Genomic DNA, 113,687 nt, shown 5'->3' on the forward strand with positions numbered 1-113,687 from the left:
GTTCGCGGCGCTGAAAGACCCTGTCTCCCGGGAGTACTACGACCGCAAACGGGCCGAGGGCAAACGGCACAACCAGGCCTTGATCGCCTTGGCCAGACGCCGCTGTGACGTCCTGTTCGCGATGCTGCGCGACGGAGTGCTTTACGAGGCGCCGCAAATCAAAGCGGCCTGACAAAACCCCCACATTAGCCGGCATCCCCGGGACGCCGGTCGATACCCCGCGACCAAAACCCGGACCGACAACCGCCAAGAAAAACTGCTCCCACCCGCTTGACAAAGAACATAGGGACACCCCCCTGACGGCGGGGGGCTTCCCACCGAACAGCACCAAAGCACATCGATCGGAGCCATCACCATGACCGCGCCCCTCGTCCGCAATACGCAACGGATCGATCGGACTGCCGAGAGCCCGGAAGGCACGAAACCACGGCAGAAGCGGTTTATCGCCAAAGCGGCGACGGTCGCGGCCCGGGTGATCACAACAACTGTGATGGTCGCGGCGGTGGCAGGGTTCGCCTTCCTCGCGGTCGGACCCCGCGTCCTGGGCTACCAGACCTCCACCATGCTCACCGGCTCCATGTCCCCGCTCATCAACCCCGGCGACGTCGTCGTCACCGTCCCCGTCCCGGTCTCCGAGCTCAAAATCGGCGACATCATCACCTACCACATCCCCGTGCAGGACCAACGCGTCGAAACCCACCGCATCGTGAAACTGGATGTCAACAGCCAAGGCACCGCGACCGTCCAGACCAAGGGCGACGCCAACAACGGCCCCGACCCCTGGACCGCCACCCTCGCAACCCCCACGGTGGACCGCGAAATCTTCACCATCCCCCACCTCGGCAACGCCATCCGCGCCCTCCGCGACCCCATCGTGTTGAAGGTCCTGATGTACGGTGCCCCGGCGGCCCTCGTGGGCATGCTCCTGGTCTCCATCTGGCGCAAAAAGCCTGAAAACACCACCACCGAACCAACTCAGCCCACGCTGGATCGTCGTCCGCTCAAGCGTTTGGCCAAGGAATTGCGGAGCAAGGAAGCGGCCAACAAGTTCGCGGCAACGTACACCCGGATGCTGCCGGTCCGCGTTGGGCGCATCAGCGAAGCTTTGAGCGCCGGTGACGATGCTCGTGCCATGGACGCTGTCCTCAGCCTCAAGACAAGTTCCGCGATGGTCGGGGCGCTCGGAATGGAAGAGCATTGCGTCCGCCTCGAACGCGCACTGATTGCGAGGGACCGCGCCGCGGCCGAGACTGCAGGCGAAGGGATCGAGCGGCACCGCCCGCAACTGGAAAAGGCGCTCGGCGCTACCGCCTGATCACGGGCCCGACGGCGGTGACCACCCGCCGTCGCCTCTTCACCGAAATGACGTACAAAGTGTAAGCATTTCGCGCGATAATTCGGCCGGATTTGTACACAAAGCATAGGTGTCGCCTGACCAGTTGTCAGGGTGGGTTTAGGACTGTCAACGTGAGTCATCCCACAGCTCTTCGTGAAGGAGATCACCTTATGACCACGATCAGGCCCCACGCGTCCACCGTTGAACGCGTGCCCCTGCGGTCCGCATTGCACGACCTTCCCGCATACAAGCCCGGCAAGGCCGCACCGGTTTCCGGAACCACCCAGTACAAGTTGTCCTCGAACGAGAACCCGTATCCGCCACTGCCGTCGGTCCGGGACGTCGTTGCCGAAGCCGCGGCAGGCATCAACCTCTATCCGGACATGGCGTGCACGGAAATTACGGAAGCGATCGCGAAGCGCTGGGACGTCCCTGCGGCCTCCGTGAGTTTCGGCGCCGGTTCAGTCGAGGTGGCTTCCCAGATCATCCGCGCGGTGGCCGGCGAGGGCGACGAAGTGATCTTCGCTTGGAGATCGTTCGAGGCGTATCCCATCCTGACGGGCCTTGCCGGTGCAAAGGCCGTCCACGTTCCCTTGACCGCTGACGAACGCCACGACCTTCCGGCAATGGCGGCTGCTGTGACCGAACGGACCCGGCTCATCTTCGTGTGCACGCCCAACAATCCAACCGGAACCTCCGTGACGGCCGACGAGCTGCATGCCTTCATGACGGCCGTTCCGCAGGACGTCCTGGTTGTCATCGACGAGGCCTACGTACATTTCAATGTGGACGCCGCAGCGGCCCACGGAATCGACTTCTTCCGCACCTATCCGAACGTAGTTGTCCTTCACACCTTCTCCAAGGCCTACGGACTGGCCGGCCTACGCATTGGTTACGCAATCGCGCCGGACTACATCTCCGCTGCCCTCCGCGCCGTCGCCATCCCGTTCGGCGTCTCCGCGCTCGCCCAGAAAGCCGCGCTGGCAAGCCTCGACGCTGAGGACGAAATCGAAGCCAGGATCACTTCGCTGGTCACTGAACGCGAAAAGCTCCACGCCGAACTGCTCAGCATCGGTTGGGACGTCTGTCCTTCCGAAGCCAACTTTGTGTGGCTCCGCACGGGCGAGGCCACACAGGAACTCGAAACGATTTTCACGGAGGCCGGCGTCATTGTCCGCGCCTATCCGGGTGATGGCATCCGGATCAGCGTCGGAACTCCCGAGGCGAACCGGCAAGCGGTCCAAGCGGCCAAGGCTGCCTTCAACCGGCTCGCAGCGGAAAGGTAAGAACGTTGAACTCGACAGTAACCACCGATTCGCCCCGATCCAGCACTCCTGCAACCGGGACCGTCCGGGGACTGAAACCCCGCCAGCTCACCATGATGGGCCTGGGTGGAGCCATCGGCGCGGGCTTGTTCCTCGGCAGCGGCAAAGGCGTCGCGGCCGCAGGACCGGCCATCCTCATCTCATACATCGTGGCCGGAGCGTTGGTCGTCCTCATCATGTGGATGATCGGCGAACTCTCCGCAGCCAACCCGGCCAGCGGCGCATTCTCGACCCACGCGGAAACCGCCTTCGGACCCGTCGCCGGATACACCATCGGGTGGCTTTACTGGGTCCAGTTGGCCGTTGTTGTGGCAGCGGAAGCCGGAGGCGCGGCAGCGATCCTGACCGGCGTCCTTCAATCCGCCCCGGCCGGGACGCCCATCCCGCCCACGTGGCTCCTGGCCACCGTGTTCATGGCGGCGCTCACCGCAGTGAACATGTTCGCAGTTTCCAAGTATGGCGAATTTGAATTCTGGTTCGCCTTCATCAAGGTCGCCGTCATCCTTGCTTTCCTCATCGTCGGCGCGCTGCTTCTCTTGGGCGTTCTCAACGGAAACAGCCCGGGCCTTTCCCACTTCACCGATTTCGCCCCGAAAGGCGCCGGCGGGATCGGCGCAGGATTGCTGATTGTGATCTTCGCTTTCGGCGGGACGGAGATCGTGGCTATTGCAGCGGGCGAAACGAAGAACCCCGAAAAGAGTGTGGCCACTGCCATCCGCACAGTCGCTTGGCGGATTTGCGTCTTCTATGTCGGTTCGGTGTTCATCATCGTTTCGATCCTCACCCCGGATGCAGCCAACTCCCCGGAAGGCCCCTTCGCCGCCTTGCTGAATGTCGCAGGAATGCCGGCGGCTGGAACCGTGATGGCCTTGGTTGCGGTATTCGCCCTGCTCAGTGCCCTGAACGCCAACATTTACGGCGCTTCACGCATGCTGCATTCCCTTGCCCAGCGGCGGCACGCCCCGGCGCACTTGAAGAAGACCGGCGCCAACAACGTTCCCCGTGCCGCAGTGCTGTGGACCGTAGTCTTCGGTTTCATCGCCGCCATGCTCGAAGCCATCTTCCCCGGAAAGGTCCTTGAGACCCTGCTGGCAATCGTCGGTTCAACCATCATCGTCATCTGGGCAGCCATTGCCGCCTCCCAGATCAAGCTCCGGCGCAGCAGGGACCTCGCCGCAACGCCGTCCGCGGCCCCTGCGACCTACCGGATGCCGCTCTTCCCTTACTTGTCCTACACCGCCGTCGGGCTGTTGGTGCTGATCGTCATCGTGGCAATGCTCGACGACGGAACGCGCACCCAGCTACTGCTCACCTTTACTGCCACCGCGCTTATCGCCGTCAGCGGGGTCGTTGTTACCCGCCGTACGACCAAAACCGCAGAACACCAGGAAGAACCAGTACTCCAGGAAGAACGCGTATGACCTCCGAAATCCGGCCCAAGGTGATTGAGGTTCCCATGCCGTTGTCGCTGGAGAACACGCCTTGGAAGTTCCTCATGCCGGCAAGCCGGAATTAGGATCCGGAACACTTTGGCGGGCTGGCAGAACGTGCCAGCCCGCCACTCAAAGACGACCTCGCTACGACCTAACGCCCATGGCTGACCGAGCAATCGGCAATTTACCCGAGCAGTCTGACGTAAATCTCATTGGGTGAAGATTTCTTTGGCGACGGTGATTGCGGACATGGCTTTGGGCCAGCCGGCGTAGAACGCAAGGTGGATGATGGTTTCCTTGAGCTCTTCTTCGGTGAGGCCGTTGGTCTTTGCCCGGGCGAGGTGTCCGCGAAGTTGTTCGGTGCTGCCGCTGGTGATGAGGCTGGCGACCGTGATGAGGCTGCGGTCCCGCGGGGAGAGCTCGCTGCGCTCCCAGATGTCGCCGAAGAGCACGTCGTCGGTGAGTTCTACGAGTTTGGGGGCGAAGTCGCCGATGAGTTGCTGGGCGCGGGTCTGGTTCGTTTCAGTCATGAAGATAACCTTCCGGGTGTGGGCTTGAGTATTTGGTTGAGGGTCAGGGTCGAAGGAGCCCTGTGCGGCGGAGCCAGGAATCGAGGGCAGCACCCGCGTCCTGGACTTCTTCACCGCGGATGGCGAGTCCTTCTCCGATGACGGCGCCGGGGCAGGTCCGGGCGTAATCGCGTTCTGTGGTTCCGAGCCCGCTCATGGCGTGCGTGGTGACGGGGTGGATGGTTTTGCCGGTGAAGTCGTGGCTTTGGGCGAAGGTGGTCATGATCATCGGTGCCCTCACGTTCCAGATTCCACTGGCCAGCAGGACTGTGTCGTACTGTCTGATGGAGGGTAGCGGGTTGGCGATGCCGGGCCGGGAATCGCTGTCCTGCTCCCGGACGTTCCTGGCCACGGTGGCGTCGTAACTATCCGGGTAGGGCTCTGCCGCCTCGATCCTGTGCACGTCACAGCCTGTCCGGTCTGTGATCATGCCGGCGAGTACTTCGGTGTTACCTATGGTGATGTTTTTCCGGCCGCCGTTGAAGTAGTTCTCCCCGGCGCGTGAGAAGCAGACCAACAGGACCTTGCCGGATGTCCCCGGTGCGGGGCCGGTGTCTTGTGAAGGCATGATTTTGGGTGTTCGCGTCGGCAAGGATTAGTCGATCCGTCGTCCGCCGAGCCAGGAGACTTTCTCGGGGTCGCGGTGGTCGAAGAAGAGGCTGGTCCCGGTGTCCAGGGCGGCGATCCGGCCCATCTGTTCGCCGGTGAGGGTAAAGTCAAAGACGTCCAGGTTCTGCGCCATCCGTTCGGGCCGGACGGATTTAGGGATGACGACCACTTCGCGCTGGATGAGCCAGCGCAGCACGACCTGGGCGACGGATTTGCCATGGGCTTCGGCGATGCTGCTAAGGACCGGGTCGGTGAACAGGTTGTTCTTCCCTTCGGCGAAGGGACCCCAGGACTCGATCTGCACGCCCCGCTCACGCATCAGGGCCTGGTCGGTCCCGCGCTGGTGGAACGGGTGGGTTTCGATTTGGTTCACCGCAGGGACGATCTCGTTGTGGTCGATGAGGTCCACGAGGCGGTCGGGGTGGAAGTTCGAGACACCGATCGCACGGGCGCCGCCTTCCTTGTTGATCTCCTGCATGGCCCGCCATTCACTGTAGTAGTCACCCAGGGGCTGGTGGATCAGATAGAGGTCGACGTAGTCGAGGCCGAGGCGGGCCAAAGAGTTTTCGAACGCGCGTTTTGTATCTTCCTGGACGTTGCCGGCCGGGGCGTGCTGGATCCAGAGTTTGGTGGTGACGAACAGTTCCTCGCGGGCGATGCCGCTGGCTTTGATCGCGGCGCCCACGGCTGCTTCGTTGAGGTAGGAAGCAGCCGTGTCCAGGTGCCGGTAGCCGGCTGCGAGGGCGGCTTCAACGGCGGCCTGGGTTTCTTCGTCGGGGATCTGGAAGACGCCAAAGCCCAGGATGGGCATTTCGACGCCGTTGTTCAGGGTCACGGTTTGCATGGATTTTCCTTTGCTTGGATGTGGGCGGGAAAGGCTTTATCGGGTTGCCCGGGTGTGGGCCGCTGCGTAATCGGCGTCACTGACGGGTTCGAGCCAGGTGGCGCTGTGGCCGTCCTCGTGCTCGACCATGGCCAGGTGGCTCATCAGGCTCCCGGGCGTGGCACCGTGCCAGTGTTCTTCACCGGGCGGGGTGTGGACGGTGTCTCCGGGCCGCATGAGGATCACCGTGCCGTCACGTGTTGCGACGAGTCCGGTTCCTTCGGTGCAGTGCAGGGTCTGACCCAGCGGGTGGGAATGCCAGTTGGTCCGGGCTCCGGGGGTGAAATGCACCAGGGCTGCCGTGAGCCTTGAAGGTGCTTCTCCCGTGTGGAGGGGGCTGAGGTAGACGTCTCCGGTGAACCTGCCGGCAGGGGCCTTGGTCGTGGGCGCGGGCTTGTTCAGTTTCATGGTGTTTTCCTTTGCTCGTGGCGCAGCGTCAGGGAGGCGAGGATGAGGAGGATGAGGATGGCGGCGGTCCAGCCGAGGCTGGTGCGGAGTCCTTCCATGAAGCCCTGCCCGCTCAGGAGGGCGCCGAAGACCGCCACGCCGAGGGAACCACCGACTTGCCGGGCGGTGTTGACCACGCCGCTGGCCGTCCCGGCGCGTTCGGCGGGAACATGGTCCATGACCAGGGCGATGATCGGGGGCACGGTGAAGGACCCGCCAACACCGACCGGCACCATCATCACGGCGACGACCAGCACCGGGGTGTCCGCCGGGAGCAGGCAGAGCCCGGCAAGGCCGACGGCCATGATCAACTGCCCTGCCGCGATCATGGCCACCTGACCGAAGCGGGCCATGAGCCGGGCCACGAGCGGGTTGAGCAGGGCAACGAGCGCGGTCATCGGCAGGAACAGCAGCCCGGTCTCCAAGGCGGTGGCGCCGCGCTGTTGCTGGAAGTACAGGCTTTGCAGGAACACCACCCCGTAGAAGGCGGCCATCGTGGCCAGTGCAACACCCAAGGTGGTCGAGACAGTACGGGACCGGAAAATATCCAAAGGAAGCATCGGTGCCCGGGCCTTGAACTGCACCACCATGAACACCGCCAGGGACACGGCACCCACAGCAAAGACACTAAGGATTCCGGGGCTTCCGTACCCGGCGGTAGCGCCCTCGATGATGCCGTAGGTCAGGCTTGCCAGGGCTAGGACGGCGCTGATCTGACCGGCCCAGTCGAAGGGCATCGGCCGGCGCGGTGAGCGGGCCACCCGGGAAAGGACCACCAGGGCCAGAACCCCGACCGGGAGGTTGACGAAGAAGATGAGCCTCCAGTGCACCCCGGTAAGAACACCGCCAAGCACGGGGCCGGCAGCGGCGGCAACGGAACCGCCCAGACCCCAGTAGACAATGGCCCGGCCGCGCTGCACGGCGTCGTGGTAGGCCTCCCTGATCAGGGCCAGGGACGCCGGGGTGATCATCGCCGCCCCGATGCCCTGCAGGATGCGGGCTGCGACCAGCACCGGGAGGTTCGGGCTGAACCCGCAGGCAGCGGATGCCACCGTGAACAGGATCATTCCGATCCCGTAGGCACGGCGTGCCCCGACCCTGTCAGAGAACGTCCCAGCGAAAAGCTGAAGAGCGGAGAACATCAGCGTGTAGCCGGTCACCACCCACTGCAGCCCGGCCAAACCCCCGCCCAGATCATCCCGGATCGCGGGCAGGGCCACATTCACGATCTGCGCATCAAGGGCAACAACGAAGAAGCCCAGCATGGCCACGGCCAGCGAAGCACGCGGCCGGGCCGTCACGACCGAAGGGCTGAGAATTGTCACAGGCATGGTGTCCTTTCCGGACAAGAAGAAGCAACTGATTCAAGAGAACCAGCCCCTTCACCTGCGCGGGAGTGCCTGTTGTGCGGTGTACTGCCAGTTCCTGTTAGGACCCTGCGTGGCGTCGTAGCGTAGAGGAATGGACAACACCACCGACGTCCGCGAGTTCCTCATGAGCCGCCGATCACGCATCACCCCCGCCCAGGCCGGGCTGGCCGCGTACAGCGCCACCCGCCGGGTCGCCGGGCTCAAACGCGAAGAAGTGGCCTTGCTGACCGGCGTCAGCACCGAATACTACGCCCGCCTCGAACGCGGAAACCTCCGAGGAGTCTCCGACTCTGTCCTGGACTCCCTGGCCCGTGCCCTGCAACTGGACGAAGCCGAACGCGCGCACCTGTTCGACCTCGCCAAAGCCGCCGCACCGTCCAGCCCATCAGGCAGCCGGAAGGCACGCCCCGAGGTCCGGCCCAGCGTCCAGCGGATCCTCGCCGGCATGACCGGTACTCCCGCCTACGTCCGGAACTCCCGGATGGAGATCGTGGAAGCGAACAGCCTCTGCTTCGCCCTCTACACCGGCATCCTCAGCCCCGACACCTTGCCGTTGAACCTGGCCCGGTTCATGTTCCTGGATCCTCGTTCCAAGGAATTTTTCGTCGAGTGGGAAACCCTGGCTGACGATTTCGCCGCGGCCCTGCGCACCGAGTCCGGCCAGAATCCCCGCGACCGTCATCTGAACAGCCTCATCGGCGATCTCGCGGCCGGAAGCACGGAGTTCTCCACGCGGTGGGCCCGACACAACGTCCGCTTCCACCGCACCGCACGCAAAACCATGCGGAACCCCCTCGTCGGCGAGATTGAACTCACCGGTGACGCACTGGTCCTGCCCGGGGAAGGTTTGACGCTCATCGCCTACACTGCCGAACCAGGCAGCCACGCCCAGGAACAACTCGACTTCCTCGCCAGCTGGGCCATCACCGGGAAGCGCTCGGGCGGCCATGCTCCTACCGGCTCCGTATCGGGCACAGGAACCGAAAGTGATGTGCAGGCCTGAACTCACGGGGGACCGACGCCTCAATCCGCACCGGTCGCTGCCCTAGCAAACCTCGAGAATCATGATTTGACGCAGATCCTCAACGGCTAAGCGTTACTGCGGCTCCCAACGGAACCAGCGGATCCCGATCACGGCAAACACCACGATGTAGCCGAAGCACACAAGGAGGGCGCCCGTCTCGGTTGCTCCCCACGTCGAAAGGCTCAGCACACCGCTGAACAAGTTGATCAAGGCGCCCACAGGCGTCCATGCGGCGATGTTCTTGAAATCATCGCCCAGGATGCCTGTGGAGCCGAGGATCCCCACCAGGATCAGCAGGATGAACAAGACCCGGCCGATCGCGTTGATGGCAGTGGCCGACTTGACCAGTCCGACGAGTGCCTGGCCGATGCTGAGGAACACCGCCCCGCCAAGCACCGCGACGGCGAGAAGCAAAAGGTATTCGCCCGGCGTGTAGTAGGTGTCGTGCATGATGCTGCCCACCACCAGTACGACGATCCCGACAACCAGACTCGTCACTAGCTGCACGCCGAGGCGGCTCGCCATGATGGCCCACGTGGGTGTCGGCGTGACGCGAAGCCGTTGGAACACCCCGGCTTCGCGGTCACGCGCCACGGTGATCGAGTACCCGATGAGCGCCGAGGACAACAGGCCATAGGTGATCGCCATGCCGATGAGGAAGCCGGTATTCCCCAGCTTGCCGCGGTTGGTGGTCACGAGGATGACGATGGGCAGAATGAAGTTGAGGATCAGCGCTTGCCGGCTGCGCAGCATGACGGTGGTGTCTGCCCGCACGAGGGAACGCAAGGTCAGCCCGATCGGCGGCCTGGGAGGAGCAACGGTTTCAGTCACGGATGGCACTTCCTGTCAGTCCGATGAAGACATCTTCCAAAGTGACGTCGCCGCGCGAAACGGCGAGTACGCGTGGATCCTCGCGGTGCATCGCCACGAGCTCATTTGGCGCACCCAAAGCCTGGAGGCGGCCACGGTCAATGATCGCGACTCGGTCACAGACCGCTTGTGCCTCCTCCATGGAATGGGTGGTCAACAGAATGCTCCCGCCCCTTCGGCGTGAGCCCTCGATCCGGTCCCACAACTGGCGACGGGATTGCGGGTCAAGGCCCGACGTCGGTTCGTCAAGTAGGAGGATCGGTGGATCGTGGATGGTGGCCACCATGAGCGAAAACCGTTGCTGTTGGCCGCCCGACAGCTTCTTGAACGGCTTGGCCGCTTCCTGCGCCAGCCCCGCGTCGGCGAGCCGCTCGCGCAGTTGCCGCCGCTGGAGGTTCAACCCGTACAGTCCCGAGTACAAGCGCGCGAGTTGCTCGATGGTCAGCTCCGATTGGAAGCTCGACGCCTGGAGCTGCACGCCCAGTTTCGCTTTGACGGAAAGCGCCGATCGCTCGGTGTCGGCACCATCGACGGTGACCCGTCCGCCGTCGGGCTTCCTAAGCCCTTCAATGACACTCAACGTGGTGGTTTTACCGGCCCCGTTGGGGCCGAGGAGCCCGAAGATCTCGCCTCGCCTGATGGAAAAGCTCAAGCCGTCGACGGCGGTCTGCGCGCCGTAGCGCGCCACGAGGTCTTGCACCTCAAGAATCAAAGGGCCTTCTGCATCGCTCACCCGGGCTACCTCCATCGTCGGGACGCCTCCATCACGAGCATAAGCTCGCGTCTTCTGGATGTGCGGTACCCGGGCGCTGGGAATGTCCTGTGAATCGGCGGGTGAGATCTCGGCCCCTTGTACGCTCCAAAGGGCCGAGATCTCACGTCAGGACTAGCGTGCCTTGCTGTGCATCACGTGCTTGGTGCGCGAGTAGTCGTCCAAGGCATACGCGGAGAGGTCGCGGCCGTAGCCGGAGCTCTTGAAGCCGGCCCAAGGCATCTCGTTGGCCAGCGCCAAGTGCGAATTGACCCACACCGTGCCCGCGTCAAGGCGGGAGGAGATATCGTGGCCCAACTGCGCATTGAGGGTCCACACCGAAGCCGCAAGCCCGTACGGGGTGCCGTTGGCTCGAGTCACTGCTTCTTCCTCCGTGGAGAACGTCTCGACCGTAACCACCGGTCCGAAGATCTCCTCGCGCGTGCAGGCGGCGCCTTCGGGGACGTCGGCCAGCACGGTGGGCGAAATGAAGTAGCCCTGCCCGGCGAGGGCTCCGCCGCCCAAAGCCGCGCGCGCGCCGTCGGACTGTGCTCGTTCAAGGTGCCCGAGGACGCGCTCGTAGTGCGCCTTCGAGATCATGGGACCGATTTCGACGTCGGACCCCGCGGTCGGCTCCCCCACCACCAAGGTGCTGACCTGCTCGACGAGGAGTTCGGTAAAGCGCTCGGCCACCGACTCGTGAACGAGGACACGGGTGCCGGCGCCGCACTCCTGGCCGGAGTTCCAGTACCCGGCCGCGCGGAGGGATTCGGCTGCGGCGGCGAGGTCGGCGTCGGCAAAGATGACCACCGGGGCCTTGCCACCGAGTTCGAGGTGGACGCGCTTGACCGTGTCGGCGGCAGCACGGGCGACGGCGCGGCCGCTGTTGACCGAACCGGTCAGTGCGATCATGTCCACGTCCGGGTGCTCAGCCAGCCGCTGGCCAACCACGGGGCCGAGGCCCGTGACGATGTTCAAGACGCCCGCCGGCAGCAGGTCCGCGATCAGCTCCGCGAACTTCAAGGTGGTCAGCGGGGTCTGCTCGGACGGCTTGAGCACGATCGTGTTGCCCGCGGCCAGGATGGGCGCGATCTTCCACACAGCCATCAGCAGCGGGTAGTTCCACGGCGTGACCACGCCGACGACGCCGAGCGGTTCGCGAAGGATGACGGACAAGTGGTCCTGGGCGTATTCACCCGCCGCGATGGAGGTCTGGGCCCGGACGGCCCCGGCCATGAAGCGGAACGAGTCGATGGACGAGGCGACGTCGTCCTCGGACACCATGAGGGGCTTGCCGCAGTTGAGCGATTCCAGCCGTGCCAGCAGGTCCGCGTTTTGGGCGAGCCGGTCGGCAATGGCCAGCAGGATCTCGGAGCGTTCCTTCGGAAGCTTTCGTCCCCAGGCTTGGCGGGCTTCGACGGCGGCGGCGACCGCGACGTCGACATCTGCCGCAGTGCCTTGCGGCACCTCGCAGATGGTGGCCTCGGTGCAGGGATCCACGATCGGCTGCGTCTCACTTCCGGATCCCGCTTGGAATTGCCCGGCAATGAAGTGCTGCGTGGGAGGAAGCTCGCCCGCCGCAAGGATCTGGGTAGGTTCGGCCGGGCGCCGCACGACGCCGGAAATGGTCTCTGTTGATGAAGTCATGATCGCTCCTGTTGGTTGATGGAAAGGGTCAGGCGTACGCAGCCTCGAGCTGCAGCTCGGCAACGAGCTTCCCGAGGCGGGCCACGGCGTCCGGGGCAAGGTCCTCGATAGGACGGCGGGGCGAGCCGATCGGGTGGCCAAGCAGCCCGAGCGTGGCTTTGACCGCCGGCACATACGGCAAGCTCAGGACGGCGTCGATCAGCGGATAGATCCGGGCCCACTCGGCCTTGGCCGCCGAGAAGTCACCGGCCGCAACCGCCCGTTGCACAGTTACGATCTCCCGCGGCACGATGTTCGCCGTACCGGCCATCACCGCGGCCGCGCCCTCGGTCAGCGCCGCGAGGATCAGGCTGTCCCAGCCGACGATTGTTGAGATGTAGTCGCTGTGGTGGTGGATCAGCTGGGTGGCCTGGCCCATGTCACCGCTTGAGTCCTTGACGTAGCGGATGTTCTCCACCTCGCGGGCAAGCGTCCCCACCGTGTCCGCATCGAGGTTGATCCCCGTCTGCGGCGGCATGTTGTAGAGCATCACCGGCACCTCCACGGCCTCGGCCACGGAGCGGAAATACCCTTTGGCCTCGGACAGGGAGAGCGGATCGTAATACGGAGACACCACCATGATCACGTCGGCACCGCATTCCTGCGCATGGCGGGACAAGCTGACCGCCTCCCGCGTGCTGGTCGCACCGGTCTGGGCAACCACCGGCACCCGGCCGGCGGCATGCTCCACGACGGTCTCCACCACCAAGCGCCGCTCGTCGGCGCTCAGCATCGCGAACTCGCCCGTGGAACCGCAGGCAACCACCCCGTTGACGCCGCCCTCAATTGAGCGATCCACAAGGTAGCGCAACCCCGCGACGTCGATCCCGCCGTCGGGCGTGAACGGTGTGGCGAGGGCGGTGAGGACACCGCTGAGCATCTTCGTTCCTTTCGGCTGGGCGGCCGGCATCAGTTGAACCAGCTATCTGCGGCTTTGCGGTTCTCGGCTGTTTCCAGCCACTTCTTGGCGCCTTCTACCGGGTCCTTGGCCTGGCTGACGTCGAGCATGAGGCTCGAGAACTGATCGTCGGTGATCTTGAAGTTCCCCATCCACTTCGCGACGTCCGGGTTCTTCGACGCGAATTGCTTGGACAGCACCACGTAGGAACCGTCGGGCTTAGGCCAACCGCCGAGGTCGTCCTGCAGGACCTTGATCGGCATGGAGGCAAACGCCCAGTGCGGCGTCCACAGGGCCGCCACAAGGGGCTGGTTTTTCGCCGACGCGTCCTTCAGCGCCGCGAGGGTTGCGGGGGTGCTTCCGGCGATCAGGTTGAGCTTGTCGGTCGCACCGTACTTCTGCAGGACCTCCGGCAGAATCTTCATTTCGCCCGAGCCTGCTTCGATGCCGAGGAGCTTGTTTCCATACTTCGAGGCGTTGTTCACCACCTCGCTGATGGTGTTCTCGGGAACCGACTTCGGCGCCACGAGTACCAAGCGGTCGTTGTTGAAGAACGGCTGCGGCAGGATGTCCAGCTGGTCCTTGTACTTGTCCACATAGGTTCCGTGCGTGGTCGGCAGCCAGGCGTTCAGGTAGCCGTCAAGGTCGCCGCGGGCAATTCCGGAGAAGCCGGCGGCGAGGTCCACCTGCTTGGTCTGGAGGGTGTAGCCGTGCTCCGAAAGCAATTCCTGCCAGAGGCCGGTGACGGCGACGTGTCGTCATAGCCGGCCACGGTGGCCACGGTAACGGTCTTGGCGCTGGGCTGGGAGCCGGCGGAACTGACTCCGGAACACGCACTCGCGCTTGCAAGGAGGGCGGCACAGCCAATGAAGGCTGCAATTTTCTTAATCAAGGTCTGACTCCAATGATGTGTAAGGGGGATGGGGAAGGCTTAGTTTGCAGCTACTTAGTTGGCAGCGGTGGTGGCGGCTTCGCGGGCAGCTGCCGGGGTGGTTGTGGCGGCGGCGCGTTGTTCCTTGCGGACACGCCTGCGGCGAAGGACGTCGCCGAGGGACTGCGCACCGCCGGTAACGCGGTCCAGGTAGACAGCGAGGATGACGACGGCGAGCCCGCCTTCGAAGCCGCGTGCGGTATCGAGCTGGGCCACGCCCTGGACAACCACGCCGCCGAGGCCACCGGCACCGACGAGCCCGGCGACAACCACCATGGACAGCGCGAGCATGATGACCTGGTTCACCCCGGCCATGATCGACGGGAACGCCAGGGGAAGCTGCACGTCCTTGAGGACCAGGCTCCTCTTCGCGCCGAACGCCGTCGCGGCCTCAAGGAGCTCGACGTCGAGCTTGCGGATGCCCAATTCGGTAAGCCGCACGGCAGGCGGGATCGCGAAGACGATCGTGGCGGCGATTCCTGGGACCATGCCCACGCCGAAGAAGAAGACCGCCGGAATCAGGTAGACGAAGACCGGCATGGCCTGCATGAGGTCCAGGATCGGACGGACCACCTTGCTCACGGTGTTGTTCAAGGCCGCCCAGATCCCCAACGGGATGCCGATGGCGAGGGAGAACACCACGGAGACCAGCACCACGGCAAGGGTGGACATGCTGTCCGTCCAGAGGCCCATCGAGTAGATGAGCAAGAAAGCCAGCACCGAAAAGACGCTCAGGCCCACGCTGCGGGTCAAGCCCGCTGCCGCTGCCACCAGGAGCGCGATGATCAGGAAAGGATGCAGGCCGATCAGCACGTTCGCCACTTCCCCCACCAGGAGGTTGATGAGCCAGGAGACGGCGTTAAAGAACCACCCGAAATTGGCCAGCAGCCAGTCGATCAGAGCGGCGAACCATGTTCCAACATCAAGATGCATTACTGAACCCCTTGGGTGCGAGGGCCGCGAAGACTTCTTCCGCGGTCACTTTTCCGATTGGCGCGCCGTTCTTGTCGACGACGGCGGCCCAGCCCGCTCCCGCTGCGAAAATCGGCAGCAATTCGTGCAGGACAACGTCCTCCTGGACGCGTTCGCCGGGCTCGCCGACGGCGGCGGCTCCCGGGGCGGTGGCGGCTCCCGGGGCGGTGGCGGCTCCCGGGGCGGGTGCGCCTGCCGGGGCGGGTGCGCCTGCCGGGGCGGGTGAACGGCGGGCGACCATGCCGGCCGTGATGACGCGGCTTCGATCCACTTCGGCAACGAATTCTTCGATGTAGGGATCCGCCGGAGCTTCGAGGAGATCCAAGGCCGTCCCGTTCTGCATGTCCTTGCCTTGCTTCATGACCATGATCCGGTCGCCCAGGTACATCGCTTCGTTGAGATCGTGGGTAACAAAGAGGATGGTCTTCTTGAAGTTGCGCTGAAGCTTGATGAGCAGTTCCTGCATGTCCTTGCGGATAAGCGGGTCAAGGGCGCTGAACGGTTCGTCCATAAGGAGGATTTCGGCGTCGGTGGCCAGCGCCCTCGCGAGCCCGACGCGCTGCTTCATGCCGCCGCTCAGCTGGTCCGGCATCGCGTGGATGCGGTCCCCCAAGCCAACGAGCGTCAGCGCTTCCGCGGCCTTGGCTTCCCTGGTGGCCTTGTCCACTCCGCGGACCTTGAGGCCGAAGGCGACGTTGTCCACCAGGGACTTGTGCGGGAACAGTCCGAAGTGCTGGAAGACCATGTTGATGGTCTGGTTGCGGTAGGCGCGGAGTTCGCTGGCCGGCAAGGAGCGGACGTCTTTGCCATCTACGGTGATGGTTCCGTCGCTGGCATCGATCAGCCGGTTGATCATGCGGATGATGGTCGACTTGCCCGAGCCGGACAGGCCCATGATGACGAAGATCTGGCCCCGCTCCACCTCGAACGAGACCTTGTCCACGGCCGTGAATCCCTTCAGGGGACGCCGTCCGAATAGCCCCGAGCGCCCGGACTTTGTGAGCTGGAAGACCTTGGTGAGGTTTTCCACACGGATGAACGGCGCTCCGGTTTGCTTGGCACCCACCGTCCGGTCCGCCGTCGTTGTCCCAAGTTCCACGGTGTTCACGGGGTCCTCCCGGCGTACTCGCCAAGAGGTCGCGCCTCGGTGATGCGGTTCATGGATCACTTCCTTGTGTTCACAGATTGAACTAGATGGTTACGGTGTGAACAACGATAGAGTGGTGGAAGTCACAGGGTCAAGAGGCTGGGGCGAATTAGGCCGAACTATTGCCAGACCTTGACGGAATGAGTGGCGCAGGTCATAATTTGAACACTCCGCTTGATATTTGAACGCCACTGCAGTTGATAGATTCGCGAATCTTGGACGCCCGCTCACGTCCGGCGGCAGAATTCCCGACGCCCGCTCACGTCCGGCGGCAGAATTCCCGACGCCCGCTCACGTCCGGCGACAGAATTCCCGACGCCCGCTCACGTCCGGCGATTTTCCCGGCAGGATGGGCCCGGTCATTTGGATATTTCCATCCAGACGGGAGCGCGGATTGAGGCGGTGGGCTTGGGGGTGCGCGGCACTAGCCGATAGCCTGATGCGACAACTATCCGGAAGGCCTCGCCCGTGACTGACCGGGACTCCCAGTCCAAGAACACCATCAGCTCCAACAGGTCGGTGGCGCGCGCCATCAGCGTGCTGCGGGCGCTAGCGGCGAGCCCCAAGGGAACCACTGCCACAGAGGTGGCAAAGATGGTCAACCTTCCGCGGCCTACAGTGTTCCGGCTCTTGTTGACCTTGGAAGAGGAAGGGTTCGTCGACCGGACGGACACCCTCTTTTCGTTGGGCTGGGATTTGGCCCGAGTCGCGAGCGCTGTTGATCCTTCAGCGGGCCTCGTCGCCAGGGTCAGGGATACGGTCCACACCCTCGCAGAGCAGCTTGGCGAAACCGTCACCCTCAGCCTGCGCCAAGGCCTCTTCGAATATGAGCTCGTCCTCCAGGACGCGCCGCGTTCCATCGGCGTGACGATGTCAGATATGCGCGGCATGCGCTGGCCCCATTACGCCTCGGCGACGGGAAAGTTGCTCTTGGCGGAGCTCACTCCCGAGCAGGTCCGCAGCGTCCTCGGCACCGATTTGCCGAAACTGGCCGCAAACACGATTACCGACCTCGGCCAGCTCCAGACCGAGATCGAGCGAGTGCGCATCCAAGGTTGGGCAATGATCGACGACGAACTCGAGGACGGGATTGTTGCCATAGCCGTCCCGCTTCGCGACAACGTCGGCCAATTGTTCGCCGCCCTGGCGATGGTGGCGCCGAAGCACAGGATCGACGGCGAAGAAACCATCCAGCGCAACCTCGGGATGCTTTCCGATGCGGCCAAAACGCTCACGGAGCAACTGACAAGCACCATGCCGGCGAGCGCCTAAGCATCCTTTCGGCATACTGGCTTCGGGGCCCCAACGCGCGCGCAGATATGACACCCCTTTGGGCAACCACCGCGCACATGACGTGAGCCGGCATCGGGAAAAACCCGACCGAATGTGAGCGAGCGTCGGAAACCGCCCGGCCACCCCAAACGCTCGCGCAGATATGACACCCCTTTGGGCAACCCCCGCGCACAAGACGTGCGCCGGCGTCGGGAAAAACCCCACCAGACGTGAGCGCGCGTCGGAAACCGCCCGGCCGCCCCGGACGCCCGCGCAGATATGACACCCCTTTGGGCAACCCCCGCGCACAAGACGTGAGCCAGCGTCGAGGATTTAACGGCGAAACGTGAGCCGGCGTCGGGGATTTGGGGGCATATGTGAGCGGGCGTCTGAAGGGGCTGGGAACGCCTTGAGCGGATCTTTAAGCAAACTTGATGGAACCCTGACCGGATCCCTGCACCGTCCTAAAACGCATGGACAACACTAAAACCAACAACAACAAAGGCAGCACAGCCACCACAGACAACAACAAGAACAGAAACGGAAACGACCATGGGCCTGAACCTGAAAACCACCACCGGCAAAGTCATCGCCTCCCTGGCCCTCGTCGGCACCGCCGCCGGCGTCGCAGGACTGGGCACCTACGGCGCCTTCACCTCCTCCACCTCCGCTTCCGCCGCCGTCGGGTCCGGCACCGTCAACATCGCCCTCGGCGCCACGGGAGCCACCAACCGCCTCTCCGTCGCCGCCACCAACATCGTCCCCGGCGACACCATCCAACGCGCCGCCACCCTCACCAACGCCGCCGGCAACCAGAACCTTTCGGCGATTACGCTGACCACTTCGGCCCTGCCCACCTCCAAACTCGACACCGACGCCACCAATGGCCTCCAACTCACGGTCGACAACTGCTCCGTCCCCTGGACCGAAGCCGGCACCGCTCCCGCCTACACGTACACCTGCTCCGGAACCACCACCAACGTCCTGGCCACTCGGGCTGTCACCGGCGCCAACATGGCCCTGGCCAACCTCACCTCCACCACCGCAGGAAGCACCGACAACCTGCGCGTCACCCTCACCCTGCCCGCCACTGCGGACAACACCTTCCAGGGCCTGAACAGCACCATCGCGTTCAACTTCACCGGAACCCAACGCACCGCCACCAACAAGTAACCGAACCACCCCTCCCGCCCTCCGCCGTCGAATACTGGGAAACGACGGCGGAGGGCACCCCGTTTGCTGGCATAATGCCCCGAGTGAAAGCCGTGGACCTTGCGTAGAAGCCGAAGCGCCGCCGACGCCGCGAAGACGAGTGTCTTCGCGCGCATCGCAGCTGTGCTCGCGGCCGCCACGGTCCTGGTTTTTGCACCCGGCATCGCACAAGCCGCCTTCAACACCTCCACGGGATCGGCCCTCCCGGTCGGCACCGCCTCAATGGCATCCACGGCCACCGTCAGCGCCAGCTGCACCGGCTCAAACCTCGCCATCACCGTCACGTCGTGGGGACTCGCCGATCCGCGTTTCCTCGGCCAGATCACCATCACCAGCGGCGGAAGCACCGTTTTCACGGGCACCAGCAACCAGGCCGCCGGCGGCAGCTACACGCCCAAGATCACGCCCCACACGGGAACCTGGAACTGGTCGGTCATCAATGTGTACTCGATCCCCAACAGCAACAACGCCTGGACCGGGCCGGGCGTCACCGGTTCCTTCACCTGCACCTAAGGCCGCCCGCGCCGCTGGGCCCCGGGCCCGGAAAGTAACCTTCCAGCGAAACGGCCCTCCAACGTCGGACAGGCTTTATATATTGAGAGCATGACCCAGATTTCCGGCGCCACCCAGCCGTCCACGCCTTTGGTTCCTCCCGTCGCGAAGCAGGTGCCAACTACACGTGAGCACCACGGCGATGTGTTCGTGGACAACTACGAATGGCTGCGGGACAAGGAATCGGTTGAGGTCATTGAGCACCTCAAGGCCGAGAACTCTTACCAAGAGGCGGTCACGGCGCACCAGGAGCCTCTGCGGGAAGCGATTTTCCAGGAAATCAAGGGCCGCACCCTTGAGACCGACCTCTCCGTCCCTCACCGCAAGGACGATTGGTGGTACTACGCCCGCTCGGTTGAGGGCCAGGAATACGGCATCCATTGCCGTATCCGGGCCGCGAACTCGGGCAACGCCGTTGCCGACTGGACCCCTCCGGCGGTGGAACCCGGCGTCGAACTTCCCGGCGAGGTGATCCTCCTGGACGGCAACGTCGAGGCCGAAGGCAAGCCGTTCTTCGCGGTCGGCGGGACGGCCGTCACGAGGGACGGCAACCTCTTTGCCTACGCGGTGGACAACGCCGGCGACGAACGGTTCACGCTCCGCATCAAGGACTTGAGGACGGGCGAGTTGTTGCCCGACGTCGTGGAGAACATCTTCTACGGGGTGGCCTTCTCCCCCGACGGCACTCAGATCTTCTACACGGTGGTGGACGATTCCTGGCGGCCCTACCAGGTGAAATCGCACGTGCTGGGGACTCCGGTCAGCGCGGACGAGGTAATCTACCAAGAGGACGACGTCGCCATGTGGCTCGGCTTCGAGCTCTCGGCCGACCGCCGGCATTTGGTGCTCAGCATCGGGTGCTCGGAATTCAGCGAAACGCGCCTCATGCGCTTGGACGAGCCCGACGCCGGATTGGTCACCGTGATCCCGCGCGACGAGCGCATCCTCTACGAAGCCGAGCCGTTCCTCCTGGCCGGCCCTGATGGTCAAGAGACCGAAACCATCCTGCTGACCCACAACAAGGACGCCATCAACTCTATGGTGTCCATCGTCGACGCCGACGAATTCATCAAGCCGCTCGCTGAGCAGCGCTGGCGGACCGTCGTGGAGCATTCCGACGCCGTTCGCGTCAATGGCGCGGGCGTCACTTCGACGCATTTGGTGGTTTCCGTGCGGCAGGACACGATCGAACGCGTGCAGGTACTGCCGCTCGAGGGGCTGGGGACGGCCGCGCAAGGTACCGCCGTCGAGCCCGCCTTCGACGAGGAACTGTACACGGCCGGGGTTTCGGGTTCGGATTACTCCGCGCCGGTGATCCGGATCGGCTACACCTCCTACTTCACGCCGTCGAGGGTTTACGATTTCGTGCTGCCGACCCCCGAACTGCCCGGCGGCGAACTCTTGCTCCGCAAGGAAAGCCCCGTTCTGGGCGGCTACTCCGCCTCCGATTACGTCGCCACCAGGGAATGGGCGACGGCGGCCGACGGCACGCGCGTCCCGCTGTCCGTCCTGCGGCACGTTTCCGTCCAGGAAGACTCCACGGCAGCGGGCCTGGTGTACGGCTACGGTTCGTACGAGGTCAGCATGGATCCGGGCTTCGGGATCGCCCGGTTGTCCTTGCTGGACCGCGGAATCGTGATGGTCATCGCCCACGTGCGCGGCGGCGGTGAACTCGGCCGGCGCTGGTACGACGACGGCAAGAAGCTCAACAAGAAGAACACCTTCACGGACTTCATCGCGGCAACCGATTGGCTGGCGGCTTCCGGCTGGGTTGCACCGGACCGGATCGCCGCGATGGGTGGTTCTGCTGGCGGACTCCTGATGGGCGCGGTGGCGAACCTCGCGCCCGAAAAGTACGCCGCGATCGTGGCCGCGGTCCCGTTCGTGGACGCGCTCAACACCATCCTGGACCCGGAACTCCCGCTCTCGGCCTTGGAATGGGAAGAGTGGGGCAACCCAATCACGGACCCCGAAGTGTACGAATACATGAAGTCCTACACCCCGTACGAGAACATCCGTGCTGTGGACTATCCGAAAATCGCTGCGGTCACATCGTTCAACGACACCCGCGTGCTTTACGTCGAACCCGCCAAATGGGTGCAATTGCTGCGCGCGGAAACCACGGGTTCGGAACCGATTGTCATGAAGATCGAAATGGACGGCGGCCACGGCGGTGCTTCGGGCCGTTACGTGCAGTGGCGTGAGCGCGCGTGGGATTACGCGTTCGTCGCGGATTCACTTGGCGCAATTGACCTGCTTCCGGGGGCCGGCCTGAAGTAACCTTCTCAATTGGAAGCCAAACGGACCGTAGGAGTTGCAGTGGATAGTCCCGTGTCGAAAGAAACGCCGCTCCACGCATTGGTCGCGGACCCTGATCCGGTCCGTTTGGCCGAGACGTCCGAGTCGCTCACCGCGGCCGGTTTCCTGGTGGATTCAGCGTCCGACGCCGGTTCGCTCGCCGCTGCTTTGGAGGCGGCGCCACACGATCTGGTGGTGTTGGACAACGGGCTTCGCGAAACCGTTGGCAGCCGTGATGTGCCGGTCCTTTTGATGGTGGATCCCGAAGACGAATTCGATGTGGCCGCCTTGGACATCTGGACGGCCGCCGATTACGTCTACAAGGCGCAGTCTGCTGATTTCAGAGCCCATAGGGCGTTGGTCCTGGTCACGCGCGCGTCCGAGCGGATGCGTCGCCATGCGGAGGCTGAGACACTGCGCGGGAGGCTGCGGAACGTGTCCGCGGCCATGCGGTCCACGATCGATCCCGACCGGATTGCCCGGCATTTGGTGGACGGAATCGGCGAGGCCTTGGGCGCGGAGCATGTCTGGTTCACTACCTTTCCGGATGCCCGCGTCACCCAAGTCAGCGCAGAGTGGAACGCTCCTGGACTATCAAGCGGAATCCTGCCGCCGGAACTCAGGGATCCCGTGTCGACGTTCGACCTCGCGGCACACTTGTGGGCCGAAACCGAGGTACAACACCCAGCCACGCGGACCGGCGGAGGCGGGACGGAAGGTGACGGCCCGCCGTCGAACTCCCTTGTTGTGCCGTTTGGCGAGGGTGACCTGGTGCTCGGAGTCATGTGGATCGCCCGCCCGGCCACGGTCCGCGAATGGACCCGCGCCGAGATCGGCTTGATCCAGCACGTGTCCGGGAACCTGGCCTACGCGCTGATGCAAAGCCACTTGATCGGGGCGCAACAACAAGTCATGCTCAAGCTCCAGGAATTGGACCAAGCCAAGACCGACTTCCTTCATACGGTCAACCACGAGCTCCGGACACCGCTGACATCCATCACGGCGTACGTGGACATGATCCTTAACGGCGCGGGCGGGGAGATTCCACCGGGGGCCAGCCGGATGGTGGAGGTTATTTCGAGGAACACCGAGCGGCTCCGGCGGTTGATTGAGGACATGCTCACTGTTTCGCACCAGGACAGCTCAAGCGACCTCAAGTTCAGCAGAGTGAACGTGGGCACCATGCTCAAGCTCGTGGTCGCCGCACTGCAACCCCTTGCCGACGCCCGCTCTCTGTCCCTGAGCGTGGAGAACGCACCCGGAACCGTCACCGTCCAGGCTGATGAGGCGAAGCTCGAACAGGTCTTTTCCAACATCGTCAGCAACGCCATCAAGTTCACGCCCGACGGCGGCTACGTGGCTGTGAGCAGCGGCATCGCCTCGGAGCCGGGGGAATCTCCGAGCGTGGTGGTGCGGGTTGAAGACACGGGAGTGGGTATCCCCGAAAAGGAACTGAGCCAAGTGTTTACACGCTTCTTCCGCGCGTCGAACGCCTCAACAGCCGCCATACCCGGCAGCGGACTCGGCCTGGCGATCGCGCACGACATCGTCAAGCGCCATTCGGGCGAGCTGGATATCGAATCCGGACTTGGCGTAGGAACCACGGTCTTGGTCAAACTTCCGCTGGACACAGAAGACTAGGTTCAGTCACGCGGCTTGGCCGCAAGCCGCCAGGCTGCACAAAAATCAACACCGCCCCTCGCTGAGGCCAGGGGCGGTGTTGAAGCTGAAGTTGCCTCGTGGGCTTAGTTCGGCCACCAGCCAATTTGCGTGGAGTACACCGTCGTAGTGGTGCCGGTGGAAATAGTGGTTCCGGTGGTAACGGTGGTGTCATGGCTGGTCTTCGGTGCCGCGTTGGCCGGAGTGACGAACCCGCCAAGGGCCAGCAAGCCCGTCATGAGAAGTGTTATGGCAATTTTTTTCATACAGTGCTCCTTCGAGCCATCGACGATCCGGAGGGTGACCCCTTCAGCTTAGGAACGCTACTTAAAGGTTCCCTTAAGATCGCCTCAGTTTTCAGCAGACTTTGCCGCCAGCCGATATCCGACCCCACGGACCGTCTCCACCCACCGTGGCGACATGGCCGAATCGCCGAGTTTCCGGCGGAGATTGGCGATGTGTACCTGGATGGCACGTTCCTCGGATTCGCTCACGTAAGCACCGGTTTCGTACTCGCGCGCGTGGAGCCAGCGGGCCAACCCTTGGGTGCTCCGGACCACCCGGCCTGTCTCCATCAGCGCTTGGAGGATGTCGAACTCGGTGCGGGTCAACTGCACCTCTTCGTTTCCGATCCGGGTTGTGCGCGTAGCCACATCCAGGTGGAGACCGTTGTGTTCCATTCCGGAAGCTTCCGGGCCCGGTGCATTGGCGGCGTCCGGCACGGGTGCCACGGCGCTTGCCTGAGCACTAACTTGCTGGACAGCGGCCGTTTGCAGGACAGCGCCCGACGGCGGCAGCTCCGCCGTCGTAATCGCTCCACCTTGGTTGGTCAACAGTTTGCTGCCACGCGGCCTCCGCAGGAGGGTTTCGACCCGGGCCTGCAGCTCGCGCGGGCGGAATGGCTTGGTGACGAAGTCGTCCGCGCCAACCGACAATCCCTGGAGGGTGTCTACCTCACGGGCGCGGGCCGTCAGCATCAGGATGTAGGCGTCGCTGAATTCCCGGACGCGGCGGGTGACTTCGATGCCGTCGATATCGGGAAGGCCGAGGTCCAGCGTGATGACGTCCGGGTTGTGGCGGCGAACCGCATCCACCCCGTCAAGCCCGTTCCCGGCCGCGTAAACCTCAAGTCCGGATGCCTCAAGGACTGCATGTACTACTTCGCGGATGTCGTCGTCATCCTCAATTACTACGGCAACGCCCGGTGCGCTCACGTTAAGATCCCCATCTCTCATGTTCAGCCCACCTTAACTCCAGGCATGCCTGGTATGGCCACGTATTTCAGAGTACGTCATACAGCAAGCTTCAGGCTTGTTTTCGGGCCCGCCACTCGGAGTCGAGCATGGCGTAGATGACTTCGCTGGACCATTGGCCCTTGTAGTGCCAGTTGTCCACGAGTTCGGCTTCGCGGCGCATGCCCAGCCGTTCGCACAGGCCGGACGAAGATGTGTTCCGGGCATCCAGCTTGGCATCGATCCGGTGGAACATGAGCGTCTCGAAGCCAAGCTCGAGCACGGCCTCGGCGGCTTCGGAGGCGTACCCGTGTCCACGGCTTTCCGGAGCGAGGATCCAACCGATCTCGGCCTGGCCCGTGCCCGGAAGCCATTTGAGGACGATTTCCCCGAGCAGTCCGGGCATGTCCGCACGCTCGATGGCCAGGCACACCCAATCGCCTTCCTGCTCGAACGTGAAGTTGGCGTAGCGGCCCAGCGCCTCCATGGCTTGCGTGAGGCTCAGTTCCTGCCGGAGGAGGAAGCGCGCCGTCTCCGGCAAGGACTGGTAGGCGTGGAATGGCTCCAGGTCGGTGGCTTCGAATCGGCGGAGGATGAGCCTCGGCGTCCGGAGGGGAAGTTCGATGAGCGGCATGGTTCGAGGCTACTACCCCTCCTCCCCCATCCATTGCTGAGCAAGTGCCGTTTTGACGCCCCAAACGGCACTTACGTGGGCCCACGCCGGCGAGGGCCCCGGCCTGAGCTTGCGAAGGCCGGGAGCCGGTGGGGAGCATTGGATGGAGGCTCCAAACCCGGGCCCCTCTTGACAGTTCAAGCGATCTGGGATTACCTAATGAACATTCGGTAAATAAAGCTGGAGGCAATGACGCATGGTTGAGACCACCCTTTCTGGCGCAGCGCAGCACCAGATCCTCAAGAACGACTACGCCTCTGAGTGGATGGGCCTTGAGGTGCTCAAAGTCAGTGACGGGCACGCCACCGTCCGCATGACCCTGCGCCAGGAAATGCTCAACGGCTTCGGCATGGCCCACGGCGGAATGATCTTCGCCTTCGCCGACTCCGCGTTCGCCCTCGCCTGCAACCCGGCCAACCCCACGCCGTCGGAAGCCGACACCATCACCGTGGCTGCCGGCGTCGACATCAACTTCCTCAAGCCGGCCTATCAAGGCCAGGTGATCACCGCCGTCGCAGACCGCCGCGCCAACAGCGGACGCAGCGGACTGTACGACATCCAGATCTTCGCGATCGACAAAACGGAACTGGCAGCCTCCGGCTCACCCCAGGATCCGGGCAGCTACGGCGAGCTCATCGCCGAGTTCCGTGGCCGCAGCCGCACAATCTCCAAGAAGTAGGAAGACCATGACACAGAACACCGTCGCCGCTCCGGACGCCCCCGTGCTGGATCGCGAAGAAACCATCTCCCGCGACGAACTCGAGGCCCTGCAGCTCAGCCGCCTCCAGCACACTGTGGCCTACGCCTACGACCGCGTCCCCCTGTACAAGCGCAAATTCGACGACGCCGGCATCCACCCGAGCGATCTTCGCGAACTGTCCGACCTCGGCAAGTTCCCCTTCACCACCAAGGAAGACCTGCGCCAGGAATACCCCTTCGGCATGTTCGCCGTGCCCCAGAACGAAGTAGCCCGCGTCCACGCGAGCTCGGGCACCACGGGCCGGCCAACCGTCGTCGGGTACACGAAGAACGACCTCGCCAACTGGGCGGGCCTCGTTGCGCGTTCACTCCGGGCTTCCGGCGTGCGACCCGGCATGAAGGTCCACAACGCCTACGGCTACGGATTGTTCACCGGCGGGCTTGGCGCACACGCGGGAGCCGAAGCGCTCGGCTGCACCGTCATCCCGATGTCCGGCGGGCAGACCGAACGCCAGATCCAGCTCATCCAGGACTTCAAACCGGACGCGATCCTCGCGACGCCCACGTACCTACTCACCATCGCCGACGCCATGGCGCACATGGGAGTGGATCCGGCGTCGACCTCGCTCAAGTACGCCGTGCTGGGCGCCGAGCCGTGGACCGAAGAAATGCGCCACGAACTCGAAACCACCATGAACATCAAAGCCTGCGACATCTACGGCCTCTCCGAAGTCATGGGTCCCGGCGTCGCTGGCGAAGCGGTGGAAACCCAGGACGGTTGCCACATCTGGGAAGACCACTTCCGCCCGGAAATCATCGACGCGTTCAACCCCGTGGTGGGTACCGACGCGGTACTGCCCGACGGCGAACCCGGCGAGCTGGTGTTCACCTCGCTCACCAAGGAAGCTCTGCCAATTATCCGTTACCGCACCAAGGACCTGACGCGGCTGTTGCCCGGAACGGCACGTCCCGCGCACCGCCGCATGGGCCGCATCACCGGCCGTAGCGACGACATGATCATCCTCCGCGGCGTGAACCTCTTCCCCTCGCAGATCGAGGAAATCGCCCTGCGCATCCCCGAGCTCAGCCCGCACTTCCAGCTCGAACTCACGCGCCCGGAAGGCAAGCGCATGGATTCGATGACGGTCCGGATCGAACGGCGTGAGACTGTAACGGTCGAGCAGAGTGCGACGGCGGCACGCGCCTTGCAGGAGCAAATCAAGATCCACGTGGGTTCTTCGTGCACGGTGGACGTCGTGGAGCCCGGCTCGCTCGAGCGGTCCAACGGCAAGCTGCGGCGCGTCTACGACCTGCGTCCAAAGAGGTAACGTACCGCCGCGTGGCGGGTCCAACCGACCGTTCATGAGAAAATGGCCAGCATGCCTAGCGAAACAGCAACCAAGCGGGGACGCCCCGGATACGACCAGCAATCGGTGCTGCTCATCGCCGTCGACGTCTTCAACCGCCACGGTTACGACGCGACGTCGATGGGCATCCTGGCCGAAAACCTCGGGATCTCAAAGTCTGCCATTTACCACCACGTACCGTCCAAGGGCGATCTTCTGAAGCTCGCCCTTGAGCACGCATTGGGTGGGCTTGAGGCCATCCTGGAACAGCCGGAGGCGGTCACTGGTGCGGCCGACGCGCGGCTTGAATTCGTGCTGCGGCAGACCATCGCGGTGCTGGTGGAGAGGCTGCCGTTCGTTACGCTGCTCCTGCGCCTGCGGGGCAACACAGACATCGAACGCGACGCCTTGGAACGCCGTCGGGCTTTCGACCACAAGGTAGCCGCGCTCATTTCCGACGCCCGGGAAGAAGGCACGCTGCGCCAGGACATCGACCCCCGCACCGTGACCCGGCTCCTGTTCGGGACCATCAACTCGATCGTGGAGTGGTACAAGCCGGGCGGATCCCTGTCCCCCGAGCGCCTCGCCGACGACGTCATCACCATGGCGTTCGACGGCCTCCACGCGTCGGTGTAGCACCCCCGGTTCGCCATTCCCGCACGCCCGCTCACGTCCGGCGCCCTGTCCTCCAACGCTCGCTCACACATACGGCCAGATGACAGAACGCTCGCTCACTAAAAGTGAACGAGCGTTCTGCGTACTTTGGGTGCTTTTCAGTCAATCAGAGCTGGTATTCGGCTTGGATGCCAAGGCTTTCATGAACGCAGAGGACGTTGTTTTCCGTGTCCATGAACCAGGCGCAACGATCGGCGTCGGTAGTACAAATGTGGTGTTCGGTCTTGAGATCGGGGAGATCGTAATCCCGGAATTCGACGCCGCTCGCCTCCATTTCGTCGACTGTCCGCTCGATGTCGCTGACTTCAAAGGAAAGGGCAGTGTGCGATGAGTGCATGCCGTCCTTGATGGGCATCAACTGCAGCATGGGGCCGCCTTCGATGCCAAACAAATCATTTCCATCCCAAGTCATGCCGCGATGAGGAAGGCCGAGTTTCTCTGCGTAAAAGCTGCGGGCTCGGGCTACGTCGTCGACGGGCAAGACGGTTGTGGCTGTTCTGAGTGCTAGGTTCACTTCGCCACCTCCTACGCTGAAAATCTTACGCCGGGCGGGCGCGGAAAGAACTTGTGAGCGAGCGCCGGCCCAAAACCCGACATACATGAGCAAGCGCCGGCCCAAAACCCGCCAGACGTGAGCGAGCGTCGGAAGGGGGCTACTTCTCGACGAGGGTCAGCACGTCGTAGGTGGCCACGATTTCGTCATTCTGGTTGGTGAGCACGGCGTCCCAAGCAACCTCTCCATACGAGTCGGTCTCGCGTGGGGTGATCTTCTTGGCGGTAAGGGTGACCCGGATGGAATCGCCTGCCGCCACCGGCGTGATGAATCGCAGGTTCTCGAGACCGTAGTTGGCCAGCACGGGACCCGGCGCGGGCTCCACGAACAGTCCGGCCGCCCAGCTCAGCAGCAAATACCCGTGGGCGACGATTCCCGGGAAGAACGGGTTTGCTTCCGCGGCTTCCTGGTTGGTGTGGGCGTAGAAGGTGTCGCCGGTGGAATTGGCGAAGGCCGTGATGTCCTCCAGCGTGACTTGCCGCAGCTCGGAGCGCACGGCGTCGCCAATCCGCAGCGAGTCGAGCGACTTCCGGAACGGGTGGGTGCCTTCGGTCTCCACCGTGAAGTTGCGGTCAGCGCCAGTGTGCCAGACGCCCGTCACCGCGGTCAGCATGTTGGGAGATCCCTGGATGGCGGTGCGCTGCATGTGGTGCATGACAGAACGGATACCGCCAAGCTCTTCGCCGCCGCCCGCACGTCCGGGGCCGCCATGGACAAGGTGCGGTACGGGTGAGCCGTGGCCGGTCGACGAGCGGGCGTCCTCCCGGTTGAGCATCAGGACACGGCCATGGTGCGCCGCGATTCCGGTGACCAGCGTGGCGGCGACCGCGGGATCGTTCGTGCATACGGATGCGACGAGCGAACCGCCACCGCGGGCGGCGAGGCGGACGGCGTCGTCGAGGTCCGAATACCCGATCACCGACGAAACCGGACCAAAGGCCTCCAACGAGTGGACGGCTTCTGAGTCCACGTCAGCCCAGCTCAGGACGACCGGCGACATGAATGCGCCTCCCTCGACGACGCCCACCGCGCCGCCCTGAGAGGTGACCGACGGCGAATCAAGGGTTCCGTACGCGAGCTCACCGCCGGCGTCGAGCATTGACTGGACGGCGGCGCGGACATCGGCGAGTTGCTCGAGCGACGCGAGGGCGCCCATCGTGACGCCGTCCGCACGAGGATCGCCGAGCACGACGCGTTCGTCAACCCGCGCGCCGATGGCGGCAACGACGTCGGACACCAACTCCCGGGGCACGATGGTGCGGCGGATCGAGGTGCACTTCTGCCCGGCCTTGACCGTCATCTCGGTGACGACGGACTTAATGAAGGCGTCGAATTCGGGGGTGCCGGGAACGGCGTCGGGCCCGAGGATCGCGGCGTTGAGCGAATCGGTTTCCGAGGTGAAACGGACGCCGCCCTGGACCACGTTGGGGTGGGATTTCAGGGAGTTGGCCGTCGACGCCGATCCCGTGAATGCGAGGAGGTCCCGGTAGTCGAGGTGGTCCAGAAGGTTGCGGGCCGAGCCCGAAATGAGCTGGAGCGAGCCTTCGGGCAGGATCCCGGAATCGACAATTGCCCGGACCACTGCCGCGGCGACGTAGCCCGTGGGGGTAGCCGGCTTCACGATAGTGGGGACGCCTGCGATGAACGCGGGCGCGAATTTCTCGAGCATGCCCCACACGGGGAAGTTGAACGCGTTGATCTGCGCCGCGACGCCGGGGATGCGGGTGTAAATGTGCTCGCCGGCGAATGATCCGTCGCGCGAGAGGATTTCCATGGGCCCGTCCACGACGACCTGCGAGTTCGGCAGTTCGCGGCGTCCCTTGGAGCCGAAGGTGAACAGCACGCCGATACCGCCGTCGATGTCCACCATCGAGTCGATCTTGGTGGCCCCGGTCTTGAAGGACCATTCGTAGAATTCCTCGCGGCGGCCGTTGAGGTACTGGGCAAGTTCCTTGAGCTTGAGCGCGCGCTGGTGGAACGTCAGTTTGCCGAGTTCCCGCTGGCCGACGGTTCGGCCGTAGTTGACGACGCCGGCCAGGTCCAGTCCGTCGGTGTTGACCGTTGCGAGGACCTCGCCTGTGCTGGCATCGCGGACGGGGATGCCCGCGCCGCCGCTTGGGGTCCACCATGCGCCTTGGACAAAACTGGGCACGGTTTCAACAGCTGTGGCTTCCGGAGCGACTGCGGTACTGGTCATCGTCGACGGGTCCTTCCAAGGCACGGGCAAGATACGGATTGAACGGCCGCAAATTACTGACCGGCCGTTCGGTAATATTCCCAGAATACATGAGAGCCCCGGTCTGCACACTAGTTCCGCAGCGTACGACGACGGCGCGCGGCCGGCTTGGGCTGTACAGGCACCGCAGGCGCGGCCAGCTTCGCCCGTAGTGCGGCGACCTGTTCGACAGACAGCGAGTTGTCCGCCAGGAAGGCGGCAGTGTCCAGATGACCCACGAACTCCAACAAGCTGGCGGTCCGCGACGCCAGCATCCTTTCCAACGCCTCGTCTTCCAGGAATCCGTCATGAGCATGCGGGGCGGGGTGATTGCGGTGCCGTTCATTGATTCCGCGCATCCCTTGCTGGTATCCGCGGACGATTTCCTCGTCGTCGACGCCCGCCAAATTCTGCAGCATCACCGCAATGATCCCGCTGCGATCCCGCCCCGCCGCGCAATGGATCACCACGCCGCCCGGTGCCGCGGCAATGGCCTGGAACACCGCCGCGAGCTTATCCGGGAAGATGCGAAGGTAGTCGGCATAGTGCGCGGGGTCTTTGAGATAGGGGCCGAAAAGTTCGGTGAACTCTTCGCTGTCCGGGTCCTCGGTGGGGCAATGAACGATCTCGAACCGCGACGTTACTTCCGGGGAAACCTGCGGGTCAGTGTCGCGCGGCTGCTGCTCACGCAAGGTGCGCAAATCGATCACGGTGCGGACGCCGTCGTCGTACATTTGCTGCCAACCGACTTCGGTGAGCCACTCCCGCCGCCCCATCCGATAAACGCTGCCCACTATATGCCAAGCGTTCACGGCGCCATCCCAGCGGACACCTGACTGCGCGACCGAAACCATCCGATCCATACCGCACAGCTAATCACAGGAGGCCGCAAGACGTGAGCAGGGGTGGGGGAAAAGCCCGCCAGACGTGAGCGGGCGTCAAAACACGCCCGACAAAACCCGACGCCAGCTCACATATGACACCCCTCCGGCTAACCCTCGCGCACATCACGTGAGCGCGCGTCGAGGAAAAGGCGGTCAGACGTGAGCGGGGGTGGGTGGTTGCGCGGGATTCGTGATCCATGTCATACTCTTTCTCGATACGCATCGACGATACGTATCGACGGATATGATTCACCGAGAACATATGAGCGACGAGGAGGCCCGGAACATGCCTACGAGCAAGGATGTGGCCCTGGCAGCCGGCGTCGCGCAGAGCACGGTTTCGTACGTGCTGAGCGGCAAGCGACCCATTTCCGAGAAAACCCGGAAAAAGGTCGAGGCCGCCATCGAGCAGCTCACCTACCAACCCAACGCCGGTGCCCGTGCTTTGGCAGGGCGCAGGACCCACGTGATCGGCTTGGTCATTCCGTTCATTCCAGAGCTGGAAATGGGATCGATCATGGAATTCGTCTCCGTGATCGCAAGCACGGCGCGGCAATTCGACCACGACATTCTCCTGGTCACGGACGACGAAGGTGCCGCAGGATTGCACCGGGTCGTCGGGCAGCAGATTTGCGACGGCCTGATCCTCATGCAGATTGAGGACGAGGACGAACGCCTCCCTGTGGCCCGAAACCTGAATGTCCCGGTGGTGCTGATCGGCATCCCCCGCGACCCCTCCGGTCTGGTCTGCATCGACGCCGACTTCGAAATGGCAGGTGAGCACTCCGTCCGGGATCTCGCAACGGCCGGCCATTCCGTGATTTCCGTCATTAACTGGCAGCCCGCAGTGATGGACCGGCACGTGAACTACGTCGACCGGTTCATGCACGGCACGGATGTCGCGGCGGAAGCACTGGGCGTAACCGTGCTCCATCTTCCAGGCGGGACCGACCGCGCCACCATTTCCGAATCGGTCGACAAGGCCCTCGCCAGCACCACCGGCAAGCCCGCATTCATCGCCCCCGATCGCACCATTCAGGACATCCTGCGCCGGATCCTGGGCAGCCGGGGATTGACTCCCGGCGTCGATGTTTCCGTCATCGGCAGCGCCTCGCCCACGCTCGCCGAGCTCCAACCCATTCCGCTTACCACCATCGACTTGCGGCCGGCCGAAGTATCCCGGCGAGCAGTCAAAATCATGTGCGAACTCCTCGAAAACGACTCCCAAGGACCACACGAATCCCTGGAACTGGTACCAACGGTCATAACGCACCGCTCCAGCACGCTCCGCCCGCAGTGACTCGCCACCCCTGATCCACACTCCGGCAACAAGCACGCCCCAGCAACAGTCATCGAATAACTATCGATACGCATCGTCGATACGCATCGATGAATGACAAATGACAACCGACACCCCCACCCACCAACAACCCACCAAAGGACCAGACAATGAAGTCAGCTATCAGGACTCGTCGCCCGCTCGCCTTGGCTGTAGCAGCGCTGGTTGGCCTGCCGCTCGCCATCTCCGGTTGCGGCACCAACGCCTCCGCTTCTTCCTCGGAAGACGTGAAGGAAATCTCCGTGATGGACTACTACAACAACGAGCCGGACAAGAGCTTCATCGGCGATGCCCTGACGGCCTGCGGTACCAAGGCCGGCGTGACCATCAAGCGGGAAACCGTTCCGGGCAAGTCTCTCATCTCCAAGGTGCTGCAGCAGTCCTCCTCCAAGACCCTGCCGGACGTCCTCATGCTCGACAACCCGGATCTGCAGCAGATTGCCGCCACCGGTGCACTGGCACCCCTCAGCGATTTCAACATCAGCACGGCCGACTTCGCTCCGGGCGTACTGAGCGCCGGTACCTACAAAGACAAGGTTTACGGCCTTGCACCCACTGTGAACACGATCGCGCTCTTCTACAACAAGGACATCCTGGCGAAGGCCGGAGTCACCCCGCCCACCACGTGGGACGAACTGAAGGCCACGGCAACAAAGCTCACTTCGGGCGAGCAGTACGGCCTGGCCTTCAATGCCAACCCGACGTACGAAGGCACGTGGCAGTTCCTCCCCGTCATGTGGTCGAACGGCGGCGACGAGAAGAACATCGACACCCCCGAAACCGCCCAGGCACTCCAGCTGTGGACCGACCTGGTCAAGGACGGATCGGTGTCTTCCTCCGCCCTGAACTGGACCCAAGCGGATGTCAAGGACCAGTTCATGGCTGGCAAGGCAGCCATGATGGTCAACGGCCCGTGGCAAATCCCCGCCCTGGACAAGAACACCGCACTCCATTACGGCGTCGTGAAGATTCCGGTCCGTGATGCCAGCCAGACGGAGATCGCGCCGCTCGGCGGAGAAGTGTGGACGGTTCCACAGACCGGCAACAAGGCCCGTCAAGCGAAGGCCGCGGAAATCGTGGCGTGCATGAACAGCGACGAAAACCAGATGTCCATGGCCAAGGCCCGCAACACGATTCCGTCAAAGACGAGCCTCGCGGCGAAGTTCGCCAGCGAGAACCCGAAGCTCGCCACCTTCACGGACCTCATCAAGACCGCACGCGCCCGCACCGGTGAACTCGGCGAAGGATGGCCCGCCCAAGCAACCAAGATCTACACCGCCATCCAGACCGCGCTGACGGGGAAGGCTTCTCCGGCCGACGCCCTCAAGCAAGCCCAAGGCCAGTAAGCAGGCGGACATGTCCCTTAGTACAGACGTATCGCTTACCAACTCGGGCCCGGGAAAACCTGGAGCCACGCAGGAAGAGTCCCAGTCCCCCGCCCAGCCGTCCCCCCGAAACAATCGCCGCAGCCGCCAACGTCGCGAACGCCTCTTCCAATGGCTGTTCCTCGTTCCCGCCGTCATCTACATGGCCTTGTTCTTCGGCTACCCCGTGGTCAAGAACGTCGTGATGAGCTTCCAGGACTACACCACCGCCACGTTCTTCACCGGAGAAGCCCCCTGGGTGGGGTTGGCGAACTACGCGACGGTGCTGTCGTCGTCGTTGTTTTCAACGTCGCTGATCAACACGGCGCTGTTCACGATCGGTTCGATCGTTGGCCAGTTCGTGGTCGGCTTGGCTCTGGCGATCTTCTTCCAGCGCAAGTTCCCGCTCAATGGCATCCTCCGTTCGTTGCTCCTGCTCCCCTGGCTGCTGCCGCTCATCGTCTCGAGCGCCGTGTGGCGGTGGATCCTGGACAAGGACAGCGGCGCGTTGAACCGATTCCTGGGCCAGTTGCACATCGTGGACACGGGCATTCCGTGGCTCACCAGCACGTCCCTGGCGCTGATCGCAGTGGTGGGCGTGAACATCTGGATTGGTATCCCGTTCAACCTGACCATCCTCTATGGCGGCCTCCAGGAAATCCCCGATGAGCTCTACGAGGCAGGTTCGTTGGATGGCGCCACCGGGTGGAAGGCGTTCCGGCACATCACGTGGCCCATGCTGCGTCCCGTGGTGAGCGTGGTCCTGGTGCTCGGCGTGGTGTACACACTCAAGGTGCTGGACATCATCCTGGGCCTGACAAACGGCGGTCCCGCCAATTCGACGCAGACCATCGCCACCCAGTCCTACGCCTTGTCCTTCCAAGAGTTCAAATTCGGCGAGGGCGCCGCCCTGGGCAACGTCCTGGTGATCATTTCCCTCGTGTTCGCGGTCCTGTACCTGCGCGCCAGCCGCCGGTCCGTCGATGAGTGAGGAAACCATGACGACGACGAAAATCACCAAGCGCCCTTCGGCGCCTGCGAGCGCTTCCCACCACGCGAAAACAAGCGCCCCCGAGCGCAAGAAGTGGGGTTACACGGTCCTGGCCATCGTCTTCCTGGCCATCATGTTGTTTCCGGTCTACTGGATGATCAACGCCTCGCTGCAGCCCAACGGCACCACGCTGGAAACCTCGTGGTTGCCCTTGAAGCCCGACTTCTCGGGCTACGCCACAGCCATCAACGAGCAGGGCGGGAACCTCGGAACCAGCCTGATCATCTCCTTGGGGAGCGTGGTCCTCTGCCTGGCCATCGCGGCACCCGCGGCCTACGCTTTGGCCTACTTCAAGGTCCGGGGCGCGGGCGTGGTCCTCTTCGCGATCCTGATCAGCCAGATGATTCCGGGCATCGTCGTGGCCAACGCGCTCTACACGGCCTACAACGACCTCGGTCTCCTCAACTCCATCCCGGGCTTGATCCTGGCCGACTCCTCCCACGGCATTCCCTTCGCGATCCTCATCATCAGGGCGTTCATGAACGGCATGCCGGCCTCGGTCATCGAAGCTGCCCGCGTGGACGGGGCAGGGCATGTGAGGGCTTTCTGGTCCATCGTGGTCCCGTTGAGCAGGAACTCGCTCATCACCGCCGGGCTTTTCACCTTCCTGTTCACGTGGAGCGATTTCCTCTTCGCCCTGACCCTGACCACCACCGAGGCCGTGCGTCCCGTGACCTTGGGCATCTTCCAGTACATCGGCGCCTACGTGAACGACTGGAGCTCGGTCATGGCCACCGCGGTCCTCGCGTCCATCCCCGCGATCATCCTGCTGGTCGCCGCGCAGAAGTACATCGCCGCGGGCACGACCGGCGGAGCTGTTAAGTAGCGGCGGTCAAGTAAGCAGCTCACGACGGCGGCACGCACCGCCGGTGCCGAACCCGCCGCCCAGCCCGCCGCCGTCGGGCCCTACCTACCGCCCGCACGCATCGCCGTCGGGCCCCCAAACAACCACCTTCCAAGGAGAAAACCATGTCTGAACCCATCCGCGTCACGGTGTGGAGCGAAAACCGGCACGAGAAGCGCGACGAACTGGTCGCCCGCCTGTATCCCGAGGGAATGCACGGCGCCGTGAAGGCCGGCATCGAGGAAAACCTCGGAGCCAACGCGGTTGTGCGCACGGCCACGCTCGACGAGCCCGAACACGGACTCACCGAGGAAGTCCTCGCCAACACGGACGTCCTGACCTGGTGGGGGCACATGTCCCACGCCGACGTCGACGACGAAATCGTGGAGCGTGTCCACCAGCACGTCTTGTCCGGAATGGGCTTGATCGTGCTGCACTCCGGCCACTGGTCCAAGATCTTCACGAAACTCATGGGTACCTCCTGCACTCTCCGCTGGCGTTCGGAACAGGACCGCGAATTGGTGTGGACCGTGGATCCCACGCACCCCATTGCGAAGGGTGTTCCGCACCCGATCGTGATCGACCAGCAGGAAATGTACGGCGAATTCTTCGACATTCCCACGCCCGAGGAACTCGTGTTCGTCAGTTCCTTCAGCGGCGGCGAAGTCTTCCGTTCCGGTTGCACCTTCCGCCGCGGCCACGGCAAGATCTTCTTCTTCAGCCCCGGTGACCAGGACTACCCGGTCTACCACCACAAGGACGTCCGCCGGGTCATCTCCAACGCCGTCGAATGGGCCGTCACGGACCGGCCCGAGCGCGCGTACCCGGAACTGCTCCGCTACGAAACCAACGATTTCTTCAACGGCAAGAGCTACCAGGGAGCCAACGCATGAGCACCCCCTTCGCAACGATTCCCGACGACGGCACCCCGCTTCGCGTCGTCGTCGTCGGTGCCGGAGGCATGGGCCGCGCCTGGCTGCGGACCGTCGAAGAGTCGCCCCTCGTCGAGTTGGCGGGCATCGTGGACCTGGACCTCGACGCGGCCCGCGCCGGTGCGGCGTCGATCGGGCGCCCCGACCTTCCGGTAGGAGCCGGGACCGCCCAGTTGGCGTCCGACGTCGGAGCCCAGGCGGTCATCAACGTCACCATCCCGGTGGCCCACCACCCGGTCACCACCGAGGCTCTGGCGGCGGGACTGCCGGTCCTGGGCGAAAAGCCCGTGGCATCCACTGTGGCCCAGGGCTTGTCCCTTGCCGCTGCGTCGGAACTCACCGGCCAGTTGTTCATGGTCAGCCAGTCCCGTCGCTACAACCGCCACCTTTTTGAGGCGAAGCGGCTGGCTTCTGGTTCCTTGGGCGCGGTGGGCATCGTCTCGGCCGAATTCTTCAAGGCTCCGCACTTCGGTGGCTTCCGCGACGCCATGGACCACCCTTTGCTGCTGGACATGGCGATCCATCAGTTCGACATGGCCCGGTTCCTCCTCGACGCTGACCCGGTTTCGGTGTTTTGCGAGGAATACAACCCGTCCTGGAGTTGGTACAGCGGCGACGCCGGGGCCACGGCGATCTTCGAGATGACGGGCGGCGAACGGTTCGTGTTCACGGGAAGCTGGTGCAGCCCGGGCAGGGAGACCTCGTGGAATGCGGCGTGGCGGATCAGCGGCGAGCACGGCACGGTCTTGTGGGACGGCGACAATGAGCCGATCCTGGACGCGGAGCTGGGCGCTGACGCTTCCGGCTTTTCCGGGGTCGCCGCCGAGAACCCCGGGCAGGAAATCGCCGGATCCCTGCGCGATTTCGTAGCAGCCCTGCGCACAGGGAGCACGCCCATGGGCCAGGTCCACCAGAACATCATGAGCCTGGCGATGGTGGAAGCAGCCATCCTGAGCGCTTCCATCGGCACCCGGGTTTCCGTGGATGCCCTCCTCGAGGAATCGTACGCGGAGGCTGTCCTCGCCGAGCGCGACCCCGCCGTCCTCGAGGTGCTGAAGTCCTGGACCTCGGTCCGCAGCGCCCTGGCCGGCGAAAGCGTGGCACTGTGAGCAAGGTGTTGAGGGTCGGGCTGGTGGGCTACTCCTTCATGGGAGCCGCACACTCGCAGGCCTGGCGGACCGCGCCGCGGTTCTTCGACCTCCCGCTCGCCCCGCAACTGACGGCGTTGGTCGGGCGGAACGATTCCGCCGCCCGTGCGGCTGCAGCGAAACTCGGTTGGGACTCAGTCCACACCGACTGGCGCGAGCTGATCGAGCGGGACGATATCGACGTCGTCGACATTTGCTCGCCCGGCAACACGCACGCAGAGATCGCGATCGCGGCCCTTGAGGCGGGAAAGCATGTGCTGTGCGAAAAGCCGCTGGCCAACACCGTCGCTGAGGCGGAACGGATGGCTGAGGCCGCATCCCTCGCGGCGGCCCGCGGCGTGTACTCGATGTGCGGCTTCACCTACCGGCGCACCCCGGCACTCGCGCTGGCCAAGCGGATGGTCGACGACGGCCGGCTCGGCACCATCCGCCACGTCCGGGCGCAGTACCTGCAGGACTGGCTGAGCGACGAGAACGCGCCCATGACCTGGCGGCTGGACAAGTCAAAATCCGGTTCCGGATCCCTCGGCGACATCGGCGCCCACAGCATCGACGCCGCCCAGTGGATCACGGGCCGCACGATTAGCGGCGTCTCGGCGATGCTCGAAACGTTCGTGAAGGAACGGCCGATCGGCGGCGAAATGGTCGGCTTGGGCGGGCACGGCGCCGTCGGCGATGACGTGCCGCGCGGGAAGGTGACCGTGGACGACGCGGCGATCTTCAGCGCGCGCTTCGGCGGGCCAGCCCACGACGGCGGGCCTCACGACAACGGGGCGGCGTCCGACGGCGGGCCGATCGGCGTCTTCGAGGCCACCCGTTTCGCACTCGGACGCAAGAACGCCATGCGCGTTGAGCTGAACGGAACCCTCGGTTCGGTAGCCTTCGACTTCGAGGATATGAACGTGCTGCAGTACTACGGCGCAGCGGACGGCCCGGACGCTGGTTTCCGCCGGATCATGGTCACGGAGCCGTCCCATCCTTACGTGGGAAACTGGTGGCCAACCGGCCACGGCCTCGGCTACGAGCACGGCTTCACGCACCAAGTGGTGGATTTCGTGACTGCGATCGCCGAAGGCCGGCAACCCGAGCCTTCCTTTGCGGACGCGCTCCAGGTCCAGAAAGTGCTCGAAGCGGTCGAAGCCAGCGCGGCAGCCGACAGCCGCTGGCAGAGCGTGTGAGTTATGCCCGCCAAGGCGAGGCCCGGCCGAAGCTCCTTCGACCGGGCCTTCGCCATCTACCCTAAAAACGCTTGGCGAGCCGGAATTCCAGGCCGTTACGGACGGCCGGCCATTCATGCTCAAGGATGGAGAACACCACGGTGTCCCGCAGGACGCCGTCCAATGTGCGCGAGTGGTTGCGGAGCACGCCGTCCTGTTTGGCCCCGAGGCGGGCGATAGCCTCCCGGGACTGGTGGTTGAGCCAGTGGGTGCGGAATTCGACCGCGGGGCAGCCCAAGGTCTCGAACGCGTGGCGAAGGAGCAGAAGCTTGGAATCGGGGTTGCTGCCGCTGCCGTGCGCCGAGGCTGCGTTCCACGTGGAACCGATCTCGACCCGTGGCGTGACGGGGTCGATGTTCATGTACGTTGTCATGCCGATCAGCCTGCCGTCGGCTTTCAAGCGCGTGACGAAAGGCAGCATGGTGCCTTTGTCCTGCAAGGCGAGGCGGCGGTCGATCTCGGTGGCCATGCCTTCCGGCGCAGGCACTGAGGTGTACCAGAGCTTCCACAGTTCGCCGTCCTTGGCAGCATCGACCAAGCCATCATGGTGTTCCTGGCTCAAGGGCTCCAACGTCACGAACCGGCCATCGAGGGTCACGGGTGCAAAAGGGGTCACCCCGCCAGCCTAACCGACATCCACTACGAGTTACTCGGCGGTACCTCCGGGGGTATCCAACCACTGATCCGTTCGAGCGGGCGCACGGCGGCACGCGGAGGGGTCAGCCGGATCAAGGCGTTGCGCAGGGCCACCGTCACCGGATTGCTCACTTGGCTGAAGCGTCCCATTTGGCGGGCCGAGCGGGCAATGGCTTGGGTGCGTGGCCGGCGGTCACGGTCGTAGCGAAGGAGCGCTTCCCGAACATCGTCCGACGCCGCGAGGTGGGCCGCCAATACTGCCGCATCCTCAATCGCCTGACATCCGCCTTGGCCAAGGTCCGGGGTCATCGCATGGGCGGCGTCACCTAGGAGGACCGCCGTTCCACGCACATAGCTTGGAAGATCGGGCAGATATTCGACGTCGAGCGGCAGGACCTGCTCCGCAGGGGTTGCCTTGATGAGTGCCTCGATGGGCTCGTGCCAACCCGCCAGGAGCTTCAACAACGCCTCTTGCTCGTTCACGTTCCGTGATCCTAAGGCAGCAGGCAGCTCGGCAAACCAGTAAGTCCGGCCACCGGTCAGGGGAAGGTAACCGAACTTCATGCCGCGACCCCACGTCTCTCCCCCACCGGTCGTGGGCACAGTGCCCGGCGGAGTGACTCCACGCCACGTGGTGTGCCCGCTGTAGACGGGCGGCAGCGCCTCAGGCGAAATGTGCGGCCGTAGTGTGCTGTTCACACCGTCCGCGGCCACCACGACGTCGGCGCTCATCTCAAGCGGCCCGTCCGGTCCGCGAGCCAACAGCTTTGCCCGCCCACCGCCGTCGGACGCCAACCATTCCAACGCGACGGCCTCCACTCCGGTGCGGACGCAATCAGCCGGGAGGGCGCCGAGCAGGATCGAGTGCAGATCGGCGCGGTGCAACAGGACCACCTCGATCAGCGGCGCCTCGCCCGGTTTCGCCCGCGTGACCCAGCGGCCGTTCGGAAGCCGCAACCCGCCGTCGGAGGATAATGGCGCGGCAACGGAACGGATTTCCTCCGCCACGCCCAATCTCTCGAGCACGCGCATGGCGTTCGGCCACAGGGAAATCCCCGCGCCGCCGTCGCCCGCCTGGGAACGACGTTCGAGCACCGTGACGGACCACCCGAGCTGCCGCAACGATATTGCCGCGCACAGGCCACCGATGCCGGCGCCGACCACCACCGCCGATCGCGCGGCTCCGACACCCGCTGGCACAGGCTCCTTCAAGGTCACCCCGCCAGCCTAACCGACCCGGGTTTGTGTACAGATAATGCCCTTAAGAAGGCCTCTTAAGGGCATTACCTGTACACCAAACTCGAGGGGGTTAGTAGGTCCAGTCGAAGAATCCCTTGCCGGTCTTGCGTCCGAGCTCGCCGCGGGCCACTTTGTCGCGCAGGATCTGCGGCGGGGCGAACCGCTCCCCCAGCGTCGAGTGCAAATATTCAGCGATGCCCAGGCGCACGTCCAAGCCCACGATGTCCGTGGTCCGGAGTGGCCCGGTGGGGTGCTTGTAGCCCAGGACCATCGCGGCATCGATGTCCTCCGCGGATGCCACGCCTTCTTCCACCATGCGCATCGCCTCAAGCGCGATCGCGACGCCCAGCCTCGAGGACGCGAACCCCGGAGCGTCATTAACGACGACGGCGGTCTTGCCGAGTGCCTCGGTCCAGCTTTTCGCCGTGGTCGCCAACTCGGAAGACGTTTCCTTGGCCAGGACAACCTCGATGAGCGTTGACGCGGGGACCGGATTGAAGAAGTGCAGGCCCAGGAAATTCGCCGGCCTGCGGAGCTCGGAGGCGAGGCCTGAGACGGAGAGGGACGACGTGTTGGAGGCCAGGAAGGCATCCGCGGACAGGTGCTCCTCCACAGCTTTGAGGGCGGCGACCTTGAGCTCGTAGTCTTCGGGGACGGCCTCCACCACCAGCCCGCAATGAACGAAGGATTCGTAATCAGTGGACGTGCTGAACCGTGCCAACGCGGCTTCCGCGGTTTCGTTCAGGGTGCCGCGTGCCGCTGACTTGGCGACGGCGTCGGCCACCCTGCTGTGCGCGCCGGCTGCGGCTTCGTGGTCACGTTCAACCACGATCACGGTTGCGCCTTTCACCAGGAAGGCGTGGGCAATGCCGGCGCCCATGCGGCCACCGCCGAGGACACCTACAACGTGCGGGATGGCGAGGGCTGTAGTCATTTCCGGGTCCTGTCTGCGGTGTCTGCCTTGTTGGCCTTTTTCTCAGCTTTTTTGTCCAGGAACGCCTGCATCCGATCGAACTTGGCTTGCGATTCGAAGAGCATTCCCTGCGCCAACGTGTCAATCACGGGGTGCGCCGCGGCCGGAGCATGAAAAACCGACTTGGTGATCCGGACGGCGAGGGGATCCTGCTTGGCGATCCGATCGGCGAGGTTGTGGGCGGCTTCCATGAGCACGGGTGATTCATGGATTTGGGTGATGAGGTTGATCCGGAGAGCTTCCTCCGCGCCGAGAACGGCCCCCGCGAGGAGGATTTCCTTGGCCATCGGCTCGCCGACGAGTTCCTTCAGTCGCCACGTTGCCCCGGCTGCCGCCATGATGCCGAGCCCGGTCTCCGGGTTGCCGATCCGCAGGCCGGGCGTCGCGATGCGGAAGTCGGCTGCGTAGGCCAGCTCGGCTCCGCCGCCCAGGCAATAGCCGTCCAAGGCTGCGATGACCGGCATCGGGAGCTTCGCGATGCGCACGAAGATGGTGGAGTTGATCCCGCGCAGGGCGTCGTCCCGGCGGCGTTCCCGCAGTTGGTCGATGTCCGCACCAGAGGCAAAAACGCCTTCGACGCCGGCGATGATCAGGATTTTCGGCTCACGCTCAAGGTGGTCGCAGACCCGATGGAGTTCGTCCACCATCTGCTGGTCGATCGCGTTGCGAACCTCGGGACGGTTCAGGAGTACCGTTACCCGGTCCTCGCGTTCCTCGACGATCAAGGTTCCGAACTCTTCGGAAGTCAGTGCCATTACACGCCTTCCAAGAGGAGCGCCGCACCCTGCCCGACGCCGATGCACATCGTTGCCAGCCCGATCTTCCGGTCGGTGACCCCGAGCTCACGCTCCATGCGGCCGAGCAACGTGATCGCGATCCGGGAACCGCTGGAACCGAGCGGATGCCCCAAAGCGATAGCGCCGCCGTCGTTGTTGACGATGCCCGCGTCCAGGCCCAACCGCCGCATGGTCGCGAGCGATTGCGTCGCGAAGGCTTCATTGAGTTCGACGGCGCCAAGGTCGCCGACCGTAAGGCCGGACCTGGCCAGGATCTTCTGCGTGGCCGGAACCGGGCCGATGCCCATGATTTCCGGCTCACAACCGGCCGAGCCGCCGTCGATAATGCGTGCACGCGGCACGAGGCCGAATTTCTCGATCGCGGCCTCGGAGGCGACGATAATTGCGGACGCGCCGTCATTGAGCGAGGACGAATTGCCGGCCGTGACAACAGAACCGCCCGGAACGACGGGCCGGAGTCCGGCGAGGACCTCCATGGTGGTCCCTTCCCGTGGCCCTTCGTCCGTGTCCACAACCGTTTCGCCCTTCCGCGTTTTCACGGTGACGGGCACGATTTCGTCCTTGAAGCGGCCCGCGGCGATGGCGGCGAGTGCTCGTTCGTGTGAGCGAACCGCGAAGGCGTCGGCGTCCTCGCGGGTTATTCCGTCTACCCTCGCCACTTCTTCGGCGGTTTCAGGCATCGAGAAGGTCATCTTGCCGTCGCGGGAAAGCTCACCTTTGGTGAAGAGCGGGTTGGCGAACCGCCATCCGATGGAGGTATCGAAAATCTGGCCGGGCTTGGCGAAGGCCGTGGCAGGCTTCTCCTGGACCCAGGGCGCACGGCTCATGGACTCCACGCCGCCCGCGACGACGATGTCCGCGGCACCGGCCTTGATCATGTGGCTGGCCATCGTGATGGCGCTCATGCCCGAGGCACAGAGCCGGTTGACCGTGATGCCCGGAATGTGGAGGGGCAGTCCGGCGAGGAGGGTTGCCATGCGGGCAACGTTGCGGTTTTCCTCACCGGCGCCATTGGCGTTGCCCAGGATGACCTCGTCGATGGCATCGGGATCAATGCCCGCCCGTTCCACGGCTTCACGGACCACGAGGGCTGCGAGGTCGTCCGGCCTGACGGCTGAAAGCGCGCCGCCGTAACGGCCTACAGGGGTGCGGGCACCGCCAACAAGAAAAGCCTCGACCATGGGAACATCCTTCGCGAAGGGAATGGGGCCGGCTGAATAATTTACCGACCGTTCGTTCTATAAAGATTACACGGAGCCGCCCGGTGGTCAACAGTGCCGGGCGGCTCCGGCTATCCGCTCACACCACCCGGATTCCCAAATGGCCGGCCAACAAGGGTGCCAACAAGCTGAGCTGGTAGTCGTCAACCACAACCCCGGACAAGCCTCCGATCCCGTTGATCGTCCGGAAATCCGAGCCGCGCAGGTCCACATCCTTGAGCTTCGCCCCGGAGACATCCAAGGTGCCGATGGTGCATTCCTTCAGCACGACGCGCGTGGCCGTGCAGGCCCCCAGATCGAGTTCATTGATGATGCAGCCTGTGATCTGGACGTCCATCATCTTGGATCCGCGCAGGTTCAGGAAGTCCAGCTTGCCGCCGTCGATCCTGACCGAGTGCCAGGAGCCCTCATACATTTCCGCCGAGCCCCAACGCGGATTGCTGATCTCCACTTCGCGCCAGGACGTGCGTGCGGCCGGGAACACGGGGGCATAGGGCTCGTTCAGGATGCAGTCGCGGAACGTGGCACCCCGCAACTGGGCCTCGTTGAAGGACACGCCGTTGAATTCGCATTCGATGAAGTCGGCGCCACTCAATTCCGCTCCATCAGCGGCGGCTTGGTTGAACCGGATGCCGTCGTAACGTTCGCCGCGCTGGAAATCCGGCGAGGTTTCGTCACGAAGTTCGTCGAGTGTGATGGGCGAAATCCGGGGCGCGGTTACCTTCGCGGCCGCCATCAGAGCACCCGCGCTTTCGCTGCGGCTTCCGAGGTGGCTGGCCTGCCCGTTTCCGGACGCGGGCCGACGTGCTGGCTGGGTGTGGTGCTGAAGTCCATGCATCGAGCCTAACCGCGACCCCCGACAACGGCAGCCGCCCCTTGCGTGCCCGGGCCGGATGGCAAAAACTGGCCCTTGACCGGCAACCGGACCCGCCACCGAAAGGACCCCATGGCGAACATCGACCTCAGTACCGAAAGCAAGGCCGCGGGCGGCTCACTCGCACTCCATGGGTACTTGGCCGAGCCCCGCGGCGACGGGCCGTTTCCCGGCGTCGTGCTTGTCCATGAAGCCTTCGGGCTCGACGACGTCATGCGCCGCCACGCGGACCGGCTCGCTTCCGCGGGCTACTTGACCCTCGCCGTCGACCTCTTCAGCGACGGCGGTGCGAGGCGCTGCCTCGTGGCGACCATGCGGTCCATGGCGTCGGGCACCGGCCGCGCATTCACGGATATCTCGACGGCGCAGGCCTGGCTGCGCAGCAACCCCAAATGCACGGGCAAACTGGGCGTGATCGGATTTTGCATGGGAGGCGGATTCGCGCTGCTCGCGGCCCGCGACAACTTCGATGCCGCCTCAGTGAACTACGGCCGCCTACCGCAGGATCCCGAGGACGCACTGGCAGGCGCCTGCCCGGTGGTGGGCAACTACGGGGGAATGGACAAGACCCTCGCCGGTGCGGCCGGGAAGCTGGAGGGAGTCCTCACGAAACTCGGGATCGAGAACGACATCAAGGAATTCCCGACGGCGGGCCACGCCTTCATGAACGACGTCCCGGTTGGCCCCCGGGCACTGCGGCCGCTCATGCGTGTGATGGGCATCAAGCCCGATCCGACCGCCGCCCCGGAGGCGTGGCAGCGGATCGAGGAGCATTTCGCCAGGTACTTGAGGGACTAAGCAGAGCGCCTTTGTCGAGATCGCCGGAACGCGACCGGGTCGCCGAAAGGTTCGGGCGAGCCGGCACCGTTCCAGCGAGTTCGCGTCCGGGATTCCCACAGGGTTAGCTGAAGAGTTCGCTCTTGGGTTCGTTGTTCTTGACCTTCTGCCAGCCCAGCCACAGGACCAGGGCGAAGAACGGGATGGTCGCGAGCGTCCACAGGCCCAGGAGGAAGACCTCGCCGGTGGCCTTGTCGGTCATGGTGTCCATGCCGATCAGCACCGTGATGGCCAGAAGCGCGACCAGCCCGGCCCAGCTGGTCCACGGCGAACCCGGCATCGGCAGGGACGAAACGAGGCCCTTCTTCTTCCGCAAAGCGATCTGGCTCGCGAAGATCGAACCCCAGGTGAAGATTACCCCGATGGAGGCCGTGTTCAGCGCCAGGTCGAACGCGTGCGAACCGCCCAGCCAGATGTTCAGCAGGATCCCCACCAGATACACGGCCCCGATGGCCAGGATCGCCGCGTACGGCACGTGCCGGGTGGACATCTTCGTCAGCCACTGCGGAGCATGTCCATTGTTCGCCATCGTGCGGAAAATCCGCCCGATCGAATACAGCCCCGAATTGCACGAGGACAGCGCAGCGGTGATCACGATCATGTTCATCACATCACCCATCCACGGCAGGCCCATCTGCCCGAACACGGTCACGAACGGCGAGGTGCCCGCGTGGTACTGGTCCGAGGGCAGCAGCATCGCCAGCAGCGTCACGGAACCGACGTAGAACACCACGATGCGGATCACGACGGCGCGGATCGCCTTGGGCACCTCACGTTCCGGGTTCTGCATCTCACCGGCCGTGATGCCGACCAGCTCAATCGCGTTGTACGCGAAAATCACCGCGTTGAGCACCAGAATCATCACCAGCCCGCCCTTGGGGAACATCCCCCCGTCCGCGGCGAACAGGTTGGTGGGTGACGCGTGGCCGCCACCGACCTGCGCGTTCGTGACCACCATGAACGTGCCCACCACCAGGAAGATCAGGATCGCCGCGACCTTCAGGCAGGAGGCCCAGAATTCGAACTCACCGAAGGCCTTGACGCTGAACAGGTTCACGGCCACCAGCAGCACCAGCGCGGCGATCGCGGACGCCTCCACGGGCACGTTCGGGAAGAAGAACTGGAAGTACAGGCCGATCGCGATCAGCTCGGCGATGCCCGTCATGGCCCAGTTGATGAAATACATCCACCCCGACAGGTAGGCGCCCTTCCTGCCGAACATTTCCCCCGCGTAGCTGACAAAGGAACCCGAGGTCTGGCGGTACATGATCAGCTCACCCAGCGCCCGCATCAACAAATAAGCGATGACCCCGGCAATGGCATAGGAGAAAATCAACGCCGGCCCCGTGGAAGCCAGGCGCCCGCCGGCACCCATGAACAAGCCGACGCCGATCGCGCCGCCCATCGCGATCATGGTCACGTGCCTGCGGCTCAGGGTCTTCTGATAACCCTCGGCGCTGAGGTTTTCGGAAGTGCTGAGGTTTTCGGAAGTTGTGATTGTGCTGGGCGCTGCCAGGGTTCCCGGCTCGCGCTGAAGGTCGGTTGTGTTGTTTTGAGGCACAGCTGTTCCTTGTGGGTTGAGGAGATGCCGGATCCTGGCTTCACGGGGATCGATGCAATTCGAGCTTTCGGCCTGTTGGCGCGTCGAATCAATAGCGAAACTACGGAAGCGTCGAAGGTAAATCCGGCAGATCCATTCTAGCCGGTGATTTGACCATGACGTGACGGGGGCAACAGGAGCACCCCGCGCCGGGGATTAGGCTGGTCACATGGGCACCATTCCGCCAGCTGGAAGGCTGTACCGTTTCTCGGCCCTGGACGCCGTGGCGTTCGGGCTCTACGTCGTGCTGGCGGCCGTCCTCACTGCAGCGCCGGCGCCGGTCACCAACCTGGTACGCCAAGCCATTCCCGACGCCGCCACGGCCGTTTTCGCCGTCAATGTCGCCTTTTACGTTTCGGTCGGGCTGTTCGCGGTTGCCGCCGCGTGGCGCGTGATCGCACGGGACATGCGCATTCTTGCCACGAGGCCGTGGTTCACCGTGGCCATGATTCCCGTATCGATCGTGGCGATGCTGGTTCTGAGCGCCATCCTGGTGAGCTTGACCGGCTCAGCGAGGGCATCGCAAAACCAGCTTGGCCTCCAGTCGCTCGTCCAACAATTGCCGCCATGGTACGTGGTGCCCCTCCTGGTGGTGCTGGGACCCTTCGTCGAGGAATACCTGTTCCGGCACCTGCTCATCGGCAAGTTATCGCGGCACGTCAACATCTGGCTCTGTTGCGCGTTGTCCGTGGCGTGCTTCGCGGCCGTCCACGTTGTGGGACGCGAAGGACTGGTACTCCCCGCCCTCGCCCCCTACTTGGGCATGGGCGGGATCCTCGTGGCCGCGTACGTCTGGACCGGCAAGAACGTGATGTTCTCCTACTTCATCCACGCTTCCAAGAACCTGCTGGCCGTCGTCCTAATCTACGTGGTGCCGCAACAGCTCCTGGGCGGTTAACTTCGGCAACACCGTTAACTCCAGCAACCCGGACAAAACCTGGCCGCAAGGCACTTCCGCGGCCACGCGCCGTCGTCGTACGTTCGGTGCATGGCACTGAACTTTCAGGTAGTAGTCGACTGCAACGATCCCCACACGCTCGCCGATTGGTGGGCCGAAACGCTGGAGTGGGTGGTGGAGCCGCAGGATGAGGCGTTCATCCGGTCGATGGTCGAGCAAGGCTTCGCCACCGATGAAGAAACCACCACGCACAACGGCAAGCTCGTGTGGAAAACCGGGGCGGCCATCATCCCCTCGGAAGACCAGGACAAGGCGACCGGCAAGCGGGTGCTGTTCCAAGCCGTTCCGGAGGGCAAGTCCACCAAGAACCGCATCCATTTGGACGTCCGGCTCGCAGGGCAGGACAAGGACGTGGTCCGCGCGGCCTTGGAGGCACGCGGCGCCAAACACTTGTGGACGGCGGGCCAGGGACCACACGAATGGCACACCATGGCCGACCCCGAGGGCAACGAGTTCTGCATCAGCTGAGCGGATTACTAGACTCGGAGGGTGAACACCGACTTCCCCGCCAAGGTCTCCGACGTCTTCGACCCCTCGCGCTGGCGCACAGTATCCGGTTTCGACGACTTCCAGGACATGACCTACCACCGGCAAGTGGAACGCAATGCCGACGGCTCCGTGAAGCGCGACCTACCCACGGTCCGGATCGCGTTCAACCGCCCGGAAGTCCGCAATGCCTTCCGTCCGGGCACCGTGGACGAGCTCTACCGCGCCATGGACCACGCCCGGATGACGCCGGATGTCGCCACGGTCCTGCTGACGGGCAACGGCCCCTCCCCCAAGGACGGCGGCCACTCGTTCTGTTCCGGCGGGGACCAGCGGATCCGCGGCAGGGACGGGTACCGGTACGCCGACGGCGAGACACAGGAAACCATCGACCCCGCCCGCGCCGGCCGGCTACACATCCTGGAGGTCCAGCGGCTCATGCGGACCATGCCCAAGGTGGTCATCGCCGTCGTCAACGGTTGGGCCGCGGGCGGCGGGCACTCGCTGCACGTCGTCTCGGACCTCACCATCGCGTCCCGCGAGTACGGCAAGTTCAAGCAGACGGACGCCACCGTGGGCAGTTTCGATGCCGGATACGGCTCAGCGTTGCTCGCGCGCCAGATCGGGCAGAAAGCCGCGCGCGAGATCTTCTTCCTCGCGCGCGAATATTCCGCGGAGGACATGGTCCGCATGGGCGCGGTCAACGAAGCCGTGGACCACGAACGGCTTGAGGAAGTTGCCTTGGAGTACGCCGCGGATATCGCCCGGCAGTCTCCCCAGGCCATCCGGATGCTGAAGTTCGCCTTCAACCTGGCCGACGACGGCCTGGCCGGCCAACAGGTTTTCGCGGGCGAGGCGACGCGCCTGGCTTACATGACGGACGAAGCCGTGGAGGGCAAGGAAGCCTTCCTCGAAAAGCGCGATCCGGACTGGTCCAGCTTCCCCTACTACTTCTAGGAGATTCGCCATGGACATCGATCCCGTTCTCAAAGCCCTCGCCGCAGCCCTCCACGGTGAGGGTCCCGCCGTCGAAATCATCGTCTCCGCAGACGGCTCACCGCACGCCGTCGCGGTCCCGACCCCCGGTTTCGAAGGCGCCGCAGTAGTGGTCCGCACGTCCGGTTCCACCGGCACGCCCAAGGCCACGGTGCTTGGCGTGGAGGAGCTCGCCGCCTCGTCGATGGCCACGGCCATGGCACTCCGGGGCGAAGGGCAGTGGCTCCTTGCCCTCCCGTTGCAGTTTGTCGCCGGCGTCCAGGTGCTGGTGCGTTCACTTTTCGCCGGTACACGGCCCTGGGTCATGGACCTTTCGGGCGGCTTCACCCCGGAAGCTTTCACCTCGGCGGCGGAAGAACTCACGGACACTACCCGTTTCACGGCATTGGTACCCACCCAATTGCAGCGGCTCCTCGACTCGCCCTCACCCGAAACGCTCGCGGTTCTCCGGCGCTTCAACGGCATCCTCCTCGGCGGCGCGCCCGCGTCAGCGGCCCTTCTGGGTGCCGCCAACAACGCCGGACTCAAGGTGGTGAGCACCTACGGCTCCGCCGAGACGTGCGGCGGCTGCGTGTACGACGGCACCCCGCTGGAAGGCGTCCAAGTGCGGATCGACGACGACGGCCGCATCCTTTTGGGCGGCGATACCGTGGCTTCGGGCTACTTGGACGCGCCTGAGGCGAGTGCAGACGCTTTCTTCGAAGAAGACGGCGTCCGCTGGTACCGGACCAACGACCTCGGCGAGCTCGGCGCCGATGGCACCCTCACCGTGCTCGGCCGCGCCGACGACGTCATCGTCACCGGCGGCGTCAAAGCCTCCGCCGCGTTCATCCAGGCAGAGCTGGAAAAGCTCGACGGCGTCACGGCGGCTTTCGTGGCCGGCGTGCCTTCCCGTGAATGGGGCCAAGCTGTGGCGGCTTACGTCGCGGTCGAGGACAGCTCCGCCGAAAGCATCGAAAATTACAAGGCCCGCAGCCAGGACGTGCTCGGCACCCTCGCCCCCAAGACCATCCTGACCACCGACGGGCTCATCATGCTTCCCAACGGCAAACCCGACCGCCTGGCCATGATCGAACTTCTCACCGAGGTGCATCAGGGAGAATAGATAAGTTCTCACCTGCGTCAACAACCTTCGCCCCCAACGCGAACACCCTGCGAATCAACACGAGGTACTCAACGTGGCAACAGCTGCACAATGGATCCAAGGCGCCCGATTGCGCACACTGCCGGCGGCGATCGCGCCGGTGCTGATCGGCACCGCGGCCGCCTATGAACTGCAGTCCTTCAGGATCCTGAACGCCATCCTCGCCGCGTTGGTGGCGCTCCTCCTCCAAATCGGCGTCAACTACGCCAACGACTACTCCGACGGCATTCGTGGCACCGACGAGGACCGCGTGGGACCGCTGCGGCTGGTCGGTTCGGGCGTGGCCCGGCCGGAACACGTCAAATGGGCCGCGTTCGCCGCCTTTGGCTTGGCGATGGCCTTCGGTTTGGCCTTGGTGATCATCACCCAGGCGTGGTGGCTGATCCTGGTTGGCGTCGGCTGCGTCCTCGCCGCCTGGGGGTACACCGGAGGTAAGAACCCGTACGGCTACATGGGCCTGGGCGACCTCTTCGTGTTCGTCTTCTTCGGCCTCGTGGCAACGCTCGGCACCACGTACACCCAGGCCGGACAGGTGAGCCTCCCGGCCGTCATCGGTGCGATCGGAACCGGACTGATCGCCTGCGCCTTGCTCATGGCAAACAACGTCAGGGACATCCCGACCGACACCGCCGCAGGCAAACGGACCCTGGCTGTACGGCTCGGCGACCGTCACGCCCGCGAAAGCTACGTCCTGATGTTGGCAGTGGCGATCTTGCTGGTCGTCGTCCTGGCACCCACCAGGCCGTGGATGCTGATCGTGCTCCTGCTGATCCCGGCCTGCCTCATGCCGGCATGGCTCATGGTCAATGGACGCAAGCGCAAAAGCCTCATCCCTGTGCTCAAGCAGACCGGCCTGATCAACCTTGGATTCAGCGTGCTGTTCTCCCTCGGCCTTGTGCTGAGCCACGGCTTCTAGAACGCCCGCTGGCGGTCCCAGGGGACTCGAGCCTAGGCTTCCTTCGGGCGGCGGTCCTTGGGGCGGCGGTCGTTTTCCACCTTGACCTCGGGGTTTTCATCCACCAGCCGGTCTTCGATATCGGCGTCTTCGATCTCCAGCGCGGAGCGGATCGGCTTGGCCCGGCCGGAGAAGCGCTCGCGCATTGATGCTGTGGCGTCGTCGCGCTGCTTCTTGAAGAACAGGAAACTGATGGCGAAAGCTATCAGCCCAGCGTAAATCGCCGCCAGCAACAAACCGGTCTGCAGGAGTGCGAACACCACGAAGAGCGGCAGGAAGAGCGCAAGGCGGATCAGGGAGTACTTAATGAAAGGCACCAGGCAAGTTTACCGTCACAGCCTGACTGCACCCTGATGGTGGAACTACCGCCATCAGCTCCGGCGACTAGACTTGACGTTATGCTCCGCGTAGTTGCCGTTGTGGTCGTCTTGCTCGTGTACGTTTATGGCCTGGTGGACGTCATCCGCACGGACCGCCGCGAGACTCGCGCAATTTCAAAAACGGCGTGGTTCCTCGTCGTTTTCCTGCTGCCGATCCTCGGTACCGTCTTGTGGTTCCTCCTGGGCCGCCCCTACGCCAACCGCTCGTACGCCCAGCCGGTGAGCCACACAACGGCTCCCGACGACGACCCCGAGTTCCTGCGGAACCTTGAGGCCCGCCGTCGCAACCAGGCCGAAGCCGAGCGGCTCAAGAAGCTCAAGGCCGAGCTCGATGCCAAGGAACGCAAGCTCAAGGACGGCAAAAACGCCGAGGACAGCGGCGACGTCAGCAACTAGCGCTTTTTCCTGACCTTTTTTGAAACGAGAACGACGGCGACACCCACCAAAGCGGAGTGTCGCCGTCGTTCTTTGCTCAAAAAGGGTCAGGAACACGGCCTGCCGGAGACCCGGAAGCCTAGGACGGCAGCCCCGAGTACGAGTGCAAACCGTTGAAGAACACATTGACGACCGTGAAGTTGAAGATCACGCACAGGTAGCCCGTAATCGACAGCCACGCCGCGCGGGTTCCCGTCCAGCCGCGGGTGGCACGGGCGTGCAAGTAGCCCGCGTAGACCACCCAGATCACGAAGGTCCAGACTTCCTTGGTGTCCCAGCCCCAGAAGCGACCCCAGGCTTTCTCGGCCCAGATGGCGCCGAACATGAGGGTGAAGGTCCAGCCCACGAATCCCACGGTGTTGATGCGGTAGGACAGGTTTTCCAAGCTCAGGGCGTTGGGGACCAGCCGCATGAAGCCCAGTTTGTCCACACCGCCGGCCGCCAAGGTTTTCTGCCGATGCGATTGCAGCAACTGCAGGGCTGACATGGCAAACGTCAAGGTGAACAGGGACGCGGACATCACGGCGATGGAGACGTGGATGACCAGCCAGTAGCTTTGGAGTGCCGGAACCAGGTGACCTACCGGGGTCCAGTAAGTCACGGACGCGGCCACCATCATGATGATGGCCAGGCCGAAGACGAAGGTGCCCAGGAACCGCAGGTCGCGGCGGATGAGCGAGAGAAGGAACACCGCGACCACCAGGAACGCACCCGTGGTCAGGAACTCGTACATGTTGCCCCACGGCACACGGCCCGCGCCGATCGCGCGCGTGATCACGCCGGCGCCATGGATCGCCACACCGATGATGGCGACTGCCACCGCCACACGGGCAGGAACGCGGCGCTCAGCGGCGTACTTCATGTCGCCGCCCGCGGTCTGGCTGACGGAAGCAACGGCCGACGTCGGACGCTCGGCACGGCCGGCCGGCCCGCCGACGTCGTTGCCACCGGCCCGGCCCGCCGCAACCGGAACCTTGGCCTCGACGGCGACCGACGAAGCGGCCGAGGCCGCCTTGAGGTCTACCGCGCGCAGCGTCTTGCTGCTCTTGGCGAGGTCCCACGCGAAAGCGATGAACGCCACCGTGTACGTGCCGGCCGCGAGCAGCATGAACAGCTCGCTGTATTGGCCCATGGTTTCGTTGATGGGGAGCATTACTGGTCCTTCGAGGTTGAGGAAGAAACGGTGTCGGTGGGTTGCTCGTCGGAAGAGAACCATTCACGGTGGAGCTGTTCGCGGATCGCGGCCGCCTCTCCAGCAAGCCTATGGTCTTCACCACGGGCAAGGAGGCCGTACTCCACCATTGTGCGCCCATCCTCGTGGGTTCCCGTCCGCACCCAAACACGTCGGCGGTTGAGGAACAGCGAAAGCAGCAGGCCTGCGACGGCGAGCAGGGCGAACACCAGGGCGCCGGACTGGCCCGGGTTGTGGTGGATGTCGATACCTATGTACTTCTTGACGCCGTCGAACGTGATGCTGCCCTTGCCGCCCGGCAGGGTGTAGGTGCCGCCTGGAGCGAGCGCGATGGCCTTCTGGGCCAGGCCGCGGCCATTGAGCGGAGTCAGCTTGGAAACATCGAGCTCGAAGACGTTCTGCGGGGCACCGTTGTTCAGCCCGAGGTCGCCATAATACGAGTTGAGGTTCAACTGCGGGTTGACGAGTTCGGGATCGCCGCTGTAAGACACACCCTGGTCCGTCTCCATCGCGGTGGGCAGGAAGAAGCCCGCGAAGCCAAGCTGATCGGGCTTGGCGTCGGGAACCTTGATGACCACCGAAGAGTAGTAATTGTCACCCTGCAGCTTGGCTACCACGGGACCTTGCAACGCAACGTTTCCCGCACCATCGCGAACGGTGACCATCGGGGCGTAGCCGTTACCCGTCAGGTAGATGCTGGTGTCGCCGAGCATCACGGGATCGTTGACCTTGAGGGTTTGCTGCTTGGCCGCCGCGTTGGGAGATTCCTTCGTGGTGACCGCGGCGGTGTAGTCGATCGGTTGGCCGAAGTGGGACGGCGATTCGCGGTCGAACGTAGCATCGAACTTGTTCAGCTGGATTGAGTAGGGTTCCAGCCAGCTGCTTTGGAAGTTGGTTCCGGGACTGAACTGGTCATAGCCGACCAGCGTGTTCACGAACGTGTCGCCTTCCACCAGGATGCGCTGGCCGCTGTACCCGAACAGCCCGCCGACCGCGACAGAAACCAGGACACCGATCAACGACGTGTGGAAGACCAGGTTTCCCACTTCCTTGAGGAAGCCGCGTTCGGCACCCAAGGACGGCAGCGCGCCGTCGAGGTCGCGTACTTCCACGCGGTAGCCGCGCTTCTTGAGCAGCGCGGCTGCGTCCTGGATAGCCTTCGACGCCGGGATCCCGGCGTCGGCGGGCAGCACAAGGGTTCCGTACTCCGGGAGTCGCGACAACCGCTTGGGCGTCCGCGGCGGCTGGGAGCGCATGGCCTTGTAGTGTGCGATGGCTCGAGGCGTCACGCAACCGATCAAGGAGATAAACAGCAGGATGTAGATAGCCGAGAACCAGACCGACGAGTAGACATCGTACAGCTGCACGGAATCCAGGATCTTCCCGTAGTCCGGGTGGTCCTGGATGTACTGCGTGACGATTGCGGGGTTCGCGGGCCGCTGCGGGAACAACGAACCCGGAACGGCGGCGACCGCCAGCAGGAGCAGGAGGAACAACGCCGTGCGCATGCTGGTCAGCTGGGTCCACGCCCAACGCAGCATGCCCTTGATGCCAAGGATCGGCAATGCCGCCTCGGCCTTGGCCTTGTCCACTGCCTTCGCCGCGGCTTTGTCGGCCTTGGTTTTCGCCTTGTCCTTGGCGGGTTTGGCTGCGGTTTTGCCGGTGGCTTCGCCGCCGTCCAGTTTCGTGGCGGACGTGGTGGAATTCTCTTTACCTTGCACAGGCTCGCTCATCAGATCGGCAACTTCACATCGGTTTGGAACCAGTACTGCAATTCGGTGACCCAGGCGCTCCACAATCCGGTGGCCATCAAGAGCCCCAGAAGGATCAGGATGCCCCCGCCGACCCTCTGGATGGCCAGGCGGTGCTTGCGGAAGAAGGACAGGACGCCTATCCCCCTGCGTACTGCGATGGCGATCAGGAGGAACGGAATGCCCAGGCCCAGGCTGTAGACAAACGCCAGCAGGGCGCCTTTCGTGGCGGACGACCCGCCGGAAAGGCTCAGCAACTGGACAGCTGAATAGGTGGGGCCGATACATGGCGCCCAGCCGAGGCCGAAGGTGATCCCCAGCAAAGGCGCACCCCACAACCCGGCCGGCGGCTTGGCGTGGATCTTGGCGTCGCGCTGCAACCACCCGAAACCGCCCAGGAAAACCACGCCCATGATGATCACCAAGAGGCCCAGTATTTGGGTGATCCACGTATTCTGCCGGCCCGTGATGAGGGTGCCCAACTGGCCGAACGCGCCGCCGAACAGGACGAAGACCACGGAGAAACCGAGGACGAAGAGTCCGATTCCGGCAAGCATGCGCCCGCGCTTCTGTTTCTGGAGGTCGACGCCGGTCAGCCCGGTCACGTAGCCGAGGTACCCGGGAACCAGGGGAAGGACGCAGGGCGAGAGGAATGACACGAAACCCGCCAGCAAGGCCACGGGGATGGCCAGCAGCAAGGATCCGCTCAGGATGGTCTCGGCAAAGGGGCTATTCACGTTGTCCAGGCACCTACTCGGCAACCGCTGAGGTAATGAGCGCCTTCAGGGTGCCCTTTTCGATTTCGCCCAGGACGCGGGAGGCAACCTTGCCTTCCTTGTCGAGCACCAACGTGGTGGGCACCGCTCCCGGCGGGACGATGCCGGACACGGACAACAGCACGGCTCCGTCCTGGTCATTGAAGCTGGGGTAGCTGAGGTTGAAGGTCTTGTCGAACGCGTCGGCCGTGGCTTTCTCGTCCCGGAGGTTTACGCCGTAAAACTGGACGCCCTGGGGCTTGAACTCCTGGTGAAGCTGCTCCAGGAGCGGCGCTTCGACCCGGCACGGCGCGCACGCGGCAAACCAGAAGTTGAGGACAGTCACCTTGCCCACGAAGTCCTGCGGAGTCACCGCGGTGCCGTCGAACAGCGTGCCTTTGATGTTCACCGGCGCCTTGCGGTCGGCCTTGGCAAACTCGGTCACTGAGCCGTCTCCTGCGACGTAGTTCTTGTTGTCGCCGGCCTTCGCCTGCTTCGCGAGGTCGTCCTCCTGGGCACACCCGGACAGCCCGACGGTGAGCGCGGCAATCGCCGCTCCCCCGGCGGCGAGGATGCTGCGGCGCGATGTCAGGGCAGAATTCATGGTCTTGCGGTTGGCGTTTCGGTCCATCGTCATGCTCCGGGCGTACTCGCGGCGCCGGGCAGCAGCACAGCGGCAGGTTCGGTGTAGTCGACCCGCGCAACCTTGCCGCCGTCGTCGAACACCAACGACGTCAGTGAGGTGAGGGTGCATTGGCGCTTGCGGGGGTCATGCCAAAGCGGCCGGCCTTCGGCGGCGAGCCGGGTGGCGTAAATGGGGAGCTGGTGGCTCACGAGGATGGCCTCGGCGCCATCGCCGCCAAGCTCAATCGCCTTCAAGCGGGCGTCGTCGACGGCGGCACGCACCCGGGCGGCCTGCTCCTTGTACGGCTCGCCCCAGGACGGGCGGAGCGGATTGCGGTATTCGAACCAGTGCTTGGGCTTGATGAACTCGGAAATGGTGGCGTGCAGTCCCTGGAAGTGGTTTTCGGCCTCGATGATCCTCGGCTCCGTGTGGATGCTGAGGTTCAGCGCCTGGGACGTAGGCAGCGCGGTTTCCTGTGCCCGAGTGAGCGGCGAGGAAGCGAGGTAGACGATGTTGGCGCCCTGTGCGGCCCGTGCGGCGAAGTGGTCCGCGAGCATCTGCGCCATCTGGCGGCCGCGGTCGGAGAGGTGGAACTCAGGCAACCGACCGTACAAAACGGCGTCGGGATTGAAGACCTCGCCATGGCGGAGCAGATGGACAGTTGCTTGGGGCATGTTTACCAGTTTCTCAAAGAAGGCGGTCGATCTGAAATCTTCTACGTTTCGTAGAACCGAAACTTTCACGTAAAAGTTCCCTGAAGGTGGAATAAAAGATGCATTTGCATGTTTATACTGGACACAAGGTTCGGTTGACACTTCAACCAAAGCGAAGCCGAACGTCCGACGAAGCTAGAACCACACCTTCCTTAGGAGAACGCCATGACTCTTCCCGCCAACGTAACCACCGGAACCTGGACCCTCGACAACTCCCACAGCGAGATCGGCTTCACCGTCCGCCACGCCGGCATCAGCAAGGTCCGCGGCCAGTTCACCGAAGCCGAAGCCACCCTTGAACTGGGCGGCAGCCTCGCCGAATCGAAGGTCAACGCCAGCATCCAGACCAACAGCTTCAACTCGGGCGACGTCAACCGCGACGGCCACGTCAAGGGCGAGGACTTCTTCGACGTGGAGAAGTTCCCGGAGATCACCTTCGTCTCGCGCCACGTCAAGGCCAACGGCGACAGCTTCGACCTCGTCGGCGACCTGACCATCAAGGGCGTTACCAAAGAGGTCGCCATCGAGACCGAATTCAACGGCGTGGCCGTTGACCCCTTCGGCAACACCCGCGCGGGCGTTTCCGGCGAAACCACCATCAGCCGCAAGGAATTCGGCCTCACCTGGAACGCAGTACTCGAAGCCGGCGGCGTGCTGGTCAGCGACAAGGTTGTCATCAACCTCGAACTGGCCTTCATCGCACCTGCGGCCTAAGTCCCGCTCGACCGGCCGGCTAGCCGAAGCCGCAGCTGAATGGCGCCTTCGGGGGAGCACACCAAGCAGTGTGCAGCCTCGAAGGCGCCATTTCGTCTCTTGCGGAATCACCCGCCAATTGTTCGCCTAAAACCCGATGCTTAGCAGCGAATTGGCCAAGAATTTCCTAGGAATCCTTAAACCTCAGGTCTACAGTGAAGCCATGAGTAACCCAAACGAAGCTCCACAGCCTCAGCAGCCCGGCAATGTCCCTCCTGCGGGTTACCAACCTCCGCAGGAATACCAAGCACCTCCGTCGTACCAGGCTCCACCGTCCTACCAGGCACCGCCGTCGTACGAGCAACCGGCACCCGGTAGCGCGCAGGCAGCTTATGGCGTCCCCCTCTCGGGCCGTGACAACACGCCTCCCGCTGGACTCGGCTACGCAGCACCTGCGAGGAACACTTTCGGCCTCGACTTCAACAACATCGCCCAGCGCTTCCGCGACACCACCGGAGTCCCGCAGCAATTGACGATTTCCTACTGGCTCTGGATTGCAGCCGCTGTCTTGGGCATCCTGCTCAGCATCGTGAACGTCGGCATCATTTCCGGCCAGTTCGGCGGAGTGTTCATCGGTGCCGCGATCACTGGCCTGGTCTTCGGAATCATCTTCGCCGCGTTTTACGTTTTCTGCGCCGTCCGATTGAAGGAAGGTGCCCGCTGGGCCCGGATCGTCCTCACCGTACTTGGCGCCTTCGCCCTCATCGGACTCTTCGGCCAAATGGTCACGGGCAACCTGAGCTTCATCGGATCCGCTGCCGCCGTGGCGGCCGCCGTCCTCATGTGGCTTCCCGAGTCGAGGAAGCACTTCCAGTAGCAAGCACTTCCTAAAGTAAGTACGTCCTGTAACAAGCACGGAGCTCAAGCTGAAGGCCGCGGCAAGTCCCTCGGGGGACGCCGCGGCCTTCCTTATTCCTAAATATCGTTGAGGTCTTTGACCCTCTGCGGGCGCGGCCGGGCGTAGTCAGGCGCCTGCGGAGGGCGCCATATCCGGTCCCTTCCCCACGCAGGCAGAATTCTTTGCACGAATCCGCCCGCGTGCTCTGCCCCCGGGGTACGGTGGACTTAAGCCGAGCTGGGGGCAGGGCACGTGCACCCGGCAGCCGTATCTGCAGTCGACATGCAAAGGAATGCCATGAGCACCCCTCCGTATCCGCCGTCCACTCCGGGCGAGAACCCTGAGCCCGAGCAGCCGAAATACGGCCAACAGGCACCGCAGAATGGGCAACAGACTCCGCAGAACGGGCAACCTTCCGCCCCGCAGTACGGCCAGCAAGCTCCCCAGTATGGGCAACAAGCACCCCAGTACGGGCAGCAGGCCCCGCAGTACGGCCAGCAGTCGCCATACGGCCAGCAGTCCTCGGGCCAGCCCCAATACGGCCAGCAGGCTCCCCAATTTGGCCAGCCGTCGGCTCCCCAATATGGCCAGGGTGCTCCATACGGTCAAGGTGCACCGTACGGCCAAGGCGGACAGCCGTCCGCGCCCCAATATGGCCAGGGTGGACAGTACGGCCAGGGGGCCCCGTGGCCGAGCCAAATGCCGGCCCAGACGTCCGGCCTGCCTCAGCTCGTGAACATCTCCTTCTGGCTCATCATCGCGGCCGGCGTCCTGACGCTGATCGGAATTCCGTTCGAAATAGCGGTCTTCAACTCCCCTGAGGGCAAGAGCATGATCGACCAAGCCCTGTCCGCTCGCGGCACCAGTACCTCCGGCGTGGACACCAGCAGCATTATTGGCATCATCACCACCGTCACCGTCATTTTCTCAGTGATCTTCGCCGGGCTCTACGCCCTGGTTGCGTTCAAGGTGCGCAAGGGCAAGAACTGGGCCCGCATCCTTGGGACCGTTTTCGCCGCTCTTTCGCTGTTTGGACTAACGCAGCTCGGATTGGGCACCATCACGATCCTCTTGGGCGTCGCCGCGATCGTCCTGCTGTACCTGCCGGGCTCTGCACCGTACTTCCGGAAAGCGCAACCATTCGCCAACCCCTACGGACAGGGTCCGTACGGCCGCTAGGCATCCTCGAAGCCTGGAAAGAACGCGAACACGGGCGCAGTCCCGGCTTGGCCCTAGAGCGCCTGGCCCGGGGTCTGCGCCCGTTGTGCGTGATAGGCGAGGATCTGCAGTTCGGTGGCCATGTCCACTTTGCGCAGGTTCACGTGCGGCGGGACTTGGAGTAGCACGGGGGCGAAACTGAGGATGCTGCGGATGCCGGCATTGATGACCCTGTCACAAACGTCCTGGGCAACCGCGGCGGGCAACGCCAGGACCACCATGTTGGTGCCGGTCCGCTGCAGGACCAATTCGAGGTTCGCGGCGTCGCTGACCCGCAACCACCCGACTTCGTTCCCGATGACCATGGGGTCCGCGTCAAGGATCGCGACGACGTCGAAACCCCGCGACTCGAATCCCCCGTACCGGGCCAGCGCCTTGCCCAGGTTACCGGCGCCTACGATTGCGACCTTCCAGTCGTGCGTGAGGCCGAGCGCGGCCGCGATGTGCCGGCTCAGGTACTGGACCTCATATCCCACGCCGCGGGTTCCATACGATCCGACATATGAGAGGTCCTTGCGAAGAGTGGACGAACTCACGCCGGACGCTTCCGCCAACGCATCGGAAGAAACACGCTCAACACCTTCGGCAAGGAGCGAATTCAGCGCGCGCAAATAGAGCGTCATCCGGGCCACGGCCGCGGGCGGTATCTGCTTGGAAGCAGAGTCCTTGTCCCCGGGCACAGCCTCGGCGGACGGTTCCAGCGCAGTCACGTTCTTCTCCATTGCGTTGCTTTGTTTCCCACTCTATTGCCAACAAAGCACCGGGCGCATGTTTAGGCGGCCAAGGCCTTCTTGAGCACCCTCTCCAATCGCGCCTCATCGATTTTCCAAAAATCGCGCTGGATTCCGTCGACGAAAACCACCGGAATCTCTTCCGCGTACTGCTCGCGAAGTGCCGGGTCCGCGTCGATGGACTGTTCAGTCCACCCAAGCCCGAGGCTGGATGTGACGCGCTCGACGGCGGCACGCGCCGCGGTGCACAGGTGGCAGTCAGCCTTGGTGAGGAGTACAACGTCGGGATGTGGCATGTTTCAAAGGTAACCGGGCGTTGCGCCAGCGTCGAACACGGCCGCACGCCAGGCGGCCAGGCCGCCGTCGGGCTCTGTTCAAAAAGTCCGACGCGACCACGCTGGACGGCAGCGGGCCGGGCAAGTGACTAGACTCGTGGCATGCCCGACGAGAAGAACACCGCTGTGGCCACTGTGCCGGCTGCCACGCAGCAACACGGCGAAGCCGCATTCTTCGACGTCGATAACACGCTGATGAAGGGCGCCAGCCTCTTCCATGTGGCCCGGAAGATGTACGAGCGGAAGGCGTTCACGCTCACCCAGGCCGCCGGCTTCGCATGGAAACAATTCAAGTTCATCTTGCGTGGCGAAAACATGGAGGACGTCCATGCGGTTCGGGATTCTGCCCTGACCCTCGCGGCCGGGATCAAAGTTTCCGAAATTACGGCGCTGGGCGAAGAAGTCTACGACGAAATGATCGAGTCCAGGATCTGGCCGGGAACCAAGGCTTTGGCCGAACAGCACCTGCGCGTCGGGCGGAAAGTCTGGCTGGTGACCGCCACTCCGATCGAGGTTGCCAGCGTGATTTCCACCCGCCTTGGCCTGACGGGCGCCCTGGGCACCGTGGGTGAAATCAAAGACGGCGCCTTTACCGGCAAGCTTGTGGGCGAAATCCTGCACGGAACCGCCAAGGCAGTTGCGGTGCAGGGTGTCGCGGACCGGGATGGCCTGGATCTCACACGCTGCTGGGCATACAGCGATTCGCACAACGATATCCCCCTGCTGACCCTGGTAGGCCACCCTGTGTGCATCAATCCCGATGCCCGACTGCGCCGCCATGCCAGGGAGAACAACTGGCCCGTCTACGACTTCCGCTCAGGCCGACGCGCCGCCACCTTCGGCCTCAAGGCTGCCACCGTGGGCGGCGCGGTGTATGGATTGTGGCGCGGGTTCTCGAAATTCCGCGGGCCACGCCTCTAGCCTTCGCTCCTCCTCGCGACGCGCATCCGGTTTCGCGACGCCAAGAATGCCTTTCGCGCCAGGGAATTCCCGTGTCGAAAGTCATTCTCCGCTTCGCCAGCCAACATCGGCGTCGCGAAGCCAAGCCCCGCGTCGCCACGCCAGCCCCGCGTCGCCACGCAAAAATGCCCGCCGCCTCAGAAGGCGACGGGCATTTACGCTTTGTGAAGTATTCCTACTTCTTGTTGCGGCGCTGGTGGCGAGTCTTGCGAAGCAGCTTGCGGTGCTTCTTCTTGGCCATACGCTTGCGGCGCTTCTTAATAACTGAACCCACGAAAGTTCCTTACCAACTAGATGAAAGGTCCTGTCTGTTGGAAAAGGTCCGCGGACAGAGCAGCAGACTAAACAACTGACAGATTCTTACAATGACGTAAAACGTTCCTTAACAGGGTACCGCCTATCGAGGGCACCCAATGACCGTTGGCCCGGCCGGGAACCAGCAGGACCTAAGCGGTCTCCGAGTTTCCGTCGACCACTGCACCCTTGAGGTACTGGTCAACTGCTTCTTCGGGGACACGGAATGACCGCCCGAAACGGACGGCCGGCATGTCACCGGAGTGGACCAGGCGGTACACGGTCATTTTGGAAACCCGGAGGACTTCGGCAACCTCAGCCACGGTCATGAACCGCGCGTTCGAGAAGTTAGTCTCTGCGGACATTCTCCATATTCCTTTGCTCTCAGCGATAGACGGCGAACCCCAGCATTCATAACCTGGTGTGCCGATGCTGAGCCATCAAACAACCATGTGCTAGATACTCTAGAGGCTGCTGGTACCAAAGTGAAAGTCTTTCGGCCGAGAGTCCGCAGATCGGAATCGCTAGGCAGCGGCTCCCAAACGGCGCTTCCGCGAAGATGCCGCGAGTTGGTCCAGGACGGACACCGTCACGTCCCATTCCATGCAGGCGTCAGTGACGCTTTGGCCGTACACGAGCGGCTGGTCGCCCAGGACCTGCCGCTCGACGTCGAGGTTCTGCGCCCCGCCCACAAGGAAGCTCTCCAGCATGACGCCGGCAATCGCCGTCGTCGGATCCGCTTCCAGCTGCGCGCCGATTTCCAAGGCGACTTCCGCTTGGCGGTGGTGGCTCTTGCCGCTGTTGGCATGGCTCGCATCGACGATCAGCCGCGGGTTCAGCCCCTTCACTGAGAGTTTCTCCGAGGCCGCGGCGACGTCGTCGGCGGAGTAGTTGGGGCCCTTGCGTCCGCCTCGCAGGATCACGTGGGTATCCGGGTTGCCGGCGGTCGCCACGAGGGCGGCCCGGCCGTCGCCGTCGATCCCGAGGAACGCTTGGGGCGCCGCGGACGCACCGCAAGCATCGATCGCCACCTGGAGGTCGCCGTCGGTCCCGTTCTTGAAGCCGATCGGCATGGAAAGCCCGGACGCGAGCTGGCGGTGGATCTGGCTTTCCGTGGTGCGGGCTCCGATGGCGCCCCAAGCCACGAGGTCGGCCATGTACTGGGGACTGATGGGCTCAAGGAATTCAGTAGCCGTCGGCAGGCCGAGGGCCGTGACCTGTCGGAGGAAGCCGCGAGCGGCACGCAGACCCGCGGCGATGTCGTGGCTGCCGTCAAGGTGGGGATCGTTGATGAGGCCCTTCCAGCCGACGGTGGTGCGCGGCTTCTCGAAGTAGGCCCTCATGACGATCAGGAGGTCTTCCTTGTGCCGCTCGGCCTGGCTGACCAGCCGGCGGGCGTATTCCAGGCCGGCCTTCGGATCGTGGATGGAGCATGGGCCCACGATGACCAGGAGGCGGTCATCCACGCCGTCCATGATGGCGCGCACTCCGTCGCGTCCGCGTTCGACGACGGCAGAAGACTTCGCATCCAGCGGCAGTTCGGCAATGAGCTCCTGTGGGGACGGCAGCGGTTCGAAGCGGCTGACGCGCAGGTTCGACGTCGATTGCGCTGCCGCGTTTTCGTCGAGGCGGTGTGTGTCGGGCTCTGCGGCGATGCTGGTCATGAAAGGGGTCCTGTCCTGAAGAGGAGCGGACCCTGCTCAGAGCCCGCCTGGAAATGGCGAAGGGCAGAGAATGATCTCTGCCCTGTTGGCTCTGAAGGAAAGTTGGATGCGTGTCAGTTAGACGCGGGCCCCTCCAGAGCCAACGAAAAATACGCATACCAACGCTTAGTCATAGGCACACCATAGCGCCCGGCATTGCTCCCCGCAAAATCGCGGCCGCGTAGGCTCCGACCTGGCTGAGCTCTGGCTCGCGTACGCCGCGTGGCGCATTGTGGAGTCCTGAACAGCGGTATCGGTTGCGAAATGCAACGACATCAAGGGAAAACGTTTCCCGGCGGGCTATAAACTCATGTCAGAACAAAAGTCGCCGCGGCCCTGATCCGGGCGCGGCAACGGCCTTCCGGAAAGGAAACCATGGCAGGCAGGGCAACGACGCGGCGGGTGGGCATCGCAGATGTCGCATCCATGGCCGGCGTCTCGCATGCCACCGTTTCCCGCGTCATGAACGGTAACACCACGGTGGACGCCGTTATCGCCGAGCGCGTCCGCGCCGCGGCCAAGGAACTGAAGTACAAGCCGAATCCCGTGGGCCGAAGCCTTGCCCTGGGAAAGACGGACACCATCGGCATCGTGGTTCCCGACTTGTCCAACCCCACGTTCCAAGCCATCCTCCGCGGGCTCAGCATCGCCGCCGCCCGCGATGGGTACCGTGTCCTGATCGCCGATTCCTCCGAGGTCAGGAGCGAAGAGGCCATCCTCGCCAGCGAAGCCAGGCGTCGCTGCGACGGCGTGGTGCTTTGCGCTCCCCGGATGAGCGACGCCGAACTTGAGGAACTCGCCCCCACGCTCCATCCGCTCGTCCTCATCAACCGGACCACCGATTCCGTCCCCACGCCAAGCCTCGTGGTGGACTACGGCAAGGGAATCCAGGAGCTCGCAGCCCACCTCGTTGAGCTAGGGCACCGCAAGCTCGCTTACCTGACCGGCCCGGACCGCAGCGCCTCTAACGTCCAGCGGCTCCGGGGCCTCGAGAATTTCAAGCTGGACTATCCAGACATCGACCTCCAGTATTTGCCCGGAGGAAACACGTACGACGCCGGATTCGAGTCGAGCGACGTCGTCGCCGCATGCGGGGCCACAGGAATCCTCGTGTTCAACGACGTCGCGGCCATGGGCCTCCTCAGCGGCCTGAATGAACGCGGAATCCGCGTGCCGGAAGACCTGTCCCTCACAGGCTTCGACGACATGCCTTTCGCCCGGTATACGATGCCGCCCTTGACCACCGCCGCTGTGCCCATCTCGGACCTCGGTGACCTTGCGTGGCGCCGCATGCGGGACCAGATACAGAGCAATGACGCCGCGACCCCCACCAACTACTTCCCGCCGCGGATCGAACTCAGGGGCAGCACGGCCCCACCGGTCACGCGGTAGTTTCCGCAGGATCCTGCCCTAGTCCGGCCTCCCGGTAGTACCCCTCGATATGGGCCGCCACCAGCTCAGCCGCCCGGCCGCCGTCGTGATGGTTCACGGCCGCCAGGATGGCGCGGTGCTCGCGCCGCAAGCGGTCCGCCGTGCTGTCCCAGTCGGGCAGGTTTAAGGTGAGGGCAGCCGCGTAGCCCTCGATCGCTTCGCGCAACGAACCCATGATGGTGCTCACCACGGCATTCCCCGCGGCTTCGGCCAGCGCCAGATGGAAGGCGACGTCCAGTGCGAGGAAGTCGTCGACGGCGGTGCTCGCGTCCATCCGGTCCAGGAGCCTTCCGGCTTCCAACAGTTCCGGGGCGTCGGCGCGGGCACGGGAAACCGCCCAGGATTCGAGCAGGATGCGGGTCTGGACGATGTCCGCCACCGGCAAATGCTGCGTGGCGACGTGCAGGCGCAGCGCGGAACCAAGGGCTGTTCCCGGTTCCGCGATCACGATGGTTCCGGCATCCTTCCCGGAGCCGACACCTGCCCGTACCACGCCCATTGCCTCGAGGATCCTGATGGCCTCCCGCACCGAAGTCCGCGAGACTTCCAGTTTTTCGGCCAGCGCACGTTCCGCGGGAAGGCGTCCGCCGAGGACCAAGTGGCCATCGGACAGTTGCTTCTCGATCCACGCCAGGACGAGCTCGTGCGTTCTCATGGATAAATAGTAGTTGATGTGGTTGGACCACATGGAATAGAGTGTGGTCCAACCACACGTTGCAACTCCGGAGACCACCATGACGCAGACCGCCCAGCCCGCCCCCACTCACACTGGCGGCACCCCCGCCGCGCCCAGCCCGCAGCCCCGTGCCGCCGTCGTCGGGCTCCCTCCCGCGCTCAAGCGCCGGGTCCCCAAATACTCGGACCTCGCCCCGCTCATGAAGTTCAAGAAGCCGGAATTCAGCAACGCCGCCAGGCTTCGACGCGCCTCCACCATCTGGGAACTCCGCGACCTTGCCAAGCGCCGCACGCCCCAGGCACCGTTCGACTACACCGACGGCGCCGCCGAAGCGGAAATCACCCTGCGACGCGCACGCCAGGCTTTCGAGGACATTGAATTCCGCCCGGGCATCCTGCGGGACGTCTCCAGCATCGATCTCCGCACCGACATCCTCGGCAAGGAATCCGCCCTCCCATTCGGCATCGCGCCCACCGGCTTCACGCGCATGATGCAGTCCGAAGGTGAGTACGCCGGCTCGCAAGCCGCCGAGGCCGCCGGCATTCCATACACGCTGTCCACCATGGGGACCGCTTCCATCGAGGACGTGGCGGCGGCCGCGCCGAACGGGCGGAACTGGTTCCAGCTGTACTTGTGGACGGACCGGGACCGCTCGCTGGAACTCATCGAGCGCGCCGCCAAGGCTGGAAACGATACCCTCATGGTCACGGTGGACACCGCCGTCGCGGGCGCCCGCCTGCGGGACGTGCGTAACGGTATGACCATTCCCCCGGCACTGACCGTGAAGACCGTCCTGGACGCGTCGTACCGTCCCGCCTGGTGGTTCAACTTCCTCACGCACGAGCCGCTGACGTTCGCCTCGCTCTCGCGCTACACCGGCACAGTGGCAGACCTCATCAACTCGATGTTCGATCCCACCCTGACCTTCGACGACCTTGACTGGCTGCGCGAAACCTGGAAGGGAAAGCTCGTGGTCAAGGGCATCCAGACTGTCGAGGACGCGCGCAAGGTAGTGGATCACGGTGCGGACGGCGTGGTCATTTCCAACCACGGTGGCCGCCAACTGGACCGGGCGCCCATCCCCTTGCACCTCGTCCCCGACGTCGCTGCCGCGCTGGCCGCGGACAACAGCGACGCCGCGATCATCCTGGACACCGGCATCATGAGCGGGGCCGACATCATCGCGGGATTGGCCCTCGGCGCTGACTTCGCGTTGATCGGCCGCGCCTACCTCTACGGACTCATGGCAGGTGGCCGGGCCGGCGTGGACCGCACCATCCAGATCCTGGAAAAGGACATGGCCCGCACCATGGCCTTGCTGGGGGTCACCAAGCTCTCGGAACTCAACCCGGACCACGTGCGGCTCCTGAACAAGTAGCCCCCTCCTCCGGAGGCTGAGGGGTTACTTCTTCCGGCCGAACTTCGGCAGGGTGGGAAGGTTCGGGAGGTTGGCCAGGAGGTCCGCGGCCTTCGTGGCGGCGCGGCCCACTGTGCGACCGATCTGTTGCGGAACGGTATCGTCAGCCCCCGCCGGAAGTTCGACGGCGACAGGGGCCGCATCAGCCAAGCGCCCGACGGCGGTGGCCGCCGGAAGCGCGACCAGCGGCTCTCCGTCGGGCTGGGTGTGCGCCTTGCGGCTGGGACTGTGAGCGGAAACGCCCGGGTGCGCGACACTCCGCGAGCGGGAAATGGACTCCGGAGCGGGTGCTTCGACGGCAGGCTTGGCCGAGCCGACGTCGAACGTCGCCAACCAGCTGGCGACGCCGGCGAGCGGCTTCGGATTCAAGGTGTAGTAGCGCTTTTGCCCTTGGGCGCGCATGCTGACGAGATCTGCCTCGCGGAGCACTTTCAAATGCTTCGAAATGGTGGGCTGGCTCGCTTCGAGCTCTTCCACCAGTTCCCCCACAGCTTTGTCGCCGGAGCGGAGTGAAACCAGGATGTCTCGCCTGGTTGCCTCCGCAATGACGGCAAATACGTCGTCAGTCACCATGACACCCACCCTAGCGACATATACGCCAAAAGGCATCAACTATTTCGAGTAGGTACCCGTAAGTGAATACACCGCTCCGGGAGCCTGCGTAGTCGAGCTAGTCGAACCACGGATCGAGCCCGTAATACGGGAAGATTTCCTTGCGGGTGGCGATGACCGTGCGGTCCACAGCGTCGGCGGGGTCGTATCCCACTTCCCACGAACGCCACCACGTATCCACGCCATCGCCCATCAACTCAGGCGCCGATTCCCCGTAACGTTCACGGACATAGCTGCGGAATTCCTGCGGGACCGGGGCGGACAACTGCACGGGATGCTGGGCCACTATGCCGATCAGGTGGCTCCAGGTCCGCGGCACCACTCCGGTGATGTCGTAACCGCCTCCCCCGGTGGCGATCCAGCGGTTCTCGCAGAACCTGGCAGCAAGGCCCGCGACGGCGTTGGCGGCTTCGCGCTGCCCGTCCACGCTGAGGTTGAGGTGCGTGAGGGGGTCGAGCTTGTGGGAGTCGCAACCGTGCTGGCTCACGATGACCTCGGGTTCGAAAGCCTGCACGAGCTGGGGCACCACGGCATGGAACGCCCGCAGCCACCCGGCGTCTCCGGTCCACGCAGGCAACGCCACGTTCACGGCTGTACCCAGGGCGTCCGGACCTCCGATCTCGTTCGCGAAGCCCGTCCCGGGAAACAGCGAGATCCCGCTTTCATGCAGGGAGATCGTCAAGACCCGGGGGTCGTTCCAGAAAATGCTCTGGGTGCCGTCGCCATGGTGGGCGTCCACGTCGATGTACGCGACTCTCGCGACGCCGCCGTCGAGCAGCCTCTGGACGGCGAGGGCGGCGTCGTTATAAATGCAGAAGCCGCTGGCCCGGTCACGCGCGGCGTGATGCAGGCCACCACCGAAATTGACGGCCCGCACGGCCGTCCCGGACAGAACCGCTTCGGCGGCCAGCAGCGAACCGCCCGCGAGCCGGGCACTCGCCTCGTGCATTCCGGCGAATGCGGGGTCGTCCTCGGTGCCCAGCCCGCGGTCCGGTTCCGGCGTCGTCGGGTCCGCACTGACGCGCCGCACCGCGGCGACATATTCGGCGCTGTGGACGGCCTGGAGTTCGACGTCGGACGCGAGGCTTGGTGCCTCCACAGACACATGTGCCAAATCGAACAGTCCGAGCGCCCTTGCGAGTCTGGCGGTCAGTTCGAGGCGCTCAGGGGCCATAGGGTGCGAGGGGCCGAAATTGTACGCAGTCATGGCGGGATCCCACGCGACGGTCGTTGGCAGCGCGGACGGATGGAGGCCGGACCAGGAAGTCATCAATGACAGGCTACCCGAGCGACGAGGGCTGTCGGCCCCGTCCCGGCTGTACTTTAGTGGTTTACTACTCAAGAAAGCAGAATCAATCGACCAGAAGCGAACAGCACTGCCATGACTCAGAGCCAGTCGAGGTCCGCGGACCCGGCCAGCTGGCAATCCGTCCAGCCGGAACGGGGAGGCCTGTGGATCTTCACGGGTATCCGTGACTTTATCGACAACATCGCCAACACCTCACCGGCGCGTCTGGCGCTCACGGCGTTCGGCCTCGCGATCTTCCTGTTCACTGGATTGCTCTCCCTCCCCGCAGCCTCGGTGGACGGATCAGTCACACCCCTCCACCAGGCGTTGTTCACCGCCGTCTCGTCGGTGTGCGTCACCGGCCTGACGGTGGTCTCGACGGCGGCCCACTGGACATTCTTCGGCCAACTCGTCATCCTCGTGGGCATCTTCGTGGGCGGTTTGGGAACCCTGACCCTCGCCTCGATCCTCGCGCTCATGGTCAGCAAGCGACTCGGCGTCCGGGGCAAGCTCATCGCCCAGGAAGCCATGAATGCCGGCCGGCTCGGCGAAGTGGGTACCCTGCTCCGCATCGTCATCACGACGTCCGTGGTGATCGAAGCCTTCCTCGCCCTGGCCCTGATACCGCGGTTCATCATCTTGGGTGAAAACTTCTGGATGGCCGTCTGGCACGGCGTGTTCTACTCGATTTCCTCGTTCAACAACGCCGGTTTCACCCCGCACTCCGACGGAATCGTGCCCTACGAGACAGACTTGTGGATCCTCGTTCCCCTCATGGTCGGCGTATTCTTTGGAAGCCTCGGCTTCCCCGTTGTGCTCGTGCTTCAGCAGAACGGCCTGAACTGGAAAAAGTGGAACCTGCACGCCAAGCTGACCATTCAGGTTTCCCTGATCCTCCTGGTTGCCGGCGCTGCGCTTTGGGGCCTGATGGAGTGGGACAACACCCGCACCATTGCCAACATGAGCCTTGGCGACAAGATCACACATTCCATCTTCGCCTCTGTCATGACGCGGTCCGGCGGCTTCAACCTGGTTGACCAAGGCCAGATGGAACCCACCACCAGGCTCCTGTCCGACGCCTTGATGTTCGCCGGCGGCGGTTCGGCGTCGACGGCGGGCGGCATCAAGGTGACAACGGTTGCCGTCATGTTCCTCGCCATCGCGGCCGAGGCCCGGGGCGACGCCGACGTGAAGGTCTACGGGCGCACCATCCCCCAAGGCACCATGCGGGTGGCGATCTCCGTGATAGTTGCCGGCGCAACGCTTGTTGCCGTTTCGGCCCTGCTGCTCCTCCAGATCAGCGGCGCTTCCCTTGACCGGGTCCTGTTCGAAACCATTTCCGCCTTCGCCACGGTCGGCCTCGGCACGAACCTCAGTGCCGAGCTACCGCCGTCGGGCGTTTATGTCCTGTCGGTCCTAATGTTCGCGGGCCGCATCGGCACCATTACCCTCGCCTCCGCCTTGGCCCTCCGCCAGCGCAGCCAGCTCTATCACTACCCCGAAGAAAGGCCGATCATTGGCTAAAACATCAGGCGCCCCCAACCGGCCGGCGCACAACGCGCCCGTGCTGGTCATCGGCCTTGGCCGCTTCGGTTCAGCCACCGCGGAACAGCTCGTGAAGCAGGGCCGCGAAGTCCTTGCGATCGAACGGGATCGGAGCCTGGTCCAGACCTGGGCATCCGTCCTGACCCACGTCGTGGAAGCCGATGCCACGAATATCGATGCGCTCCGCCAGTTGGGCGCCCAGGAATTCAGCTCCGCCGTGGTGGGCGTGGGAACGTCGATCGAGTCCTCAGTGCTGATCACCGTGAACCTCGTGGACCTGGGAATCGAGCACCTCTGGGTCAAGGCGATCACGCCCTCGCACGGAAAGATCCTCACCCGGATCGGCGCCAACCACGTCATCTACCCCGAGACCGACGCCGGTGTTCGTGCCGCCCACCTCGTGTCCGGACGCATGCTGGACTTCATCGAGTTCGACGACGACTTTGCCATCGTGAAAATGTATCCGCCCAAGGAGACCGTGGGGTTCACCTTGGACGAATCCAAGGTCCGGTCCAAATACGGTGTGACAATCGTGGGAGTGAAGTCCCCTGGCGAGGACTTCACGTATGCCCGGCCCGAGACCAAGGTTTCCGGCCGCGACATGCTGATCGTGTCCGGCCACGTGGACTTGCTAGAGCGCTTCGCCGCCCGCCCCTAGCCTGCCCGCCCCGCCCGGCGAGTTCCAGAGGGTTAGCCGAGTTGCTTCGTGATTTCCGCGGCCCGGGCTGCTGCGGCGCGGGCGCCGTCGGCGATGATCGAAGGGATGCCGCCTTCGTTGAAGGCCGCGATGGCACGCTCCGTGGTGCCGTTCGGACTCGTCACGGCAATGCGGAGGGCTGTGGGGTCCGCCCCCGGCTCGGCGAGCATGAAACCGGCACCTGCAACCGTCTCTCGCGAAATCTTGAGGGAAAGCTCCGGATCCAGGCCGAGTTCGACGCCGGCAGCCGCCATGGCCTCGGCGAGGTAGAACGCGTAGGCAGGGCCGGAACCGCTGATGGCGGACAAGGCATCCACTTGTTCCTCCGGGATCTCCACAACAGTGCCTGCGGCCGCGAGGACGTCCTTCGCCTGCTGGAGTTGTGCATCCGTGCAATTGGTTCCGGGAGAGACCGAGACAACGCCGCGGCCAAGCTTGGCAGGGGTGTTGGGCATGGTGCGGATGACCGGCTGTCCCGCAGGCAAGGCTGCCTCCAACTGGGCAATGGACACGGCTGCGGCAACACTGATCACAATGGTGTTCTTGCCGAGCGCCGGGGAAATCTCGCGCGCGAGGTCGGCGATTCCCACAGGCTTGACGCCGAGGATGACAACGGACGCTCCCTTGGTGGCGAGTTTGTTGTTATCCGGTTCCTCGACACCGGCAATGGCCATGACGCCGTGACGTTCAGCCAGTTCGGCGGCCCTTTCAGCGCGGCGCACGGTGGCGACGACGTCCGAAGGATCCGTGCCGGCAGCGAGGAGGCCACCCAAAATGGCCTCGTTCATGGACCCACAGCCAAGGAATGCGATTCGGTTGCTCATGGCTCCATGATGCCAGTTCGACGCGTCCGCCGCAGTCGGGCCAGGATTCCCAGCTTGTTCACAAGGTTATTGCAGGCTGCGCCCAACATTGATCCGTAACTTAGTTATTACCTCATTGAGGGTGCGAGTGATGAGGCGGGCATGGGGATGTCCGCCCACAAAGCACCGGTGTCGAACGGGTTTCCCCCCATTTTCCCGATTCGCCACCGGTGCTTTCGCATTTAATGCAAGTGTTCGACGGCGGCACGCGGCCGCCGTCGTGAGCTTGCTTGGGTACCTAAATCTCGAAGGCGCCCACGAGCGGGGCGCCCAAGTGCTGGCGCGCGAATCGGAGCGTCTCGGCAAGCCACTCTTCGCGCTCCCCCGCGGCCTTCGCCTTGCGCGTGGAGATCTCAGCCACTACGGCTCCCTCGAAGCCGCTCAAAGCCAGGTGCTGCAGGACCTCGGCGCATCGTTGGGTCCCGTAGCCCGGGATCAGGTGCTCGTCCTTGCCCGAGCCGGAGCCATCGGTGAGGTGCACGTGCCGGAGCTTGCTCCCCAGCGCACGGACCGCCTCCAGGCTGTTCGCCCCCGCAGTGGCGGCATGCGAGAAATCCCACGTGACGTCGTCGTAATCCTGCCCCACCGGATCCCAGTGCGGGAGGTAAGCCAAGGCCTCCCGGCCGCGCACGCGCCACGGATACATGTTCTCGACGGCGATGTGCACTTGGTACATCGCGGCGATCTCGCGGACGCCGGCTGCGAAGTTCTCCGCGTAGTTCGATTGCCAGCGGAACGGCGGATGGACCACCACGGTGTTGCAGCCCACCTCCCGGGCCATCTGGCAGGACATCTCGATCTTGTTCCACGCCGGACCCCACACCTGCTGCGTCAGCAACAACGTGGGGGCGTGGATGGACACGATCTGCTGGTCGTACCGGTGGCTCAACTGGATGAGCGCATCCGGGTTTTGGCTGGTGGCGTTATTGGTCACCATCACTTCGACGCCGTCGTACCCGAGGTCCTGGGCCACGGCAAAAGCGTCATGGACGCTGAGCGGATAGACAGAAGCGCTGGATAGCGCCACCGGGATCGACGGTATGTCTTCTTCGGAGTGCTCGACGTCGGTGCTCATCTTAGTTGGCCTGCCTCCCTGCGGTGGGGATCGGGACGGACATGGCAGCTTCAGGGGCCGCCGCGCCGATGTTGGCGCCCACGCGGGGCACCGGTACCGCGCCGCCGAGGCCGACGTGCGGGGCCGGTTCCAACGGGCCGTCGAAGATCAATTGGTCCAAGCGGCGAAGGATCAAGCCTTCGCGCAAGGCCCACGGGCAAATTTCCATGCGTGGGTGTTCGAACAGTTCCAAGGCGGTTTCGGCCACCACGGATCCGGCGAAGACTTGCCTGGCGCGCGCATCCGAGACTCCGGGAAGATACAAGCGGTCCTCCACAGTCATGGCCGACATCCTTTGCGCCCACAGCCCCAGGTCCGTGGCGTGGAGTTCGCGCTTGACGTACGGGCCCGCCGCGCTCGGGGCGGCGCCGGCGATGCGTGCCAGCGAACGGAAGGACTTGGACGTTCCCGCCACCAGATTGGCGCGGCCCAGTTGCTTGAATTCCCGCACCACCGGTTTGAGGGTTTGGCGGACGTACTTGCGCAATTCCTTGACGCTTTTGGCCGAGGGCGGATCGTCGGGCAGCCAGTCCCTGGTCAACCTGCTGGCCCCGAGCGGGACGGAGACGGCGAGCTCGGGAAGTTCGTCCTGGCCGAACGCCATTTCGAACGAACCGCCGCCGATGTCCAGGTTGAGGATCGGGCCGGCACCCCAGCCGTACCAACGACGGACTGCGAAGAAGGTCATTGATGCTTCTTCGCTACCGGTCAGTTCCTGCAGGGTCACGGTGGTCTCGTGCTTGACCCTGGCCAAGACCTCGGAGCCATTGGTGGCTTCCCGGATGGCCGAAGTACAAAACGCCAGGAGGTCCTCGGCCTTGTGGCGGGCCGCGAATTCCCATGCTTCGAGGACGAACTCGATCAACTCATGCTGGCCGGCGTCGTTGATGTTGCCTTCAGAGTCGAGGAACTGGACCAGCGACAGGGGCCGCTTATGGGAAGCAAACGCCACCGGGCGTGCGCCCGGGTGCGCGTCCACCAAAAGCAAATGGACGGTGTTGGAACCGATGTCGAGGACGCCAAGACGCATTCTGCCATTATTCCCCGATTCGAAGCATGTGAAGCAAGTACGACTCCCGATTCGTGCCAGTGGGTTGCCGGTTATTCCTGGGGGCCGTCGGCGGCGGCGTCCATAGCGGACTCGGCGTCGGCTTCGTCTGCGCGTTTGAAGTCGCGGCGGACTTTGGCGATGCCTTCCGGCCCCATTTCGAAGCCGTGCTGGCTGCCCGGGTTGATCACGAGGCCAAGCTGATCGCCGATGCTGTCCAGGATCGCCGCCCCACGCGTACCGAGGACGTTCGGAGCAGCTTCGAGGAACTGCGCCTCAACCCGACTCGGGTGGCTGAACACGGCAAGGACGGGCTCGTCGTCGGCGTTTGCCAGGATGAGCGGTTCGACGGCGGCATCGGGTGCATCCAGGGAGTCTGCGCTGAGGATGTAGACCTCGTTGTTCAGGAAGGACAAGATGACGTCCACCGGGTTCGCTTCGGGGAGCCCGGCCTTGGCAAGTTGGGTTTCGAGGTCGTTCAACGGCTGCGATTCCTGGGCGGTTGGCTGTTCAGTCATGCTTCCACTCGATCACGAGTGCCACGGCTGATGCAATTCCTATCCATCCAACCGGCAGTCCGAACGGGAGTGATCCGGCAGCGTGCGTCTAAGCGAGGAACGAGCGAGCACGCATGGGCCCACACCGTCAGGGTTCCCTGGCCGAGCATGCGAGGCTAGGGAGACGGTGGGGAGGATTGCTCCCGTTCGGAGCTCCGTACAACTACTTCTTGGCGGGTGCTTTCCTGGCCGGCGCCTTGCGGGTGGCAGTGCGCTTGACCGGGCCCTTGGCGCGCTTCTCGGCCAGCAGTTCGATGGCCTGCTCGCGGGTCAGCTCCTCCAAGGACGTTGCACGCGGAACGGTGATGTTCGTGACGCCATCGGTGATGTACGGACCGAAGCGGCCTTCCTTCACCACGATGTTCTTCTCCGACACAGGGTCCGGCCCGAACTCAGCCAGAGGCGGAACGGCTGCACGGGCACCGCGCTGCTTCGGCTGGGAGTAGATTTCCAGCGCCTGTTCCAGGGTGATCGTGAAGATCTCCTCTTCCGTGGCGATGGAACGCGAATCGGTGCCCTTCTTCAAGTACGGGCCAAAGCGTCCGTTCTGCACCGTGATCGGGTTGCCTTCGGCGTCCCCGCCCAGGACGCGTGGGAGGCTCATGAGCTGCAGGGCCTCGTCGAGCGAAATGGTGTCGACTGCCATGGACTTGAACAACGAACCGGTACGCGGCTTCGCCTTGACGGGCTTCTTCGGCGGCTTGGGCTTGCCGTTCTTGTAGTACTCCACCGGGAGGGCGGCCAATTGTTCGTCGGTCATCTCGGGGATGATTTCGGTAACGTAGGCGCCGTAGCGGCCGTTCTTCGCGACGACGGTGTGCCCCGTGTGCGGATCCGCGCCGAGGACGCGCTCCTCCGGAGCTGCCGTTTCCATCAGTTCCACGGCTTTGGCGGCCGTGAGCTCATCGGGCGCGAGGTCCTCCGGTACGTTGGCCCGTGCCGACTCCACGACTTCGCCGGTCTTGGGGTCGACAGTGGGGATGGAGCTTTCCAGGTATGGACCGAACTTGCCGACTCGCAGCGTAATGCCCTCGGCGATCGGTACGGAGTTGATCTCGCGCGCATCGATCTCACCCAGGTTGTTGACGATGCTCAACAGGCCGGGATCCGCGTCTTCGCCGTAGTAGAAGTGCTTGAGCCATGCGGCTCCGATGGCCTGGCCGTTGGCGATCTTGTCCAGGTCGCCTTCCATGTCCGCCGTGAACTCGTAGTCCACGTAGTCGTGGAAGTGCTGCTCGAGGAGCCGGATCACCGAGAAAGCGATCCAGCTTGGCACCAGCGCGGAGCCTTGCTTCCGGACGTAGCCGCGGTCCTGGATCGTGGAGATCGTCGAAGCGTACGTGGACGGGCGGCCGATGCCGCGCTTCTCCAACTCGGCCGTGAGCGACGCTTCCGTGTACCGGGGCGGCGGTGAAGTCTCGTGCCCGACGGCGACAATCTCCGAAGCGGTCAGCGAATCGTCCTTTGCCACGTTGGGCAGGCGACGGGCCTCATCGGAGTCGTCGTCGCCGCGGCTTTCGTCCTTGCCCTCTTCGTACGCGGCGAGAAAGCCCGGGAAGGTGATGACCGTGCCCGAAGCCGAGAATTCGGCGTCGCGTCCATCGCTCGCCACCGCGCCGAGGCGGATGGTGGCGGTGGAACCCTTGGCGTCGGCCATCTGCGAGGCGATGGTCCGCTTCCAGATCAATTCGTAGAGCCGGAAGGCGTCGCCGCTGAGCTGGCTCGCCACCTGGGCCGGGGTGCGGAACGAGTCACCGGCGGGACGGATGGCCTCGTGGGCTTCCTGCGCGTTGGCCGCCTTGTTCGCGTAAACCCGCGGAGACTGCGGCACGTACTCGGGGCCGTACAGCTCCGCGGCTTGCCGACGAGCTGCGGTGAGGGCTTCATCGCTCAGCGCCGACGAGTCGGTACGCATATAAGTGATGTAGCCGTTTTCATACAGGCGCTGGGCGATCTGCATGGTGCTCTTGGAAGAGAAGCGTAGCTTGCGGCCCGCTTCCTGCTGGAGTGTCGACGTCGTGAACGGCGCCGCCGGGCGGCGCGTGTACGGCTTGGTGTCCACCGAGCGGACGCGGAAGTCCGAGTTTTCCAGCCCGGCTGCCAACGACGTCGCGAGTTCCTCGTTAAGGTGAACCACGTTCGAGGAGGTGAGGACGCCGTCGTCGTTGAAGTCACGGCCGGTGGCCACCTTGGCGCCGTCCACGGCAGCCAATTTCGCTTTGAAGCTCGCGGATTCGGTGCCGAACTGGCCCGTCAAGTCCCAGTAGGACGCGGCCTTGAACGCCATGCGTTCGCGTTCGCGGTCCACCACCATGCGGGTCACCACAGACTGCACGCGGCCTGCCGACAGGCCCCGGGCCACCTTGCGCCACAGGACCGGCGAGATCTCGTAACCGTAGAGGCGGTCCAGGATACGACGGGTTTCCTGGGCATCCACGAGGGCGCTGTCGACGTCGCGCAGGTTGCCCATGGCGCGGTGGATGGCTTCCTTCGTGATTTCGCCGAAGGTCATGCGATAGACGGGAACCTTGGGCTTCAGGACCTCCAGGAGGTGCCACGCGATGGCTTCGCCCTCGCGGTCCCCATCTGTTGCGAGGTAAAGTTCGTCGGCGTCCTTGAGCTGGGCCTTGAGTTCGGCAACCTTTTTCTTCTTGTCCGGGGACACCACGTAGTACGGCTTGAAGTCGTTTTCGATGTCCACGGCGAACTTGCCCACCGAGGTCTTCTTCAGTTCTGCAGGGAGATCCGAGGGCTGCGGGAGATCGCGGATATGACCGATCGAGGCCTCGACAATGAAGCCTTCGCCAAGGTACTTGGCAATGGTCTTGCTCTTGGCCGGAGACTCCACGATCACGAGTTTCTTGCCGGTTTTTGCCTTGCTGGGCACGGTGCTCCTACAGAAAAAAGAAATGCTTGGGCTGGTGCCCATACTGGCCTAGTTCACCATATTTTGCAGAATCGTGCGCCAAGGGACTAGGTGGTGGTGGGCGTCCGATCATCCGGAATCATCGACCACATAGTAGCGATCCGCACCGCGTCTTCAGGAATCCGGGTGGGATCTTCGAGCTCATATGACCTGATGAGCTCTTGGAATTTTGCCTTGAGGTCCGCCCTCTGGTCCGGGGTCAGGTACAGCAAATCGCTCGACAGGACCATGGCGGCCGCTTCGTTCGCGGCCTCGCCGCGCTGCCGCCGCTCGCCGCGGGCCCGAGTGAACGCCGTCGCCCTCCGCCGGAAGGCATCCAGTTCGAGTTCGACGACGGCGATCTCCGGGCTGGGCGCGTTGCCGCCGGACTTGATGGTGAAGTCCGAACCGGCGGCCTTCCATCGCCTTTCGCGCGCGTCGCCTTCATTGTCCGCCGCGGTGACGATCCCCCACTTCTGGAGGGCCCGCAGGTGGTAGCTCATGGCGCTCGGGGTGAGGCCAGTCTGGGCTGCCAGCTCGGTGGCCGTGCGGCTGAGTTGCGTGGAGTAGAGCTCGGTGATGACCTCGAGCCGGGCCGCATGCGCAAGCGCGCGGATGGCTTTGGGGTCGGTGATCTCCACCGTTTTCTCGGGCCGTCGCCGGCGTTTCGGGGTGGCCAGCCCGTTTGATTCATTCACTGGATCAGCTTATCCGTCAGTCGGCGTCCGTTACCTCGGGCAACAGGAAACCGTCCCGGACCAGGTTGGCCACATCTGAAAGCAGCCCGGCGCGGAAAGCGTCGTCGTCGAAATCGTCCCCACCACCCAACAACGCGGACAAGGCGCCGATCAGCTGCCCAACCGACAATTCGCCGTCGCACGCTGATACGAATCCGGCCAGCTCGGTGCTCAGCAGGTTCGTCCGGCGCAGTCCCGCGCCTTGGCGCAACAGGATGACGCCGGGATGCTCGGCGCCCGGGCGCTGGTGGCGTTCCTCGGTGACGTCGTCGGCCACCACCAAGTGGGCCTCAACGAGATCGTGGGCGTCCAGCCAACCAGTGCGCTCGATCGCGGCGGCCAAGTGCGGACCGATCGGTTGCTCGATCGGGTAGGTGATCTCCTCGAAACGCGTCGACCCCTCCCTTGAATCGTCCGCAGGGCGGCGCAACCAGATCATGCCAAAACCGACAGCCTCGACGTCGCGCGACGCGAAATCACTCAAGTACGCGCCGTACGCATTCCGGTATAGCTCGCGGTCGCGGCCTTCGGAAGCGTCCTGCAGCCACGTCTCGGCGTAAAACTCGGGGCTCACCTGTTCCCGCTGGATGAACCACGCGTCGGTGCGGGACTGGGTGTCGTTGCCGGACTGGGCGTCGGTGTGGGACTGGGCGAGCCAGGAAGCCGGCCGTTCGCTCCATGCACTGCCCGCTCGAACTTCCCAGTTTCCGAGCATCTGGGCCGTGCCTCCCGGAGCAAGCACGTCCGGCAACGTACGGACCAGTTGGGCGACGATCTCATCGCCCGGCAGTCCGCCGTCGCGGTAGGTGAACTGATCCGACGCTTGCTCACCCTCAGTCCGCGGAGTGATGACGAACGGCGGATTGGACACCACCAGATCGAAGGTCTCACCCGCCACCGGCTCGAGAAGTGAGCCCAGCCTCAGGCTCACGCGGGATTCTAGGTCCGCTGGATCGAGGCGCAAGGCATCCGCGTTGAGCAACAAGTTGAAACGGGTGAACGCCAGAGCCCGCTCGGAAATGTCCGTAGCAGTCACATGCTCACTGTGGTGGAGGAGATGGAAAGCCTGTATTCCGCAGCCGGTCCCGAGGTCCAGCGCACGCTTCGACGGCCTTCGGATGGTGGTTTGCACGAGTGTGGTGGACGCCTGCCCGATGCCCAGGACGTGATCGTGCCGGAGCACGCCGGGCTGCTGGTGCGCGGCCAAGTCGCTCGCGACCCACAGTTCGACCCCTTCTGCTTCGTCTTCCTCCGGGACCCCGCCCCAACCGTACGGCCGCAGGTCCACTTTGGCGGCGACAGCACCGCCGTCGTTCTTCACCGCCAGGCCGAGCTCGACGAGTCCCGCCGTACGGGTCCGCGGCAACGCGGCGTCGATATCGCCGTCGCTTTGCGGGACCGCGAGGAGCCACAAGCGCACGACGACGGCGAGCGCGGCTTTCGCGCGGTCCGTCGCCGCACCGGGGGTGAAGTTGTGCGGTTCGGTGGCGATCAGCGCCGGGATGATCTGGTCCCTCGCGAGCGCGGCGTTCGCGGACTCCCCAAGCAGTTCCGCGACTCCGTCCAAGGTGTACCCGACATTCCGCAGGTCGTCCGCAAGCTCACTGAGCAGTTCGGGGAGGTCGCTGCGGGGCGCATCGACGGCTGCGGGAGTGGTCCCCGGGATGGTGGGCGTTGCGGGTTCGGTCACTGTGCAAGTCTATGGTGCGGGTCCGACGGTATTAGTGCGGGGACTGGCGCCGCTGGCCGGCCGACGGCTTGGCGACCTGCTGCGAGCGGGTAGCGTTAAACCATGGCTTTTCACCTTTCCACCTGGCGCCGCGCTGCGCTGGTCGTCGTCGGCGCGGGGTCTCTTGCGTTGACGGCATGTGCTCCGTCAGTTTCGGTCGATAACGCAGATATCCCCGCGTGGAAGGCGACAACCATCCCCTCCGCTCCCGGAGTCGTCTTTGAAGACTCCGGAAAAATCCCGAACCGTGATCCCGTGAGCAAGGGGATGCCGAACATCGCCGTCGGTACTTATACCTTGACCGTCGCGTGCGACGGCGGCGGCAAGGCCTTCTTCGACGTGTCCGTTTCCGGCAAGCAACTAACCGAGGCCGGAGCTGCCTGCAACGGAAGCCGGGAAACAGCCCGGATCAAGATCACCTCGGCCGGCCCGCTGAGCATCAGCGCGAGCAGCGTGGACGCCCCGCTGATCTACGCGTACCAGCTGGTGGCAACTCCCTAGCGCGGGGCGGGGTTAAGCTGCGCAACCTTGCGGGCAGCGCAAGGTTTCAGGGCTCGACGCGCAATCAGCGCAGTACAGCGTGAGGTTGCGGCAGCTCGGGTTGGAGCAGTTCTCGAACTTGTTCGTGGGCGCTTGGCACCGGACGCAGGCGCCGATGGTTTTGGCGTCTTCGCTGAACTCCATGTGCATGCGCTTATCGAAGACGTATAGGGACCCCTCCCACAGGCCTTGGTCCTTGTAGGTTTCGCCGTAGCGGACAATACCGCCGTCGAGTTGGTAAACCTCCTTGAACCCGCGGTTCACCATGAGGCTCGAGAGGACCTCGCAACGGATACCACCCGTGCAGTAGGTGACCACCGGCTGGTCCTTGAGGTCGTCGTACTTTCCGGAGTCGAGTTCCTTGATGAAGTCGTGAGTGGTGGCGACGTCGGGAACAATTGCGTCCTTGAACTTGCCGATCTGTGCTTCGAAAGCGTTACGGCCGTCGAAGAACTTGACCTCTTGACCGGCGGATTTCTTGGCCTCGAGGAGGTCATGCAGTTCGTTTGGCTTGAGGTGTTTTCCGCCGCCGACCACGCCGTTTTCGTCCACCTTCAACTCGCCGGGCGCACCGAAGGATACGATCTCGTCGCGGACCTTCACGCTGAGACGCGGGAAGTCTTCGGCGCCGCCTTCGGACCATTTGAAATCAATGCCGTGGAAGCCTTTGTATTCCTTGGTGGTCTTTACGTATTGCTTGACCTTATTAAGCTCGCCGCCCACTGTGGCATTGATGCCATCCCGGGAAATCAGGATTCTTCCGGTCAAACCCAGCTTCTCGCACAGGGCACGCTGCCAGAGCCGCACCGCGTCCGGGTCCGCGATCGGAGTAAAGCCGTAGAAGAGAACAATCCTGTTTAAAGCCACGAATCAAGGGTACTTGGTGGCTCCAAACCGGCATGTTGAACGGACGTTCGCCCCTCTAAGTGTTAATGGAGCTGTTACTGACGCCCACTGTTGATTCCAAGACTGCTGACATAGTCTCTCTACATGAGCCATGACGCCTTGGTTGAAGACATCACTCAGCTGTTGGACGTATGGGTAGCCGGCTGGGCCGGCTCCCGCGGCTACCAGACGCAAAGGGAAGGCCGCTTCCCTGCCGCGCTGCGCGCGGACAAGACAGGCGAATGGGAATACTTCGCCCACGACCCTTCGGAAGCCGAATTCGCTGCCTTGGCTGCGAAGACTGCCGAGGCGGAAAGCCGGATCCTGACCATCCTGACAAATGACGTTGCGCGCTACACGGAGCTGGCACGCCAACACCGGCTTAACATCACCTCCGATTCCCAAACCATGATGATCGTGGACATGCGCACGCAAGATGCGGAAGACCCGTGGCTTTCGGACGATGACCTCAAGCTCAAGACGTCATCCAAGAAGGGCGTCCACTACGCAGTGGTGCATGCGGGCGATGAAGTAGCGGCCAGCGGCCAGGTATTCGTGGTCAAGCAGACAGCCGTGTTCGACAAGATCGTCACGGAGCCCAACTTCCAGCGCCGCGGCCTTGGAAGCTTCATCATGAAGGCCCTCGCTGCAAAGGCTTTTGAGCACGACGTCGAAAGCGGGCTCCTCCTGGCATCCTTGGACGGGCAGCACTTGTACTCGCACCTGGGGTGGAAAGACGTGAGCCAGGTTCTGATGATGTCCACCAAGCCGATCGAGGAAACCGACCTGTCCTTGGCATAGGGCGCACCGGGCTTTCCGTTTCGACGGTTCCCTGCGCACAAGCTGTTCGCCACCATCGTTTGCGCAGGGAACCATCGAAACGGGCGAGAGCTTGGCTTTGGCACTGGGCCGATGATCGTCGGTTTCGCGTGCGATGACAGAATGTTCTGGTGAACGCGACTGAATCCATGATCTCCCTGCTGGGCAACAGCCCGGACCCGGAGCAGTTGCGGCATGTCCACACCATCCCTGCACGGCAGGCGATCCACGAAGCGTGGCCGGAGTGGGTTCACGCGGACATCGTGGACTCCTACGGCAACCTGGGCATCCAGGAACCGTACCGTCACCAGATTGAAGCAGCCGACATCGCCCATTCCGGGCAGCACGTGGTTATCGCGACAGGCACAGCCTCCGGGAAGTCGCTCGCCTACCAGCTGCCCGCGATCGACGCGATCCACCGTTCGGAATTGCGGGTGCTGTCCGAGCCGGGCAAGATCCACGACGACGGCGCCGTCACGCTCTACCTCTCCCCCACCAAGGCGCTTGCGGCAGACCAACTCGCGGCGATCCGGGCTCTGAAGCTCCGTACGGTCCGGGCGGAAACTTACGACGGCGATACCGATCAGTCCCAGCGCCGTTGGATCCGTGATCACGCCAACTTCATCCTTGCCAATCCCGACATGCTGCACTTCGGAATACTGCCGAACCACACGTGGTGGGCGCGGTTCTTCCGTCGGCTGCGGTATGTCATCGTGGACGAGGCACACAGTTACCGCGGGGTGTTCGGATCCCATGTGGCCAACCTGATGCGCCGCCTCCGGCGAATCTGTGCTTACTACGGAGCTGGAACCTCTTTTCCTGAGCCTGTATTCATCGCCGCTTCTGCGACAGCTTCTGATCCTGGCGCATCGTTTTCCCGTCTTATCGGTGCCCCCGCACGCGAAGTTTCCCAGGACTGCTCGCCGCACGGATCCACCACCGTGGCCTTTTGGGAACCGGCCCTGACGGACCTCAAAGGCGAAAACGGGGCCAAATCCCGGCGGACAGCTGTAGCGGAGACGGCCGACCTCCTGGCAAACCTGGTCTCCTCCCGCGTGCGGACGATTGCCTTCATCAAGTCCAGGCGCGGCGCCGAGACGATTTCCTCCATTGCCAAGCGGCTCCTCGACGAAGTGGACCCCAGCCTCCCGCAACGGATTGCGGCCTACCGTTCGGGTTATCTTCCCGAAGAACGGCGGGCGCTCGAAAAGGCTTTGCGCTCGGGTCAACTGCTCGGCGTCTCCAGCACCTCCGCGTTGGAGTTGGGGATCGATATTTCCGGGCTCGACGCTGTTTTGGTGGCAGGCTGGCCCGGAACAAGGGCTTCCCTCTTCCAGCAGATCGGCCGCGCAGGCAGGGCCGGACAGGATGCTGTTGCGGCATTCGTTGCAAGCGACGATCCCTTGGACACATACCTCGTCAACCATCCAGAGGCGATCTTCGACGTATCGGTTGAGGCGACCGTCTTTGACCCGGGCAACCCGTATGTCCTTGGTCCGCATCTGTGCGCGGCGGCGGCCGAACTCCCGATCGGTCCAGGCGAGCTTGAACTGTTCGGCCCCACAGCCGAGGGCATCCTGAACCAGCTCGTGGACCAGGGATACTTGCGGAAACGGCCAGCAGGCTGGTTTTGGACGCACCCGGAGAGCGCCGCCTCCATGGTGAACCTGCGTGCGGACGGCGGCGGACCCGTAAGCATCGTCGACTCCGAAACAGGGTCATTGCTTGGCACGATGGATTCGCCGCAGACGCACTATCAGGCGCACACGGGAGCCATCTACGTCCACCAAGGTGACAGCTATCTGGTTGAAGACCTGAACGAAGAAGACCACTGCGTGATTGTTCGGCGAACCAACCCCGACTACTACACGACAGCGCGGGACGTAACCCAGATCGAGGTGCTGCAGACCCTCCGTTCCGTGGAATGGGGCGATGTCTCCGTCCACTTCGGAGAGGTGAAAGTAACAACACAGGTGGTCTCCTTTCAACGGAAGGCTTTGATATCGAATGAGGTCCTTGGAGAAGAGCCCCTCGAACTGGGGGCGAGGGATCTGTTCACCAAGGCCGTATGGTTCGTGGTCCACAACCGATCGCTGACAAACGCCGGCTTGATCGAGGCACAATTCCCCGGCGCGCTCCATGCAGCGGAACACGCCGCCATCGGCCTCCTCCCCCTCGTGGCATCAAGTGACCGCTGGGACATTGGCGGCGTCTCAACAGCACTCCACGCCGACACGGGAGTCCCCACGATCTTTGTGTATGACGGCCACCCTGGCGGTGCCGGCTTTGCGGAGCGCGGGTTCGAGAAGGCGAAAGTATGGTTGACCGCAACAAGAGATGCGATCAAAGCCTGCGAGTGCGACAACGGCTGCCCCTCCTGCGTTCAGTCCCCCAAATGCGGCAACAAGAACAATCCCTTGGACAAAGCTGCTGCTGTCACCCTGATCAATGTGCTCCTTCGGGACGCCGTTTAGGAACCGGGCCCCGAGCCGGCCTTGAGCAGGCCCCGAGCCGGGTTCAGTGGCACGCCGTGGGGACTCGGTATGGATGCATGATCCGGATGGGCCGAGCCCCACGAGCGTGAATGACGAAATGTAGCTGTGCCAATTCATCACGGCACTGCAGAACCGGTAGTCCTTAGTGGAAGTCGCGTTGGTAGTCGCATTGGTGGTCGCGGGCTAGGCGGCGGGCCTGTCTGTGGACGGCCCTGGCTGTTCCGGCCATACCGCGGGCTAGGGCGGTGGACCGGCACGTGCACGGCCGGTAGCTGCTGCGACCATGCCGCGGTCCACGCGGGTTGTGACGTCCACAATCTCACCCCCGCTCACGGCGCAGTTCGCCAGCGATGCTCCGTGCCGCACCGCTGTTTCGCCGGCGATCGTGCAAGGATCTCCGGTTGTCAGCCCGCGGGCCGCGTCAGCTCCGGCGAGCGCCGCTAGATCCGCGGCTGAGGCTACGCGGTGGGCGACGATCGCAGCTTGGGCGAGCATGAGGGCTGCTCCCATGCAAATCATGACCACAAGGCCCAAGGCGAGAGCCAAGACCGTGCCCGCCCCGGCCTCTCGGCAACGTGTGTGGGCAAGCTGGCCGCAAGCGTGGACGCGTTGACCGCAGGCGCGGGCGACGCCACGAACGTGGTCACGTTCACCGCAGGTGTAGATGCGTTGGCCGCGAGTGTGGGCGCGGGCGATTTCGGCCCTCACGCCGCACTCTCTTTGACGAGTGGTTGAAGACCTGCGACGGACCCGGGGCCATTGAAGTCAACAGCGCCAGCACCTGTACGAGACATAGAGCCTGCAGCCCCTTGCGGCATCTCGACCTTTGCCGACGCCACTGCGGAAAGCTTCCACGGAATAAGCGAGCCGAGCGGACCAGCCACTTTGGCGGAGACGGTGACTACGATCCATCCTCCGTCCTCCGCGACGATCGTCGAGGCCGCATCGCCTGCAAGTTTTCGGACAATGCCTTCCACAGCCGCATTTCCGTCTCCGCGGGCAAGTGCCCTGGCACCGGCTTTGGCAGCCTCCTCCAATCGAAGCTGCGTAATTCCCGCAGAAGAACCCGCCAAGAGCAGCGCCAGAAGGAGCAACACTGCCGGCAATGTAACAGCGAACTCCGCGGTCACCGCCCCGAGATCCGGTGTGGCGCGTGACTTGCGCCGACGAACCAGGTTCCAGCGCGAGAGGCTCGGGCGTTTCGGACTGCGCTTGGCTGCGAGCCACGTGAACTGGCGACGCCACACATCTTGTGCTGCTCGTTTCACCGGATGCGCCGCTGATTTCACCGGTTGGTCCGCTAGTTTCACCGGGTGCCCAGGCAGTCTCACAGGGCGCGGTGCGACTGCGACCCAATCCGCATGCCCTTTCACTTGGGTCATGGCAGCGAGAGCGCGCTGCGAATGAGGTTGAGGAGGAATCCGCGTACTTCCTCGGAGCGAAGGATGACTACCAGGAGGCCGGCAAAGCCCACCGCCGCGAGGGTGGCGATGGCATATTCCGCTGTTGCCATTCCAAGCTCGGATCCTGTGAGGCGTTCCTTCTTTGGCTTCGGGTCCCTTGCCTTCCGGTCCTGCGGCTTCCCGTTCTTCGACCGCCGTGAGCGGGCGGAGTCTCCGTGGAAGGTGGTGCCGCCGGCGTCGTCGCCTGAATGCGTACCGCTGGGCGGCATCCCCTCCGTCCTGTCCCCAGGTACCGGAAAGAGCTCGTGTACCTGAGCAAGCGCGGGGGTGGCGGATTCAGCGTCCCCGCTGCGGGTACCGAGGCCCTCCCCGCGTGCTTCCGGACCCGTTTTTGTCCGAGAACGAGGGGCTTGGAGCAGGGCATCCGTTGTGCTGTTCATGTCAGTTCCTTTCGTTGGATCCGGGCTTGGTTGCCGGCCGTACTTCGACTCTTCCGTTGCGGCTCGGTCTTCAAAAGAACCCAACTTCCCTAAGTGGAAAACTCGTCATCGATGCGCTGTGTGGAGGACAACTCGTGCTTCCGGCAAGTGAGAACCCGGCAACGCGAGCTATCAGCAAGGACGACATCTATCCGTCCGGAAGCATCGCCAGGAGCACCGGAACCACACCAAGACAGATGAATGCCGGCAAGGAACATAGGCCAAGTGGGACAACCAGCTTCACTCCAAGGGCAGCAGCCCGCTTTTCCGCCGCCCTGAATTGTTCCCGGCGGAGGCGTGCTGCCTGGGCGTAGAGGATCGCCGAGGAGGGCGCACCCGTCAGTGCAGCGAAGGTGAGCGCGTCCTTCAGTTTGCTTGCCTCTAGGCTTTGTTGCGCTGAACTCCGCCAGGCGGTCTCCCAGTCGGTCCCTATGTCCAGGGCGGATACGACCGCCCGGAGGGGACCGCCGATCTGTTTGGCCGCGCAGTGGGCAATCAAGTCGAGCGCACGTCCGAGGCTTGCCCCCGAATCGAGCATTGCGGCCACTAGTTCGAGCATCATGGGCACGTTTCGCAGCTCTCCCGAAGCAGCCGGTGGCTCACGGGTTTGAACCGATACCGGGTGCCGGGAGTTCCCCGCTTCCAAACCGCGTACGTCCGGCGGAAAGGCCAGTATCCGGAGGGCCGTTCGGCGTCGGATCCTTCCGGGGTTTGCGAATACGAGAATTACTGCGGTAGCCAAGACAACGGACAGTACAAAAGCAGCAAAAACCGAATCCATTACCGACCACCTGCTGCGACACGCACCAAACGCGAAGACCACACCCTGCCCGCGATCGTCAGGACGATCCCACCGGCAAGGGCCGCCCACCCGACGCCGTTGGCCAGCAAAATGCTGAACGGGTCCACACCTAGCAGCAGTCCGAGCGCGAGTCCGAAAAGTGGCAACCAGCTCAACAAGCGCACTGTGGCTTTGGGACCTGCGAGCGCTGTTTGCCGTGCGTCGTCGGCATCGTCCTCCGCCTCGAGCTGGGAGGCGAAACGCGTCAGGACGTCGGCCAAGGGACAACCACTCGCCTCAGCAACATCCAGGCATGCGGCGAGCTCTCCCCAAACCCTTCGATCCACCGGGCACCGCTGCAGAAGATCCCCGCTGGCAGATGTCCTGATGGCTTCTGCAACGGATGTGCCCATCATGGATGCCGCCCTGGCTGCCGCGAGGACCTGGAGCGATCCAGGCGTCAGCGCGGCCGGTTCCGGTCCTGCTTCGCGCGTGCCGTGAACCGGCTTCGCACCGTGCACCATCCACAGCTCGTCCCACAGCTTCGACGCCGAGCGGCCACCGCGCAGCAATGCCGACAATTGCTGAACAAGCGCTGTGAGCGGCAACGGTTCAACGCGGGCGCGCCTCCGGAACCTGATCGCTTGCGAACGCGGCTCGGCAGCCGGCAGCAGGGCCTGCGCCGTCCTTCTCCGGAGCTGGCGTGAAGGCTGGAAAGCCACCCACACCGCAGCTCCAAGGGTGAGCGTGAGCAAGCCGGTCATGCAGCAGCCCCCAGGGGGCCGCGGCGTGCACCCAAACCTTGCAGTTCGCCTTCGCCATGGTGCCCGGAGTCGTGCGATCCGCTAAATGGCTCCGGCACAAGCTCCGGATCGACCCCAAGGCGACTTGCGAGATCCCGCCATGCCGGACCTGCGACGGCAGTACCGGAGCGCAGTTCAACGGCGGGCACCACGGTTTGATCACTGGTGCCTTCGGCCAATAATCCAATGCAGGACACACGCCTGCCATTTGCAGTCCGTTCCACGTGGACCACGGCGTCCAGCGCTGTTGAAATCTGCAATCGGATAGCTTCTTGGCTGAGGCCGGCAAGCGCGCCCAACGAGACAAGCCTTGCCGGGACGGCGGCCGCCGTGTTGGCGTGGATCGTCCCGCCGCCACCGGTATGGCCGGTATTGAGTGCCGTCAACAGCTCGCGGACCTCGGCTCCACGGCATTCACCGACAATCAGCCTGTCCGGACGCATCCGAAGCGCTTGCCGAACGAGCTCGCCGAGGTCAAGGATGCCACCTCCTTCAAGGTTCCCGTGCCTGGATTCGAGGGAAACCACATGGGGATGCACAGGATTCAGTTCCGCTGCGTCTTCTATCAAGACAAGCCGTTCTTTGGGATTGCTCAACCCCAGGAGCGTCGACAAAAGTGTGGTCTTTCCAGAACCCGTGGCGCCGCTGATGAGGAAGCTCAGCCTTCGCCGGACCATGGATTCGAGAATCTGCTGCACCGGCGCCCCGAACATGCCGCTGGCTCGAAGCTCGTCCATGGTGAACACCTCTTCACGCCGAATACGCACGGACAAGAGTGTTCCGGCGGTGGAAATCGGCGGAAGCACCGCGTGCACCCGGTAGCCCCCGCTGAGGCGAACATCGACGCAGGGCGAACCGTCGTCAAGCCGCCGACCACCTGCCGCGACCAGCCTGCCAGCGAGTGCGCGGACTTGGGATTCCCCCTCGAAATGGATGGGGGCGCGTTCCAGGCCCTGCCCCCGGTCGACCCACACGGAATCAGGGCCGTTCACGAAGATGTCAGTCACTGCGACGTCCCGAACCAATTGTTGGAGGGGACCCAATCCGCTGAGTTCGGCACTGATTGATTCCACGGCTGCAAGGGCGCCGGCGGTTCCGAGCAGACGCCCGGTGGCATGGACCGCCTCGGCAACCCGCGACGGGGTAACCGGGCGGGCATCGGACATGACTTCCTCCCTGACAGTCTCAAGGAGTGCGGCGTCCAGTTGCCGGGGACGGCGTCGGCGTCCGGGGAATCCTTGGCTGCTCACTTCGCTCGGTCGTCGAGCAGTTGAAGGACGGAAGCCGCAAAGCGACGCACTGCTTTGCGTTTCCCGAATTCGAGGAGTTGCCCAAGCTCGGCTGCCCTGGAGGCCCCTCGGAGCTCAGGGAGCACACCGAGGAGAGACAGGCCCAGGGATTCGGCCACCAGAGTCCCGTCAAGAGCCGATTCGGCGTCCCCTCGAATGACCAAGGACAAGTCCACCGGAGGTAGCTCGTGGAGGAGCCGTGCTGATGCAACAGCGGCGCGGAGCTGGGCACGGGCCACCACGAGGATCCTGTCGCAGTCCCACGCGAAACCGCCGATCGATTCGGTTCCACGGCCGATGTCCACGATGACGAGTTCAAAGCCGCGCCTGGCTGAATCCAGCATTGCGGTGACCGCTTCGGGGTCGGCGTCGAGGGGACGGTCCCTGCTGCCTGGCCATGACAGGAAGGAAAAGCCACCCGCGACCGGCAAGGAATCGCTGAGCCTGGCGGAGCCGATGCTGCCGCTCGCACCGGCGAGGTCGGGCCAGCGCAGCCCTGGGACGTCTTCCGCGGCGAGGCAAAGCTCAAGGCCCCCGCCGCGTGCATCGCCGTCCACGAGCAAGGTTCTGACCCCATGACCTGCGGCTTCCTGCGCCAACCACACCGCGGCCGTGGAAGCTCCGGCTCCGCCGCACCCTCCGATGACTCCAAGTACCAGGCCTCCCGGGTCAGGGGTTTGCGATGCGTTGAGGAACTCGGCCAGCCAGGCCGCGGCTTCGGGCAGCACAGCGACGCGCTCCGCACCGGTTGACGCGGCCAATTGCCACAAGGAATCACCTTCCCCGTTGAGGCCAAGCAGCACCGAAGGCGCACGACGACGCGGCGGAACTTCGAGGACGTCGCTCCCCAGGAGAACAATGCGCGCGGAATCCCATACCGGCAAGGCCTCGGAAGAGTCGGGTACCGTCCGGAGTCCTGCCCCGACCGCTGCCGCAACTCTTTCCGTCTCAGCTTTCAACCGGGAATTGGCAGTCACGAGCAAGACTTCGCCGGAATCGACCGGGACCCAGGATTCCTCCGATCCGGGTTCCCACCCACGACCAGGGGACCTGCTCCGACGCTTGCCGCGGTCATGGACCGGTGCAGTCCGCACTGACCTGTGTGCCCGCGGTGTGGCGGTCCCGTCTCGGCTGCGCCGGGACCGGGATTCTTCAAGAGTGAGGCCGGTCGCTCGGGGTTCGACGTCTCCCGCGACGCGGGGTTGGTTCCGAAGGTGATCACTCTGCTGTACATGTTGGCCGCTCATGAAGCCACTGTGGCCGAGCGCGCCATGCGCTTGAAGGCCCCATCTTCCGTATGTGGACAAGTCACCGGAAGTTGCGCTGTGGAGGAACTGCCATCGAAACCCGCACACGCCCTCGGAAACCCGGACCGCATCCGTCCGCAACGTGCAGGATTCCGCAGAATTGCAAGGCACAATTGTGACCATGTATTTGCTGCTCGCCGCCCATCCCGACGGCGCAGCCATACAGGAAATCACCGCCGCCGGAGTACCCGCCGGGGAGCCGCGCGTCGTAGCGCTGGCCGAGCTGGCCGACGTCGTACGCGTTCTGGAGGAAAGGCACCCGCGCTGGGTTTGGAGCCGGACGCAGGACTGGTACCCGGCGCTGCTCAACGCGGGAGTCGAAGTGGAGCGTTGCCACGATCTCACACTGTGCCGGGCCATCCTGGTCCATTCGGAATTCACGGCCCACACCGCCTACGCCCGCAATGCCGAAAAGCTGACCCAGGACGATGACGCCGTCCCTCCGCAGCGGGCCCTTCAGGCTGCCCCGGCACCGGCCGACCAGGACGCGCTCTTTGACGACCTCGCTCCACGCGCTGCCCAGCCCAGCCTCGACGATGTCCGTGACGAGTTCGCCGCGCAGCAGCAGGCACTTGGCCAAGCGTCCGTGGAGGACCGCCGTCGGCACAGATTGAAACTGTTGCTGGCAGCAGAGTCGGCGGCTGCCATTATTGCCGCCGAAATGCAGTTCACCGGAGTGCCGTGGCGGGAACAGTTGCATGAAGGGATCCTGGCAGCCTACCTGGGTCCGCGCCCGCCGCTTGGCCACCGTCCCGCCAGGCTCGAGACCTTGTGCAACGAACTCCGGACGATGCTCAACACCCCCGCATTGAATCCGGATTCACCGCAGGATCTCATCCGCGCCCTGCACCGGAACGGCATCGAAGTGAAGTCGACGCGTCAGTGGGAACTCAGAGAGTCGAACCATCTGGCAATCGGGCCGCTTTTGGAGTACAAAAAGCTTTCCCGCCTGTTCACGGCGAACGGTTGGTCCTGGCTCGACGCTTGGGTCAGCGGCGGGCGTTTCCGCCCCGAGTACGTTGTGGGCGGGGTGGTTTCCGGCCGTTGGGCGTCCAGGGGCGGCGGGGCCTTGCAGATCCCTCGCCAAATCCGGGGCGCCGTCCACGCCGATCCGGGATACAAGTTGATCGTCGCGGACGCGTCCCAGCTTGAGCCGCGGGTTTTGGTGGCGTTGGCGCAGGACACGAAGATGGCCGAGGCTGCGCGGGACAAGGACCTCTACGCGGGTATCGCGGCCCAAGGCTTCGGCGGCGACCGCTCGAAAGCGAAGATTGCGCTCCTCGGTGCGATCTACGGCGCTACGACGGGCGAATCCGGCCGGCTCATGCCCCAGCTCACCAGGACTTATCCGCGCGCCGTCGGCTTTGTTGAGCAGGCAGCCCGCGACGGCGAAGCCGGCCGAACGGTGACGTCGCGGTTGGGTCGTAGCAGCCCGCCGCCGTCGGAACGCTGGATACGGAGCCAGCAGTCGACGACGGCGGAGGAGCAGCGCCGGGCGGACGCCATCGCGCGTTCGCGCGGCCGTTTCACGCGGAACTTTGTGGTCCAGGGTTCCGCCGCGGACTGGGCCTCGTGCTGGCTGGCCGAACTCCGACGGCGGCTCCGCGGCATGCGGGCGAACGGCTCGGGCACGGGGGAACTTGTGTTTTTCCTGCACGACGAGGTGATGGTCCATGCGCCTGCCGACTCGGTGGAGCGATGCGTCAAGGCGATCGAAGAGGCTGCCGCCGCCGCGAAGGAGCTGCTGTTCGGACGGATTCCCGTGGAGTTCCCGGTGAGCGTCGCGGTGGTCGATTCATACGACAAGGCAAAATAGGCGCCTTTGACCACGAGGACCGTAGCTTCGGGTGCAGCGGAATGCGAGTCATATGGCGGAATCGAAGCTCGTATGACCGGAAATGGTCACATACTCCAAAGTAACTTCAGCCAGCCCCATCATTCTGGATAGTCTCGGTTCATGGCGTTCAAAGTGAGGGACGCCACATTCTAGGACACTATACTTCTAGGACACAGTGCAAAGACGCACTCACCGTGCGGGCAAGATATGAGGGGGACAGCACAATGGCTGGAAAATTCGAAATTCTCAAAAACGGCGAACACAGCTACCGTTTCCGACTGATGGCGGCGGACGGTACGGTGGTAGCCGAATCTCCCGAGTTCCAACACTTGGAGGCCGTCGTGGCAGGGATCAAAGCCGTGCGGGAAAATGCGGCGACGGGCCTCGTGGTGGACCACTCGAAGCAGCGCCGCGCCGCGTAGCAATAAACGCAGCCTAGATCTCGATCTCCAGCAACCGTTCCGTGTCCCACGAAACGGTCCACCCGAGGGCGTCGAAAAGGCCGTTGAGCACCATCCCGGTAAAGCCCCAGACCACGAGACCGTTGACCTTGAAGACCGGGCTCGAAAAGGTCTGGCCGGCTCGTGTCAGGGTTCCCGTAAAGCGGTTGTCCGGGTCAAGGAGGTCCCGCACCGGAACGCGGAACACTTGTGCCGATTCGGCGTAATCCACTACCCGCACCGGCGAAGGCGAAGCCCACCACGCCAGCACCGGGGTGACGACGAAGTTGCTGCGGGCGAGTCCGAGTTCGGGCATGACACCCAGGATCTGGACGCCGCTGCTGTCCAGTCCGGTCTCCTCCTCGGCTTCCCTGATGGCGGCAGCGATGGGAGATTCGTCCCCGGGATCGATGCTGCCTCCGGGGAATGCGACTTGGCCGGGGTGGTCGTCCAAGGTGTGGGCGCGTTCGAGCAGCAAGACGTCGAGGTCGGCAGGAGCAACGGGTTTCTGCGAATGCGCCGGGATGTCGTCCAGCACCCCGAATAGCATGAGCACAGCGGCCTTCCGGGCCTTGTCCGGGTCGACGGCCCCGGCAGCGATCCGCGGATCCGGACCGGGATGCTCGCCTAAATCGACCTTGGTAATGAGGCTGACCAAGTCCTCAAGCGCCGTCATCCCGGCCTCCTTTGGGATTCCATCCGGATTTCTGCCGCACGGTGGGTCTCGGCGAGCAGCTGGGCCAGGAGTGCCTCTTTGCCTGGTGCGAGTTCGTATTTGAGCAGTTTGGCGGCCTTCACGGGGTCTGTTTCGCCTTCGCCGTAGCTGGGGCACCAATTCGCCACTGCGCATGCTCCGCACGCGGGCCTGCGGGCGTGGCAGACCCGGCGTCCGTGGAACACCACCCGGTGCGAAAGCATGGTCCAGTCCCGGGGCTCGAATAGTTCGGCGACGTCGAACTCGATCTTTACCGGGTCCTCGGACGTCGTCCACCCGAACCTGCGCGCCAAGCGGCCGAAGTGCGTGTCAACGGTGATGCCGGGAATGCCGAATGCGTTGCCTAGCACTACGTTCGCGGTTTTGCGCCCGACGCCGGGAAGCGTCACCAGGTCCTCCAGCCGTCCCGGCACCTCGCCGTCGAACTCGTCCACCAGGCGCGTGCTCAGAGCCAGGACGTTCTTCGCCTTGGCCCGGAAAAAACCGGTGGGCTGCAGGATGACTTCCAGCTCGGCGAGTTCCGCCTCGGCCATGCTCCGGGCGTCCGGGTAGCGCGCGAACAAGACCTTGGTGACCTGGTTGACCAGCACATCGGTGGTCTGCGCGGACAACACCGTGGCCACGACAAGCTCGAAAGGGTTGCGGAAATCGAGCTCGGCGTGTGCGTACGGGTACAGCTCGGCGAGGGCCTTATTGATCCGGCGAGCCCGGCGCTTCCGCGCCAGTGGGGTTTCGAGGGTGTCCACGGCCGGCCTGGTTACCCGCGTTCGATGTTGCTGAGGTCGCGGAGGACACCCACTCTGCCGTCGGCGTCCTGCACGAGGAATTCATTGCCGCGGTCCTCAAGGGCCAGGATCCACGTGCCGGGTTCGATGGTGAAAGCGGTCATCCCCGTGTGTTCATCGATCACGCTGCGAGGGTGGGCGACGGCGAACCAGAATGCCTCGTAGTCGCTCCCGTGATCGTCGTCGTCCCGGCGCGTCGCGGGGTCGACTGTGGCACCGATCGTCTGGTGGGCCTGGGTGGCGGGCGTGGCTGGCGCCTCAGGTTTGCTCGCCTCGGTTCTGGTTATGGTGCCGATGTGCTGGGTGGCAGCGTTATTCGCCGCGGCGTCGACAAGCGGCGTGGCCATGGTGGCGGCGGGCGTGAGCGGTCCTGCCGGAGCAGCCTCTTCCGCAGCAGCGGGTTGCTCGTCCGCGGGCAAGTGGGCTTCGCCGTCGGCAGTCGCAGTGGTTTCGGCGCCTGCTCCTACAGGAGCGCCCGCAGGAGTGACCACGGGGGTAACGACGGCGGCAGGTGCTGCAAAGCTTGGCTCGCTCGCTGCCGGGGTGGCCGGCTTCGGAGTAGCTGGCTTTGGCGTGACCGGTTTCCGGGTGGGGACGACCGCCTCACGGGCAACGATGTGGGCCGGCAGCTCCACCCGGCCCTCGAAGTCCTGCTTGAGGACCGGCAAATGCGGGGCCAGGACGGTAGCGACTAGGAGGCCGAGCGAACCAACCAGGCCCACAAGGACAAAGGGATTGAATGCGCCCGCGGTAGTCAGGAAGAAGAACGCCAGCGAGAACGATGCGATCACCGAAGCGAATTGGTCGATGGACAGCGAACCAATCCTCACGACGGTCCCGGGCTGCAGGCGCCGTGCCGCGAACAGGGCGGCAACTACGAGGGGGAGGATGATACCCAGCGCGAGGAAGAAGAGGTTGTTCAGGTTCCACAGGTTGTACTGCCTGCCAACCATCGGAAGGAGGGATCCGACAAAGAGGATCAAGGTGGAACCGAAAACGGTCAGGTCCCGGATTGTGAAAGGACCCAGCACCGCTTGGTACTTCGTGGAGTTCTGGTTGCCGGGTTTTGGCGTTTCGCTTCCAGTTGATGCTTCCGAGGCCGATTCAGGCGCATTCGCACCGCTCGTCGGACCTAGGCTCGTCTGGTTCATCTGCAATTCTCCTTTAATACGGCGGCGCCCGGGACGCGGCCACCCCAAGTTGCACCCGGTGCTCTCCGGACCAGGAGGGTCGCCAAGTTCTCGCGTCTCGAGTCCACTTCAGCCTATTCCAACCGTCTGACAGTCCACTAGTTGAAAGGTGACCCCCGGCTGGGACGATTACGCGTCCGACGGCGGGCGGCAAGGTGGCGTGTTCGCTGACAGCGTGTGCCGCGAAGGCGTGGTTCACCGCCGTTCGTCGCGAATCAGATGCCGCTCACGGTCCTCATTGTGACGGCAGACACTTCTTCCCAGCTCATGACGCTAAGGTGGGTTCCGGAAAAGCACTTTGCGGAATTCCGTGAGGCGCCGCAACCCCGTGCCGTGCATCGCTCGCTTGGGGAAACGCGGCCTGCAACGGCTTTCCGCGCGGGCAGAGATCGATGAATGATGAGGTTCACATGTCCCAGGACACCAATGGATCGACGACCACCGCTGCACCCGGTTCTGGCGGGGCAGGCAATGGCGATGCCCTTGAAAATCTTCTTCATGAGGGCCGGCAGTTCCCTCCTTCTGCGGAGTTCGCCGCGGATGCGGTGGTGAGCGCCGGGGAATACGCGGAGGCAAACACGGACCGGCCCGCGTTTTGGGCCAGGCAGGCCCGGGAATTGCTGAGCTGGGACAAGGACTTCAGCCAGGCCCTTGACTGGTCCAACCCGCCGTTCGCGAAGTGGTTCGTCGGCGGTGAGGTCAACGCCGCGTACAACGCCCTGGACCGGCACGTCGAGAACGGGATCGGGGACCGGGTAGCGATCCATTTCGAGGGCGAGCCCGGCGATACCCGCAGCTACACGTACGCGGAACTGGCCGAAGAGGTCCGCAAGGCCGCGAACGCGTTCGAAGCACTGGGCGTGGCCAAGGGTGACCGGGTCGCGGTGTACTTGCCGATGATCCCCGAGGCCGTGATCACCATGCTCGCCTGCGCCCGGATCGGGGCGGTGCACTCGGTGGTGTTCGGCGGGTTCTCCGCGGACGCGCTGCGTTCGCGGATCGACGATGCCGAGGCCAAGCTCGTGGTCACCGCCGACGGCACCTACCGGCGCGGCAAACCCTCCCCGCTCAAGCCCGCCGTCGACGAAGCCCTCACCAAACCCGGCCACACCGTGAGCAACGTCGTGGTCGTCAAGCGCAACGGCGAGGATGTCAACTGGGTCGAGGGCCGGGACCACTGGTGGGAGGACACCGTTTCCGCCGCCTCCGGCGAGCATACCGCCGTCGGGCATGATTCCGAGCACCCGCTGTTCATCCTGTACACCTCCGGGACCACGGGCAAGCCCAAGGGCATCCTGCACACCACCGGCGGCTACCTGACCCAGACCGCGTACACGCACAAGGCGGTGTTCGACCTGCACCCCGAGACGGATGTGTTCTGGTGCACCGCCGACGTCGGATGGGTCACCGGCCACTCGTACGTCGCCTACGCACCGCTCGTCAACGGCGCCACACAGGTCATGTACGAAGGCACCCCGGACTCCCCGCACCAGGGCCGCTGGTGGGAAATCGTGGAGAAGTACAAGGTCTCCATCCTCTACACCGCCCCCACCGCCATCCGGACGTTCATGAAGTGGGGCCGGGACATCCCGGGCAAGTACGATCTGTCCTCCATCCGGGTCCTGGGCTCGGTGGGCGAACCGATCAACCCCGAAGCCTGGATGTGGTACCGCGAAGTCATCGGCGCCAACGCCGGAAAGAACGGCGAAACCAAGGAACACCCCGCCCCGATCGTGGACACCTGGTGGCAGACCGAAACCGGCGCCCAGATGATCGCGCCCCTGCCCGGGGTGACCGCCACCAAACCAGGCTCCGCGCAGGTCCCGCTGCCGGGCATCGCGATCGACGTCGTGGACGAAGCCGGCGAGTCCGTCCCGGACGGGCACGGCGGCTACCTCGTGGTCCGCGAACCCTGGCCCTCCATGCTCCGAGGGATCTGGGGCGACCCGGAACGGTTCAAGGACACCTACTGGTCCCGTTTCGAGGCCATGTACTTCGCCGGCGACGGCGCCAAGAAAGACGAGGACGGGGACATCTGGCTCCTGGGCCGGGTGGATGACGTCATGAACGTCTCCGGCCACCGGCTCTCCACGACGGAGATCGAGTCCGCGCTCGTCTCCCACCCCTCCGTGGCCGAAGCAGCCGTGGTCGGCGCCGCCGACGAAACCACAGGCCAGGCCGTCGTCGCGTTCGTCATCCTCCGCGGCGACGCGCCAAACAACGGCGACGCCACGGTGCTGGAACTGCGCAACCACGTCGGCAAGGAAATCGGCCCCATCGCCAAGCCCAAGCACATCCTCGTGGTCCCCGAACTGCCCAAGACCCGCTCCGGCAAGATCATGCGCCGCCTCCTCAAGGACGTCGCCGAAGGCCGCGAAGTCGGTGACGCCACCACCCTCTCCGACCCCACGATCATGTCCCAAATCGCCGAATCCCTCCGTAAGTAGGCCCAAGCAAACAAAAAAGGCGGCGGTTCTCCCCCTTGGGAGGGCCGCCGCCTTCGTCATGAAACGCCCGAAGCAAGAATGTTATATTTAGTTCTTTCATGTTCCCTTTTGAGCGGTTATAGTCGGAGTTACGTGAGATAACTCACAAGCACCACGCTTTCAAGGGAGAGAACATGGCAGCGAACTTTGACCCGTCCCAAGCGGCAAGCAACGCCGGACCTGGACGGCGCACCATCCTGAAAACGCTCGGCCTCGGTGCAGCCGGACTGGCCGGAATCCCCCTTCTGGCCGCGTGCACTGGCGGTTCGGGCCCCGCCCCCGGAGCATCCTCGAACAGCCTGACCTTCGGCTCCGGTTCCTCGGACGACGTTCCCAAGGCCGCCTACAAGGCCGTCACCGACGCTTTCACCAAAAAGACCGGAATTACCGTTGCCACCAACGTCGTTCCGCACAATGACTTCCAGAACAAGATCAACTCCTATCTCCAAGGCAGCCCGGACGATGCCTTCACATGGTTCGCCGGCTACCGCATGCAGTACTACGCGAGCAAGGGCCTGCTGGCTCCGGTGGACGACGTATGGTCGACCATCGGCAGCAATTTCTCCGATGCCATCAAGAAGGCCTCCACGGGAGCCGACGGCAAAATGTACCTCGTCCCGAACTACAACTACCCTTGGGGCTTCTTCTACCGGAAGAGCTTCTGGGCAGAAAAGGGATACGCCGTTCCCAACACCTTCGATGACCTGAAGACCCTCGCCACGAAGATGAAGGCGGACGGCATCATCCCCATCGGCTTCGCGGACAAGGACGGCTGGCCCGCCATGGGCACGTTCGACTACATCAACATGCGCCTCAACGGCTACCAGTTCCACATCGACCTGACGGCCCACAAGGAAAGCTGGGACCAGAAGAAAGTCAGCGACGTCTTCGACACCTGGAAAGCGCTCCTCCCATTCCAGGACCCCGCGGCACTCGGCCAGACCTGGCAGGACGCGGCCAAGGCACTCGAAGCCAAGAAGACCGGCATGTACCTCCTCGGTTCGTTCGTGACCCAGCAGTTCACTGATCCCACGGTGCTGGCGGACATCGACTTCTTCCCGTTCCCGGAAATCGCAATGGAAGGCACCGACGCCGTCGAAGCCCCCATCGACGGCCTGCTCCTGTCCAAGAAGGGCGGCGACAACAAGGCGGCCCACGATTTCCTGAGCTTCATGGGAACCGCGGAAGGCCAGAACGCCTACGCTGCCGTGGACACTTCCAACATCGCCACCGTCAAGGGCGCGGACACCTCGAAGTTCACCCCGCTGAACAAGAAGTGCGCGGACACCATCGCCAACGCCAAGTACATCAGCCAATTCTTTGACCGCGACGCCCTCCCAGCCATGGCAAACAACGTGATGATCCCGGCGCTGCAGTCCTTCATCAAGGACGGCAACGTGGACGTCAAGAACCTTGAAGCACAGGCCAAGGCCCTCTACGCCGCCCAGTAGCGATCGTGCCAGTTACGCGCCCCCGCCGGACGGGCCACATCGCGCATCGGCGCCCCAAGGACAGGTACGACGACGGCGGATCCACCCGCCGTCGTCGGGCCCTGCCGCAAACTGAAGGAAATCCCATGAGTACTACCGCCGAAAAACCGGCAGCACCGGACAGCGAGCCCGGAGCTGCCGGGCGAAACACGGCCGGCAAGGGCCGGTCAAGCGCCGGGAGGCGGCCCGGCAAGTCAGGCAAGGTCCGCCGGCTCACCAGACGGGACAAACTGGTCCTGGCGATCATGGTGGGGCTGCCCACCCTGATCCAGCTATTGCTGGTCTGGCTGCCCACGCTCTTTTCGATCGCGCTGAGCTTCACGCGCTGGAACGGCCTGGACCTCACGGACATCAAACCGGCCGGAACGGACAACTACAGCTTCGTTTTCCAGGACTACCCGCCCTTCTGGCCGGCGGTGCAGCACAACATCCTGTGGCTCGTCTTCCTGGCCGTCATTGCGACCCCGCTCGGCCTGCTTCTCGCCGTCCTCCTGGACCAGAAGATCCGCGGCAGCAAGATCTACCAGAGCATTTTCTTCACGCCGGTCATGCTGTCCCTGGCCCTGATCGGCATCATCTGGCAGCTCTTCTACAACCGGGACAGCGGCCTGCTGAACTACCTCTTGGGCACGGCCGGAAAATCGCAGGCCGTTGACTGGTTCGGCGATTCGAACGTCAACATCTGGGCCGCCATGGTCGCCGCGACGTGGCGGCACGCCGGCTACGTCATGATCCTGTACTTGGCCGGCCTCAAAGGCGTGGACCCCTCGCTCAGGGAAGCAGCCGCGATTGACGGCGCCAACGCCGCGCAGACCTTCTTCCGGGTGGTGTTCCCCGCCATGCGTCCCGTGAACATCGTGATCGTGGTGATCACGATCATCGAATCCCTCAGGGCCTTCGACATTGTCTATGTCATCAACCGCGGCACGAACGGCCTTGAGCTGTTGAGTGCCTTGGTCATCCAAAACCTGGTGGGCGAAGGCCAAGTGATCGGCGTGGGTTCGTCCCTCGCGGTCATCCTCCTGGTCATTTCCCTTATCCCGATTGTCTTCTACCTCATCCGCACCTTCGGCAAGGAGGGCAAAGCATGAGCACGCTTGCCAACCCGATCCCCAACACCGCCGTCACCGTGGTGGGCCAGAACGCCCGCCGACGCCACTACGGAACCCACATCTTCCTCACCGTCATGGCCGTCATGTGGCTCATTCCCCTCGCATGGGCCCTGTTCACGGCACTACGGCCCAAAGCGGACACGGACAAGTACGGCTACTTCAGCCTCGGCGGCACGTTCAATTTCGACAACTTCATCACGGCCTGGAACCAAGGCGGGTTCTCAAAATACCTCATGAACTCCGTGATCATCACCGTCCCCGCGGTCTTGGCGACATTGCTCTTCGCGTCCATGATGGCGTTCGCCGTGTCCCGGGTGAGCTGGAAGTTCAACATCACGCTGCTGATCATGTTCACGGCCGGCAACCTCCTGCCCCCGCAGGTCCTCGCCGCGCCGCTGTTCGAAATGTTCAAGCACCTCACGTTGCCCTACTCCTTCAGCGATTCGGGCAACCTGCTCAACACCTACATTTCGGTGATCGCCGTGGACACGGCCTTCCAGATCGGATTCTGCACCTTCGTGCTGTCCAACTACATGAAGGCCCTCTCCTCGGACCTGACCGAAGCGGCGTTGGTGGACGGCGCCGGCATCTGGCGGCAGTACTGGAACATCATCCTGCCCCTGTGCCGGCCAGCCCTCGCGGCCCTGGGGACCCTGGAAGTCATCTTCATTTACAACGACTTCTTCTGGCCGCTCCTCTTCATCCAAAGCGGTGACCGGCTTCCCATCACCACCGCCATCAACAACCTGCAGGGCGAGTTCCTGAGCAACTACAACCTGCTGGCGGCGGGCGCCACTATCACCGTCATACCCACCCTGATCATCTACCTCGTGCTGCAGCGCCAATTCGTGGCCGGTCTCACGCTCGGTTCCAGCAAAGGATAAACACGCATGACCATGGATTACATCGTGGACAAACTGGGCGGCAGGATCGCCTTCGGTGGGGATTACAACCCTGAACAGTGGCCCGAGGAGGTCTGGAAGCACGACGTCGCCCTCATGAAGGAAGCGGGCGTGAACCTGGTGAGTGTCGGGATCTTCAGCTGGGCCTTGCTGGAACCGGAGGAAGGCCGGTACGAGTTCGGCTGGCTGGACAGGGTCCTCGACCTGCTCCACTCCAACGGCATCAGCGTCGACCTCGCGAACGCGAGCGCCTCTCCCCCGCCGTGGTTCAGCCGGAAGTACCCCGATTCTCTCCCAGTCGATGCCGACGGCGTGCGGCAAAGCTACGGTTCGCGTCAAGCCTTCGCCGCGTGCTCACCGGACTACCGCCGCGCCGCAGCAGCCCTGACGACGGCGATCGTCGAGCGTTACGCGGGGCACCCCGCCGTCGTAATGTGGCATGTCCACAACGAATACGGTTGCCACAACCAACCGGACTACGGTCCGCACGCAGAGCGCGGTTTCCAGGAATGGTTGCAGTCCAAGTACGGCAACCTGGACGCGCTCAACGACGCCTGGGGCACGGCGTTCTGGTCGCAGCACTACTACGACTGGTCCGAGATCCTGCCGCCGCGCCGCTCCGGAACCTGGGTGAACCCCACCCAGCAACTGGATTTCGCGCGGTTCTCCTCCCATTCGCTCCTTGAGTGCTTCACAGCCGAAGCGGACATCATCAGGGCGCACTCCAAGCATCCGGTCACCACCAACTTCATGGGCTTCAACATGGGCTTGAACGCTCCGGTGGACTACTGGCGGTGGTCCAAACACATGGATGTTGTGTCCAACGACCACTACCTGATCGCCGCGGACGAACGGAACTTCCAGGACCTCGCCATGACCGCGGACTTGACTCGTGGCTGGGCGGACGGCAAACCGTGGCTCCTCATGGAACACTCGACCTCAGCGGTGAACTGGCAGCCGCGCAACGTGGCCAAGGCGCCTGGCGAAATGCTGCGGAACTCGATGCAGCACGTGGCCCGCGGAACGGACGGCGTGTTGTTCTTCCAGTGGCGCGCTTCCCGCGCCGGGGCCGAAAAATACCATTCCGGGCTGGTCCCGCACGCGGGCCGCGACACCAAAGTGTGGCGCGAAGTGGTTGAGCTTGGGCGGGCGTTGGAGAGCATCTCGGGCGTGGCGGGCTCCTCAGTGCAGGCCGAGGCGTGCATCATCCACGACACCGACGCCCGCTGGGGCACCGAACTGGACTCGCACCCGAGCGAGGACGCCCGGAACATCCCGGAAACGCGGCGCTGGCACGATGCCCTCTTCCGGGCCGGGATCACTGCGGACATCCGGCAAAGCACGGACGACCTCTCGGGTTACAAACTTGTGGTCGCGCCGATGCTGTACCTCGTCACGGACGAAGGCGCCGCGAACCTGCACCGCTTCGTGAACGCCGGCGGCACCCTTGTGCTGACGTATTTCTCCGGCATCGTGGACGAGAACGACCACATCCGGATGGATCCCGTCAACGGCGGCGGCTACCCGGGGGCGTTCTCCGAGCTGCTCGGCGTGAGCATGGAGGAGTTCTTCCCGTTGCGGTCCGGGGATTCGGTGGACTTGAGCCGCTTCGGTTCCGGGACGGTGTGGAGCGAACTCGGCAAGCCGACCGGCGCTGAAGTCCTGGCAACGTTCGACGGCGGTGCGGGCACCAGCGGCAGTGGAGGCACCAACGCGGGAGGTACCGGCGTCGGAGGCTCGCCAGCGGTGACCCGACGCGCCGGTTCCGCTGGACGCGGCGCCGCATATTACGTGGCCACGAGCTTGGGCCGCGAAGGCCTCGCCGAGCTGGTGGACGTGCTCTGTTCCGACGCGGGCGTGCAGCCGGTGTTGGGCGTCCGGCCTCCGGAGGACGTGGAAATCGTCCGCAGGAGCAACGGCGCCAAGGATTGGACGTTCGTCATCAACCACAGCGCGGAAGACGTGGATATGGCGCTCGATGGCGTCGACCTCCTGAGCGGAACGTCCACCGAGGGTACGCTAAAACTTACTGCCGGAGGCGTCGCCGTCGTCGAGTCTTCCCGCTAACCCATCACCGAACGTCCAGAAAGGCTCCGATGCTCCAGGCAGCGCGCCACACCGCCATTGTCGACGCCGTCCAGCGCGAGCGGGTAGTCCGTGTTTCGGACCTCGCCCAACAGCTGGGTGTCTCCGCCATGACTGTGCGGCGGGACATCGAGGCGCTCGAGGAATCAGGCCTCGTCGAGCGGATCCACGGCGGGGCCAAAATCCCCGGGGACGCCCGGGCCCACGAACCCGGATTCGAATTGAAGTCCACGCAATTGACGGCGGAAAAGCACGCCATCGCGGTGGAGGCCGCAACCCTCGTCCACGAAGGCATGGCCGTCGGGCTGAGTGCCGGAACCACCACCTATGAGCTCGCGAAGGTGCTCCTGGACGGTCCGCGGATCACGGTGGTGACGAATTCGATCAGGATCGCGGACTTGTTCCACAACGCCACCGGCTCGCGCCAGGGCTTCCCGGTGATCGTCACGGGCGGCGAGCGCACGCCGTCGGACGCTTTGGTGGGTCCGATCGCCACGGCGGCCTTGAAGCAACTGCATCTGGACATGCTCTTCCTTGGTGTCCACGGCATGGACGCGGACGCGGGATTCACCACGCCGAACCTGCAGGAAGCCGAAACGAACCGGGCTTTCATCAGCGCCGCCCGCAACGTGGTGGTCCTGGCGGACAACAGCAAATGGGGCACCGTGGGCATCGCTTCGATCGCGGGCCTGGAAGAAGCGGATGTGCTGGTGACCGATTCGCACCTTGGCGAGGATGCGCGGCGCATCCTCGCCGAGGGGGTCGGGAAGCTTAAGATCGCGGTTCCCTGAGGCAAGCCGGCTGACGGCGGGCTGCTAGCGGCACCCGGCTAGGGGCACCCGCACGATTGCCGCACGCGCAATTGGGTGGGAAAGATCCGATGCTGTGGCGCTTCGTTACGGGTTTCGCCCACCAGGGCGGAGACCGCGGCTTCGGCCATTTCCCACACGGGTTGTTCCACGGTGGTCAGGGCCGGCCAGGAGTATTCGGCTTCGATCGAGCCGTCGAAGGATGCCACGGCGATGTCCTCCGGAACGGAAAGCCCCGCTTCGCGGATGGCGCGAAGCAGTCCGATCGCCTGCATGTCCGAGCTCGCGAAAATGGCCGTCGGACGCTCAGGCTCCGCGAGGAGCCGCTGCCCCGCCGCGTATCCGCCCGCACGGTCGAAGACGTCGCGGGCGAGGGGGCCTTCGGGAAGCCCTGCGGCTTCCAGCGCTTTCCGCCACCCCGCCTCGCGGCCATCCGCATTGTTGTCGGCCGTGATGCCCATGGCTAAGCCGATCCTGGTATGCCCGTGGCCGATCAAATGCTCCACGGCCAGGCGGGCCCCGGCTTCCAGGTCCACGCCCACGCTGTTGAAGCCCGGCGCGACCGCCGAGTGGTTGAGCAGCACAGGCCGGATTTCCGCGCCTTCAAGCTCCACAAGATCCGGTTCGAAAACGACGCTCGCCAGCACCACGCCGTCCACCTGCCGGGCAGCGAAGTTCCGGATGTGGCGCATTTCGGTATCGAGTTCGTTGTCCGAGTTCGTCAAGAGCAAGGCGTATCCGCGCCTCGCCGCGGCCCCCTCCACGGCGTGCCCCAAAAGGGCCCAGAACGGGTTGCTGGAGTCCGGGATCACCAGTCCCAGGGTCCGGTTCGAGCCCATCTTGAGCGCGCGGGCCGTGGCGTTCGGCCGGTAGCCCAAGACACGGATCGCGTCCCGGACCTTCGCTTCCGTGGCCGGCGCCACTTTCTTCGGCCCGCCGTTCACAACATAGCTGACGACGGCGGTGCTCACCCCGGCGTGCCGGGCCACGTCCTTTCGGGTCACCGGTCCGCGCGGGGTGTGCACTTCCGAAGTAGTCATTGGATCATGCTAGCTACAAAGCTTCGGGAGCATCTCCCAAGTCCCTGATAGCCAGTCGTTCGCCGCCACGGAGCGCCGACTCGTGGGCGATGACGCCCGGGAGGGTGTAACGTGCGGCCACCCAGGCGTTGACGGGAGGCAAGCTTCCTTCGTTCACGGCTGTCACGAAGTCGTCCACCAGGAACTGGTGGCTGCCCTCGTGCCCGTTGGGCGCGCCATGGAACTCGGCGGGCAGCCGGGCGGCGTCGTGCACCGGAGCGAGGCCGGAGATGAACGCGTCCCGCAGTTCCGGCGCGACATCCGCGAGCGAAGGGTCATCCAGCGACATGCTCGGCTTGGTCTCCAGCTGCTCGGAAACGTCCAGCACGCCCTGCTTGTCCTGCCACAGCGTGGTGGTGGCGAGCTGCTCAAAGCTCGCTTCGGTGCCGAAGTAGCGGAACCGGGATTCGCGGATGTGCGAGGGATAGCCCACGCGGCGCATCTCGTTGGTCCGCATCACGCCGCCGTCATTCATTTCGAAGAGTGCCGTGGCGTTGGAGAAATCGTTGTTGAACATGCTGACGTCCTTGTCGAAGACGCCGTCACCACGTTCGTCCTTGACGCCGATGCAGCTGACGCTCACGGCGTGGCCCGGCACGGCGCCCAGGACTCCGCCGATGGCGTGTGTGGGGTACAGCATGGGCGGGTAGCTGGCGGTTTCCTTCCAGTTCTCGCCGCCGCTGTACTGGTAGGCCTCGTAGAAACCCAGGTCCATGTCGTGCACATAGTCACCTTCTGTGTAGAAGATGCGCCCGAACTTGCCGGCGGCCTGCTGTTCCCGGGCGTAGACGGTAGCGGGGTTGTAGTAGGAGGTCTCCCCCATTTGGTACACGAGCTTGGTCTCGCGGACGGCCTCGATGATGTTGGCGATTTCCTCCTCCGTCACGGCCATCGGCACTGCGGAGTACACGTGCTTTCCGGCGCGGAGGGCGCGCACCACCAGGGGTCCGTGGGTCCAGCGCTGCGTGAAGATTGCAACGGCGTCGACGTCGGAAGCCAGCAGTTCATCGAAGTCCGCCATCGTGCCGTCGAGGCCCAGCGCCTCGACGGCTTTGCCGGCACGTTCCGGCAACTCGTCCACCGCGTAGACCGCAGAGACGCCGGGGTGGAGCTTGAAGAGGTGGGCGAATTGGCTGCCGAACTGGCCAAGGCCTACTACTCCAATTGAAAACGTCATTGTTAACCCTTCGCTTTTGGGTGTGATTGATGGTGTTGCCCTCGCCATAGCCTGAAGCGCCGGTTTTCGCGCTCGCATGAGGGTTAACCCAGTGAATCACTGCGATCTACTCGAGTCAACAAAACGCAATAAATCCAAAATTTACGAACAAAAATGCACACTTGATCTTGACCCCCTCGAATCTACTCGTGTAGATTCGATCCAGATGTTAGCCAAGTCACACCAAGGAAGGGTCGAAGATGACCACGCTCACCAAACAGCCTGACCCCGGGCTTTCAGCCGGGGAATCGCGGAAAACCAGGAAGCGGAAACCCGCCGCTACCTTCCGCGGCGTCGGGGACCTCAAAGTCGCGTTGCTCTTCATCGCTCCGGCCTTGATCGGTTTTGTGCTTTTCTACCTTGTCCCCACCATCCGGGGGATCTACCTCAGCTTCACCGAGTACAGCATCCTCGGCGACCCCGACTGGATCGGGACCAAGAACTACGAGCAGATCGCCAAGGACCCGCTTTTCTGGAACGCCCTGGGGGTCACGACCGAATACGTCGTGATCAACATCGTGCTCCAAACAGTCCTCGCCCTCGGACTGGCGCTCCTCATGCATCGGGTCGCGAAGTCCACGATTGTCCGCGGCGCCCTGCTCCTGCCCTACCTCATGGCGAATGTCATCGCCGCCCTGTTGTGGTTCTGGATGCTCGATTACCAGATCGGCATCGTCAACCAAATCATCGAATGGCTCGGACTCCCCCGGGTGGCCTTCTTCGGAAGCGAGGAATGGGCCATCCCCACCCAGGCCCTCATCAACACCTGGCGCCACATGGGCTACACAGCGCTGCTGATCTTCGCCGGCCTGCAGGCAATTCCCAACAACGTCTACGAGGCCGCCAGCATCGACGGTTCAAAGGGATTCAGCACGTTCTGGCGGATCACCCTTCCACTCCTGCGGCCCGTGCTCGTCCTTGTGCTCGTGGTAACCGTCATCGGCTCATTCCAGGTCTTCGACACAGTCGCTGTCACCACCCAGGGCGGACCGGTCAACGCAACCAGGGTGCTCCAGTACTACATCTACCAGCGGGCCTTCGCGGAGCAGGACTTCGGCTACGGCTCCGCCCTGGCCGTCATCCTCTTCCTCATCCTCGCGATCGTGGCCTTCATCCAGATGAAGTTCCTCCGCGGCAACCAGTCCGACCTGGATTAAGGACACCCCGCCATGACCACCGTTTCCTCCCCCAAGTCGGCCACCCGCCGTCGTCCTTTCACCGGGAACCGCCCCGCCGCCAAGAAGCGTCCCCTCACCTGGGGCCGTGCCTCCGCCTGGGTCCTCCTCGCACTCGCCATCGCAGTGAGCGTCCTGCCCTTCTACTGGGTCCTCCGGACAGCCCTCTCCACCAACGGTTCCCTGGCCGCCAACTCGGCCAGCCTGTTGCCCGCCGACTTCAACCTCGGCGCCTTCGAGCGGGTCTTCGGCCTCCAGAGCCCGGCCCAAGCAATTGCCGAGGGCGGATCGGGAGCCTCGATCAACTTCTGGCAGTACCTGCTGAACTCCTTCCTCTTCTCCAGCATCACCACTGCAGGAGCAGTGTTCTTCAGCTCGATGGCCGCCTACGCCTTCTCCCGCCTGCGCTGGAAGGGCCGCGACGGAGTCTTCTCCCTCTTCCTTGGCACCATGCTGGTCCCGCCGATCTTCACGGCGCTGCCCAACTTCCTCCTCATCAAGAACCTCGGCCTGCTCAACACGATGCTCGGACTCGTGCTGCCGTACCTGTTCATGACCCCCTTCGCGATCTTCTTCATGCGGCAGTTCTTCCTCAACATGTCCCGCGAGGTGGAGGAAGCCGCGATGCTCGACGGCGCGAAGCACTTCAGGATCTTCTTCCAAGTGGTCATGCCGAACGCGGCCGCTCCCATCGCAACCCTCGCCCTCCTCACGTTCATGGGCCAGTGGAACGAGTACTTCTGGCCGCTCCTTGTCGGGTCCTCGGAAGAATCGCGCGTCCTGACAGTGGGCTTGGGTGTCTTCAAGTCCCAGTCGCCGCAAGGCGCTCCCGACTGGTCCGGCCTCATGGCGGCAACCCTCGTCTCGGCCACGCCTGTTCTGATCCTCTTCGCGATTTTCGGCAAGAAGATCGTCAACTCCATCGGCTTCAACGGATCCAAATAACCCCCGCGGCGCTGCACGGCCGCCCCTCATTACCCACCCCATCACGGCCCGGCACCCGCCCGGACCCCACCCCACCCCACCATGTCCCGAAAGGACAAACCATGAAGAAGAAAGCACTCGGCGCCGTCGCGGCCGCCGCTGTGGCCGCCATCGCCCTCTCCGCATGTGGGAGCGGAGGCGGAAGCAGCGCGGACTCGGGCAAGGGCGAAATCAGCTACTGGCTCTGGGACGCCAACCAGCTCCCGGCCTACCAGCAATGCGCCGACGACTTCCACAAGGCCAACCCGGACATCACGGTCAAGATCACCCAGACGGGCTGGGACGACTACTGGGGCAAGATCACCAACGGCATGGCCTCCGGCACGGCGCCCGATGTCTTTACCGACCACTTGTCCAAGTACCCGGACTTCATCAAGACCAAGCAGCTCGTTCCCCTGGATGACGCCGTCACCAACGACAAGATCGACCTTACGCAGTACAACCCGGGCCTCGCGGACCTCTGGGTCGGCCAGGACGGCAAGCGCTACGGCCTTCCCAAGGACTGGGACACCGTGGCCCTGTTCTACAACAAGAAGATGGCCTCCGACGCCGGCATCACGCCGGAGCAGATGGCTTCCCTCAGCTGGAACCCGCAGGATGGCGGAACCTACGAGAAGGCCATCGCCCACCTGACCGTGGACAAGAACGGCAAGCGCGGCGACGAGCCCGGCTTCGACAAGAACAACGTCGCCGTCTACGGCCTCGGCCTGCCAGGTTCCGACGCCGAAAACGCCGGACAGACCCAGTGGAGCTTCCTTTCCGCCACCACCGGTTGGACCACCACGGACAAGACTCCTTGGGGTTCGCACTTCAACTACGACGACAAGCGCCTCCAGGACACCATCGCCTGGTGGGCCAGCCTGGCCCAGAAGGGCTACATGCCCAAGCTCGAGACCACCGTGGGCGCAAACGCCGCGGACAGCTTCGGCGCAGGCAAGGCCGCGATCAACTCCAACGGTGACTGGATGATCGGCCAGTACACCAGCTACAAGGGCGTCGACGTCGGAATCGCACCGACCCCGACCGGCGTGGACGGCAAGAACGCGTCCATGACCAATGGCCTGGCCGACTCCATCTGGGCGGGCACCAAGAAGAAGGATGCCTCCATCAAGTGGGTTGAATACCTCGCTTCCTCCAAGTGCCAGGACGTGGTGGCCTCGAAGGGCGTCGTGTTCCCCGCCATCAAGACCGCCAGCGACAAAGCTGCCGCGGCTTTCAAGGCCAAGGGCATCGACGTCACGCCATTCACCGAACACGTCAAGAACGGCACCACTTTCCTGCTCCCCATCACCGACAACGCGGCAAAGGTCTCAGGCATCATGAAGCCCGCAATGGACGCGGTCATCGCTGGCAAGGCCCCGGCGAGCTCCCTCACGGCAGCGAACGACCAAGTCAACGCCCTGTTCTCGAAATAGGCCGTTCTCGAAATAGGTCCCGGCGGGAGTCCCGCAGCCGCCGGGCTCCCGCTATCCTGACAGCAAGTTCTTCACGCTGCAGGCACCGTACCGGTCCGGGTGTCGCCGCTTCTCTCCTTTGACGGCGGCACCCGGACTTTCTTTTCCTCCACAACGCAACGACTCCTCGAAAGTGATTAACCCATGGAACCGCTCCACCTCCGTTCCGCCGACACAAGCCTGGTGGTCAGCTTCAACAACGGAGAGGCCGAGGTCATCCATTGGGGAGCCGACCTTGGCAGCGACCTCCCGGACCTTGCCATCCTGGGCGCGCCCATTCCCAACTCCGCCGTCGACGTAACCGTCCCGGCCGGCCTCATCCCCCAGGCCTCTTCCGCTTGGCTGGGGCGTCCCGGCTTGCGGGGACACAGGATTTCCGACGGCGTCTCCGGACTCGACTTCTCCGTCCGTCTCCGTGTGGTGGACGTCCAGCGCGACGCCCGTTCCGCCGTCGTCGTCCAGAAAGATCCCGACGCCGGGATCACCGTGACCTCGACGCTCACCTTGCACCCGGGCGGGCTCCTCGAAATGCGGCACTCAGCCGTCAACGACGGCACGTCCCCCTTCCAGCTCGACGAACTGGCGACCGCCCTCCCCGTGGGTCGCGCCGCCGTCGAACTCCTCGACCTCACCGGACGGTGGTGCCGCGAACGCCACCCGCAACGCCGTCCCGTGCAGCAAGGCACCTGGGTCCGCACCGGCCGCCACGGCCGCACCGGGCACGACTCCTCCCTGCTGTTCGCCGCAGGGACCGCCGGATTCGGCAACCGCCACGGGAAGGTCTGGGCCACGCACCTTGCCTGGAGCGGCAATCACGAACAATTTTCCGACACCATCGGCGACGGCCGCACGATGATCGGCGGCTCCGAACTCCTAGGCCCGGCCGAAGTGGTGCTGCAGCCCGGCGAAAGCTACACCACGCCCGCGTTGTTTGCCGCTTACTCCGAGCGAGGTCTGGACGGCATCAGCGAGGCCTTCTACAGCTGGTTCCGTTCCCGGCCGCACCACGTCCTGCCGGCAGCCTCGACCGGACTCCCCGCAGGCAAACCCCGTCCAGTAGTCCTCAACACCTGGGAAGCCGTGTACTTCGACCACAAGCTGGACACCCTGATCGAACTCGCGGAATCGGCCGCTGAGCTGGGCGTGGAACGATTCGTGCTCGACGACGGCTGGTTCCGCGGACGCCGCAACGACCACGCCGGACTAGGCGACTGGTACGTCGACGAAACACTGTGGCCCGAGGGATTGACGCCGCTCATCAAAGCGGTCAACTCCCACGGCATGGAATTCGGGCTTTGGGTGGAACCGGAGATGATCAACCTGGATTCCGACGCTGCACGGGCGCATCCGGAATGGGTGGTGGGTCCGGCGGTCCAATCGCACAAGGACGGCGGCCGCCTGCCCCTCGAATGGCGCCAACAGCACGTCATCGACCTCGTCAATCCCGCGGCGTGGCAATACATCTACGACCGCATGGACACGCTCCTGCGGGAAAACAACATCAAATACCTCAAGTGGGACCAGAACCGGGACCTCACCGAACACGGCCACGCGGGACGCGCCTCCGTGCACGAACAGACCCTTGCCGCGTACCGCCTTTTCGACGAACTGCGCAAGGCACACCCCGGCGTGGAGATCGAAAGCTGCTCCTCCGGCGGTGCGAGGGTGGACCTCGGCATCCTCGAGCGGACGGA

General features: G+C 64.1%; 107 protein-coding genes and 2 pseudogenes (1 of these 109 running past the window's edge). 50 read left to right on the top strand and 59 right to left on the bottom strand.

The genetic code is table 11. The features are described from left to right. From E1809_RS14670 to E1809_RS14685, 4 genes and pseudogenes are all read left to right on the top strand, one after another. Positions 1–172: pseudogene (locus E1809_RS14670) on the top strand (IS110 family transposase); the annotation flags it as partial. A 183-nt stretch (positions 173–355) separates the two neighbouring features. Beyond that, positions 356–1,315: a signal peptidase I gene (locus E1809_RS27415; RefSeq protein WP_133204990.1), complete on the top strand. Its 960-nt coding sequence runs from the start codon at positions 356–358 to the stop codon at positions 1,313–1,315. 191 nt (positions 1,316–1,506) lie between these two features. Then, positions 1,507–2,622 carry a histidinol-phosphate transaminase gene (hisC, locus tag E1809_RS14680; RefSeq protein ID WP_133204991.1) on the top strand — a complete coding sequence of 372 codons (1,116 nt, stop codon included), beginning with the start codon at positions 1,507–1,509 and terminating at the stop codon, positions 2,620–2,622. Between the two features lie 5 nt (positions 2,623–2,627). After that, positions 2,628–4,082 carry an amino acid permease gene (locus E1809_RS14685; protein WP_235835607.1) on the top strand — a complete coding sequence of 485 codons (1,455 nt, stop codon included), beginning with the start codon at positions 2,628–2,630 and terminating at the stop codon, positions 4,080–4,082. A 221-nt stretch (positions 4,083–4,303) separates the two neighbouring features. Here the strand turns inward: E1809_RS14685 and E1809_RS14690 are convergent, their stop codons facing one another. From E1809_RS14690 to E1809_RS14710, 5 genes are read right to left on the bottom strand one after another with little or no spacing between them, the layout of a single operon-like run. Next, the gene (locus E1809_RS14690) at positions 4,304–4,624 is read right to left on the bottom strand and encodes a carboxymuconolactone decarboxylase family protein (RefSeq protein ID WP_133204992.1); all 321 of its coding nucleotides are present in this window, start codon (positions 4,622–4,624) and stop codon (positions 4,304–4,306) included. Positions 4,625–4,667: 43 nt separating this feature from the next. Beyond that, a complete protein-coding gene (locus E1809_RS14695) occupies positions 4,668–5,231 on the bottom strand; it encodes a flavodoxin (protein ID WP_133204993.1) in 564 nt (187 codons plus the stop codon). Between the two features lie 27 nt (positions 5,232–5,258). Continuing rightward, the gene (locus E1809_RS14700) at positions 5,259–6,116 is read right to left on the bottom strand and encodes an aldo/keto reductase (protein ID WP_133204994.1); all 858 of its coding nucleotides are present in this window, start codon (positions 6,114–6,116) and stop codon (positions 5,259–5,261) included. 36 nt (positions 6,117–6,152) lie between these two features. Further along, a complete protein-coding gene (locus E1809_RS14705; RefSeq protein ID WP_133204995.1) occupies positions 6,153–6,563 on the bottom strand; it encodes a (R)-mandelonitrile lyase in 411 nt (136 codons plus the stop codon). Further along, on the bottom strand, positions 6,560–7,933 hold the full coding sequence (locus E1809_RS14710; RefSeq protein ID WP_133204996.1) for an MFS transporter: 1,374 nt from the start codon (positions 7,931–7,933) through the stop codon (positions 6,560–6,562). Before E1809_RS14710 ends, E1809_RS14705 begins: the two co-directional genes overlap by 4 nt. A gap of 130 nt (positions 7,934–8,063) precedes the next feature. On the opposite strand from E1809_RS14710, the gene E1809_RS14715 reads away from it, so the two are divergent. After that, positions 8,064–8,975 carry a helix-turn-helix transcriptional regulator gene (locus E1809_RS14715; RefSeq protein WP_133204997.1) on the top strand — a complete coding sequence of 304 codons (912 nt, stop codon included), beginning with the start codon at positions 8,064–8,066 and terminating at the stop codon, positions 8,973–8,975. 93 nt (positions 8,976–9,068) lie between these two features. On the opposite strand, the gene E1809_RS14720 is transcribed toward E1809_RS14715, so the two are convergent. The 7 genes and pseudogenes from E1809_RS14720 to E1809_RS27875 form a co-directional block, all read right to left on the bottom strand. Beyond that, entirely contained in the window at positions 9,069–9,827 is a 759-nt protein-coding gene (locus tag E1809_RS14720) for an ABC transporter permease (protein WP_133204998.1), read from the bottom strand. Further along, the gene (locus E1809_RS14725) at positions 9,820–10,599 is read right to left on the bottom strand and encodes an ABC transporter ATP-binding protein (protein ID WP_205754197.1); all 780 of its coding nucleotides are present in this window, start codon (positions 10,597–10,599) and stop codon (positions 9,820–9,822) included. The genes E1809_RS14720 and E1809_RS14725 overlap by 8 nt, the downstream gene beginning before the upstream one ends. 153 nt (positions 10,600–10,752) lie before the next feature. Then, positions 10,753–12,264 carry an aminobutyraldehyde dehydrogenase gene (locus tag E1809_RS14730; protein ID WP_133205000.1) on the bottom strand — a complete coding sequence of 504 codons (1,512 nt, stop codon included), beginning with the start codon at positions 12,262–12,264 and terminating at the stop codon, positions 10,753–10,755. A 28-nt stretch (positions 12,265–12,292) separates the two neighbouring features. Continuing rightward, a complete protein-coding gene (dapA, locus tag E1809_RS14735; RefSeq protein ID WP_133205001.1) occupies positions 12,293–13,183 on the bottom strand; it encodes a 4-hydroxy-tetrahydrodipicolinate synthase in 891 nt (296 codons plus the stop codon). 29 nt (positions 13,184–13,212) lie between these two features. Beyond that, positions 13,213–13,941 (bottom strand): annotated as a pseudogene (locus tag E1809_RS14740) (glycine betaine ABC transporter substrate-binding protein); the annotation flags it as partial. Positions 13,942–14,147: 206 nt separating this feature from the next. Then, entirely contained in the window at positions 14,148–15,065 is a 918-nt protein-coding gene (locus tag E1809_RS14745; protein ID WP_133205003.1) for an ABC transporter permease, read from the bottom strand. Next, the gene (locus tag E1809_RS27875) at positions 15,055–16,212 is read right to left on the bottom strand and encodes an ATP-binding cassette domain-containing protein (RefSeq protein ID WP_308166937.1); all 1,158 of its coding nucleotides are present in this window, start codon (positions 16,210–16,212) and stop codon (positions 15,055–15,057) included. Before E1809_RS27875 ends, E1809_RS14745 begins: the two co-directional genes overlap by 11 nt. 507 nt (positions 16,213–16,719) lie before the next feature. Here E1809_RS27875 and E1809_RS14760 point away from each other — a divergent pair. The 5 genes from E1809_RS14760 to E1809_RS14780 all read left to right on the top strand — a co-directional run bounded on the left by E1809_RS14760 (position 16,720) and on the right by E1809_RS14780 (position 23,226). Next, a complete protein-coding gene (locus tag E1809_RS14760) occupies positions 16,720–17,523 on the top strand; it encodes an IclR family transcriptional regulator (RefSeq protein ID WP_133205004.1) in 804 nt (267 codons plus the stop codon). A gap of 552 nt (positions 17,524–18,075) precedes the next feature. Further along, entirely contained in the window at positions 18,076–18,696 is a 621-nt protein-coding gene (locus E1809_RS14765; protein ID WP_133205005.1) for a TasA family protein, read from the top strand. A gap of 99 nt (positions 18,697–18,795) precedes the next feature. Further along, entirely contained in the window at positions 18,796–19,248 is a 453-nt protein-coding gene (locus tag E1809_RS14770) for a hypothetical protein (protein ID WP_133205006.1), read from the top strand. 90 nt (positions 19,249–19,338) lie between these two features. After that, positions 19,339–21,567, top strand: coding sequence for a S9 family peptidase (locus E1809_RS14775; protein WP_133205007.1), 2,229 nt, complete (start codon positions 19,339–19,341; stop codon positions 21,565–21,567). A 39-nt stretch (positions 21,568–21,606) separates the two neighbouring features. Continuing rightward, complete coding sequence (locus E1809_RS14780; protein ID WP_133205008.1) at positions 21,607–23,226, top strand: ATP-binding response regulator; 1,620 nt, start codon at positions 21,607–21,609, stop codon at positions 23,224–23,226. A 104-nt stretch (positions 23,227–23,330) separates the two neighbouring features. Here the strand turns inward: E1809_RS14780 and E1809_RS14785 are convergent, their stop codons facing one another. The 3 genes from E1809_RS14785 to E1809_RS14795 form a co-directional block, all read right to left on the bottom strand. After that, a complete protein-coding gene (locus tag E1809_RS14785; protein WP_133205009.1) occupies positions 23,331–23,510 on the bottom strand; it encodes a hypothetical protein in 180 nt (59 codons plus the stop codon). An 84-nt stretch (positions 23,511–23,594) separates the two neighbouring features. Beyond that, positions 23,595–24,479, bottom strand: a complete 885-nt coding sequence (locus E1809_RS14790) for a response regulator transcription factor (RefSeq protein WP_165962331.1) — start codon at positions 24,477–24,479, stop codon at positions 23,595–23,597. 70 nt (positions 24,480–24,549) lie between these two features. Next, positions 24,550–25,110 (bottom strand): GNAT family N-acetyltransferase, encoded by a 561-nt coding sequence (locus tag E1809_RS14795; RefSeq protein WP_133205010.1) that lies wholly within the window; start codon positions 25,108–25,110, stop codon positions 24,550–24,552. Positions 25,111–25,345: 235 nt separating this feature from the next. Here E1809_RS14795 and E1809_RS14800 point away from each other — a divergent pair, with 235 nt between their 5' ends. From E1809_RS14800 to E1809_RS14810, 3 genes are read left to right on the top strand one after another with little or no spacing between them, the layout of a single operon-like run. After that, positions 25,346–25,828: a hotdog fold thioesterase gene (locus E1809_RS14800; RefSeq protein WP_133205011.1), complete on the top strand. Its 483-nt coding sequence runs from the start codon at positions 25,346–25,348 to the stop codon at positions 25,826–25,828. Positions 25,829–25,835: 7 nt separating this feature from the next. Beyond that, positions 25,836–27,176: a phenylacetate--CoA ligase PaaK gene (gene paaK, locus E1809_RS14805; RefSeq protein ID WP_133205012.1), complete on the top strand. Its 1,341-nt coding sequence runs from the start codon at positions 25,836–25,838 to the stop codon at positions 27,174–27,176. A 51-nt stretch (positions 27,177–27,227) separates the two neighbouring features. Beyond that, on the top strand, positions 27,228–27,830 hold the full coding sequence (locus E1809_RS14810; protein ID WP_133205013.1) for a TetR/AcrR family transcriptional regulator: 603 nt from the start codon (positions 27,228–27,230) through the stop codon (positions 27,828–27,830). Between the two features lie 145 nt (positions 27,831–27,975). Here the strand turns inward: E1809_RS14810 and E1809_RS14815 are convergent, their stop codons facing one another. The 3 genes from E1809_RS14815 to E1809_RS14825 form a co-directional block, all read right to left on the bottom strand. Continuing rightward, entirely contained in the window at positions 27,976–28,383 is a 408-nt protein-coding gene (locus E1809_RS14815; protein ID WP_133205014.1) for a VOC family protein, read from the bottom strand. Positions 28,384–28,522: 139 nt separating this feature from the next. Next, positions 28,523–30,619, bottom strand: coding sequence for a phenylacetic acid degradation bifunctional protein PaaZ (gene paaZ, locus E1809_RS14820; RefSeq protein ID WP_133205015.1), 2,097 nt, complete (start codon positions 30,617–30,619; stop codon positions 28,523–28,525). A gap of 110 nt (positions 30,620–30,729) precedes the next feature. Further along, positions 30,730–31,500 (bottom strand): tyrosine-protein phosphatase, encoded by a 771-nt coding sequence (locus tag E1809_RS14825; RefSeq protein ID WP_374102699.1) that lies wholly within the window; start codon positions 31,498–31,500, stop codon positions 30,730–30,732. Positions 31,501–31,807: 307 nt separating this feature from the next. On the opposite strand from E1809_RS14825, the gene E1809_RS14830 reads away from it, so the two are divergent. The 7 genes from E1809_RS14830 to E1809_RS14860 all read left to right on the top strand — a co-directional run bounded on the left by E1809_RS14830 (position 31,808) and on the right by E1809_RS14860 (position 39,377). Beyond that, entirely contained in the window at positions 31,808–32,821 is a 1,014-nt protein-coding gene (locus E1809_RS14830) for a LacI family DNA-binding transcriptional regulator (RefSeq protein ID WP_133205017.1), read from the top strand. 149 nt (positions 32,822–32,970) lie between these two features. Next, positions 32,971–34,206 (top strand): sugar ABC transporter substrate-binding protein, encoded by a 1,236-nt coding sequence (locus E1809_RS14835; protein WP_133205018.1) that lies wholly within the window; start codon positions 32,971–32,973, stop codon positions 34,204–34,206. Between the two features lie 10 nt (positions 34,207–34,216). Further along, on the top strand, positions 34,217–35,215 hold the full coding sequence (locus E1809_RS14840) for a carbohydrate ABC transporter permease (protein ID WP_235835608.1): 999 nt from the start codon (positions 34,217–34,219) through the stop codon (positions 35,213–35,215). 133 nt (positions 35,216–35,348) lie between these two features. Then, complete coding sequence (locus E1809_RS14845; protein ID WP_215279595.1) at positions 35,349–36,101, top strand: carbohydrate ABC transporter permease; 753 nt, start codon at positions 35,349–35,351, stop codon at positions 36,099–36,101. 143 nt (positions 36,102–36,244) lie between these two features. Next, on the top strand, positions 36,245–37,012 hold the full coding sequence (locus tag E1809_RS14850) for a ThuA domain-containing protein (RefSeq protein ID WP_133205020.1): 768 nt from the start codon (positions 36,245–36,247) through the stop codon (positions 37,010–37,012). Then, complete coding sequence (locus E1809_RS14855) at positions 37,009–38,160, top strand: Gfo/Idh/MocA family protein (protein WP_133205021.1); 1,152 nt, start codon at positions 37,009–37,011, stop codon at positions 38,158–38,160. The genes E1809_RS14850 and E1809_RS14855 overlap by 4 nt, the downstream gene beginning before the upstream one ends. Continuing rightward, positions 38,157–39,377 (top strand): Gfo/Idh/MocA family protein, encoded by a 1,221-nt coding sequence (locus tag E1809_RS14860; RefSeq protein ID WP_268908696.1) that lies wholly within the window; start codon positions 38,157–38,159, stop codon positions 39,375–39,377. The genes E1809_RS14855 and E1809_RS14860 overlap by 4 nt, the downstream gene beginning before the upstream one ends. A 61-nt stretch (positions 39,378–39,438) precedes the next feature. Here E1809_RS14860 and E1809_RS14865 read toward each other — a convergent pair whose 3' ends face one another. The 6 genes from E1809_RS14865 to E1809_RS14890 all read right to left on the bottom strand — a co-directional run bounded on the left by E1809_RS14865 (position 39,439) and on the right by E1809_RS14890 (position 45,017). Then, positions 39,439–40,032, bottom strand: a complete 594-nt coding sequence (locus E1809_RS14865; protein WP_133205022.1) for a GNAT family N-acetyltransferase — start codon at positions 40,030–40,032, stop codon at positions 39,439–39,441. 23 nt (positions 40,033–40,055) lie between these two features. Then, a complete protein-coding gene (locus tag E1809_RS14870; protein WP_133205023.1) occupies positions 40,056–41,270 on the bottom strand; it encodes an FAD-dependent monooxygenase in 1,215 nt (404 codons plus the stop codon). 91 nt (positions 41,271–41,361) lie between these two features. Next, positions 41,362–42,225, bottom strand: a complete 864-nt coding sequence (locus E1809_RS14875) for a 3-hydroxyacyl-CoA dehydrogenase family protein (protein WP_133205024.1) — start codon at positions 42,223–42,225, stop codon at positions 41,362–41,364. Continuing rightward, positions 42,222–43,019, bottom strand: coding sequence for an enoyl-CoA hydratase/isomerase family protein (locus E1809_RS14880; RefSeq protein ID WP_133205025.1), 798 nt, complete (start codon positions 43,017–43,019; stop codon positions 42,222–42,224). The genes E1809_RS14875 and E1809_RS14880 overlap by 4 nt, the downstream gene beginning before the upstream one ends. Beyond that, a complete protein-coding gene (locus tag E1809_RS14885) occupies positions 43,019–44,242 on the bottom strand; it encodes a thiolase family protein (RefSeq protein ID WP_133205026.1) in 1,224 nt (407 codons plus the stop codon). Before E1809_RS14885 ends, E1809_RS14880 begins: the two co-directional genes overlap by 1 nt. A 118-nt stretch (positions 44,243–44,360) precedes the next feature. Then, the gene (locus tag E1809_RS14890; RefSeq protein WP_133205027.1) at positions 44,361–45,017 is read right to left on the bottom strand and encodes a pentapeptide repeat-containing protein; all 657 of its coding nucleotides are present in this window, start codon (positions 45,015–45,017) and stop codon (positions 44,361–44,363) included. Between the two features lie 210 nt (positions 45,018–45,227). Here E1809_RS14890 and E1809_RS14895 point away from each other — a divergent pair, with 210 nt between their 5' ends. After that, positions 45,228–45,953, top strand: a complete 726-nt coding sequence (locus E1809_RS14895; protein WP_133205028.1) for a dienelactone hydrolase family protein — start codon at positions 45,228–45,230, stop codon at positions 45,951–45,953. A 103-nt stretch (positions 45,954–46,056) separates the two neighbouring features. On the opposite strand, the gene E1809_RS14900 is transcribed toward E1809_RS14895, so the two are convergent. Next, on the bottom strand, positions 46,057–47,553 hold the full coding sequence (locus E1809_RS14900) for an amino acid permease (protein ID WP_374102700.1): 1,497 nt from the start codon (positions 47,551–47,553) through the stop codon (positions 46,057–46,059). 208 nt (positions 47,554–47,761) lie between these two features. Here E1809_RS14900 and E1809_RS14905 point away from each other — a divergent pair, with 208 nt between their 5' ends. The 5 genes from E1809_RS14905 (at position 47,762) to E1809_RS14925 (ending at position 52,092) form a co-directional block, all read left to right on the top strand. Next, a complete protein-coding gene (locus E1809_RS14905) occupies positions 47,762–48,490 on the top strand; it encodes a CPBP family intramembrane glutamic endopeptidase (protein WP_133205029.1) in 729 nt (242 codons plus the stop codon). A gap of 90 nt (positions 48,491–48,580) precedes the next feature. Continuing rightward, positions 48,581–49,018, top strand: coding sequence for a VOC family protein (locus E1809_RS14910; protein ID WP_133205030.1), 438 nt, complete (start codon positions 48,581–48,583; stop codon positions 49,016–49,018). A 21-nt stretch (positions 49,019–49,039) separates the two neighbouring features. After that, on the top strand, positions 49,040–49,993 hold the full coding sequence (locus tag E1809_RS14915) for a 1,4-dihydroxy-2-naphthoyl-CoA synthase (protein ID WP_133205031.1): 954 nt from the start codon (positions 49,040–49,042) through the stop codon (positions 49,991–49,993). A 10-nt stretch (positions 49,994–50,003) separates the two neighbouring features. After that, positions 50,004–51,137: an AMP-binding protein gene (locus E1809_RS14920; RefSeq protein WP_133205032.1), complete on the top strand. Its 1,134-nt coding sequence runs from the start codon at positions 50,004–50,006 to the stop codon at positions 51,135–51,137. Positions 51,138–51,210: 73 nt separating this feature from the next. Then, positions 51,211–52,092 carry a 1,4-dihydroxy-2-naphthoate polyprenyltransferase gene (locus tag E1809_RS14925; RefSeq protein WP_133205033.1) on the top strand — a complete coding sequence of 294 codons (882 nt, stop codon included), beginning with the start codon at positions 51,211–51,213 and terminating at the stop codon, positions 52,090–52,092. A 32-nt stretch (positions 52,093–52,124) separates the two neighbouring features. Here the strand turns inward: E1809_RS14925 and E1809_RS14930 are convergent, their stop codons facing one another. Beyond that, positions 52,125–52,451 carry a DUF4229 domain-containing protein gene (locus tag E1809_RS14930; RefSeq protein WP_133205034.1) on the bottom strand — a complete coding sequence of 109 codons (327 nt, stop codon included), beginning with the start codon at positions 52,449–52,451 and terminating at the stop codon, positions 52,125–52,127. 78 nt (positions 52,452–52,529) lie between these two features. On the opposite strand from E1809_RS14930, the gene E1809_RS14935 reads away from it, so the two are divergent. Beyond that, the gene (locus tag E1809_RS14935) at positions 52,530–52,907 is read left to right on the top strand and encodes a PLD nuclease N-terminal domain-containing protein (protein WP_133205035.1); all 378 of its coding nucleotides are present in this window, start codon (positions 52,530–52,532) and stop codon (positions 52,905–52,907) included. 118 nt (positions 52,908–53,025) lie between these two features. Here the strand turns inward: E1809_RS14935 and ccsB are convergent, their stop codons facing one another. The 5 genes from ccsB to E1809_RS14960 form a co-directional block, all read right to left on the bottom strand. Further along, a complete protein-coding gene (ccsB, locus tag E1809_RS14940; protein ID WP_133205036.1) occupies positions 53,026–54,099 on the bottom strand; it encodes a c-type cytochrome biogenesis protein CcsB in 1,074 nt (357 codons plus the stop codon). Beyond that, the gene (gene resB / locus E1809_RS14945; protein ID WP_235835619.1) at positions 54,099–55,679 is read right to left on the bottom strand and encodes a cytochrome c biogenesis protein ResB; all 1,581 of its coding nucleotides are present in this window, start codon (positions 55,677–55,679) and stop codon (positions 54,099–54,101) included. The genes ccsB and resB overlap by 1 nt, the downstream gene beginning before the upstream one ends. A 191-nt stretch (positions 55,680–55,870) precedes the next feature. Continuing rightward, positions 55,871–56,626, bottom strand: a complete 756-nt coding sequence (locus E1809_RS14950) for a cytochrome c biogenesis CcdA family protein (RefSeq protein ID WP_133205038.1) — start codon at positions 56,624–56,626, stop codon at positions 55,871–55,873. 13 nt (positions 56,627–56,639) lie between these two features. Continuing rightward, positions 56,640–57,275, bottom strand: a complete 636-nt coding sequence (locus E1809_RS14955) for a TlpA family protein disulfide reductase (RefSeq protein WP_374102701.1) — start codon at positions 57,273–57,275, stop codon at positions 56,640–56,642. A 2-nt stretch (positions 57,276–57,277) separates the two neighbouring features. After that, positions 57,278–57,943 (bottom strand): histidine phosphatase family protein, encoded by a 666-nt coding sequence (locus E1809_RS14960; RefSeq protein WP_133205039.1) that lies wholly within the window; start codon positions 57,941–57,943, stop codon positions 57,278–57,280. Positions 57,944–58,147: 204 nt separating this feature from the next. On the opposite strand from E1809_RS14960, the gene E1809_RS14965 reads away from it, so the two are divergent. The 3 genes from E1809_RS14965 (at position 58,148) to E1809_RS14975 (ending at position 60,752) form a co-directional block, all read left to right on the top strand. After that, complete coding sequence (locus tag E1809_RS14965) at positions 58,148–58,696, top strand: YceI family protein (protein ID WP_133205040.1); 549 nt, start codon at positions 58,148–58,150, stop codon at positions 58,694–58,696. A 202-nt stretch (positions 58,697–58,898) separates the two neighbouring features. After that, positions 58,899–59,552 carry a hypothetical protein gene (locus E1809_RS14970; protein ID WP_133205041.1) on the top strand — a complete coding sequence of 218 codons (654 nt, stop codon included), beginning with the start codon at positions 58,899–58,901 and terminating at the stop codon, positions 59,550–59,552. 318 nt (positions 59,553–59,870) lie between these two features. Further along, entirely contained in the window at positions 59,871–60,752 is an 882-nt protein-coding gene (locus E1809_RS14975; protein WP_133205042.1) for a hypothetical protein, read from the top strand. Positions 60,753–60,805: 53 nt separating this feature from the next. Here the strand turns inward: E1809_RS14975 and E1809_RS14980 are convergent, their stop codons facing one another. Both E1809_RS14980 and E1809_RS14985 read right to left on the bottom strand, forming a co-directional pair. Further along, complete coding sequence (locus tag E1809_RS14980; protein WP_133205043.1) at positions 60,806–61,513, bottom strand: redox-sensing transcriptional repressor Rex; 708 nt, start codon at positions 61,511–61,513, stop codon at positions 60,806–60,808. A gap of 50 nt (positions 61,514–61,563) precedes the next feature. After that, positions 61,564–61,818, bottom strand: a complete 255-nt coding sequence (locus E1809_RS14985; RefSeq protein WP_133205044.1) for a glutaredoxin family protein — start codon at positions 61,816–61,818, stop codon at positions 61,564–61,566. 141 nt (positions 61,819–61,959) lie between these two features. On the opposite strand from E1809_RS14985, the gene E1809_RS14990 reads away from it, so the two are divergent. Beyond that, a complete protein-coding gene (locus E1809_RS14990; RefSeq protein WP_133205045.1) occupies positions 61,960–62,778 on the top strand; it encodes an HAD family hydrolase in 819 nt (272 codons plus the stop codon). Between the two features lie 214 nt (positions 62,779–62,992). On the opposite strand, the gene E1809_RS14995 is transcribed toward E1809_RS14990, so the two are convergent. From E1809_RS14995 to E1809_RS15005, 3 genes are all read right to left on the bottom strand, one after another. Continuing rightward, entirely contained in the window at positions 62,993–63,091 is a 99-nt protein-coding gene (locus E1809_RS14995; RefSeq protein WP_003792170.1) for a 30S ribosomal protein bS22, read from the bottom strand. Positions 63,092–63,263: 172 nt separating this feature from the next. Next, entirely contained in the window at positions 63,264–63,476 is a 213-nt protein-coding gene (locus E1809_RS15000) for a helix-turn-helix domain-containing protein (protein WP_133205046.1), read from the bottom strand. A gap of 159 nt (positions 63,477–63,635) precedes the next feature. Further along, entirely contained in the window at positions 63,636–64,775 is a 1,140-nt protein-coding gene (locus tag E1809_RS15005) for a 3-deoxy-7-phosphoheptulonate synthase (RefSeq protein WP_133205047.1), read from the bottom strand. 414 nt (positions 64,776–65,189) lie between these two features. Between E1809_RS15005 and E1809_RS15010 the strand changes: the two genes are divergently transcribed. After that, positions 65,190–66,206: a LacI family DNA-binding transcriptional regulator gene (locus E1809_RS15010; protein ID WP_133205048.1), complete on the top strand. Its 1,017-nt coding sequence runs from the start codon at positions 65,190–65,192 to the stop codon at positions 66,204–66,206. Here E1809_RS15010 and E1809_RS15015 read toward each other — a convergent pair. Continuing rightward, positions 66,196–66,900: a FadR/GntR family transcriptional regulator gene (locus tag E1809_RS15015; RefSeq protein WP_133205049.1), complete on the bottom strand. Its 705-nt coding sequence runs from the start codon at positions 66,898–66,900 to the stop codon at positions 66,196–66,198. The genes E1809_RS15010 and E1809_RS15015 overlap by 11 nt on opposite strands. A gap of 79 nt (positions 66,901–66,979) precedes the next feature. On the opposite strand from E1809_RS15015, the gene E1809_RS15020 reads away from it, so the two are divergent. Beyond that, positions 66,980–68,299: an alpha-hydroxy acid oxidase gene (locus E1809_RS15020; RefSeq protein WP_285895700.1), complete on the top strand. Its 1,320-nt coding sequence runs from the start codon at positions 66,980–66,982 to the stop codon at positions 68,297–68,299. Positions 68,300–68,323: 24 nt separating this feature from the next. Here E1809_RS15020 and E1809_RS15025 read toward each other — a convergent pair whose 3' ends face one another. Next, on the bottom strand, positions 68,324–68,911 hold the full coding sequence (locus E1809_RS15025) for an ArsR/SmtB family transcription factor (RefSeq protein WP_133205050.1): 588 nt from the start codon (positions 68,909–68,911) through the stop codon (positions 68,324–68,326). Positions 68,912–69,008: 97 nt separating this feature from the next. Continuing rightward, positions 69,009–70,220: an acetoin utilization protein AcuC gene (locus E1809_RS15030; protein WP_133205051.1), complete on the bottom strand. Its 1,212-nt coding sequence runs from the start codon at positions 70,218–70,220 to the stop codon at positions 69,009–69,011. Between the two features lie 111 nt (positions 70,221–70,331). On the opposite strand from E1809_RS15030, the gene E1809_RS15035 reads away from it, so the two are divergent. Both E1809_RS15035 and E1809_RS15040 read left to right on the top strand, forming a co-directional pair. Further along, on the top strand, positions 70,332–71,762 hold the full coding sequence (locus tag E1809_RS15035) for a TrkH family potassium uptake protein (protein ID WP_133205052.1): 1,431 nt from the start codon (positions 70,332–70,334) through the stop codon (positions 71,760–71,762). A gap of 40 nt (positions 71,763–71,802) precedes the next feature. Further along, the gene (locus tag E1809_RS15040; RefSeq protein WP_205754201.1) at positions 71,803–72,441 is read left to right on the top strand and encodes a potassium channel family protein; all 639 of its coding nucleotides are present in this window, start codon (positions 71,803–71,805) and stop codon (positions 72,439–72,441) included. Positions 72,442–72,473: 32 nt separating this feature from the next. Here E1809_RS15040 and proC read toward each other — a convergent pair whose 3' ends face one another. The 7 genes from proC to E1809_RS15075 all read right to left on the bottom strand — a co-directional run bounded on the left by proC (position 72,474) and on the right by E1809_RS15075 (position 81,394). Then, positions 72,474–73,304 (bottom strand): pyrroline-5-carboxylate reductase, encoded by an 831-nt coding sequence (gene proC, locus E1809_RS15045; RefSeq protein WP_133205054.1) that lies wholly within the window; start codon positions 73,302–73,304, stop codon positions 72,474–72,476. Positions 73,305–73,581: 277 nt separating this feature from the next. Next, entirely contained in the window at positions 73,582–74,418 is an 837-nt protein-coding gene (locus tag E1809_RS15050; RefSeq protein ID WP_133205055.1) for a sugar phosphate isomerase/epimerase family protein, read from the bottom strand. Between the two features lies 1 nt (position 74,419). Continuing rightward, the gene (locus tag E1809_RS15055; protein WP_235835610.1) at positions 74,420–75,487 is read right to left on the bottom strand and encodes a Ppx/GppA phosphatase family protein; all 1,068 of its coding nucleotides are present in this window, start codon (positions 75,485–75,487) and stop codon (positions 74,420–74,422) included. Between the two features lie 71 nt (positions 75,488–75,558). Further along, positions 75,559–76,023 (bottom strand): SseB family protein, encoded by a 465-nt coding sequence (locus E1809_RS15060; RefSeq protein WP_133205056.1) that lies wholly within the window; start codon positions 76,021–76,023, stop codon positions 75,559–75,561. A 202-nt stretch (positions 76,024–76,225) separates the two neighbouring features. Then, positions 76,226–78,949, bottom strand: a complete 2,724-nt coding sequence (gene topA / locus E1809_RS15065) for a type I DNA topoisomerase (protein ID WP_133205057.1) — start codon at positions 78,947–78,949, stop codon at positions 76,226–76,228. An 86-nt stretch (positions 78,950–79,035) separates the two neighbouring features. Beyond that, positions 79,036–79,665: an ArsR/SmtB family transcription factor gene (locus E1809_RS15070; protein ID WP_133205058.1), complete on the bottom strand. Its 630-nt coding sequence runs from the start codon at positions 79,663–79,665 to the stop codon at positions 79,036–79,038. A 16-nt stretch (positions 79,666–79,681) separates the two neighbouring features. Continuing rightward, the gene (locus tag E1809_RS15075; RefSeq protein ID WP_235835611.1) at positions 79,682–81,394 is read right to left on the bottom strand and encodes a DUF7059 domain-containing protein; all 1,713 of its coding nucleotides are present in this window, start codon (positions 81,392–81,394) and stop codon (positions 79,682–79,684) included. Positions 81,395–81,496: 102 nt separating this feature from the next. On the opposite strand from E1809_RS15075, the gene E1809_RS15080 reads away from it, so the two are divergent. Next, positions 81,497–81,934 (top strand): hypothetical protein, encoded by a 438-nt coding sequence (locus E1809_RS15080; protein ID WP_133205059.1) that lies wholly within the window; start codon positions 81,497–81,499, stop codon positions 81,932–81,934. A 12-nt stretch (positions 81,935–81,946) separates the two neighbouring features. Here the strand turns inward: E1809_RS15080 and trhO are convergent, their stop codons facing one another. Beyond that, positions 81,947–82,840: an oxygen-dependent tRNA uridine(34) hydroxylase TrhO gene (gene trhO / locus E1809_RS15085; RefSeq protein ID WP_133205060.1), complete on the bottom strand. Its 894-nt coding sequence runs from the start codon at positions 82,838–82,840 to the stop codon at positions 81,947–81,949. Positions 82,841–82,963: 123 nt separating this feature from the next. On the opposite strand from trhO, the gene E1809_RS15090 reads away from it, so the two are divergent. Together E1809_RS15090 and E1809_RS15095 are read left to right on the top strand one after the other, a co-directional pair. Next, positions 82,964–83,659, top strand: coding sequence for a GNAT family N-acetyltransferase (locus tag E1809_RS15090; protein WP_133205061.1), 696 nt, complete (start codon positions 82,964–82,966; stop codon positions 83,657–83,659). 167 nt (positions 83,660–83,826) lie between these two features. Continuing rightward, a complete protein-coding gene (locus E1809_RS15095) occupies positions 83,827–86,151 on the top strand; it encodes a DEAD/DEAH box helicase (protein ID WP_251600171.1) in 2,325 nt (774 codons plus the stop codon). Positions 86,152–86,409: 258 nt separating this feature from the next. Here the strand turns inward: E1809_RS15095 and E1809_RS27745 are convergent, their stop codons facing one another. The 7 genes from E1809_RS27745 to ssd all read right to left on the bottom strand — a co-directional run bounded on the left by E1809_RS27745 (position 86,410) and on the right by ssd (position 91,904). Next, on the bottom strand, positions 86,410–86,880 hold the full coding sequence (locus E1809_RS27745; protein ID WP_268908700.1) for an Rv3654c family TadE-like protein: 471 nt from the start codon (positions 86,878–86,880) through the stop codon (positions 86,410–86,412). Next, positions 86,877–87,440 carry a TadE family type IV pilus minor pilin gene (locus E1809_RS15105; protein ID WP_235835612.1) on the bottom strand — a complete coding sequence of 188 codons (564 nt, stop codon included), beginning with the start codon at positions 87,438–87,440 and terminating at the stop codon, positions 86,877–86,879. The genes E1809_RS27745 and E1809_RS15105 overlap by 4 nt, the downstream gene beginning before the upstream one ends. Before the next feature lie 110 nt (positions 87,441–87,550). Beyond that, entirely contained in the window at positions 87,551–88,015 is a 465-nt protein-coding gene (locus tag E1809_RS27420; protein ID WP_235835613.1) for a DUF4244 domain-containing protein, read from the bottom strand. A 187-nt stretch (positions 88,016–88,202) separates the two neighbouring features. Then, the gene (locus tag E1809_RS15115) at positions 88,203–88,835 is read right to left on the bottom strand and encodes a type II secretion system F family protein (RefSeq protein WP_133205064.1); all 633 of its coding nucleotides are present in this window, start codon (positions 88,833–88,835) and stop codon (positions 88,203–88,205) included. Further along, complete coding sequence (locus E1809_RS15120; RefSeq protein WP_165962332.1) at positions 88,835–89,599, bottom strand: type II secretion system F family protein; 765 nt, start codon at positions 89,597–89,599, stop codon at positions 88,835–88,837. The genes E1809_RS15115 and E1809_RS15120 overlap by 1 nt, the downstream gene beginning before the upstream one ends. Then, positions 89,596–90,804 (bottom strand): TadA family conjugal transfer-associated ATPase, encoded by a 1,209-nt coding sequence (locus E1809_RS15125; protein ID WP_235835621.1) that lies wholly within the window; start codon positions 90,802–90,804, stop codon positions 89,596–89,598. Before E1809_RS15125 ends, E1809_RS15120 begins: the two co-directional genes overlap by 4 nt. Before the next feature lie 80 nt (positions 90,805–90,884). Further along, entirely contained in the window at positions 90,885–91,904 is a 1,020-nt protein-coding gene (gene ssd, locus E1809_RS15130) for a septum site-determining protein Ssd (protein WP_235835614.1), read from the bottom strand. Positions 91,905–92,355: 451 nt separating this feature from the next. On the opposite strand from ssd, the gene E1809_RS15135 reads away from it, so the two are divergent. Further along, on the top strand, positions 92,356–94,050 hold the full coding sequence (locus E1809_RS15135) for a bifunctional 3'-5' exonuclease/DNA polymerase (RefSeq protein WP_133205107.1): 1,695 nt from the start codon (positions 92,356–92,358) through the stop codon (positions 94,048–94,050). Between the two features lie 245 nt (positions 94,051–94,295). Continuing rightward, entirely contained in the window at positions 94,296–94,493 is a 198-nt protein-coding gene (locus E1809_RS15140) for a YegP family protein (RefSeq protein ID WP_133205067.1), read from the top strand. 13 nt (positions 94,494–94,506) lie between these two features. On the opposite strand, the gene E1809_RS15145 is transcribed toward E1809_RS15140, so the two are convergent. From E1809_RS15145 to E1809_RS15155, 3 genes are read right to left on the bottom strand one after another with little or no spacing between them, the layout of a single operon-like run. After that, entirely contained in the window at positions 94,507–95,187 is a 681-nt protein-coding gene (locus E1809_RS15145; RefSeq protein WP_133205068.1) for an NUDIX hydrolase, read from the bottom strand. Then, a complete protein-coding gene (gene nth, locus E1809_RS15150) occupies positions 95,184–95,972 on the bottom strand; it encodes an endonuclease III (RefSeq protein ID WP_133205069.1) in 789 nt (262 codons plus the stop codon). Before nth ends, E1809_RS15145 begins: the two co-directional genes overlap by 4 nt. A gap of 11 nt (positions 95,973–95,983) precedes the next feature. Then, complete coding sequence (locus tag E1809_RS15155) at positions 95,984–97,162, bottom strand: hypothetical protein (protein ID WP_133205070.1); 1,179 nt, start codon at positions 97,160–97,162, stop codon at positions 95,984–95,986. A 449-nt stretch (positions 97,163–97,611) separates the two neighbouring features. On the opposite strand from E1809_RS15155, the gene acs reads away from it, so the two are divergent. From acs to E1809_RS15185, 6 genes are all read left to right on the top strand, one after another. Beyond that, positions 97,612–99,648, top strand: a complete 2,037-nt coding sequence (gene acs / locus E1809_RS15160; RefSeq protein WP_133205071.1) for an acetate--CoA ligase — start codon at positions 97,612–97,614, stop codon at positions 99,646–99,648. 173 nt (positions 99,649–99,821) lie between these two features. Further along, a complete protein-coding gene (locus E1809_RS15165; protein WP_133205072.1) occupies positions 99,822–101,138 on the top strand; it encodes an ABC transporter substrate-binding protein in 1,317 nt (438 codons plus the stop codon). Between the two features lie 125 nt (positions 101,139–101,263). After that, a complete protein-coding gene (locus E1809_RS15170; RefSeq protein WP_133205073.1) occupies positions 101,264–102,268 on the top strand; it encodes a carbohydrate ABC transporter permease in 1,005 nt (334 codons plus the stop codon). Then, the gene (locus E1809_RS15175) at positions 102,265–103,173 is read left to right on the top strand and encodes a carbohydrate ABC transporter permease (RefSeq protein WP_133205074.1); all 909 of its coding nucleotides are present in this window, start codon (positions 102,265–102,267) and stop codon (positions 103,171–103,173) included. The genes E1809_RS15170 and E1809_RS15175 overlap by 4 nt, the downstream gene beginning before the upstream one ends. A gap of 6 nt (positions 103,174–103,179) precedes the next feature. After that, entirely contained in the window at positions 103,180–105,258 is a 2,079-nt protein-coding gene (locus E1809_RS15180; RefSeq protein ID WP_133205075.1) for a beta-galactosidase, read from the top strand. 29 nt (positions 105,259–105,287) lie between these two features. Next, the gene (locus E1809_RS15185; protein WP_133205076.1) at positions 105,288–106,067 is read left to right on the top strand and encodes a DeoR/GlpR family DNA-binding transcription regulator; all 780 of its coding nucleotides are present in this window, start codon (positions 105,288–105,290) and stop codon (positions 106,065–106,067) included. Between the two features lie 38 nt (positions 106,068–106,105). On the opposite strand, the gene E1809_RS15190 is transcribed toward E1809_RS15185, so the two are convergent. Together E1809_RS15190 and E1809_RS15195 are read right to left on the bottom strand one after the other, a co-directional pair. Then, complete coding sequence (locus E1809_RS15190; RefSeq protein WP_133205077.1) at positions 106,106–107,125, bottom strand: LacI family DNA-binding transcriptional regulator; 1,020 nt, start codon at positions 107,123–107,125, stop codon at positions 106,106–106,108. A 13-nt stretch (positions 107,126–107,138) separates the two neighbouring features. Beyond that, on the bottom strand, positions 107,139–108,341 hold the full coding sequence (locus tag E1809_RS15195; RefSeq protein ID WP_133205078.1) for a Gfo/Idh/MocA family protein: 1,203 nt from the start codon (positions 108,339–108,341) through the stop codon (positions 107,139–107,141). A 239-nt stretch (positions 108,342–108,580) separates the two neighbouring features. On the opposite strand from E1809_RS15195, the gene E1809_RS15200 reads away from it, so the two are divergent. The 4 genes from E1809_RS15200 to E1809_RS15215 form a co-directional block, all read left to right on the top strand. Further along, positions 108,581–109,537 (top strand): carbohydrate ABC transporter permease, encoded by a 957-nt coding sequence (locus E1809_RS15200; protein ID WP_133205079.1) that lies wholly within the window; start codon positions 108,581–108,583, stop codon positions 109,535–109,537. Between the two features lie 12 nt (positions 109,538–109,549). Continuing rightward, a complete protein-coding gene (locus E1809_RS15205; protein ID WP_133205080.1) occupies positions 109,550–110,500 on the top strand; it encodes a carbohydrate ABC transporter permease in 951 nt (316 codons plus the stop codon). A 101-nt stretch (positions 110,501–110,601) separates the two neighbouring features. Beyond that, positions 110,602–111,954: an ABC transporter substrate-binding protein gene (locus tag E1809_RS15210; RefSeq protein ID WP_133205081.1), complete on the top strand. Its 1,353-nt coding sequence runs from the start codon at positions 110,602–110,604 to the stop codon at positions 111,952–111,954. Positions 111,955–112,137: 183 nt separating this feature from the next. Next, positions 112,138–113,687, top strand: partial view of an alpha-galactosidase gene (locus E1809_RS15215; RefSeq protein ID WP_133205082.1) — the 5' portion only. The gene runs 628 nt beyond the window's last position; only the first 1,550 of its 2,178 coding nucleotides appear in the window; it begins with the start codon at positions 112,138–112,140; its stop codon lies beyond the right edge, outside the window.

Source organism: Arthrobacter terricola (assembly GCF_004354015.1).
Lineage (GTDB): Bacteria > Actinomycetota > Actinomycetes > Actinomycetales > Micrococcaceae > Arthrobacter > Arthrobacter terricola.

What these genes read in the sequence shown, in the direction of transcription:
- E1809_RS14905 (WP_133205029.1), top strand. Translation starts at nt 47,762, where the DNA reads ATGGGCACCATTCCGCCAGCTGGAAGGCTGTACCGTTTCTCGGCCCTG.
- E1809_RS15170 (WP_133205073.1), top strand. Translation starts at nt 101,264, where the DNA reads ATGAGTACTACCGCCGAAAAACCGGCAGCACCGGACAGCGAGCCCGGA.
- E1809_RS15060 (WP_133205056.1), bottom strand. Translation starts at nt 76,023, where the DNA reads ATGACTGAACAGCCAACCGCCCAGGAATCGCAGCCGTTGAACGACCTC.
- E1809_RS14790 (WP_165962331.1), bottom strand. Translation starts at nt 24,479, where the DNA reads ATGAGAGATGGGGATCTTAACGTGAGCGCACCGGGCGTTGCCGTAGTA.
- E1809_RS15175 (WP_133205074.1), top strand. Translation starts at nt 102,265, where the DNA reads ATGAGCACGCTTGCCAACCCGATCCCCAACACCGCCGTCACCGTGGTG.
- E1809_RS14830 (WP_133205017.1), top strand. Translation starts at nt 31,808, where the DNA reads ATGCCTACGAGCAAGGATGTGGCCCTGGCAGCCGGCGTCGCGCAGAGC.
- acs (WP_133205071.1), top strand. Translation starts at nt 97,612, where the DNA reads ATGTCCCAGGACACCAATGGATCGACGACCACCGCTGCACCCGGTTCT.
- E1809_RS14775 (WP_133205007.1), top strand. Translation starts at nt 19,339, where the DNA reads ATGACCCAGATTTCCGGCGCCACCCAGCCGTCCACGCCTTTGGTTCCT.
- hisC (WP_133204991.1), top strand. Translation starts at nt 1,507, where the DNA reads ATGACCACGATCAGGCCCCACGCGTCCACCGTTGAACGCGTGCCCCTG.
- E1809_RS15200 (WP_133205079.1), top strand. Translation starts at nt 108,581, where the DNA reads ATGACCACGCTCACCAAACAGCCTGACCCCGGGCTTTCAGCCGGGGAA.
- E1809_RS15055 (WP_235835610.1), bottom strand. Translation starts at nt 75,487, where the DNA reads ATGCGTCTTGGCGTCCTCGACATCGGTTCCAACACCGTCCATTTGCTT.
- E1809_RS14965 (WP_133205040.1), top strand. Translation starts at nt 58,148, where the DNA reads ATGACTCTTCCCGCCAACGTAACCACCGGAACCTGGACCCTCGACAAC.
- E1809_RS14785 (WP_133205009.1), bottom strand. Translation starts at nt 23,510, where the DNA reads ATGAAAAAAATTGCCATAACACTTCTCATGACGGGCTTGCTGGCCCTT.
- E1809_RS15180 (WP_133205075.1), top strand. Translation starts at nt 103,180, where the DNA reads ATGACCATGGATTACATCGTGGACAAACTGGGCGGCAGGATCGCCTTC.
- E1809_RS14700 (WP_133204994.1), bottom strand. Translation starts at nt 6,116, where the DNA reads ATGCAAACCGTGACCCTGAACAACGGCGTCGAAATGCCCATCCTGGGC.
- E1809_RS15210 (WP_133205081.1), top strand. Translation starts at nt 110,602, where the DNA reads ATGAAGAAGAAAGCACTCGGCGCCGTCGCGGCCGCCGCTGTGGCCGCC.
- E1809_RS14705 (WP_133204995.1), bottom strand. Translation starts at nt 6,563, where the DNA reads ATGAAACTGAACAAGCCCGCGCCCACGACCAAGGCCCCTGCCGGCAGG.
- E1809_RS14800 (WP_133205011.1), top strand. Translation starts at nt 25,346, where the DNA reads ATGGTTGAGACCACCCTTTCTGGCGCAGCGCAGCACCAGATCCTCAAG.
- E1809_RS27415 (WP_133204990.1), top strand. Translation starts at nt 356, where the DNA reads ATGACCGCGCCCCTCGTCCGCAATACGCAACGGATCGATCGGACTGCC.
- E1809_RS27420 (WP_235835613.1), bottom strand. Translation starts at nt 88,015, where the DNA reads ATGAACAGCACAACGGATGCCCTGCTCCAAGCCCCTCGTTCTCGGACA.
- E1809_RS15080 (WP_133205059.1), top strand. Translation starts at nt 81,497, where the DNA reads ATGGCTTTTCACCTTTCCACCTGGCGCCGCGCTGCGCTGGTCGTCGTC.
- E1809_RS15090 (WP_133205061.1), top strand. Translation starts at nt 82,964, where the DNA reads ATGAGCCATGACGCCTTGGTTGAAGACATCACTCAGCTGTTGGACGTA.
- E1809_RS15165 (WP_133205072.1), top strand. Translation starts at nt 99,822, where the DNA reads ATGGCAGCGAACTTTGACCCGTCCCAAGCGGCAAGCAACGCCGGACCT.
- E1809_RS15000 (WP_133205046.1), bottom strand. Translation starts at nt 63,476, where the DNA reads ATGTCCGCAGAGACTAACTTCTCGAACGCGCGGTTCATGACCGTGGCT.
- paaK (WP_133205012.1), top strand. Translation starts at nt 25,836, where the DNA reads ATGACACAGAACACCGTCGCCGCTCCGGACGCCCCCGTGCTGGATCGC.
- E1809_RS14975 (WP_133205042.1), top strand. Translation starts at nt 59,871, where the DNA reads ATGAGCACCCCTCCGTATCCGCCGTCCACTCCGGGCGAGAACCCTGAG.
- E1809_RS14980 (WP_133205043.1), bottom strand. Translation starts at nt 61,513, where the DNA reads ATGGAGAAGAACGTGACTGCGCTGGAACCGTCCGCCGAGGCTGTGCCC.
- E1809_RS14935 (WP_133205035.1), top strand. Translation starts at nt 52,530, where the DNA reads ATGCTCCGCGTAGTTGCCGTTGTGGTCGTCTTGCTCGTGTACGTTTAT.
- E1809_RS15135 (WP_133205107.1), top strand. Translation starts at nt 92,356, where the DNA reads ATGTATTTGCTGCTCGCCGCCCATCCCGACGGCGCAGCCATACAGGAA.
- E1809_RS14920 (WP_133205032.1), top strand. Translation starts at nt 50,004, where the DNA reads ATGGACATCGATCCCGTTCTCAAAGCCCTCGCCGCAGCCCTCCACGGT.
- E1809_RS15190 (WP_133205077.1), bottom strand. Translation starts at nt 107,125, where the DNA reads ATGACTACTTCGGAAGTGCACACCCCGCGCGGACCGGTGACCCGAAAG.
- E1809_RS14690 (WP_133204992.1), bottom strand. Translation starts at nt 4,624, where the DNA reads ATGACTGAAACGAACCAGACCCGCGCCCAGCAACTCATCGGCGACTTC.
- E1809_RS14875 (WP_133205024.1), bottom strand. Translation starts at nt 42,225, where the DNA reads ATGACTACAGCCCTCGCCATCCCGCACGTTGTAGGTGTCCTCGGCGGT.
- E1809_RS14765 (WP_133205005.1), top strand. Translation starts at nt 18,076, where the DNA reads ATGGGCCTGAACCTGAAAACCACCACCGGCAAAGTCATCGCCTCCCTG.
- E1809_RS14960 (WP_133205039.1), bottom strand. Translation starts at nt 57,943, where the DNA reads ATGCCCCAAGCAACTGTCCATCTGCTCCGCCATGGCGAGGTCTTCAAT.
- E1809_RS14730 (WP_133205000.1), bottom strand. Translation starts at nt 12,264, where the DNA reads ATGACTTCATCAACAGAGACCATTTCCGGCGTCGTGCGGCGCCCGGCC.
- E1809_RS14885 (WP_133205026.1), bottom strand. Translation starts at nt 44,242, where the DNA reads ATGGTCGAGGCTTTTCTTGTTGGCGGTGCCCGCACCCCTGTAGGCCGT.
- E1809_RS15020 (WP_285895700.1), top strand. Translation starts at nt 66,980, where the DNA reads ATGACGCAGACCGCCCAGCCCGCCCCCACTCACACTGGCGGCACCCCC.
- E1809_RS14970 (WP_133205041.1), top strand. Translation starts at nt 58,899, where the DNA reads ATGAGTAACCCAAACGAAGCTCCACAGCCTCAGCAGCCCGGCAATGTC.
- E1809_RS15205 (WP_133205080.1), top strand. Translation starts at nt 109,550, where the DNA reads ATGACCACCGTTTCCTCCCCCAAGTCGGCCACCCGCCGTCGTCCTTTC.
- E1809_RS15035 (WP_133205052.1), top strand. Translation starts at nt 70,332, where the DNA reads ATGACTCAGAGCCAGTCGAGGTCCGCGGACCCGGCCAGCTGGCAATCC.
- E1809_RS14910 (WP_133205030.1), top strand. Translation starts at nt 48,581, where the DNA reads ATGGCACTGAACTTTCAGGTAGTAGTCGACTGCAACGATCCCCACACG.
- E1809_RS15140 (WP_133205067.1), top strand. Translation starts at nt 94,296, where the DNA reads ATGGCTGGAAAATTCGAAATTCTCAAAAACGGCGAACACAGCTACCGT.
- E1809_RS14890 (WP_133205027.1), bottom strand. Translation starts at nt 45,017, where the DNA reads ATGGCGGCCGCGAAGGTAACCGCGCCCCGGATTTCGCCCATCACACTC.
- E1809_RS14880 (WP_133205025.1), bottom strand. Translation starts at nt 43,019, where the DNA reads ATGGCACTGACTTCCGAAGAGTTCGGAACCTTGATCGTCGAGGAACGC.
- proC (WP_133205054.1), bottom strand. Translation starts at nt 73,304, where the DNA reads ATGAGCAACCGAATCGCATTCCTTGGCTGTGGGTCCATGAACGAGGCC.
- E1809_RS14810 (WP_133205013.1), top strand. Translation starts at nt 27,228, where the DNA reads ATGCCTAGCGAAACAGCAACCAAGCGGGGACGCCCCGGATACGACCAG.
- E1809_RS15185 (WP_133205076.1), top strand. Translation starts at nt 105,288, where the DNA reads ATGCTCCAGGCAGCGCGCCACACCGCCATTGTCGACGCCGTCCAGCGC.
- E1809_RS15195 (WP_133205078.1), bottom strand. Translation starts at nt 108,341, where the DNA reads ATGACGTTTTCAATTGGAGTAGTAGGCCTTGGCCAGTTCGGCAGCCAA.
- E1809_RS14990 (WP_133205045.1), top strand. Translation starts at nt 61,960, where the DNA reads ATGCCCGACGAGAAGAACACCGCTGTGGCCACTGTGCCGGCTGCCACG.
- dapA (WP_133205001.1), bottom strand. Translation starts at nt 13,183, where the DNA reads ATGCTCAGCGGTGTCCTCACCGCCCTCGCCACACCGTTCACGCCCGAC.
- E1809_RS15115 (WP_133205064.1), bottom strand. Translation starts at nt 88,835, where the DNA reads ATGGATTCGGTTTTTGCTGCTTTTGTACTGTCCGTTGTCTTGGCTACC.
- paaZ (WP_133205015.1), bottom strand. Translation starts at nt 30,619, where the DNA reads ATGACCAGTACCGCAGTCGCTCCGGAAGCCACAGCTGTTGAAACCGTG.
- E1809_RS14955 (WP_374102701.1), bottom strand. Translation starts at nt 57,275, where the DNA reads ATGGACCGAAACGCCAACCGCAAGACCATGAATTCTGCCCTGACATCG.
- E1809_RS14695 (WP_133204993.1), bottom strand. Translation starts at nt 5,231, where the DNA reads ATGCCTTCACAAGACACCGGCCCCGCACCGGGGACATCCGGCAAGGTC.
- E1809_RS14895 (WP_133205028.1), top strand. Translation starts at nt 45,228, where the DNA reads ATGGCGAACATCGACCTCAGTACCGAAAGCAAGGCCGCGGGCGGCTCA.
- E1809_RS14985 (WP_133205044.1), bottom strand. Translation starts at nt 61,818, where the DNA reads ATGCCACATCCCGACGTTGTACTCCTCACCAAGGCTGACTGCCACCTG.
- E1809_RS15120 (WP_165962332.1), bottom strand. Translation starts at nt 89,599, where the DNA reads ATGACCGGCTTGCTCACGCTCACCCTTGGAGCTGCGGTGTGGGTGGCT.
- E1809_RS14845 (WP_215279595.1), top strand. Translation starts at nt 35,349, where the DNA reads ATGTTGTTTCCGGTCTACTGGATGATCAACGCCTCGCTGCAGCCCAAC.
- E1809_RS14855 (WP_133205021.1), top strand. Translation starts at nt 37,009, where the DNA reads ATGAGCACCCCCTTCGCAACGATTCCCGACGACGGCACCCCGCTTCGC.
- E1809_RS14710 (WP_133204996.1), bottom strand. Translation starts at nt 7,933, where the DNA reads ATGCCTGTGACAATTCTCAGCCCTTCGGTCGTGACGGCCCGGCCGCGT.
- E1809_RS14745 (WP_133205003.1), bottom strand. Translation starts at nt 15,065, where the DNA reads ATGCATCTTGATGTTGGAACATGGTTCGCCGCTCTGATCGACTGGCTG.
- E1809_RS15145 (WP_133205068.1), bottom strand. Translation starts at nt 95,187, where the DNA reads ATGACGGCGCTTGAGGACTTGGTCAGCCTCATTACCAAGGTCGATTTA.
- E1809_RS15050 (WP_133205055.1), bottom strand. Translation starts at nt 74,418, where the DNA reads ATGAGCACCGACGTCGAGCACTCCGAAGAAGACATACCGTCGATCCCG.
- E1809_RS14795 (WP_133205010.1), bottom strand. Translation starts at nt 25,110, where the DNA reads ATGCCGCTCATCGAACTTCCCCTCCGGACGCCGAGGCTCATCCTCCGC.
- E1809_RS15095 (WP_251600171.1), top strand. Translation starts at nt 83,827, where the DNA reads ATGATCTCCCTGCTGGGCAACAGCCCGGACCCGGAGCAGTTGCGGCAT.
- resB (WP_235835619.1), bottom strand. Translation starts at nt 55,679, where the DNA reads ATGCTGCGTTGGGCGTGGACCCAGCTGACCAGCATGCGCACGGCGTTG.
- E1809_RS15155 (WP_133205070.1), bottom strand. Translation starts at nt 97,162, where the DNA reads ATGAACCAGACGAGCCTAGGTCCGACGAGCGGTGCGAATGCGCCTGAA.
- E1809_RS14850 (WP_133205020.1), top strand. Translation starts at nt 36,245, where the DNA reads ATGTCTGAACCCATCCGCGTCACGGTGTGGAGCGAAAACCGGCACGAG.
- E1809_RS14715 (WP_133204997.1), top strand. Translation starts at nt 8,064, where the DNA reads ATGGACAACACCACCGACGTCCGCGAGTTCCTCATGAGCCGCCGATCA.
- E1809_RS14835 (WP_133205018.1), top strand. Translation starts at nt 32,971, where the DNA reads ATGAAGTCAGCTATCAGGACTCGTCGCCCGCTCGCCTTGGCTGTAGCA.
- ccsB (WP_133205036.1), bottom strand. Translation starts at nt 54,099, where the DNA reads ATGCTCCCCATCAACGAAACCATGGGCCAATACAGCGAGCTGTTCATG.
- E1809_RS15030 (WP_133205051.1), bottom strand. Translation starts at nt 70,220, where the DNA reads ATGACTTCCTGGTCCGGCCTCCATCCGTCCGCGCTGCCAACGACCGTC.
- E1809_RS15025 (WP_133205050.1), bottom strand. Translation starts at nt 68,911, where the DNA reads ATGGTGACTGACGACGTATTTGCCGTCATTGCGGAGGCAACCAGGCGA.
- E1809_RS15010 (WP_133205048.1), top strand. Translation starts at nt 65,190, where the DNA reads ATGGCAGGCAGGGCAACGACGCGGCGGGTGGGCATCGCAGATGTCGCA.
- E1809_RS14840 (WP_235835608.1), top strand. Translation starts at nt 34,217, where the DNA reads ATGTCCCTTAGTACAGACGTATCGCTTACCAACTCGGGCCCGGGAAAA.
- E1809_RS15125 (WP_235835621.1), bottom strand. Translation starts at nt 90,804, where the DNA reads ATGTCCGATGCCCGCCCGGTTACCCCGTCGCGGGTTGCCGAGGCGGTC.
- E1809_RS15005 (WP_133205047.1), bottom strand. Translation starts at nt 64,775, where the DNA reads ATGACCAGCATCGCCGCAGAGCCCGACACACACCGCCTCGACGAAAAC.
- E1809_RS15015 (WP_133205049.1), bottom strand. Translation starts at nt 66,900, where the DNA reads ATGAGAACGCACGAGCTCGTCCTGGCGTGGATCGAGAAGCAACTGTCC.
- E1809_RS14825 (WP_374102699.1), bottom strand. Translation starts at nt 31,500, where the DNA reads ATGGATCGGATGGTTTCGGTCGCGCAGTCAGGTGTCCGCTGGGATGGC.